The sequence below is a fragment of the Azospirillum sp. TSH58 genome, assembly GCF_003119115.1.
In the GTDB taxonomy this organism is placed as follows: domain Bacteria; phylum Pseudomonadota; class Alphaproteobacteria; order Azospirillales; family Azospirillaceae; genus Azospirillum.
In genome coordinates this window covers 396,702-510,158 of the sequence record NZ_CP022369.1, presented here as the reverse complement: position 1 = coordinate 510,158, position 113,457 = coordinate 396,702, and the positions used below count along the sequence as shown (strand labels likewise).

The window sequence follows — 113,457 nt, the reverse complement described above, 5'->3', positions numbered from 1 at the left end:
CGTGCAGATTGCCGTCGCCGACATGGCCGACGAACAGCAGCCGCGCCTGCGGGAAGGCGGCGCGCACGCCGCGCTCCGTCTCCGCCGCGAAGTCGCCCAGCCGGTCGAGCGGTACCACGGTGTCATAGGAGACGCTGATGCCGGCGGTCTTGTTCGCCTCCGACACCGAATGGCGCAGGCGCCACAGCGCCTCGCGCTGCGCCCCGCTCCTGGGAATCACGGCGTCGGTGACGAGGCCGCGCTCCAGCCCGTCGGCAAGGCATTCCTCCAGGATGGCGGCCAGATCCATGGCGGCGAAGCTGTCCTCCGCCTCGATCAGCACGTACCAGGGGTGCGGCTCCGCGAAGGGCAGGGTGCAGCCGGGAATGTGGTCGAGCACGAGCTGCATCTGTGAGTGCGACATGACCTCGTAGGCGCTGACCCGGTCGCCGAAGCGGGAGCGGACGGAGGCCAGCAGCTCCAGCGCCTGGTCGAGATGGCCGGCGCCGGCCATGGCGGTGGCGCTCGCCTGCGGCTGCGGGAACAGCTTCAGCACCGCCGCCGTGACGATGCCCAGCGTGCCCTCCGCCCCGATGAACAGGTGGCGCACGGCGTAGCCGCTGTTGTCCTTGCGCAGCCGCTTCAGGTCGTTCATCACCGACCCGTCGGGGAGCACCACCTCCAGCCCCAGCACCATGTCGCGCATCGGGCCGTAGCGCAGCACCGCCGTGCCGCCGGCGTTGGTCGCGATGTTGCCGCCGATCTGGCAGCTCCCCTCCGCCCCCAGGCTGAGCGGAAAGAGACGCCCGGCCTCCTGCGCGCGGGCCTGCAGGTCGGCCAGGATGCAGCCGGCCTCCACCGTCATGGTGTTGTCCAGCGCGCTGACCTGCCGGACCCGGTTCAGCCGGTCGAGCCGCAGCACCACCGTCTCGTCCGAGAAGGGCGTGGCGCCGCCGCACATGCCCGTGTTGCCGCCCTGCGGCACGATCGTGCCGCCATGCTCGCGCACCAGCAGCACGGTCGCCGCCACCTGCTCGGTGTCCGCGGGATAGACGGCGCACAGCGCCGCGCCCTGGTAGCGGCCCCGCCAGTCGCGGGTCAGCGGTTCGAGATCCGTCGCCTGCGTGACCACATGGCGCTCCCCCAGGAGCGTACGCAACGACGTCAGCAGAGCCTGTGGGTCACGCATCGGACAGGTCCTTTCGGCTTCGGGTGCCGGGGAAGAAAGCGGGGTCGGAGGTCGGCGCGGAAATCGGTGCCGCGAACAATCGGCCGGCACGATCGGACGTTGACGATACTGTTGCACAATGTCTAGCATACGAAAAATTGTTCCCGAAAAGATAATTTTTGTCGGAGCAACACCCGATGGGCATATCCAGCGAATCCCGCGACGCGCGCGTCCTCTCCCGAGAACCGGGGAGACGGCGGTGACCGCGTCGCTCAACATCGCCGAGGCCCGGCTGCGGGCGCGGTCCCGCCTCCCCCGTGGCCTGTTCGAGTACATCGACCGTGGCACGGAGGATGAAACCGGCATCACGACGACCAAGGCGGCGCTCGACAGCCTCACCTTCGAGCCGCGCGTGCTGGTGGACGTGTCGAAGCGCGATGCCGCCACCCGCCTGTTCGGGGTGAGCCAGCCGATGCCGCTGGTCGTGGCGCCCACCGCCGTGGCCGGGCTGGTCTGGTACGACGGCGAGGTGGAGCTGGCCAAGGCCGCCGCCGCGGTCGGCATCCCCTTCTGCGTCTCCACCCAGTCCATCACCTCCATCGAGAGGATCGCCGGGGAATCCGGGGCGCGGCTGTGGTTCCAGCTCTATGTCTGGCGCAAGCGCGAGCGCGCCCTGGAGCTTGTGCGGCGGGCCGAAAGGGCCGGGGCGGAGGCGCTGGTCCTGACCGTCGACACGGCGGTGACCCCCAACCGCGAATACAACATCCGCAACGGCTTCGGCATTCCGATCAAGCCGTCGCTGCGCGCCGGGCTGGATTGCCTCGCCCACCCGCGCTGGTTCGCCGGGGTTTTCGCCAGGTATCTGCGCAACGGCGGCGTGCCGACCTATGCCCACTATCCCGACGAGTTCCGCACCGCGCTGGGCCGGGTCGCCGTCGGGGACGAGATCAGCCTCGCCCAGGACGTGGGATGGGACGACGTGCGGACCCTGCGGGACGCCTGGAAGGGCAAACTGATCCTGAAGGGCGTGCTGCGCGCCGACGACGCGGAGAGGGCGGCCGAGCTGGGGGTGGACGGGATCGTCGTGTCCAACCACGGCGCCCGCAACCTGGATCACGCCATCCACCCCGTCCGCTGTCTGGCGGACATCGCCGGGCGGGTGGGCGACCGGGTGACCGTTCTGGCCGACAGCGGGGTGCGGCGCGGCAGCCATGTCGCCGGCTATCTGGGTCTGGGCGCGCAGGGCGTGCTGATCGGCCGCGCCGTCCTCTACGGGCTGGCCACCGATGGAGCGGCGGGGGCTCAGGCGGTGCTGGAGCTGCTCCGGCGCGAGCTTCTGACCACCATGGGGTTCCTCGGCGCCCCGACCGTGGCCGACATCGCGGGGACGGTGGAGCGGCCACGTTGACGTGTGCTGGCGCGCCTTTTTTATCGTATCGTACTTTTTCGTCCATGATACGATTTGTTGTTGCAGCAAAGTGAGAAATAAGGTCACATCTCTATCAACGGAAGCGGACGGGCCGGGGTGACGGTCCCATAAGCGACACATCATCGCTCCGTTCGCTCCAGCACCGCCCGGACCACATGCCGGGTGCGTGGTCAGGCACGGATTTCCGGCGGCGCGCCGGTCTTTGTCGATTTCATCGAACTCCTTTCATCGTCTTTTTCTCCGATCGTCCCTGTCCGGCTTCCCGCATCGCGGGGGCAAGGCGGCCCTGCGGCCGCACGGCACGGCCAAGAGACGCTTCGAGCACCACGCTTCACACGCCACGCTTAGGAAATCCGAGGACCCCATGGCACTCACCCATTCGGAGATCAGCGGCCTGTTCAGTGCCATCGTCACGCCGCTGACGGTCGACGGTTCCGTCGACATCGCCGGCCTGAAGCGGCTGGTGCGGCACCAGCTCGACGCCGGGGCGTCCGGCGTCGTGCCGATCGGCGGCACCGGCGAGTATCCCGCCCTGTCGCGGGACGAGCGCAAGCGCGTCGTCGCCGCCTGCGTGGAGGAGGCCGGCGGCAAGCCGGTGATCCCGGGCGTGCTGTCCACCGGCTTCCAGGACGCGGTCGAGGCCGGGCGCGACTTCGCCGCCGCCGGGGCGGCCGCGGTGATGACCGTCACCCCCTATTACGCCGCCGGCACCCAGGAGGGCATGCGCGCCTATTTCCGCGCCTACCGCGACGCGGTGGACGTGCCGGTCATGCTGTACCAGATCCCGCGCCGCACCACCGTGGCGGTCACCGCCGAGGGCGTGCAGGCCATGGCGGAGGACAACTCCATCATCGGCATGAAGTTCTCCTCCTACGACATGCCGGAATTCATCAAGACGATAAAGTACGCCGGCGACAAGATCTCCGTGCTGAGCGGCGAGGAGCCGCTGTTCGCCACCCACGTCGCGCTGGGGGCACGGGGCGGCGTTCTGGCCTCGGCGACCATCTACCCGCGGATCTGGCTGCGCATCTTCGAACTGGCGCGCGCCGGCAAGCTGAACGAGGCGCTGGCCGAGCAGACCCGGATCGACCCGGTGGTGAATTCCATCTTCCTGGAAACCAACCCCGGCCCGCTGAAGGCCTTCATGGCGATGGCCGGCATGCCGGTCGGCGGGGTGCGGCTGCCGCTGACCGCGCCGACCGCCGAGACCACCGAGAAGCTCCAGGCCGTCGCCCGGCACGCGCGCGAGATCGCGCTCGCCTGACGGCCAAAAGGAACGGTCCGGGCGCCCCGGCTTCCTCCTCGCGGGCACCCCAACAACGCGAAGCCGCGGCGGCGGCCGGTCAACGAACACGGAATGGCCTGAACACACGTCACGACACACACGTCACGACACATCCGGTCGGACAGCCCGACGGACCACAAGGGAGACGGACATGGTGAATCGCAGGGAACTGGCTGGGTTTCTGGGCGCCGGCGCGGCGGTCGGGGCTTTCGGGGCCACCATGGCGGCGGGCATCGCCCCGGCCGCGGCGCAGGAGGGCGGCAGCTCCTTCGACCGGGTCCTGAAGGCCAAGAAGCTGCGCATCGGCGGTGTGGCGACCGGCGCCCCCTGGATCATGAAGGACCAGACGACCGGCCAGTGGTCGGGCCAGTTCTGGGACATCGGCTCGGCGCTCGCCGCCGACATGGACGTCGGCATCGAGGTGGTCGAGACCACCTGGGGCAACGCCATCCTCGACCTCCAGGCCAACAAGATCGACGTCATGTTCGGCATGAACCCGACGCCGAAACGCGCCCTGGCCGTCGACTTCACGGTCCCGGTCTACAACAGCGCCCTGGTCGTCATCGCCAAGCCGGGCTTCGAGCCCAAGAGCTGGGCCGACATGAACAAGCCGGAGGTCAAGATCGCGGTGGACGTCGGCTCCGCCCACGATCAGGTGGCCAGCCGCCTCTGCCCGAACGCCCAGCTCATCCGCTTCAAGTCGTTGGACGAGGCGACTCTGGCTGTGCGCAGCGGCCGGGCCGACGCCCAGTCGATCTTCTGGATGGGCGGCGTGCGCGCGGTGAAGCGCGACCCGTCGCTGGGCAAGGTGATCGTGCCGCGCCCGATCTTCGGCTCCACCTCCAACGCGGCGGTGCGGCGCGAGACGGACAAGACCCTGCGCGACTTCGTGAACACCTGGATCGTCTACGCCCAGGGCCTGGGCCTGATCCGCGAGGCGGTGGTGAACAGCCTCGCCAAGGTGGACATCGCCATGAGCGACATCCCGGAAGGCATCACTTTCTAAAGCGAACATCCGTTCGCTTTAGACTCACATCGCCTCACTCGCCGGCGGGCTTCGGCCGCATGTGCGGCCGGGACCGCCGTCGCGGTCCAAAGCGGATTGCAATCCGCATGGCGCGCGGCGGCCGGCCCCACCGGGGTGCGGCCGCCGTTCCGAAGTTTTGCAAGCAGGCCCGCCATGTACACCTTCAACTTCGAGATGCTCTGGGGATACCGCTGGCTGTTCCTGAACGGCACGCTGGTCACCATCGGCCTGACGGCCGCCGTCGTCGTGCTGGGCCTGTTGCTGGGGCTGGTCGGCGGGCTGGCCCAGCTCTCGCGCTTCGCGGTGCTGCGCTGGATCTCCTGGGCCTACATCGAGCTGTTCCGCTGCACGCCCCTGCTGGTGCAGCTGCTGTGGTTCTACTACGCGCTGCCGATGCTGACCGGCATCCAGATCGACGCGGTGACCGCCTCCGTCCTCACCCTGTCGCTCTATGGCGGGTCCTTCTACGCGGAGGTGATCCGGGGCGGCGTGGTCTCCATCGAGGCGGGGCAGACGGAGGCCGGGCTGGCGCTCGGCATGACGCCGGCCAAGGTGATGCGGCGCATCGTGCTGCCACAGGCGGTCAAACGCATGATCCCGCCGCTGATGAACCAGTCGATCATCCAGTTCAAGAACACCTCGCTGGTGTCGGTGGTGGCGGTCCCCGACCTTCTCTACCAGGGGCAGGTCGCCGCGACGGACACCTTCCGCCCGCTGGAGGTCTACACGATCGTCGCGCTGATCTACTTCGTCGTGCTGGTCCCCCTGACGGCCATCGTGAAGCGGGGCGAGAAGCAGCTCCAGACCGGTCATTGACGCTCCCCCGGCGATCCAACGCGAGAGGCCCCGTCCCATGAGCATTCCCAAGATCGAAGTCGCCGGGCTGAGGAAGCAATTCGGCGAGCTGGTCGTCCTGCGCGACATCAACCTGAAGGTCGATCCCGGCGCCGTCGTGGCGCTGATCGGCCCGTCGGGGTCGGGAAAGTCCACCCTGCTGCGCTGCCTGAATCTGCTGGTGGTGCCGAACGGCGGCCGGGTCCGCATCGGCGGCGACGCCTTCGACTTCGAGACGGGCAAGGCGCTGCCCCGGCCCAAGGCGCAGGCGAAGTTCCGTTCCAACACCGGCATGGTGTTCCAGCACTTCAACCTGTTCCCGCACATGACGGTGCTGGGCAACGTGATGGAGGGGCCGGTCTCCGCCAAGAACATGCCGAAGGCGCAGGCCGAGGCGATCGGGCGCCGGCTGCTCGCCAAGGTCGGGCTGGCCGACAAGGCCGACGCCTACCCGGACCGGCTGTCCGGCGGGCAGAAGCAGCGCGTCGCCATCGCCCGCGCGCTGGCCATGGAGCCGGAGGTGATGCTGTTCGACGAGGCGACCTCCGCCCTCGACCCGGAGCTGGTGTCGGAGGTGCTGGGGGTGATGCGCGACCTCGCCGCCGAGGGCATGACGATGATCATCGTGACCCACGAGATCGCCTTCGCCCGCGAGGTCGCCGACCGCGTGATCTTCATGCGCGACGGCATGATCGTGGAGGAGGGACCGGCGCGCGACGTCATCGACCGGCCGCAGCAGGAGGCCACCCGCGCCTTCCTCAGCCACTTCCACACCCGGAGCTGAATCCGGTTCAGGTCTGCTCGGGCAGGCGGAAGGTGGCGACGGCGTCGCGGAACTCCCCCAGGAAGTCCTGGGCCAGGGTGGACAGCGACCGCTGCGCCGAATGCAGCACGGCCATTTCGAAGGTGATGGCCGGCTCGAAGGGGCGGATGGCGACGCCGCGCCCCGCATACTCCTCCGCCGTGAAGGGGTCGACGATGGAGATCCCGGCTCCGGCGGCGACCATGGCGCAGGCGATCATGGTGAGCTGGGTTTCCACCCGCGTGGACCGGCCGATGCCGTGCTCGGCGAACACGGCGTCGATGGAATAGCGCATCAGCGTGGCGGCGCCGAGCGCGATGAAGGCCTCGCCCGCGAAGTCCTCCGGGACCAGCCGCTTGCGCGCGGCCAGTGGATGGCCGCTCGGCACCACGGCGACCGCCCGCACCCGCGGCATCCGCTCGCACAGCACCGTCGCGTGCTCCACCGCCGACTGGCCGAAGCCCAGCTCGCACTGGCCGGCGGCCACCCAATCGAGCACCTGGGGGGAACTGCTCCCCCACAGCGACACGTCCACCCGCGGCCGCTCCTCGAGGAAGCGGGCGACGAAGCGCGGCAGGAAGCCGATGGCCATCGCCGGCATGGCGGCCACCCGCAGCGTGCCCGCCCGCCGCTCCTGCAGGTCGCGCGCCGCCTGCTCGATCCGCTCCAGCCCGACGAAGGACCGCTCCACCTCCTGGTACAGCGACATCGCCTCGCTGGTCGGCGCGATGCGCGAGCCGCGCCGCTCGAACAGCGTCAGCTTCAGCGCGTATTGCAGATCGGCGATCAGGCGGCTGACCGCCGGCTGGGAGATGTTCAGAAGCTCCGCCGCCGCGGTGATTCCGCCGGTCAGCATGACGGCGCGGAACGCCTCGATCTGGCGGGGATTGAGCATTCCGGGGCGGTCCGACGGTGTCCGATGCGTTGCAGCATAACATTCGTTTATAGACACCGCCAACAATTCGATTTGACGATTATACCGATGGGGCGCGACGCTCCGGGGGTGCGACAAAACGCGCAACCGCGGCGAAACGAACCAGAACAGGAGAGGGACAGATGCGAGCGTTGGTGTACGGCCTGATGGCAACCGCCGCCCTGGGGTGTGGCGCCGCGCAGGCGCAGCAGAAGACCCTGTATGTCGCCGCCTATGGCGGGTCCTTCGAGCAGACCATGCGCAAGGACATCATCCCGGCCTTCGAGAGCAAGACGGGCATGAAGGTCGAGTATGTCGCCGGCAACTCCACCGACAACCTCGCCAAGCTCCAGGCCCAGAAGGGCAACCAGCAGATCGACGTGGTGATCCTGGACGACGGCCCGATGTACCAGGCGGTGGCGCTGGGCTTCTGCGCCGACCTCGCCAAGGCGCCGGTCTACGACGACCTCTACGATCTGGCGAAGATCCCCTCGGGCAAGGCGGTCAGCGTCGGCGCGGTCGGCACCGGCATCGTCTACAACAAGAAGGTCTTCGACGAGAACGGCTGGGCCGCTCCCGCCTCCTGGAAGGACATCGAGGACGCCAAGTACCGCAAGAAGCTGGTCATCCCGCCGATCAACAACAGCTACGGCCTGCACGCGCTGGTGATGATGGCGCGGCTCGACGGCGGCGGTGAGAAGAGCATCGATCCCGGCTTCAAGGCCTTCAAGGACAAGGTGAACCCGAACGTCCTCGCCTACGAGCCGTCGCCGGGCAAGATGACCGAGCTGTTCCAGAGCGGGCAGGCCACCGTCGCCGTCTGGGGCTCGGGCCGCGCCAAGGCGCTGGCCGACACCGGCTTCCCCGCCGCCTTCGTCTACCCGAAGGAGGGCGGCGTCGTGCTGGCCTCGGCGGCCTGCGCCATCACCGGCAGCAAGCAGGCGGCGGAAGCCCAGCAGTTCATCCAGCACATGCTGTCGCCGGAGGTGCAGACCGTGATGGCGACCGGCGCCGGCTTCGGCCCGGTGAACAAGACCGTCACCCTGACCGCCGACCAGCAGGTGGGCATCCCCTACGGCCCCGAGCAGATGGGCAAGCTGCTGGTGGTGGACTGGGACGCCATCAACGCCAACCGCGAGGCCTGGAACAAGCGCTGGACCCGCGAGATCGAGCGCTGACCGCCGCTTCCGGCCCGCTTCCACGGCGGGCCGGGATTTTCCTAGCTCCTTGGTGGGAGACGACGCCATGCCTTACCTTGTCCTCGACCGCCTGACCAAGCGGTTCGGCCCCTGGGTCGCCGTCGACAACCTGTCCCTGACGGTGGAGAAGGGGGAGCTGGTCTCGCTGCTCGGCCCGTCGGGCTGCGGCAAGACCACGACGCTCCAGATGATCGCCGGCTTCCTCGACCCCAGCGCCGGGCGCGTCACGCTGGATGGCGCCGACCTGCTGGCCAGGAAGCCCAACGAGCGCGGGCTCGGCATCGTGTTCCAGAGCTACGCCCTGTTCCCCCACATGACGGCGGCCGAGAACGTCGCCTTCGGGCTGGAGATGCGCGGCATCCCGCGCGCCGACCGCGACCGCATGGTGCGCGACGCGCTCCAGCTCGTCGGGCTGGGCGCCTTCGGCGACCGCTACCCGCGGCGCATGTCCGGCGGCCAGCAGCAGCGCGTGGCGCTGGCCCGCGCCCTGGTCATCAAGCCGAGCCTGCTGCTGCTCGACGAACCGCTGTCCAACCTCGACGCCAAGATGCGCGAGGAGATGCAGATCGAGCTGCGGCGCATCCAGCGCAGCGTCGGCACCACCATGATCCTCGTCACCCACGATCAGGCGGAGGCCATGGCCCTGTCCGACCGGGTGGTCATCATGAACAAGGGCCGGGTCGAGCAGGTCGCCGCCCCGCAGGACGCCTACGACAACCCGGCCAGCGCCTTCGTCGCCAACTTCCTCGGCCGCACCAACCTGCTCCAGGGCACGGTGCGCCGCGACGGCGCCGGGCGGCGCATCGACGTGGCCGGCACGGCGTGGCCGGTCGCGGCGGAGGTGCCGGACGGCCCCGGCCTGCTGACCGTGCGGCCGGAGAAGGTCCGCTTCGTGGACGGCGCCGGCGTGCCCGGCCTCGTCCGCGCGCGGGTCTTCCAGGGGACCCAATGGCTGTTCGAAATCCGCACGGAGGCCGGCGACCTGACGGTGATCCGCCAGCACGACGGCCAGACCCTGCCGGGGGAGAACGAACCGGTCATGGTCGGCTGGCGGGCGGAGGACATGCGCGTGATGGCGGGTGAGGCATGACCGCCGTGGACGCTCACAAATCCATGATGGAGTCCCCGGACGCGGCGTCGAAATCCGTCCCGCCGGACCGGCCGGAGCGGCGCCCGCTGGCGCCCTACCTGCTCAGCCTGCCGGCGCTGGCGCTGTTCGCCGTGCTGCTGCTGGTGCCGCTGGTCATGACCGGGCTGCTGTCGCTGAACAGCTTCGGATTCTACACGGGCATCCAGGACGTCTGGCAGCTCGGCAACTACATCGACATCGTCACCGACGACTATTTCCACGAGATCTTCCTGCGCACCTTCCGCATCGCCGTGGTGGTGACGCTGCTCTGCGCCGTGCTCGGCGCGCCGGAGGCCTACATCCTGCGCCGCATGCGGTCGCCCTGGCGCGGCCTGTGCCTGCTGATCGTGCTGGGGCCGCTGCTGATCTCGGTGGTGTCCCGCACGCTCGGCTGGGCGCTGCTGTTCGGCTCCACCGGCATCATCAACACGGCGCTGATGGCGGTCGGGCTGATCGCGACGCCGATCGAGTTCATGTACACCGAGACCGGCGTCATCATCGCGCTCACCCACGTGCTGGTGCCCTTCATGGTGCTGTCGGTCTGGGCGTCGCTGCAGCGGCTGGACCCGCAGGTGGAGAACGCCGCGCTGTCGCTGGGGGCCAAGCCCTTCACCGTGCTGCGCCGGGTGGTGCTGCCGCAGGTGGTGCCGGGCATCCTGTCGGGATCGATCATCGTCTTCGCGCTGGCCGCCAGCGCCTTCGCCACCCCGGCGATCATCGGCGGGCGGCGGCTGAAGGTGGCGGCGACGCTGGCCTACGACGAGTTCCTGAACACGCTCAACTGGCCGCTGGGCGCCGCCATCGCGATCCTTCTGCTGCTCGCCAACATCGTGATCATCGTCGGCTGCAACAGGCTGGTCGAACGTCGCTACAAGCAGGTGTTCGAATGAACCGCAACGGCCCCGTCGCCCTGGTCTTCCACACGCTGTTCCTGGCCTTCCTGCTGGCGCCGATCCTGATCGTCTGCGTGGTCGCCTTCACCTCGCAGGGCTATCTGTCGCTGCCGACCGAGGGGCTGTCGCTGCGCTGGTTCCGCGCCATCGGCGACAACCCGGAATTCGCGCGGGCCTTCCGCGACAGCCTGCTGCTGGGGGCGGTCAGCTCCACCATCGCGGTGGCCTTCTCGGTCCCGGCGGCGCTGGCCATCGCCCGCCACCAGTTCCGGGGGCGCGAGGCGATCACGGCGCTGTTCCTGTCGCCGCTGATGGTGCCGCACATCGTGCTGGGCATCGCCTTCCTGCGCTTCTTCACGCAGATCGGGCTGGGCGGCACCTTCGCCGGGCTGGTGCTGAGCCATGTGGTCATCATCCTGCCCTTCGCGCTGCGGCTGATCCTGGCGGCCTCCACCGGCATGGACCGCTCCATCGAGAACGCCGCGGCCTCGCTCGGCGCCACCTCCTGGACGACCTTCCGGCGGGTGACCCTGCCGCTGATCCTGCCGGGCGTGGCGAGCGGCTGGGTGCTGGCCTTCATCAACAGTTTCGACGAGGTGACGATGACCGTCTTCATCGCCTCGCCCGAGACGACGACGCTGCCGGTGCGTCTCTTCCTCTACATCCAGGACAACATCGACCCTCTGGTCGCCGCGGTGTCCGCCTCGCTGATCTTCATGACGGTGGCGGCGATGCTGGTGCTCGACCGGCTCTACGGGCTTGAGCGGCTGCTGGTCGGCCGCGGACAGGAGTGAGCGTCACCATGACCGAGAGAACGAGATCCGACTGCGACGTCGCCGTGATCGGCGGCGGGCTGGTCGGGTCGGCCATCGCCTGGGGCCTCGCCCAGCAGGGGCAGACGGTCGCCGTCCTCGACGAGGGGGACGTCGCCGTCCGCCCGTCGCGCGGCAACTTCGCCCTGGTCTGGGTGCAGGGCAAGGGGCTGGGGCTGCCGGAATACGCCGGCTGGACCAAGATGTCTTCCGACACCTGGACCGGCTTCGCCGAGCGGCTTCAGGAGCAGACCGGCATCGACGTGTGCTACCGCCGGCCGGGCGGCTTCCTGCCCCTGCTGTCGGAGGAGGAGATGGAGCGGCGGGCCGGACAGCTCCGCCGCCTGCACAACCAGCCGAACGTCGTCCGCTACGACTACGAGATGATGGACCGCGCCGCCGTGGCGAAGGAGATGCCCTTCATCGGCAAGGACGTGGTCGGGGCCAGCTACTGCCCGCTCGACGGCCATTGCAACTCGCTGAAGCTGCTGCGCGCGCTGCACACCGGAATGGTCCGGTCCGGCGTGTCCTATCGTCCGCATCACCGGGTGGAGCGGATCGAGCCGCGCGATGGCGGATTCCGCATGGTCACCGCCTCGGGAGACGAGGTCCGCTCGGGCAAGGTGGTCATCGCCGCCGGGCACGACGCCCGCCGGCTGGCCCCCATGGTCGGGCTGGACGCCCCGGTGCGGCCGGAGCGCGGCCACGTCATCGTGACGGAGAAGACCGCCCCCTTCCTGAACTTTCCGGTCGGCTTCATCCGCCAGACCGACGAGGGCGGGGTGATGATCGGCGACAGCTTCGAGGATGCCGGGCTCGACGCCACGGTGCGCAACGGCATCACCTCGACCATCGCCGATCGCGCGCTGCGCATCTTCCCGCTGCTCGGCAAGCTGAACGTGGTGCGGACCTGGGCGGCGCTGCGCGTGCTGACCCCGGACGGCTTCCCGATCTACGAGCAGTCCACCACCATGCCCGGCGCCTTCGTCGCCACCTGCCACAGCGGCGTGACGCTCGCCGCCAACCACGCGCTCGCGCTGGCGCCGCACATCGCCGCCGGCGGCCTGCCCGACGAATTCTCGGCCTTCAGCGCCCGGAGGTTCCATGTTCCAGCGGTTGCCTGACGCGGGCGGAGAGCGCGTCTCCTTCACCATCGACGGCCGCCCGGCCGAGGCGCTGTCCGGCGACAGCGTCGCCGCCGCCCTGATCGCCAACGGGGTCGGCGCCTGCCGGACCACCCCGGTGTCGGGCGCCCCGCGCGGCCCCTACTGCATGATGGGCGTGTGCTTCGACTGTCTGGTGACCATCGACGGCACCGGCAACCAGCAGGGCTGCCAGATCCGCGTGCGCCCCGGCATGCGGGTGGAAACCCAGAACGGCAAGCGGGAGATCGACCGGTGACCGACCTGAAGCCTCGTTACGATCTGGCGGTGATCGGCGCCGGCCCGGCCGGCCTCGCCGCCGCCACGCTGGCCGCCCGGCGCGGCCTGTCCACCGTCCTGCTCGACGAGCAGGCGGCCCCCGGCGGCCAGATCTACCGCGCCATCACCCGCTCGCCGGTGAAGAATCCCAGCGTTCTCGGGACCGACTACTGGCACGGCGCCGATCTGGTCGGGCCGTTCCGCGACAGCGGCGCCGATTACCTGCCCGGCGCCGCGGTGTGGAGCGTCTCGCGCAGCCTCGACATCGGCCTGTCGCGCGACGGTGCGGCGCGAATCCTGCCGGCGCGGCACGTCATCCTGGCGACCGGCGCGCTGGAGCGGCCCTTCCCGGTCCCCGGCTGGACGCTGCCCGGCGTGATGGGGGCGGGGGCGGCGCAGATCCTGCTGAAGACGTCGGGCCTCGTCGCCTCGGGCAACGTGGTCATGGCCGGCAGCGGGCCGCTGCTCTGGCTGCTCGCCTGGCAGTATCTGCGGGCCGGCGCGCGCATCGACGCGATCCTCGACACCACCCCGCGGGAGAACTGGCGGCAGGCCATGCCGCTCCTGCCGGCCTTCGCCCGCTCCGGCTATGTCGGCAAGGGGCTGAAGCTGCTGCTGGAGGTCCGGCGCAAGGTCAAGGTGATCGGCAACGTCTCGGCCCTGCGCGCCGAGGGCGACGGGCGGGTGCAGTCGGTCGTCTACCGCCAGGGCGACGGGGCCGAACAGCGCCTTCCGGCCGACACGCTCCTCCTGCACCATGGCGTGATCCCCAACATCAACCTCGCCAACGCCATCGGCTGCGCCCAGTCCTGGGACGAGGCGCAGCGCTGCTGGGTGCCGGACGTCGACGGCTGGGGCGCCACGTCGGTGGCGGGAGTCGCCATCGCCGGCGACGGGGCCGGCATCGCCGGCGCTCTGGCGGCGGAGCACCGCGGCCGGCTGACAGCGCTGGACGCCCTGCACCGGCTGGGCGCCATCGACCGCGCCACCCGCGACCGCGACGCCGCCCCGCACCGCGAGGCGCTGGACCGGGCGCTGCGCGGACGCGACTTCCTCGACGCGCTCTACCGGCCGGGCAAGGAGTTCCGCGTCCCCGCCGACGACACCATCGTCTGCCGCTGCGAGGAGGTGACGGCGGGGCAGGTGCGCGACGCCGTGAAGCTGGGCGTCAGCGGGCCGAACCAGACCAAGTCCTTCCTGCGCTGCGGCATGGGGCCGTGCCAGGGGCGGCTGTGCGGCCCGACCGTGGTCGAGGTCATCGCCGACGCCCGCGGCGTCTCCCCGGCGGAGGTCGGCTACTACCGGCTGCGCCCGCCGGTGAAGCCGATCACGCTGGCCGAACTCGCCTCGCTGCCCAAGGCCGAGGACGAGGTGGCCGCCGTGATGCACCACTGACGGGGCAGGGGGACGCCATGTCGGAGCCGGACGTCATCATCGTCGGGGGCGGCCTGCACGGCTGCTCCACCGCGCTGCACCTCGCCATGCGCGGGGTCCGGGCGCTGGTGCTGGAAAAGGACCACATCGGCCGCCACGCCTCCGGCGTGAACGCCGGCGGGGTGCGCCAGCTCGGCCGCCATGCCGCGGAGGTGCCGCTGTCCGTCGCCTCGATGGCGCTGTGGCACGGCATCCGCGACCTCGTGGACGACGATTGCGGCTTCGAAAGCCACGGCCAGGTCAAGGTCGCGGAGACCGAGGCGGAGCTGGACTCCTGCCGGGAGCGGGCGGCCCAGCTCACAGCGCTCGGCTTCACGCACGAGGAGGTGGTGGATCAGGCGGAGCTGCGCCGCCTCGTCCCGTCCATCGCGGAGCATTGCCTCGGCGCCCTGGTGTCGCGCCGCGACGGGGCGGCCATCCCCTACCGCACCACCTTCGCCTTCAAGCGCAAGGCGGAAAGCCTGGGCGCCCGCTTCCACGAGGGGGCGGCGGTGGCTCGGGTCGCCCGCTCGGGCCGCAACTGGCGGGTGGAGACGGCGGACGGGGTGGCGCACGAGGCGCCGGTGCTGGTCAACTGCGCCGGGGCCTGGGCCGACCGGCTGGCCGCCCAGCTCGGCGAGCCGGTGCCGCTGGAGGTCATCGCGCCCATGCTGATGATCACCGCCCGCGTGCCGCCCTTCCTGAAGCCGGTGGTCGGGGCGACGGGCCGCACCCTGTCCTTCAAGCAGTTTCCAAACGGGACCGTGCTGATCGGCGGCGGGCTGCTGGGCCGCGCCTACCGCGACGAGAACCGGACGGATCTGGACTTCGCCAACGTCACCACCAACGCCCGCACGGTGTGGGACCTGTTCCCGATCATGCGCAGCGCCACCATCGTCCGCGCCTGGGCGGGGATCGAGGCGCGGATGCCCGACGACATCCCGGTGATCGGCCCCAGCGGCACGGAGGAGGGAGTGTTCCACGCCTTCGGCTTCTCCGCCCACGGGTTCCAGCTCGGCCCCATCGTCGGGCGGATCACCGCCGACCTGATCACCAAGGGGGCGAGCGACCTGCCCATCGACGCCTTCCGCATCCAGCGATTCCGCCACACGGCGACCGCCGCGTGACCGCTCCGGCGGAGCGGCCTTTTCAGGAGACCCATGTTTTGACGATAAAGCGTTTCGATTGCGGCCCGCGGATGAGCGAGATGGTCGTTCATAACGGCACCGTCTACCTGTGCGGCCAGATCGCCGATTTCGAGGCCATGGGCGGCGTGACCCACGACGTGACGGCGCAGACCCGCGACGTGCTGCGCCAGATCGACGCCCTGCTGGAGCGCGCCGGCACGGACAAGAGCCGGCTGCTCACCGCCACCGTCTATCTCGCCGACATGGCCGGCTTCGCGGCGATGAACGCGGCCTGGGACGCCTGGGTGGACCGTGCCAACGCCCCGGCCCGCGCGACCGTCGAGGCCAGGCTCGCCGACCCCGACCTGCTGGTCGAGATCCAGGTGATCGCGGCCCTCTGACCGGCTCCTACCGACTTACCAAACCGGAGTTTTCCATGAAACGTCTGGCCCTCGGGCTGGCGCTGAGCCTGTGCGCCCTCACGGTCGCCGTCCCCTCGGACTCGCGCGCCGACGGTCCGCCCCTGCGCATCGCGACGGAGGGCGCCTACCCGCCCTTCAACATGACCGCCCCCGACGGCACGCTCGGCGGGCTGGAGGTGGAGCTGGCCAACGCGCTGTGCGAGCGCATGAAGCGGCGCTGCACCCTGGTCGCCCAGGATTGGGACGGCATCATCCCCGGCCTGCTGTCGCGCCGCTACGACGCGATCATGGCGACCATGAACATCACGCCGGAGCGTGCGAAGGCCATCGCCTTCTCCGCCCCATACATGGTCGTGCCGGCTTATTTCGTGGCGGCCACCGGCGGCGGCATCGACGGTACCGAGGCCACCCTGGCCGGCAAGTCGGTCGGCGCCCAGACCTCGACCACCCATTACCGCTACGTCGAGAAGCACTTCGGCAAGACCGTCTCGCTGAAGAACTACGACACCGCGTCGAATCTGCTGGCCGACCTGAAGAGCGGGCGCATCGACGCCGCCATCACCACCGGCGCCACCGCGTCCGACTGGGTGAAGGCCGACGCCTCGAAGTCGCTTCAGCTCGTCGGCAAGCCGCTGGTCGACGCCGAGGTGTTCGGACCCGGCGTGGGCGTCGGCCTGCGCAAGGAGGACGCGGACCTCAAGGCCTCCTTCGACGCCGCCATCGCGTCGGTCGTGCAGGACGGCACGCTGGCCCGCATCGCCGCCAAGTACGTCGACTTCACCGTCACCCCCTGACCAACAACCCGTCCGATACCAACCAAAATTGGGAGAGTTCTCGTGATCAAGCGCGTTGAGAAGACCAAGATCATGCACCGCGTCGTCATCAGCAACGGCATCGCCTTCCTCGGCGGCATCATCGCCGACGACGTCAGCGTCGGCATGCAGGAGCAGACCGCCCAGATCTGCAAAAAGCTCGACGCCGTGCTCGCCATGGCCGGCACGGACAAGACGAAGCTGCTGTCCGCCCAGCTCTTCATCACCGACATGAAGGCCAAGGACGGCATGAACGCGGCGTGGCTGGAGTGGCTGAACGGCGACGACCTGCCGGCCCGCGCCACTATCGGCGTCGCCGACCTGGGCGACCCGTCGATCCTGATCGAGGTCGTGGTGACGGCGGCCGTTTAACGGCCGCTTTAACGGCTCCCCTGAAACGGACGGGGGCGCCCGGCACCGTCATGGTGCGGCGGGCGCCCCCGATCGAGGACCTCGTCCGCAGTCGGCCTTACGCCATGTGGCGCAGGACTTCGTTGCTGCCGCGCCAGATCATGTCGAGCGCGACGTAGGAGATGATGGCGAGGCCGACCCAGCCGATCCAGCGGTGCTTGTGCAGGACATGCGCGATCATGTTGGCGGCGGCGCCCATCAGAACGACCGACAGCACCAGACCGATCACCAGGATGGTCGGGTGCTCCTTGGCGGCGCCGGCCACCGCCAGCACGTTGTCGAGCGACATCGACACGTCCGCCACCACGATCTGCCAGATCGCCGCACCGAAGGTGGTCGCTCCGGCCGCCGCGACGGCGGCGTTGCCCGCCACTCCGGCGGTGACGGTGCCCGAGGGATCGGGTGCGTCCATCGCCTCGTCGGGGGCGATCTCGTCGGCGCCGTGGCTGCGCAGCTCGCGGAACATCTTCCAGCACACCCACAGCAGCAGCACGCCGCCCGCCAGGGTCAGGCCGATGATGGCGAGGAGCTGGGTGGTGATGAGGGCGAAGAACACACGCAGCCCCATGGCGGCGGCGATTCCCCAGAAGATGACCTTGCGGCGCTGGGCCAGCGGCACCGCCGCGGCGGCCATGCCGACCACGATGGCGTTGTCGCCGGCCAGGACGAGGTCGATGGCGATGACTTGGAGCAGCGCGGCGAGCGCGTCGGCTGTGAACAGATCGGTCATGCGGTGCCTTCCTCCAGCATAGGGCAAGAGAGCAGCACCCACGGGCGGGTCCAGGCGCACGGCAGAAACGCTGCCGGCAGGGGCGGGCGGGGGCCACTCTGAATGTCTCCAGTCCGACATCACAGTTCAGGGAACTGTCAGAGGGGCCCGGCCTGGTAAAACCGGTCTTTATACCAACACCACCGACACTACAACGTCGGTTTCGCCGGGGCGGCCATGCGATCATGTGTGGGGTGGGGACGGCACGCCCGCGCCCCGGCCACGGCGGCCTCGGGTGCGGGCGTGCTGATCCGGTCAGAGCGGCAGGCTGCCGATCGGCGTGCCGTCCGCCGCCTCGATGGACAGGGAGGTCCAGCGCGGCGCCCGGCCGCCGCTGCGGCTCACCGACAGCGAGGCCGCGTCCGTGCCGGTGACGGTCAGCAGGCAGACGGACTCGTCGCGGCACACGCTCTCCCCGTCGTCGTCGAACAGGGTCAGCGGGGCGTAGCCCTCCGGTCCGGGGAAGCAGCGGACGGTCAACGGGCCTTCTGCCCAGGAGGGGGCGGGGCCAAGCGGCAGCAGCGTTCCCGCCCGGACGAAGGCCGGGGCCACGCCCAGCGGCGCCGCCACGGTGACGCGCCCGCCGCCGTCGTAGCGTTGTCCGTCGCGCAGATCGTACCAGCCGCCGGGCACCGCCGGCAGCCAGACCTCCAGCTCGGTCCGGCCGGGGTCGAGGACCGGGGCGACGAGCAGCCGGTCGCCGACCATGGTGCTGTCCTCCTCCCCATAGGCCTCGGGCTGGTCGGGGAAGTCGTAGAACAGCGGCCGCATCACCGGGTCGTGGTCGCGGTGCGCCCGCCACAGCAGCGTGTAGAGCAGCGGCACCAGCCGCTCCCGCCAATCCAGCGCGGCCTTCACCTGGGGCAGCAGCTCCGGGTAGGTCCAGGGCTCGGTGACGCTGCCGTCGTCGTTCCAGGAATGGATGGTGAAGCGCGGCCACCACACCGCCTGCTCGATCCAGCGCATCAGCAGTTCCGGCTCCGGCCGGGGACCGGCGAAGCCGCCGACGTCGTGGCCGTAGTCGAACAGCCCCGACAGGCTGAAGCCATGCCCCATGCGCAGGTTCCAGCGCAGCGTCTTCCAGCTCGTCCGGTTGTCGCCCGACCAGGTCTGCACATAGCGCTGGAGGCCCGGCCCGCCGGAGCGCGAGATCAGGTAGGGCCGCTTGTCCGGCGCGTGCGCCACCTGGGCGAGATGCGAGGCGCGGATCATCAGATGCGTCTGCACCGGGCGCAGCGTCGCCATCGTGCCGCCATGGCCGTTGACGTCGCAGACCGCCGCGTCGTCCCAGATCTCGAACTCGTTGTTGTCGTTCCAGGTCGAGCCGATGCCGCGCTCCAGCAGCTCCCGGGTGACGTTGGCCATCCACCAGCGCGTGGTCGCCGGGTTGGTGAAGTCGAGATAGGCGCCGTCGCCGCCCCAGAACTGGGTGATCTGCGGGCGGTCCGGGGCGTCGCTGTCGCGCACGAAGCCGCCGAAGCCCTGGACCTCGGCGAATTTCGGATGGTCGTCGAGCAGCGCCGGCTTGATGTTGGCGACGAGATGGACGCCGGCCTCGGCGAACCTGGCGGTGACCGCCTCCGGCTCGGGGAACTTGTCGCGATTCCAGTGGAAGACGTAGCGCTTGTCGCCGATCATCGTGTAGCCGGACGACATCTGGAACGACCCGCAGGGCAGGCCGTGCTGCTTCAGCGCGTCGAGGAATCCGAGCAGCCGCACGCCTGCGTCCGGCGCGTCGGTGTACTGCATGGTCGAGCCGGAGTAGCTGATCGCCCAGCGCGGCCGGAAGGAGGTGCGGCCGGTCAGCGCGGTGAAGTTCGCCACGACCTGCGGAACGCTGGGTCCGAACAGGACGTAGCAGTCGAGATCGCCGTCCGACGCCTCGAACCGGATGAAGTCGCCGTGGTAGGCGTCGATGGTCTGGCCGAGGTCGAAGAGGCCGCGCGACAGGTTGTCGTAGAAGACGCCGACCGCCGCCCCGCCGCGCTCCGGACGCACGCTGAGGCAGAAGGGAATGTGCTTGTAGAGCGGGTCGCTCGTCTCCGCATCGTAGCCGAGCGCGTCGGTCGTCCCCATGGCGAGGCGCCGCCCGCGCTTGTCGGTGCCGCCGCTCTTGTCGCCGAAGCCGTGGTAGCGCTCCCCGGCGTGGCTGACCAGATGGTGGGCGAAGCGGGGCGAGCGGTCGTCGAACAGGTAGGGCTGGGTCGGCCGGTCGGCCAGGACGAGGCGCCAGCCGTCGCCCTCCGCCGCCGGCTCGTACCAGCGCAGCGCCAGCGGCGAACGCTGGACCACGACGCGCCAGCCGGGGGTGGTGACGGTGACGCTGTCGGCGCTCTCCTCGACCGCCGCCGGCGTGCCGGGGAAGCCGGTCAGGTCGCGGCGGTCGCGCCCGTCGATCGGGTCGGCCAGCGCGGGGTCGGTCTGGCCCGACAGCTCGGGCGCCAGCGACCAGGTGCGCGGGGCGCGCAGCCCGGTCGGCCGCTCGATGAGGACGCGCGCCAGCGCGGGCCCCAGCGGGAACAGGGTCAGGCGGTAGCCGCGGTCGAGGGCGAAGGCGATCCCCTGGGGGCCGGCTTGCGCCCCGTCGCGGGACGGGGCGGGCGCAACGAGGGAGGCGCCGGTCAGCGTGCGCATGGCGCGTGAACTCCTGACGTCATGAGACCTGAGGTTTGGGGGGCCGGGTCCTGGGGGCAGGGCCCGGCCAACTTCCCGCTTACTTGATGAGGCCGAAGAGGCTGGGCAGCCAGAGCGACAGGCCGGGGACGTAGGTGACCACCAGCAGCGCCGCGGTGCTCCAGGCGAAGAGCGGGATCAGCGGCCGGATCACCTGCTCGATCGACACGCGCGCCACGGCGCAGCCGATGAACAGGGCGCTGCCGGTCGGCGGCGAGACGATGCCGAGCGACAGGTTGAACACCAGGATCACCCCGAAATGCACCGGGTCCACCCCCAGCTCCACCAGCACCGGCAGGAAGATGGGCGTGAAGATCAGGATGCCCGGCGTGATGTCCAGGAAGGTGCCCATCAGCAGCAGCACAATGTTGACCAGCAGCAGCGCGATGATCCAATTGCCGGACACCGACTGCACCCAGTCGCCGATGATCTGCGGAATCTCGGCCAGCGACATCACATAGGCCATCGCCATGGAGGTGCCGACCATCAGGGCCACCACCGCCGTCGCCACGATGGTGTCGATCAGGATCTGCATGATGTCGTCCATCGACAGCTCGCGGTAGGCGAGCGCCAGGGCGAGCGCGTAGACGACCGCGATGGCCGATCCCTCGGTCGCGGTGAAGATGCCGCCGACGATGCCGCCGATCACCACCACGATCAGCCCCAGGCTGGGCAGGGCGGACAGCAGGGCGCGCGAGGACTGGGACAGGGTCGGGGAGGGCAGGCGGGCGTAGCCGCGCTTCTTCGCCATCATCCAGGCCGGGATCATCACCGCCAGGCCGAGCAGGATGCCCGGCAGGTAACCGGCGACGAACAGCGCCGCGATGGAGGTGCCGCCCGACACCAGCGAATAGACGATGAAGGCGCCCGACGGCGGGATCAGCAGACCGGTGATGCAGGAGGAGATGTTGACCGCCGCGGTGTAGCTGCGGTCGTAGCCGGCCTTGTCCATGGAGGGCTGCATGGTGCCGCCGATGGCCGAGGCGGCGGCCACCGCCGACCCCGACACGCAGCCGAACATCATGTTGGCGAGGATGGTGATCTGCGCCAGCGGTCCGGGCATCCAGCCGACGAAGACCTTCGCGCAGTCGATCAGGCGGCGGGCGATGCCGCCCCGGTTCATGATCGATCCGGCCATGAAGAAGAAGGGGATCGCCAGCAGCGCGAAGCTGTCCAGGCCGGTGGCGATGCGCTGCGCCGTCACCGAGATCGCCGGCAGCGGCGGCATGATGGTCAGCAGCGCCGTGATCGAGGCGAGCCCGGTGGCGTAGGAGATGGGCACGCCGAAGGCCAGAAGGGCGACGAAGGCGGCGCTGAGGACGAGGGCGGGGGAGAAGTCCATGGCTGCGTTTCCGCGACGGAAGGGGTGGACGTCATGCCGACGGCACCTGAAGGCGCCGCCGGCATGACCCTCTCGATCAATGCCAAGGCATTGATCTGCCGGGTTTCACGGCTGGAAAATGATGGAAGTGATCATTTTCCAGCCGTATCAGTCGAGCGAGACGGCGTGGCTGGTCACGCCCGGCCCTTCGCGCAGGCTCTCCAGCAGGGCGATGACCATGTAGATCAGGGTCAGCACGCCGGAGAGCGGGATCACGGCGTAGACCAGCCACATCGGCAGCTGGAGCGCCGGCGTCACCTGGCCGAGCGTGCGCGCCTTGTCCACCAGCAGCCAGCCGCCGCCGCACAGGATCGTCACCGTGAACAGGGCGACCAGCGCCGCGATGGCGATCTCGACGCCGCCGCGCGGCCGGGCCGGCAGAAGATCCACCAGCCCGGTGATGGCGATGTGCCCGCGCTTGCCCAGCACATAGGCCGAGCCGAGCAGGCTGACCCAGATGAAGGCGAAGCGGGCGATCTCGTCCGTCGCCGACGTCGAGACGTTGAGCGCGTAGCGGGCGACGACCTGCCACACCACGCAGCCCAGCATGGCGACCGTCAGCGGGATCGTGATGGCGAGCACGAGGCGGTCGAGCGTGCGGTGGATGGTGTCCAGCATGGGGGCGCTCCTCTGTTTCGACGCGGCGGACGGGCGGGGCGGGGGCTTACTTGACCGACTGGATGCGGTCGGCGAGCGTGGCCAGCGCCGGGGTCGCCTTCAGGTCGTCGTACATGGGCTGCACCACCTGACGGTAGGCCGCCTTGTCGGCGTCGACGAACTTGACGCCCATCTTCGCCGCCTCGCCCTCGGCCTTCTCCAGCTCGGCCGCCCAGCGGGCGTTGTGGGCCTTGGCGCTGTCGCGGGCCGCCTGGCGCAGAAGCTCCTGCTGCTCCGGCTTCAGACGGTCCAGCGTGGAGGTGGCGACCAGCACCACGTCGGGCACGCGGGTGTGCTCGTCGCGGGTGTAGACCTTCATCACCTCGCCGTGGCGGGCCAGCGTCAGGGCGGTCACGTTGTTCTCCGCCCCGTCGACGACGCCGGACTGCAGGGCCGTGTAGACCTCGCCCCAGGCCAGCGGGGTGGCGGTGGCGCCCAGCAGGTTGATCATGCGGGTGGCGATCGGGCCGGGCTGGACGCGGACCTTCAGGCCCTTCAGATCCTCCGGCTTGGCCAGCGGCTTGTTGGCGTAGAAGCTGCGCGTGCCGTTGTCGTAGTAGGCGAGGCCGACGAAGGCCTTGGCGCGGCTGGAGGCCAGGATCTCATCGCCCACCGGGCCGTCGACCACCTTGAAGAAATGGTCGCTGTCGCGGAACAGGAAGGGCATGTCGTAGACGCCGAAGCCCGGCTCGAAGGCGGCGAGCGGCGAGGCGTTGGCGTGCACGAGGTCGAGCGCGCCGTTCTGCATCTGCTCGATCAGTTCGCGCTGCTGGCCGAGCTGGCCGGCGGGGAACACCTTGATGTCCAGCTCGCCCTTGCTGCGCTCGCGCACCAGCTTGGCGAACTCGTCCAGGGAGACGTCCACCGGGTGGCCCTTGGCAAGCCCGTGGCCGAGGCGCAGCGTGGTCTTGGCGGCGGCCGGCCCGGCGAGGGTCAGGCCCAGGACGGTGGCGACGGCCGCGGCGAGAAGGGCGGCGTGGCGGCGGTTCAACGCGAACATGACGAATCCTCCGGTTATCGTGATTTGGCTGTCTGGGTGTGCGGCGACGGCGGCGCCTCGGCTTCGGCGTCGGCCATCGCCCGGTAATGCGCCGCAAGGACGGCGAAGGCCCGCTTGCGGGTGGTCTTGTCCTCGGCGATCAGCCCCTTGCGGTTCCAGCCGCGCTGGAAGGCGGTCTGCCGCCGCTCGGTGCGGAAATCATAGAGGACCCAGGGCGTCATCCCGCGCACGTAGGGGGCGGTGGCGAGGATGGCGAGCTGCTCGCGGTAGACCGCCTCCTGGCAGTCCTCGGTGAAAAGGTCGCGGTCGCCGCCGCGCAAGCCCGCCACCGCGTCCGCGCCGAATTCGGAGATGACGACGGGCTTTCCGGGGGCGGAGTTGGCAAGCAGCCGGCGCAGCCCGTCGAAGGACGGCTCGTACCAGCCGAAATACTCGTTGAGACCGATCACGTCGAGATGGTCGGCCAGCCGGTCGGCGATGGCGAACCGCTCGCGGTCGATCAGGCAGGCCGCGGTCACCAGCCGCGTCGGGTCCAGCTGGCGGGCCAGAGCGGCCAGCCGCGCCATGAAGGACAGGCGGGCGTCGGTGTCGGCGTTCTCGTTGCCGACGCCCCACAGGATCGTGCTGGCCCGGTTGCGGTCGCGGGCGATCAGCTCGGCGAGCTGGTTGGCGGCGTCCTCGTAGGTGTCGGGGTTGGCGAAGTCGATGGCCCAGTAGACGGGAATCTCCGACCACAGCATCAGCCCGACCTCGTCGGCGATGGCCGCCGCCCGCGGGTCGTGGGGGTAGTGGGCAAGGCGCAGAAAATTGCAGCCCAGCGCCTTGGCGTCGGCGCAGCGGCGGCGGATGTCCGTCTCGTCGCTGGTCTTGCCGAGCGCAAGATCGTCCTCATGCACCGAGACGCCGCGCAGGGTGATGTCGCGCCCGTTGAGGAGGATGCGCTCCCCCGCCACGGCGATCTCGCGGAAGCCGACGCGGTCGGCCACGGCATCGGCGCCGAAGCGCAGGGTGACGCCGTAGAGGCGCGGCGAGTCCGGCGACCAGAGTTCGGGGGCGAGGTCGAACTCCACCCGTCCGCGCCCGGCGGTCACGGGAATGGGGGAGGGCGGCAGCAGCCCGTCGATGGCGACGGTCGCCGTGCCGTCCACCAAGTCGGACAGGGCGACGTCCACGGCGACGCGGCGGAAGCCGCTGCCCGGCACCAGCGTCACGCCGAAGTCCCGGATGAACAGCGCGGGCAGCCGCAGCAGCGCGACCGAGCGGTACAGGCCGCCGTAGTTGAACCAGTCGGTGTGGCGCATCGGCACCCGGTCGGTTCGGCGCGTGTTGTCGACCTGGATCTGGAGGCGGTTGGGGCCGGGGCGCAGATGCCCGGTCAGCTCGACGCAGAAGGGCGTCGACGCTCCGCGGTGCGCGCCGAGGAATTGGCCGTTCAGGAAGACGCGCGCCTCGTAGGCGGCGGCGCCGACATGCAGGACGACGCGTTCGTCCGCCTGACCGGGCGTGTGGTCCAGCGTCCGCGTGTACCAGGCCCCGCCCTCGTAATGCCGCCATTCCGGACGCAGCATGTTCCAGCAGGCGGGGACGGGGGCGGTCTGCCACGCGCCGTCGTCGTAATCGCGCGGAACGGTCCATTCCGAGGCCGGCACCGGCTCGTCGGCGTACCATCCCTGGCGCAGCCCCTCGTCGTGGGGGTCGATGGCGAAGCGCCAGTCCCCGTCCAACGACTCGACGGCGCGCCCGGCGACGGTCACCAGGGCCGCGGCGCCCACCCGCCCACGGGCGAAGGCGTCGGCGTACGTTTCGTCATGAAGATGGTCGTAAGGGTCAACGACCGTGGCGCGGTCGGCGCCTTCGGCTGTCATGAGCGTCCTCTCCCTCGTCTTTTTTTCCGCGCCCGCTTTGTCGAAGGGGCGAGGGTGGGCAATTCGTCCGTCCGCCGGCGTCGTTACCGATATCATGGCGGAGGGAAATCGATTACCCTTGCCGAAACAATAGGCGCGCGTGCATCTCTACGCAACCGGTTTTCACGCCGCCCCACCACGCCAACCCTCTTGCGCAAACCGAGGTGCCGATGCCCCCGCCATCCGACCGCAACCGCGCCTCGCGCACGGGGCGTGCGTCGCTCGCCCCGTCGCTCGCCCAGGTGGCGGCCCGCGCCGGGGTGTCGGTCGCCACCGCCTCGCGCGTCATCAACGGCGTTGCGAACAAGGCGACGGAGGAGACGGCGGAGCGGGTGAGGGCGGCGATCCGCGAGCTGGGCTACCGGCCCGGCAGCGTCGGGCGGGCGCTGCGCCGCCGGGAGAGCCGCATCGTCGGCGTCCTGGCGGCGAATCTCGCCAACCCCTCGATGGCGGCCATCGCCTCGTCCATCGAATGGTCGCTGCGCGGGGAGGGGCTGGTGATGTCGCTGTGCGACACGCACGAGCGCGCCGACGTGCAGGACGAGTACATCCGCGAAATGCGCGCGCAGCTCGTCCGCGCGATGATCCTGGTCGGCGCGGTGGACAGCCCGGCGCTGGACGAGGCGCGGGCGGGCGGCGACACGCTGGTCTTCGTGAACCGCCCGGACCCCGGCGACCCGTCCTCTCCCTATGTCGGGCTCGACAACGCGGGCGCGGGGGCGGAGATCGCCGACCGGCTGCTGGAGCGCGGGGCGCGCCGCATCGGCGTCCTGCATGCCTCGCTGGACCGCACCGCCGGTCACTGGCGCCTGCTCGGCCTGTTCGACCGGCTGGCCGCGGCGGGGGTGGACACGGCGGCCATTCCCCGCGCCACCGGGCCGGGGCTGGATCACATCGTGGCCGGCTACCACGCCATGGGGACGATGCTGGAGCTTGCGGACCGCCCGCCGGTGATCGTCTGCCTGAGCGACCTGCTGGCCTACGGCGCCTACCGCCGCGCGCGGGAGGCGGGGTTGGAGGTGCCGGGCGACGTGGCCTTCTTCGGTTTCGACGACAACCCGATCAACCCCTGGATCGCCGACTGGCTGAACTCGGTCCGCGTGCCGTCCGACCATTTCGGCCCGGCCATCGTGGGCATGCTGCACCGGCTCTGGGACGGGGAGGAGCGGCCGGCTCCGCTTCTGCTGACCCACCAGCTGACCATCCGCAACCGGCGCCTGCCGGGCGAGACCGAGCCCGTCCCGGGGCGTTGATCCTGACGTCGACCCCCGTCACCGGAGAGCCTTTGCACGGATCCAATGATTGGATTCGGGGGCCTGCTTCGACCGGCGCGGCACAAATATCCCATAAGATGAGTTATGGAAAATAATTTGCAAAAGTGACCGCCGGGACGGCGCCATCAGACCAATTCACCGCTGCGTTACGGACGTGCCCACATCTGCGCGACGCCTTTGTAACCGGCGATCACGCCATCGGCGTGAACCAGGGTCAGGTCCTGGGCTTGGGCCTGTGCCACCAGCATGCGGTCGAACGGGTCCGGGTGTGACCACTCCAAACCTCCGGCCCGTTCCGCATGCGCCGGATCGATGGCCAGCGGCAGGAAGCTGTTCAGAACAATGGCGGCGCTCGGAGAACCGGTGAAGGCCAGCTTCCCCTTGCTGCTTTTGATCGCGATCTCCCACACGGAGGCCGCGCTCACATAGACGCGATTGTCCGGGTTGGCGATCGCGGCCCGCACCGCCGGGCTGATCGGATCGGCGCCGGCGTCCCACCAGAGGAACACGTGGGTGTCGAGCAGCAGGTCCATCAGCCGCCTGCCCCGTCATCCGGCCCTTCCTCCAGACCGTCACCGGCAAACAGCGCCTCGATCTGCGCGTCGGGATTGTCGAAATCCGGCGCGATCCGGGTGACGCCCAGCGCCCGTGCCGGCTTGCGGGGTTCCGTCACCTTGGGCAGCGGAACCAGCTTGGCCATGGGAACGCCGTTCTTGGCGATGACGAACTCTTCCCCGGCCGCCGCCCGCTCGACGAGGCCCGAGAGGTGCGTTTTCGCCTCATACAGGCTGATATGGCCCATGGCTTCCTCCCCTTAACCAACTTGACCAATATGGATGGCGCCGCTGGTTTGGTCAAGTTGGTCAGAGGTGGCTGGAGGCCGTGACGGAAGCCTTGTGACTCCTGAACAGCAGGAAGCGCACCAGCGTCGTTCCGATCGCTCCCTGGGCGACCGTCAGGGCCGTCACCGCGGCCGCTCCGGTCATGCCGAAGACCGGGATCAGGACGGCCCCGAGCACGATGCACACCGCCAGTTGCAGCAGGTTGAGCCGGCGCAGCGTGCCCCCATGCCCGGTCATGGCCAGCAGAATGTCCTGGCAGGCCAGAAGACAGTGGATCATCTGGCCGACGGCGAGGATGCGCAGCGCCGTCGCCGCGCTGCCGAACCCCTGCCCGACCAGATCGAGCAGCAGTTCCGGCACGATCATCATAACCGACACCAAGGGCAGGCCCAGCGCCGCGACGGTCAGCATGATGCCGCGGTTCATCGCCAGCAGGCGGGACGTCTCGCCGCGGCGATGCAGTTCGGCGTAATTGGGCGCGGCGAAGGTCCCGATGCTGATGACGACGACCCAGACCAGCATGGAGATGCGGTTCGCCACGCTGAACGCGCCGACCGAGGCCGCGTCGACGAACACGCCCAGCGCGAGTACCGGCAGCGACGCCAGCGACACCTGCACCAGTTCGACGACGAACAGGGGAAGCGCCGTGTGCCACAGCGACGGCAAAGCCTCCGCCCGCCCGTCTGAAGGCGCGGCATCGGCAGGCACAGGATGGTCGGTGAAGCGGCGGCGGTCGCGCGCGAGAAGGGCCATCCCGACCGCGACGCTGAGCGTCAATGTCCCGGCCAGAGCGAGAATAAGGGAATCGAGGCTGGAAACCCCCGCCGCCAGAGCGGCGAGCATCAGCACCGGCCACAGCGCGTTCTGCACGAACTGCGCGGCGATTCCCCGCTTGAGCCCTGCCAGGGCCGATCCGATGGTGATGGTCAAGGTCTGCGGCACCAGGGCCAGGGCCGACAGGCGCAACGGTGTCTCAAGGTCGGGCGCCCCGAACAGCAGGTGCGACGCCGGCCCCGCCAGGGCGAAGGCCACCACCGAGGCCAGAGTGGCGGCGAGTCCCGTGCCGATCAAACCGGTCCGCAGGTCGCGGCCGGCCGCCCTCCCCTGGCCGATGGCCAGTTCGGCGGCGATGTGCCGCGTGATCGCCCGTTCGAGCCCCAGCCGCGCCATGGTCGATGCCAGGCCGATCCAGGTCAGGCACAGGAAGAACAGGCCGGCATCATGGGCGCCCAGCGCGCGCGCCGCCAAGATATAGAGGCCGAGCTTGCCGACGACCTCCACCCCGCGCAGCCCGAGGCCGACGGCATAACGCCCGTGGGCACGCCATGTCTGGAGAAGCATCACGCTCTATGGGATAAGGGGTTGTCGCGGAAACGGACGACATCCGCAAACGCGTTGGGACCGGCGGCGATGGGCCGCTCAAGGAGAGCAGGCGGTTGATGACCATGGTGACCAAAAGGCAATGCCGCCGGAATGTCCACCGGAGAGTCCGCGCCGCGTTGATGCTGTGCGCCGCCGCCGCGCTGCTCGGGCAGGGTCGCCCGGCCGCCGCGCAGGGGACGGAGGAATGGCGCGCCATCGACATCCGCCAGGAAATCCGCACCCATTTCGACCGTCTGCCCTATGGCTGGTGGATTCGCGAACCCGAACTGCACCTGAACACCTACGAGGTCGAGGTCCACCTTCCCGAATGGTGGCAGGGCAACCCGACCTCGGCGGTGAACAATCTCTGCCCCGAGCGGCAGAGCCGCATCTGGCAGGTGGCGAAGATCCTGACCTTGCGCCCCTTCTACCGGAATCGGCCCTGGCCCGAGGTCGACTGCCGCCGCTGAGACCGTGAATGCGGGGCCGTCAATGCGGGAGCGTCAATTCCCGCTTGATTGCCCCAGGGCGGCGCGGAGCCGGTCGGCCATGCCGTCGCGCGCCACGAAGATGAAATTGTTGATGTAGACCTGCCCCTTGACGCGGTGGGTGCCCGCCGCGTTCAAGGCCGCACGGGATTGATGGCGGGCCGGGTCGAAGCCGTCCAGCGTGCACAGGCGCCCCGCCAGGACGAAGTAGCCGCGATACCCCAATGGGGCCAGCAGCGCCTGCAACGCCGCCAGGGCTCCGGGATTGTGCCGCTCCTCCGCCTCGATCAGCAGGTTGGGACGGTCGCGCCCGATCAGGGCGAGGCCGCCGCCGACCACCGCGGTCTCATGCCCCTCCACGTCGATCTTCAGGAAACCGACCGGACGGTCGTCGTAGCGGTCCAGCGTCCGCCGCGGAACGGTGACCGTCTCCACCTCCTCGCCATGGGCCCCCACCGCCCCCGCCTCGACCGAGGCCAGAGCGGAGGAGCGCGGAACGTGAAGCACGATGGACCCGTCGCCGTCGCTCAGCGCGCATCCCTCGACCCGCAGCCGGCCGGACGCGACCAGCGGCGCGAACTTGGCTTCGAGCAAGGCCGCGAGTTTCGGATTGGGCTCGAAAGCCGTCACGCTCGACGCGGAGCGGCAGAGCCAGAAGGTGTAAATGCCGCTGTTGGCGCCGATGTCGTAGGCGGCCTCGCCCGGAACGCACAGGGCGGGAAGCAGGCGCAGTTCCGGTTCGGCGTAGTAGGGCGCGAGCCGGTCCCGAAGCCAGGTCAGGCGTCGGAACATCCGCGGATGGCGGTGCTCGATCGCGGCTTTCAGTGAGGACAGTCGGTGGTTCATGGCCTGTGGCTCGGTGGGGCTCGATCGGCAATCGCGGGACCCAACCAAAAGTAGGAGGTTTCGGCAAAAAGCGAATAGCTAAAAATTGAGACAAAATGCTTCAAAAGCCCAACCACCCCATGACAGGGCTACATCGGACGTGGTAAACCCTAGCGGTAAAGTGCCCGATCCACACGCTACGGTACCCATAAAAGATGCTGTCCCAACATCTGGAAAATCGCAGGCAGAGTCAATCAGCCGATCAGCTGGATGGCTCGCCGGCTCAGCAATCGCATGGGGTGCTGTTCTCCAGCGGCGTGTCGGCATTTACGCCACGCGACCTTCTGATACTCGCTTTTTATCACAAGCGCATCATCCTGGTCGTTGCTCTTCTTGCAATCATCGCCGGCCTCACCGCCGCCACCTACGCGCGCACGCGCTACGCCGCGGAAAGCCTGGTCATGATGATGATCGACCGCTCGCACGCGGGGATCAGCGACGTGGCCGGGACCCTGCCCTCCTTCCTGTCGATCGACGGGCTGAAGTCGGTGGACAGCGAGATCCGCATCCTGGAAAGCCGCCGGGTGATCGAGGACACGCTGAGCGCGCTGGACCCGGTCACCCTGTTCCCGGAGATCGCGCGGCCGCGCCTCTTCGGCCTCCTGCCCGCCGACAGCCCGCAGGACCAGCTCGAAAAGGCCATCGACAAGTTCAAGCGCCGCCTTCAGGTGGAGCAGCAGTCCTCCTCCAACATCGTGCGCCTCAGCTTCAGCCACGAGAACCCGGACCTCGCCGCCGACACCGTCAACGCCCTGGCCGACGCCTACCTGAAGCGCCGCCGCGCGATCTTCGACATCCCGCGCTCGCCCTTCCTCGCTTCCGAGCTGGCGCGCCATTCCGACCAGTTGAAGAGCATCGAAGGACAGATCCAGGCGCTGAAGTCCGAGTACGACATCGTCGATCTCGGACAGGAAAGCCTGCTCGCCGCCAACCAGGTGGACAGCATCGTGCAGCGGCGCCGGCAGACCCAGGAGCGCCAGGCCGCCCTCCAGGCGGAGGTCGCGGCGGCCAAGAAGCGGCTCGCCGCCCTGCCGGAACGGGTGTTCGATTTCAAGGAACAGAGCAACCTCACCCAGAACGACGACGACCGCAACGTGCTGCTCCGCCTGGAGCTGGAGCGCGACCGGATGGCCTCGCAGTTCCTGCCCGACTATCCGCCGCTTCAGGAGATTGAGCGGAAGATCAGGACGGTCCGGCAGTCGATGAAGGGCGGCGACAAGCCGGTCTTCAACACCACGCGCGAGGTCCGCAACCCGTCCATCCCCTTCCTGAACAACCATCTGCTGACGCTGGAGATCGAGCAGGACGCCGTGGCCCGGCAGCTCGACGAGTTGAACCGCCAGCACACGGTGGCGGTGGAGAAGGTCGGACGCCTGCGCAAGGCGGAGAGCGAGCTGCGCGACCTGGAGCGCACGCGCGGCGTGATGGAGGACATCTACCGCGACTACGCCCAGCGCACCGAGGCCGCCCGCGCCGAGGAGGAGGCCGCCAAGGTGCGCTTCTCCAACGTCCGCGTGGTGCAGCCGGCGGTGGCTCCGGCGACCGGGACGAGCATGGCGCCGAGCTTCATCATCGCCGGACTGGTCGGCGGCATCCTGCTGGGCGGCGCGGCCGGCGTGCTGGCGACGTGGCTGCGCCAGGTCTACATCCTGCCCCACGAGATCGAGCGCGACCTGGGCGTCCCGGCCATCGCCAGCTTCTCCGACACCGACGGCGAGCTGGTGTCCCCCGGCGCCCAGCAGGAGCTGATCCATCTGGCCGCCCAGCTGCGCGACCACGGCGTCGACGACCAGCCGATGGCCCTGATCCAGTTCGTGACCGCCAACGACGGCGACGGCGACGCCATCGTGGCGCGCGGGCTGGCGCTGGAGTTCGCCAAGGGGCGGGGCCTGCGGACCCTGGTCATCGACCTCTGCGGCGACGGCACCGGCCAGCTGGCGGCGATCAACGCCGGGGCCGATGACAAGACAGACGACAGGGCAGACGGCGAGGCCGACGGCGGAGCCGGCGAGCGGCTGCCGACCATCGACCCGCAGGGGACCGGCGACCTCGAAACGCTGCCCTCCGCCGTTCCGCTGCTCTGGGTGTCGCGGCAGGCGACGGGATCGGCGCTGGGCAGCCTGCGCACCCCCATCGCCCAATCCCGCCAGATTCTGGAACGGCTGAACCAACGCTTTGACATCATTTTGATCCTGTCCCCGCCGATCGGGAACAGCCATCTTGCCCGCCGGCTGTCGCCGATGGTGGACGCCAACATCCTGGTCGCCCGCGCCGAACACACCCGCGCGCCGGTCGCGGCGCGGATGCGCGACTCCATCCTCGCGTCCGGCGGCGACATCGTCGGGCTGGTGCTGACCGGCCGTCACTTCCACATTCCCCAGGTGATCTACCGATGGCTGTGATGCGGGGCTTCCTGTTGGCGGCGTTGCTGGCGCTCGGCGCCTGCACCGGCCAATCCGTAAACCCCAGGGAGGCGATGCCGGAGGGTTTCGCCCGCTGGGAGGATTCCACCCCGCCCTACCGGCTGGGGCCGGGGGACCGCTTCCAGGTCAAGTTCATGCTCGTCCCCGACATGGACGAGGAGGTGATGATCGGCCCCGACGGCTCCGCCGGGCTGCGCATCGCCGGGCAGGTCGATGCCGCCGGGCTGACGCCGGGCGAGCTGGCCACCCTGGTCGAGACGCGCGCGCGGCGTTGGATGCGCGCCCCGCAGGTCAGCATCGGGCTGAAGGAGACCCCGTCCAACCGCGCCTACATCGGCGGCGCCGTCGCCCGCCCCGGCACCTACCTGCTGAACGGCCGCATCGGCGTGATGGAGGTGATCATGCTGGCCGGCGGCTTCGACCGCGAGGCGCGGTACGAGGAGGTGGTGCTGATCCGCCGCAACTCCGAGAACAAGCCGATGCTGCGCACCATCGACACCCGCCGGTTCCTGGAGACCGGGGCGGCGGTCGGCGACGTGCCGCTGGCCGCCGGCGACATCCTGTTCGTGCCGCGCAGCTCCATCGCCGAGACCGGCCTGTGGGTCGAGCAGTTCATCAACCGCGTCGTGCCGTTCGAGCGTGTGTTCAGCTACACGATCGGCCGCCAGACCGGCGGAACCACGACCTTCCCATGATGAAGCCCCCCGCCGGACCGGGACCGGAGCATCCCACCGACACCGTCTTCGGGGTCGCCATCGCCCGCCTCGACGTGGCCGGCGCCGCCCAGGCGATCGCCGCGCGGGCGCCGGCGGAGCCCTTCGCCTATGTCGTGACGCCGAACGCGCAGCATGTGGTGCGGCTTCACAACGGCGAGGACAGCCGCTTCCGCGCCGCCTATGACGGCGCGTGGCTGCGACTGTGCGACAGCCAGATCATGCGGCATCTGTCCCGGCGGCTGTTCCGCAAGCCACTGCCCAGCGCCAGCGGCAGCGACCTGACCGCCCACCTGTTCGCGCACGTCATCACGCCGGACGATTCCATCACGGTGATCGGCGGCAACGACGAGCTGGAGCGCCGCCTGCGCGACCGCTTCGGCCTGACCCGGCTGGCCCGGCACGAGCCGCCGATGGGCTTCTCCGCCGACCCGCGGGAGGTCGAGCGCTGCGTCCGCTTCGTGCTGGACCACCCGGCCCGCTTCGTCTTCCTGGCGGTCGGCGCGCCGCAGTCGGAATGCCTGGCGCTGGCCATCCGGAACACCGGACAGGCCACCGGCGTCGGACTGTGCGTCGGCAGCTCGCTTCTGTTCGTGACGGGACTGGTCGAGCGCGCGCCGCCGCTGTTCCGCCGCTTCGCCCTGGAATGGCTGTACCGGCTGGCCCAGAACCCGCGCGGCCACGCCCGGCGGGTCTTCGTGGATTCCCTGCCGCTGCTCGGCATCGCCCTCTCGGCCTGGTGGTCGGAGCAGCGGGACCGGACGCGGCCGAAGCCGGCGGCGCGCCCATGATCGTCGAGCTGGGAGCCCGGCAGCGCGGCCGCATCCTGTCGCCCGTCCGGGCGGCGGCGCCCCGCCGTGCCCTGCCCCGCTCCCTGACGGTGATGATCCTGCTGGCGGTGCTGCCCCTGTTCGGGCAGAGCTTCCATTATCTGGTCGATGTCCCGCCGCTCTACGCCCTGTCGAAAAGCTGGCCGGTCCTGACCATTCCGCTCGCCGTCTACGCGTTGGCGCAGATCGAGCTGCCGTTCAAGTCGCTGTGCATCGCCCTGCTCGCCTATCTCGTGGCGATCACCCCGGCGGTGTCCATGGTCCAGCTCGGCAACGGGCTGACCGACGCGATGGCGACCACGGTCAAGGTCTGGCCCTTCGCCTATTATTTCTCGCTCGCGGCCCTGCTGACGCTGCTGCGCCCGACGCTGCCGCAGGTGCGCGGCGCGCTGATCGCGCTCGGCGCCGGCACCTTCGTCATCATGCTCGCTCTGTGGCTGGTCGTCCCGCCGGAGGCCTACGCCACCGACCCGCTGAAGAGCAAGCTGCTGATGTACGACGTCGAGCGCGGCCCCCGCATCTTCATGCCGATGTTCTTCGGCGTGCTGTTCCTCTTCTACCTGTCCCGGCGGTTCTGCGCGTACCGGGAATGGTGGACCATCCCGCTGCTGCTGGTCGGGCTGCTGCTGATGGTGCTGATCTACAAGCAGCGCACGGCTCTGGGCAGCGTGGTCCTGGTGGTCGGCTTCGCCATGATCACCTCGGCGCGCGGCTGGTGGCGAATCCTGGCGGTCGGCATGGCCCTGCTGGCGACCGTCGTCCTGGCCGCCGTCTACAGCGCGGATCTCGCCAGCCGGGCCGAGCAGATGCTCGGCGCCTCCCTGTCGATCCGCCAGAACTCCATCGTCCTGGCGCTCGACTTCCTGGAGGTGACGCCGTTGCGCTGGCTGCTGGGGGTGGGCGCCATCACCCGCTTCAGCAACGTGACCCTGGCGGACATCCTGGGCAACAATCAATTCTATCTCGCCGACATCGGCTGGATCGGCGTCGTCTTCGAGTACGGCGTCATCGGCGCGGTGCTGATCGCGGCCTTCTACGTCGCGGCGCTGCGCACCGCCCGCAGGACGGCCACCGGCGACGATCCCATGACCCAGGCGCTGGGCGATTACGTCCTGTTCGCCCTGGCGACCTCCACCATCTACTCCGTCGTCTTCACGCCCGGCGAGGTCGCCAGCGTGATGGCGCTCGCCCTCTTCTGGCGCAACGCCCGCCGGCAGGCCGGCGCCCAGCGCCCCCTTCCCCCGCCGAAACGCCCGGTCTTCAGCGTGGGAAGACCATGACCGCCGCCACCGCCTCCGCATCCCCGGCCATCGTCCGCCGCCGGCCGGCCCATCCGGGTTTCCGTGGCGGACGGTTGAAGGCGATGGGCTATCGCTTCTGCCGCCTTGAACAGGGCCAGGAAACCGCAAGGCGCGCGCAACGGGATTGTTGGACAGTGGCTTTCTGAAATTCGACAAAATGCGACAAACTCGGAGGGATTTCTTGTGACTCTTTGTCGAAATTTATCGCGCCGACGATGGAAATGCTGTCTTAAGCCATTTTAGATAGTATGTTAGTGTTAGGACACCATGACATCTCAACCCATGATAGCGCCGTCATCGCCGTTGCACCGTTATGTCCAGGGTGGCCATCGCCGCGTGGACGGCTGGCTGTCGCGCCTGGACGCCGGTCTGATCGCCACGGTCGGCGTCTGGCAGAGCGCCGAGGGCGTGACGGGGAGCGTCGGCGAGATCGGCGTCCACCATGGCCGGCTGTTCATCCTGCTGGCGCTGGTGCGCAAAGCGGGTGAGCGGGCCTTCGCCATCGATCTGTTCGACGACCAGCAGTTCAACGTCGACCAGTCGGGGCAAGGCGACGAGACGGCCTTCCGCAGCAACCTCGTCCGCTTCGGGATCGAGCCGGCGTCGGTCGAGGTCGTCAAGGGCAACTCCCTGGCCCTGTCCTGGAGCGGCCTCGCCGACCGGCTGGGTCCCGCGGTCCGCCTGTTCAGCATCGATGGCGGCCACACCGCCGACATCACCCGCCACGACCTGGGCATCGCCGACGACAGCCTGGGCGACGGCGGGGTGATCGTTCTCGACGACTACTTCAACCCGGAATTCCCCGCCGTGTCGGAGGGCATGTGCCGCTTCATGGCCGATCGGCCGGGAGCCCTCGCGCCCTTCGCCATCGGCGACAACAAGCTGCTCCTGGCCCGCCCGGATTGGGCCGAGCGCTACCGCGCCATGCTGGTCGGCGCGATGCCGTCGCGCCATTTCGTGCGGGACACCGAACTGTTCGGCCGGCCCGTCACCGTGTTCCGCACGCCGCGGACGCCGATGCAGCTCATCCGGCAGACCGGCCTGACCCGCCGGCTTCGCTCCCATCCGCTGGGACAGGCGCTGAAGCCGATCATCCGCCGCTTCGTGCAGGGGTAAAGAGACCACCATGCGCGACGACGTGCAGGTCCGTTTTCCGGCCGAGGAGCGAAGCGCCGTTCCGGACCCTGCCGCGTCGCCGCCGGCCGCCGCGCCAGATGCCGAGCCGGAGGGTGAGCCGGACATCGCGCCACCCCCCAGCGACTTCGCCGGTGCGCGGGATGGCTGGCTGCACTGGACCCACGGACTGGTCAACCGGCTGGTGAAGGGGACGGACGGGCTCCTCCTGACGCTCGCCGGCCTGGCCGCCTGGGCCGCCTGGGCCGCCCGGACGGACGAGACGTCGCTCGACGACGGGCGCCTGCTCATCCAGGCGGTCATCTTCACGGCCGTCACGCTGGGCGTCTATCTGCGCACCATGACCACCATCGGCGCCTACCGTGTCGAAAACTACCGGCACTGGGGGAAGTCGCTGCTGGACGTGGTCGGCGGCCTGCTGCCGGCCGGAACCGTCCTCTCCCTGCTCGTCTGGGCCTTCCTGCCGGAGGTCGGTCCGTCGGACATGCTCGCCCTGTGGGGCGGGACGGCGCTCGCTTGTATCGGGGCGGGCCGCGTGTTGGCGGCGCAGGGCGTGCGCCTTCTGGAGGAGCGCGGGGTGCTGCGCCGCCGGGTCGTCATCCTGGGCGCGACCGACGTGGCGGAGCGGATGGTCGCTCATCTGGCCCTGCCGGAGCACCGGGCGAACTACAGCATCCTCGGCCTGTTCGACGACCGCGACGCCGACCGCCGGCCGGCGTCCCTGGCCGGCCTGCCGGTGTCCGGCGACCTGACGGACTTCAAGCGCTTCCTGCCGGACAACCGCGTCGACATGGTCGTCATCGCCCTGCCCTGGCGGGCGGCGATGCGCATCCACAGCCTGCGCATGCAGCTTCAGATGATCTCCCTCGACATCCTGATTCCGCTGGACGAGGAGAGCATCCGGCTGCGGCTCGCCAACCTGCGGCACATCGGCGACATCCCGGCCCTGCTGGTGATGCGGCAGCCGCTGCGCGGCATGCAGATCATCGTGAAGCGGATCGAGGACGTCGTCGTCGCCGGCCTCGGCCTGCTCGTCGCCTCGCCCTTCATGCTGGCCGCGGCCATCGCGGTCCGCCTGGATTCGCCGGGGCCGATCATCTTCCGGCAGACCCGCGTGGGCTTCAACAACCGCCCCTTCACGATGCTGAAGTTCCGCACGATGAAGGTGGACGACAGCGACGACGGCGCCGTCGGCACCAGCCGCGACAACCCGCGCATCACCCGCGTCGGCCGCTTCCTCCGCCGCACGAGCATCGACGAATTGCCCCAGCTCTTCAACGTGCTGGCCGGCGACATGTCGGTGGTCGGCCCGCGCGCCCATGTCCCGAACATGCGGGTCGGCAACCAGCGTTACGCCGAGGTGGCGCGCGAATACGCGGCGCGCAGCCGCGTCAAGCCGGGGATCACCGGCTGGGCCCAGATCAACGGCATGCGCGGCGGCATCCACACGGTCGAGAAGGCGCGCGTCGGGGTTGACATGGACATCCACTATATCGAGAACTGGTCGCTATGGCTCGATGCGAAGATCATCATCAGCACCGTGACCACCGGCCTGTTCGGACGCGACGTCTTCTAGGCGCCCTGGCCCTCGCCGCGGGTCTGCTGGCGGGTGGCCTGTCGGATGCGAAAGCGGACGGGCTGCCGGCGCGTCCCCTGCTCGTCTATCACGACAGCTGGTACGAGCGCCCGGCCACCGGCCCGGCCGCGACAACGCTGGCGACGCTCCCCGGCTACATGAATCTGGTCGCCCTGTCCTTCGTCCGGCCGGACGCCTCCTATCCCGGCCGCCTCGACCTCAAGGGGACCGGCCTGCAGTACGGCTTTTCGGGCACGGTGCTGAGGGACGCCATCGCGCTGTTGAAGCGGCGCCAGCCGGACACCCGCGTGCTGCTCGCCGTCGGTGGCGCCAACTACGCGAACTGGGATGGGCTGAACCTCGACGCCCTCGTCCGTCTGGTCAAGGATCTCGGCGCCGACGGGATCGATCTGGATTTCGAGCCGGTGTCCCCCGGCTGCTCGGTCCGGGGGCAGGTGCGCTGCCTGTCCGATGCGGCGTGGCAGGATCTGGTCCCGCGCTTCCGCGCCGCCTTCCCGCGCCCCCTGTTGCTAACCGTGCCGGGCTGGAGCATCGGGGCCTATGGCGAGGGCGCGTTCCGGGACGCCCAGCCGCGTGGCCCACACACCGGATCGATGCTCAACCTGCTGCGCTCCCCGCAGGCGGCGGCGATCGACCTCGTCGCCATCATGGCCTATGAGGGCGGCCCCACCTTCGATCCCTGGCAGGCCTGGCAGGCCTACCGGCAAGTCTGGAAGGGGCCGCTCGCCCTCGGCGTCCAGGTGCCGCCGAGCCAGCTCGGCGGGCCGACCTACACGGTGCCGCTGGCGGAACAGCTCGCCCGGAACGTCGCGCAGGACCCGCTGGGCGGCATGATGCTCTACCCGCTCCTCGGGCGTCCGCCCGGCACGGTCGGGCCGGACAATCCCGACGGCCGCCTGCTGGCCCAGGCGCTGTGCCGCGGGCTGGGCCTCGACGGCTGCGCCGAGGCGCTGCGCTGAGCGGCCCGCCGCCTTTCAACCCTCCCAGCGGTGGGACAGCACGAAGCTGTAGCGCTCAGGGCGGACGTGGAAGACGGCGTGATCCGCGCAGGCGCCGTCCGCGAAGACGGAGCGCCGGATCATCACCAGCACCGGCATCCCCGCCGCCCCGCCGAGCGGTTCGGCGATGGACACGCTGGCCGCCTCGGCCTTGACCTCGACATCGGCGCCGACCACCGGTTTGCCCGTCACCTCCTTCAGGATGGCGTAGATCGGCTTCTCCCCGACCGACGCCCAATCGACGCCCGCCAGCTCCGAAGACAGCAGGCTGCGCCCCAGCGCCACCGGCTCCCCATCCACCAGATGCAGGCGGCGCACCTCCAGGCAGCGCGGACCGAACGCGTCCGTCAGGTCCGGCGGCGTGACGGTCAGGCCCGCCGAAAGAGGGCGCATGCTGGCGTTCAGCCCCTGGAGGCGCAGCGATTCGTGGAAGCTGCGCAGCCGGTCCAGCGGGTGGCGGACCCGCTTGCCCGCCGTGAAGGTCCCCTTGCCCTTGCGCCGTTCGATCAGCCCTTCCGCCTCCAGCCGGTCGAGCGCGAGGCGGACCGTCACCCGGCTGACCGCGAAGCGGATGCCGATCTCGCTCTCGCTCGGCAGGCGGCCCGACGGTTCGAACCGGCCCGCCGCGATCTCCTCGCGCAGACGGTCGGCGATCTGCCGGTAGAGGGCCGTCGCGTTTTCCCGCACCAAACTGTCCCGCACCAAACCGTCCCTCTTCGGGGCCACCGTCCCCTCCCCGCTTCCGGCGAATCCGTCCGCGCCTTGATGCCACCGGAGTCCGGCCGGCTCAAGCGCGCCGATCCTCCCCGAACGCGCCTTCATCCGGTGGGACGCCCTACATGTCTTATATTGTATCATCAAACTTGTTATGCAATGTATTACCCGTCGCGGTGCGCCGCCCCCTTTGCCCGAGGTCCCGTCCCATGAGCGATCCCGTCCCCGCCGGCCACATCGCCCCCGCCGGCCTTTACGAGCGGAACAAGGCCCGCCCCTTCCTCGGGTCAACCGCCTGCTCCCACCGGCGGCTGGTGGCCGGCGAATGGACCGAGGTGACGCTGGTCTACGAGGTCGGCGGGTCGGGTCTCGCCGACGGGGCGGGGATCAAGCTGGCGATGAAGTTCTATTCGGACTGGGCGCTGTTCCAGACCAGCGACCCCACGGCGGCCAACTTCGTCTCCGCCGAGTATGAGGCCGGTCCGCTGGTTCCGGGGCAGAGCCCGGCGACCGTGCAGGCGCTGAAGGTGCGCTTCGACCAGAAGGGGCACGAGCGGCCCTACCAGAAGGCCATCGTCATCGACGTGATCGACGGCTACCTGAATCCCGGCGACCGCATCGCGATCCGGCTGGGCGACCGGCGCCAGGGCGGACCGGGCACGCGGGTGCAGACCTTCGTCGAGCAGGGCTTCCGCTTCCGCGTCTTCATCGACCCGCTGGGCAGCCAGAAATACGCGGAGGTGCCGGGCGACTGCGTGATCGACATCGTGCCGGGCGTTCCCGCCGCCCTGCGGCTGGTCGCGCCGCGCCTGACCGCCCCCGGCCCGGCGTCGCTGCTGCTGCGCGCCGACGACGCCTGGGGCAACTGCTGCCTCGACGCCTCGCTGGACGCCACCCTCACCATCACCGGGCCGGACGGAAAAAGCGCGCGTGCGGTCGCGCTGGCCCCCGACCCGCGGGCGAACGGCTGGCTGGTCCGGCGCGAGGCGCTCGACCTCGGCGCCGGGGAGTGGCGGATCGCCGCGACGGCGCCGGGCCTCGCCCCCGCCGAAGCCTTCATCACCGCGGAGGACGGGGCGCCGCGCGCCGTCTACGCCGACCTGCACGTCCATTCCAACGACACGGTGGGCACCAACGACACCGCCTACAACCTGTCCTACGGGCGCGACGTGGCTGGGCTGGACGTTCTGGGCTACACCGCCAACGACTTCAACGTGACGGAGCGCGCCTGGACCGAGGCGGTCGGCCTGATCGACCGCTACAACGAGCCGGGCCGCTTCGTCTGCTACCCCGGCACGGAGTGGTGCGGCAACTCCGCGGCGGGCGGCGACCACAACGTGATCTTCCTGCGCGACGGCCAGCCGCGCTTCCCGGCGGACGGGCGGGGCCAGCCGGTGCGCTCCTTCGAGTGGAACGAGTCGACCCGCGGCGCGCTGCGTCCCGGCGCCTGGCCGCTCGATGACCTCTACGCCGCGTATCAGGACGACCCGGAGGGCCATCTGCTGATCCCCCATGTCGGCGGGCGGCGCTGCAACCTCGACTGGCACCACCCGGAGCTGGAGCGGCTGATCGAGATCGGCTCGGCCTGGGGCCAGTTCCACTGGGTCTACGCGGAGGCGCTGGCCCGCGGCTACCGGCTCGGCGCCTCGGCGAGCAGCGACGAGCATCAGGGGCGTTGCGGCGGCGGGGCCCCGGCGACCGCGGTGTTCGGGGCGCGCGGCGGGCTGACCGGCGTCTTCGCCGACCGGCTGGACCGCGCGTCGGTGGGCCAAGCGCTGCGGGCGCGGCGGACCTTCGCGACAACCGGGGAGCGCAGCGTCGCCACGCTCCGGCTGGGCGACCGCTGGATGGGCGAAGTCGTGCAGGCCGGCGCCGGGGACGCGCTGGACTACCGCCTGCTCGGCGACCGCGGGTGGGAGAGCCTGCGCCTGTTCGACGGCGACCGGCTGGTCTGGGAGCGCGACCTTCACCGTGAACTGGGCCTGTCGGAGACGAAGATCCGCCTGCGGCTGGGCGGCGCCCGCATCAAGGACCGCTACCGCGGCGCCTATTGGGACGGCGGGATCACCATCACCGGCGCCGCCGTGCAGCGGGTCGAGCCCTTCGGCTTCGACCATCCGGAGCAGGGCTGCTGGCGCCGCGACGCGACCACCGTCGCCATCCGCACCGTCACCCACGGCGACAGCGACGGCGTGGAACTGGCGCTGTCGCGACTGGCCGGCGCGCGCATCCAGGTGCGTCTCGCCATCGGCACCTACGTGAAGGTCGGCAACCCGCTGACCCCGCCGCCCAACCCGCACGCCCCGGAGGCGGTTCTGGACATCGACGGCGATGCGTTGCTGGCCGACGCGGACGCCGGACGGGTCACACGGGTGCTGCCCGGCACGGAACTGGAGGTGACGGTGGAACGGGTCACCGAGGCGCCGCTGCCCCGCGATCTCGCCGGGCGCATCCCGCTCGCCGACCTCGCCCTCGCCCCGGGCCACGAGCATCCGCTGTTCCTGACCGCGCGCCAGCGCGACCAGTCGCGGGTCTGGACCTCGGCCCTGTTCCTGACGCCGTGAGCCGGTCGCCCGGCCCCTTGCCAAGTCCGCAGTGGCGGGACGGAGGGCGTCCGGGTATAGGGTCGCCCTGACGACGCCCCGCCCTGTCCCGGACGGCGGGGCACAGCCACGGGAAGACCGGTGACCAGGGAGCGCAGGCGGGCAACGGCGGTGGAGGTGGCCAAGCTGGCCGGGGTGTCGCAGTCGGCGGTCTCGCGCTGCTTCACCGACGGGGCCAGCGTCTCGCCGCAGATGCGCGCCCGCGTCCTGGCGGCGGCGGAGCGTCTGGCCTACCGCCCGAACGCCATCGCGCGCAGCCTGACAACCCAGCGCACCAACCTCGTCGGCGTCGTCATGGGCGACCTCGACGGCCCGTTCCAGCCCTACCTGTTCGAAGCGCTGACGCGCGGGCTGGCGACTCTCGGCAAGCAGCCGCTGCTGCTGCGCGGCGACCCGGCGGACGGTCTGGGCGGCGCCTCGATGGCGGCGCTGGACTATCAGGTCGACGCCGTCATCGTCACCGCGGGAAGCGTGTCCCCCGCCACCGTGCGCGCGGTGATGGAGCTGGGGGCGCCGCTGCTCCTCTACGGGCGGGCGGTGGAGCAGGACGGGGTGGACAGCATCTGCTGCGACAACCGGCTGGGCGCCGCGCTGGTCGCCGAGGCGCTGGTCGCCGCCGGGCACCGGCGGATCGCCTATCTGGCGGGCCGCCCCACCGCCTTCTCCGAACAGGAGCGCAACGCCGCCTTCCGCGCGGCGCTGGACGGGCTGGGCGTGCCGCTGGCAGCACTGGGACAGGGCGACTACGGCTACGACAGCGGATACCGCGAGGCGCTGCGGCTGCTCGGCGGCGATCCGCGGCCGGACGCCCTCTTCTGCGGCAACGACGTCATGGCCTTCGGCGCGCTGGACGCGGCGCGCACCGCGCTCGGCCTACGGGTGCCGGAGGATGTCTCGATCATCGGGTTCGACGACGTGCCGATGGCCGCCTGGCCAAGCTTCGCCCTGACAACCGTCCACAACCCGGTGGACGGCATCGTGACGACCCTGATGGGCATGCTGGAGCGCCGCCTCGCCGAGCCGGAGGCCGGGCCGGTCCTGCACCGTCCGGCCCCCCGGCTGGTGCGCCGGGGGTCGGCCCGGCTGTAGTCTCCGGCGGTGGAAAGGAGGCTCAGCGGGGCGGCCCCACCGCTTTGTCCAGCGCCTGGGCCAGCGCCGCGTCGTCGTAGGGCTTCGGCAGGTGGACGCCGCCATCGGGCGCCCGGTCGGCCCCCGACGCGAAGACGACCGGCAGCGCCGGATGGCGTTTGCGAAGCGCGGCGGCCAGTTTCTCGCCCGACATCCCCGGCAGGCTGATGTCCGTCAGCAGCGCATCGACGGGCTGCGTCTCGGCGATCGACAAGGCCTCCTCGGCGTTGCCCGCCTCGACGACCGAATGGCCGAGCCCGGTCAGCATCTCCACCGTGACAAGACGGATCAGCGCATCGTCCTCCACCAGAAGCACGCGCAGGCCCTGACGGCCGGCCACCGGCGCCGGCGCGGGCTCGGCGGACGGCCTCGGTGCCGCCCCCAGGCCTCCGGACGTCCCTTTCGCCCTCTGCTGCTGGTTGCGCAGGACATGCCGGACTTTGCGGGCCAGCGCCTCGCGGGTGTAGGGCTTGCTCAGCAGCTCGACGCCGAGATCAAGCCGTCCGCCGTGCACGATCGCGTTCTCGGTGTAGCCCGAGGTGAACAGGACCGCGATCCCCGGCAACCGTTCCTTCGCGCGGCGCGCCAACTCGGGGCTGCGCAGCGGTCCCGGCATGACGACGTCGGTGAACAGCAGGTCGATCGGCACGCCGCTTTCCACGATGGCCAGCGCGCTCTGCGCATCCCGCGCCTTGAGCACGCGGTAGCCGAGATCGGACATCATCTCGACCACGGTCGCGCGCACGTCGTCGTCGTCCTCGACCACCAGCACGGTTTCCGACCCGCCCGTCTCCGGCCCGTTGTCGATCACCGTCACGACGTCCTCGGCCTGATGCGCGCGGGGCAGATACAGGCGGACCGTGGTGCCCTGGCCGGGCTCGCTGTAGATCTTGACGTGCCCGCCCGACTGCTTGACGAAGCCGTAGACCATGCTGAGGCCGAGGCCGGTGCCCTGCCCCTCCGGCTTGGTCGTGAAGAACGGCTCGAAGACGTGATCCAGCACGTCCGGCGGAATGCCGCAGCCGGTGTCCGTCACCGCCAGCATGACATACTGGCCGGGCGTCACCTCAGCGTGCCGGGCGGCGTAGGGATCGTCGAGGAAGGCGTTGCCGGCCTCGATGGTCAGCCGTCCATGGCCGTTCATGGCATCGCGGGCGTTGATCGCCAGATTGAGCAGCGCGTTCTCGACCTGGCTCTCGTCGGCGAAGGTGGTCCACAGGCCGCCCACGATCACGGTCTCGATCTCGACGCCCTCGCCGAGCACGCGGCGCAGCATCTCGTCGAGGCCCCGGACGAGCCGGCCCAGATTGACCACGCGGGGGGCCAGGGGCTGGCGGCGGCCGAAGGCGAGGAGCTGGGCGACCAGCTTCGATCCCCGGCTGACGCCGCTCAGCGCGTTCCGCAGACGCTGCTCGGCGCGGTCGTTCCCCGCGACATCCTTCGCCAGGAGCTGGAGGTTGCCGGAGATCACCTGGAGAAGATTGTTGAAGTCGTGCGCCACCCCGCCGGTCAGCTTGCCGACCGCGTCCATTTTCTGGGCCTGGCGAAGCTGCGCCTCGGCCTGTTCCCGTTCGGCGATGACCGAGGCGATGCGCTGCTCCAGCAGATCGTTGAGCCGCTTCTGGGCGTCCTCGACCTCCTTGCGCTCCGTGATGTCGATCACCGAACCGATGTAGCCGAGGAACCCGCCGTCGGGGTCGAAGCGGGGGGCGGCGGCGTCGATCGCCCAGCGGTAGACCCCGTCGGTCCGCCGCAGCCGGTATTCCAGGCGGAACGCCTCCCCCTTGGCATTGGCGGCCAGGAACACGTCCTCGGCGGCCTGCCGGTCGTCGGGATGAATGGCGTCCAGCCACCCGAAACCCAGCCCCGTGTCGGGGGTCTGGCCGGTGAACTCGTACCAGGACTTGTTGAGATAGGTGCAGGAGGCGTCGAGTTCGGTGACCCAGACCATCACCGGGGCGTGGTCGGCGAGGTTCCGGAAGCGCGCCTCGCTCTCGCGCAGCGCGTTGTCCGCTTCGCGGCGCAGGCGCACCATGGCCAGGGCGGTGTCGACGCGGGCGATCAGCTCGCGCGCCGAGAACGGCTTGACCAGATAATCGTCGGCGCCGGCCGACAGACCCTCGACGCTCGCCTCCTCGCCGGCGCGGGCCGACAGCAGGATGACCGGCAGGTCGCGCAGGTCGGCGTCCTCGCGGATCGCCCGCAGCAGGCCGAAGCCGTCCAGCACGGGCATCATGATGTCGGTCAGCACGAGATCCGGACGGTTCGCGCGCAGCGCCGCCAGGGCGGCCTGACCATCGGGCACCGCCTCGACGGTGTAGCGGCCATTCAGCAGGCGGCTCACATAATCGCGCATGTCCGCGTTGTCGTCGGCCAGCAGCAGGCGCGGACACTCGCCCGTCTCCCGCGCCGCCATCGTCTCGGCGGCGCCGATGAACGGAGCCGGCGCTTCTCCTTCGGCGGCGGCCTCCGTCCCGGGCAGCCAGCGCAGCGCCTCCTCGACGAAGGTCTGCGTGCGCGCACCGCCCGGCGCGCCGGTCGGCTCCGACAGGATGCGCTCCTGCGGCAGGTGGGCGGTGCCGAACGGAAGGACGATGATGAAGGCCGACCCGCGCTCCGGCGCGCTCTCGACCCGGATCGTCCCGCCATGCAGCTTGACGAGTTCCTGGACGAGGGCGAGACCGATGCCGGTGCCCTCGTGGCTGCGCCCCCGCGCGCCTTCGACCCGGTGGAAGCGCTCGAACAGGCGCGGCAGTTCGGATTCGAGGATGCCGGTTCCGGAATCGCGCACCACCAGCTCGGCCCCCCCGGCGACCGGCCTCAGGGACACCGCGATTCCGCCTTCGAAGGTGAACTTGAAGGCGTTCGACAACAGGTTGAGGACGACCGTCTCCCACATGTTGCGGTCGACGTGGATCGGCGCGGGCAGCGGCGGGCAATCGACGGTGAGGCTCAGCCCGGCCCTCTCGCAGGCCGAGCGGAAGCCGCTCGCCAGCTCGGCCGTGTAGGAGGCGAGGTCGGTCGGCTCGTAGCGCGCCTGGGTCCGTCCGGCCTCGATGCGCGAGAAGTCCAGGAGCGCGTTGACGAGCTTGAGCAGGCGCTGACCGTTGCGATGGACCACCATCAGGTCCTCGCGATGGTCCGGCATACGCTCCGGCTCGGCCTGCAGCACCTCCTCCAGCGGCCCCAGCATCAGGGTCAGCGGCGTGCGGAACTCGTGGCTGATGTTGGAGAAGAACACCGTCTTGGCGCGGTCGATCTCGGCCAGCATCTCAGCCCGTTTGCGTTCGGCCTCGTAGGTCTGGACGTTGGTGATGGCCGCGGCGATCTGCCCCGCCACCAGCCCTAGGAAGCGCCGGTAATCGTCGTCGAACAGGCGGAACGGGTTCAGCCCGACGACGAGAAGGCCGGCCCGGCCCGTCTCGCCGCTGGCCGGAATCGGGATGGCGGCGGCCTGGGCGGGCGGGCGACGCCAGACGCCGGGCGGCAGGTCGGCGCCGAACGCTGCCGCCAGATCGCCGACCACCACCGGGTCGTGGAGCGTCGGGGTGAACGGCCACACCGACGTGCCGTCCACCGCCAGCGCCTCCGGAGCCGCGGGGTGGCCGCGCTCGATGCCGCAGGACCCGGCGAGGACCGCGCTGGCGCCGTCGGACTCGGCCACGTAGAGCAGCGCGAAGGGCAGGTCCCGCGGGTTGGTGGCGAGCGCCTGGGCGCTGCGCTCGCACACCTCCGGCAGGGTCCGGGCGTCGGCGGTGCCGGCCGCCAGATCGCGCAGCAGGGTGAGCTGCCGTTCGCTGATGATCCGCTGCGTGTCGTCGGTGTTGGCGCAGATGATGCCGCCGGGGCTGCCGTCGTCGTCGGGGACCGGGCTGTAGGAGAAGGTGTAGTAGGTCTCCTCCGGATAACCGTTGCGCTCCATGAGAAGGAGCTGCCCCTCGACGTAGGTCCCCTCGTCCCCCGTCATGGCGGTCGCCAGCATCGGGCCGATGTCGCCCCAGATCTCCCGCCAGACGACCGACGTCGGGCGGCCGAGCGCCCAGGGATGCTTGCCGCCGATGATCGACTTGTAGGGATCGTTGTAGAGATAGATCAGGTCCCGGCCCCAGCCGATCCAGATGGGCTGGCGGGAAGTCAGCATGATCCGCACCGCGGTCTTCAGGCTGCGCGGCCAGTCCTCGGGAGGGCCGAGCGCCGTCGACGCCCAGTCGAACGCGCGCATCTGCGCCCCCATCTCGCCGCCGCTGGCGAGGAATTCGGGAGCGGCGGAGATGTCGGTCTCGTTGGACATGCGCAGACGTCCCGTCCTTCCTGTTCTCATTCCCCCTACAACAGGGGCATGGCCATTGGTGCACAAGCGGGACGCCACTTTAAGCTGATCGGGGCCGTGGCTGCGAGAAACGATTTGATAGCCCAATGGCCATAGGCCGACGCTCCAGGCCGGGATGGACCGGAGGATTTCAGACTGTTCTCCTGCAATCAGAGGGGGGCCGCCTTGAAAATCGGCAGCGGGCGATCCTGTCGCCGCTCAGGCGAAGCGCTTCGCTCCGGCGACGCACAGCACGATCAGCCCGGTCACGGCGATCATGCTCCAGGCCACCGGCTCGTTCAGCAGGAGACCCGCCAGCGTCAGCCCGAAAAAGGGCTGGAGAAGCTGCAACTGCCCGACGCCGGCGATGCCGCCGAGCGCGAGCCCCCGGTACCAGAAGATGAAGCCGACCAGCATGCTGAAGACGGAGACGTAGGCCAGGCCGATCCAGGCCGGGGCGTCGATGCCCGCCCAGGCGTCCGGCATCGTCGCGAGCGCCACGCCAGCCATCACCGGCGTCGTCAGCACGAGCGCCCAGGAAATCACCTGCCAGCCGCCGAGGCGGCGCGACAGCACCGCGCCCTCGGCGTAGCCCAGCCCGCAGAGCAGGACGGCCGCCACCATCAGCCCGGCACCGGTGAGCGACGCGCCGCCGCCCTGGGCCAGGGCGAAGCCGACCACGGCGAGGCTGCCCAGGACCGAGAACAGCCAGAAGACCGGCTTCGGCCGCTCCCGGCCGCGCAGAACGCCGAACAGGGCGGTGGACAGCGGCAGAAGACCGATGAAGACGATGGAGTGCGCGGAGGTGATGTGCCGGAGCGCCAGCGCGGTGAGCAGCGGGAAGCCGACGACCACGCCGAGCGCCACCACCGCGAGCGGCGCGAGGTCGCCCCGCCGCGGGCGGGCCTGCCGCAGCACGGCCAGCAGGGCGGCCGCCAGCACGGCGGCGATCAGCGCCCGCGCCGAGGTCAGGAACAGGGGCGTGAAGCTGCCGACCGCGACGCGCGTCGCCGGCAACGACCCGCTGAAGATGAGCACGCCCAGCAACCCGCTGCCCCAACCCGCCGTCGCCCACCGCATCCCCTGCTCCTGTTCGATCCCATGCCCGTCGGGGGACGAGCCTAGCGCGGCGGGCGCTGGCGGAGACAGTCACGGACCCATACAATCGCACCGAACTGTATTGGTACCGGGTGCGGTACACTTGCCGAAGGTGGCGTGATGACGAACCGAACGGGCACGCGGACGGTCGAGGTGATGGAGGCGATCCGCCAGAGGATGGCGGACCGCCGGCTGTCGCCGGGGGACCGGCTGCCCTCCATCCGCCGCTTCGCCGCGACCATGGGCGTGTCGCCGTCCACCGTGGTGGAGGCCTACGACCGTCTCGCCGCGGACGGCGTGATCCGCTCGCGGCCCGGCTCCGGCTTCTACGTGTCCGGCGCCCTGCCGCCGCTCGCCCTGGCCGAGGCCGAACCGCGCCGCGACCGGGCCATCGATCCCTTCTGGGTGTCCCGCCAGTCGCTCGACGCCGGTGCGGAGATGCTGAAGCCCGGCTGCGGGTGGCTGCCGGCGGACTGGATGCCCAACGCCGCTTTGCGCCGCGCCCTGCGCCGCCTCGCCCACGCCGACGACGCCGTTCTGGCCGATTACGGCAGCACGCGCGGCTCGCTCGCCCTGCGCCGGTTGCTGGCCCGGCAGTTCGCGGAGGAGGGACTTGCCGTGGCGGCCGACCAGATTCTGCTGACCGGGTCGGGAACCCAGGCGATCGACCTGATCTGCCGTTTCCTGCTGCGCCCCGGCGACGCCGTGCTGGTCGACGACCCCTGCTACTTCAACTTCCAGGCCCTGCTGCGCGCCCATCAGGTCCGCATCATCGGCGTTCCCTACACGCGGAGCGGTCCGGACACCGCGCTCTTCGCCGCGGCGCTGGCCGAGCATCAGCCCCGCCTCTACATCACCAACGCGGCGCTCCACAACCCGACCGGCGCCACGATGTCGCCGCAGACGGCGCACCGGCTGCTCAAGGCCGCCGCCGCCCACGACGTCACCATCGTCGAGGACGACATCTTCGCCGGTTTCGAGCCGGACCCCTCGCCGCGCCTCGCCGTCCTCGACGGGCTGGCCCAGGTCATCCGGATCGGCAGCTTCTCCAAGACGCTCTCCGCCTCGGTCCGCTGCGGCTTCCTCGCGGCACGGCCGGATTGGGTGGAGGCTCTGGTCGATCTGCAGGTCGCGACGAATTTCGGCGGTCCCAGCCCGGTCGCCGCCGAACTCGTCCTCGCGACCCTCGGCGACGGCGGCCACCGCAAGCATCTCGACGGCCTCCGCCGCCGTCTGACCCGGCTGCGGCGCGAGATGGCGGACCGGCTGGCGGCCATCGGCCTGCAGCCCTGGCTGATGCCGCGCGGCGGCTTCTACCTCTGGTGCGGCCTGCCGGACGGCCGGGATGCGGCGGCCGTCGCGCGGGCGGCGCTGGACGAACAGGTGGTCCTCGCCCCCGGCAACGTCTTCAGCGTCGGCCAGTCCGCCGCCGGCTTCCTGCGCTTCAACGTCGCCCAGATGGGCGACCCGCGCGTCTTCGAGGTTCTGAGGCGCGCCGTGGCGGCGAACGAACCGTAATCAGCGTGGCGTGTCCTCCCCTCCGGCCATGGCGTCCTCGCCGGACGCCTTGCGCGGCCACAGCCCCGAGAGCAGCAGCAGCCCGACACCGCCGGTGATGCCGATGTCGGCGACGTTGAAGGTCGGCCAGTGCCAGCCGAAGGCGTGGAGGTCGATGAAGTCGGTGACGGCACCCTGGCGGAGGCGGTCGACGATGTTGCCCACCGCGCCGCCCGCGATCGCGCCGAAGCTCGCCGCCTCGGCGCGGCTGTCCGAGCGGGCCGCCCAGACCACGAGGACCGCGACGACGAGCAGCGCCGCTCCGGACAGCAGCCAGGGGCCGTAGACGCTGTCGTTCTCCAGCAGACCGAAGCTGACGCCGGTGTTGAAGCCGAGCACGACATTCAGGAAGGGCGTGACCTCGATCAGCCGCGGCGGGTCCAAAAGCTGTTCCAGTGCGACCCATTTGGTGAGTTGGTCGAGGACCAGGACCGCGGCGCCGATGGCGCCCGCCAATTTCAAACCGGCGGATCTCAAACCAGCGGATGGGGCCGCCCATGGCAAACGCATGTCGTTCTCCTTCAGAGCGCCGGCGCCGGGCTCGCACCGGTGCGGCGGAGCAGGCGCAGCGCGTTGAGCGTGACGAGGATGGTGGCCCCGGTGTCCGCTAGGATGGCCAGCCACAGGTCGGTGATACCGAACAGGGTCGTCACCAGGAAGATAGCCTTCAGGCCGAGCGCGAAGGCGACGTTCTGGTGGATGTTGGCGAGCGTCGCCCGCGACAGGGTGACGAGGTCGGCCACCCCCTCGACGCGGTTGCCCAGCAGGGCGGCGTCGGCGGTCTCCAGCGCGACATCGGTGCCGCCGCCCATGGCGATGCCGACGTCGGCGGCGGCCAGGGCCGGACCGTCGTTGATGCCGTCGCCGATCATCGCCACCGTCCCCTGCCCTCTCAGGCCGGCGATGGCGCGCAGCTTGTCCTCCGGCAGCAGTTCGGCCTCGACCTCCAGCCCGAGCGTCCGGGCGACCGCCTGTCCGGTGCGGCGGTTGTCGCCGGTCAGCATGACGCTGCGCACGCCGAGCCCGCGCAACGCGGCGATCCCCCGCGCGGCGTCGGGCCGCGGCTCGTCGCGCAGCGCCAGGAGCCCGACGGGCCGGCCGTCCGCCAGGACCACGGCGACCGTCTTGCCCTCCTCCTCGAAGGCGGCGACGGTGTCGGCGGGCACGGACCCGGCGCCGGCCCGCACGACGGCGTGGCGGGGGGAGCCGACCTCGATCAGGCGCCCGCCGACCACCGCCTGCACCGCCCGCCCCGGAACGGCCTTGCGGTCGCGGGCCGGGCGCAGCGGCACGCCGTCGGCCGCCGCGCGCTCCAGGATGGCGCGGGCCAGCGGGTGGGCCGAGCCGTTCTCGACGGTCGCGGCGAGGCCGAGCAGCGTGCGCTCGCTTCCGTCGAGCGCGACGATGTCGGTGACGCGCGGCTGCCCGAGGGTCAGCGTGCCGGTCTTGTCGAAGGCGATGGTCCGCACCTTGCCGATCGCCTCCAGCGCGGCACCGCCCTTGATGAGCAGGCCGCGTCGGGCGCCCGCCGCGATCCCGGAGGCGATGGCCGCCGGGGTGGAGAGGACCAGCGCGCAGGGGCAGCCGATCAGCAGCAGCGCCAGACCCCGGTAGACCCAGGTGTGCCAGTCCCCACCGAAGGCCAGCGGCGGCACCAGGACGGTCAGGACCGACACGGCGATGACGGCGGGGGTGTAGCGGGCGCTGAACCGCTCGATCCAGCGCGCGGTCGGCGACTTGGCGGCCTGCGCCTCCTCGACGAGCTGGACGATGCGGGCGATGGTGTTGTCCGACGCCTTGCGGGTGACGCGGACGCGCAGCACCCCGGTGGCGTTGATGCCGCCCGCGAAGACCGGGGAGCCCACGCTCTTGGCGACCGGCACGGACTCGCCGGTCACCGGGGATTCGTCGATGTCGGACTCGCCCTCCTCCACCACGCCGTCGGCGGACACGCGGTCGCCGGGCCGGACGAGCACGAGCTGCCCGACCTCCAGCCGTTCCACCGGCACCGCGCGGGCGCTCTCCCCTTCGATCAGCAGGGCCGTCCGCGGGACCAGCGCCGACAGCGCCCGGATGCCCGAGCGGGCGGTCCCGGCGGCCACGCCCTCCAGCAGCTCGCCGATGGCGAAGAGCAGGACGACCACCGCGGCCTCCTCGGCCTCCCCGATGACCAGCGCGCCCAGCGTCGCCACCGACATCAGCATCTCGATGCTGAAGGGCGACCCGGAGCGGGCGAGCCGGACGGCGCGGCGCCCAAAGACGGCCAGACCGAACAGGGCGGCCGGCATCGGCGCGTAATCCGCCACGCCCGGCGCCAGCCAGGACAGCAGAGAACCGCCCCCGACCAGCAGCGCGATCAGGATGGTGATGCGGCCCCGGCCGGTCTGCCACCAGCGGGGCTCCGTCGCGATGGCGGCGTCCGTCGCCACTCCATTGCCCTCGGTGACATGGAGCGTGTCGGCGGGCTCCACCCCGAAGCCGAGGCCGCGGATCGTCGCCTCGACCGCCGCGCGCGGCGTCGCCGCCTCGTCCAGCGTCAGCCGCAGAATCTGCGAATGGTGGTTGAGCCCGACGCCGGAGGTTCCCGGCAGGCGGCGCAACGCCGTCTCGATCTTGCCGACGCAGCTCGGGCAATCCATGCCCGCCACCTTGTAGCGCAAGGCCTGCCCGGTGCCCGGAACGGCGGCCTCCAATGTCTTGTCCTGCATGATCCACTCCGACCGGCGGTGTGGCGGACCGCGCCATTACAGGGTGCGCGGCTGCCTGTCGTGCGCTACCATGGACCCTGGAGTTACTACAGGGTCAAGAGGGTTTGTGATGGCGAAGCAGGAGCTGTCCATCGGCGCGCTCGGCAAGCTGACCGGCACCAAGGTCGAGACCATCCGCTTCTATGAGAAGATCGGCATCCTGCCGGCGCCCGCCCGCACGGCGGGCAACTACCGCAGCTACGGGCACGACCATGTGCGGCGGCTGACCTTCGTCCGGCGGGTGCGCGACCTCGGCTTCCCGCTGGAGACCGTCCGGGCGATGCTCGATCTGGCCGACCAGCCGGACCGCCCCTGCGGCGAGGTCGACGCCCTGGTCCTCGAACAGCTGGGCGAGGTGGAGCGGAAGATCGCCGATCTGGAGCGCCTGCGCGGGGAGCTGGACCGGCTGGCCCACCAGTGCCGGCGCGGCGGCCGGATGGCCGAGTGCCGCATCATCGAGGCGCTGTCGCCCCATCACGAGGACGGCCGCTGCTGCCCGTGACCCGGCGGGCCCGGACACCGACAAACACAGACGCCATCGACAGGAACCGAGACATGGCCGCCGTCACCCGCGCGGATCTGGAAAACCATCAGGTCGCCGTCTATGTCGCGGCGGTCGCCGCCGGGCTGCTCGCCGCCGCCATCACGCCGGGCGACGCCTGGGGGGCCGGGATCAACCCCTCCCTCGCCGCGCTGATCTACGTCACCTTCCTTCAGGTCCCGCTGGGCGACCTGCGCCGCAGCGTCACCGACACCCGCTTCCTGCTGGCGCTGCTGCTGGTCAATTTCGCGGTGGTGCCCTGCGTCGTCCTCGGGCTCGTCTCCGTGCTGCCCGCGGACCAGCCGGCGGTGCGTCTCGGCGTGCTGCTGGTGCTGCTCGCGCCCTGCATCGATTATGTCGTCGTCTTCACCCATCTCGGGCGCGGCGACGCGCGGCTGGTGCTGGCGGCGACGCCGGTGCTGCTGCTCGTCCAGATGCTGCTTCTGCCCGTCTATCTCGGCCTGTTCGCCGGGGAAGGTGCGGCGGCGCTGATGCAGCCGGGTCCCTTCATCGACGCCTTCGTCGGACTGATCGCCGTGCCGCTGGCGCTGGCCGGGGCGACGCAGGCCTGGGCGGCGCGGCGCGGCGCCGGAAAGGCCGCCGCGGACGCCCTGGCCTGGCTGCCGGTGCCGCTCATGGCGGTGGTGCTGTTCCTCGTCGTCGCCGCGGTCGCCGCCGACGTGGCGGCCCAGGCGCGCACCGTGGCCCTCGCCGTGCCGCTCTACATCGCCTTCGCGCTGGCGATGCCCTACGCCGGCCGGGCCGTGGCGCGCCTGTTCCGGCTGGAGACCGGGGCGGCGCGGGCCGTCGTCTTCAGCGGCGGCACGCGCAATTCCCTGGTCGTCCTGCCGCTGGCCTTCGCCGTCCCGGACGGCGGGGCTCTGGTGCCAGCGGTGGTGGTGACGCAGACGCTGGTGGAGCTGGCGGCGATGCTCACCTACGTCCGCTGGGTGCCGCGCCTCGTGCCCGCGCGCTGAACAAACGCGAAGGGGCGCCTCACACCAGCGAGGCGCCGCCGCACACCACGATGCGCTGGCCGGTGATGCTGGCCGCCGCGTCCGACAGGAGGAAGCCGGTCAGCGCCGCCACCTCCTCCGGCTTCACGAAACGGCCGATGGGGGGCCGCTTCGGCTGCACGCCGGCGCGGTTGGGGTCGGCCAGCATCGGCGTGTCGGTGGCGCCCGGGGCGACGACGTTCACGGTGACGCCGCGCGGCGCCAGTTCGATCGCCCAGGAGCGGGCCAGCCCTGACAGCGCCGCCTTGCTGGCCGCGTACTGGCCGCGCCCGGCCGAGCCGTCCGAGGTGCGGCTGCCGATCAGCACGATCCGCCCGCCCTCCGCCATTGCGGGGACGGCGTGCTCGACGAGCTGCGTCGCCGCCTCGACATGCAGGCGCCACATCGCCTTCGCATCAGCCGCGGCGCTGTCCGCCTCGCCCAGCCGGCCGACGCGCAGGATGCCGGCGGCATGGACCACCGCCCGCACTGGCGGCAGGCCGGCCAGGGCGTCGGCGAGCGCCCCGGCGTCCATCAGATCGACGGCGACGAAGCGCAGGGCCGGATGCGCGATGGCGGGGGCGGTGCGGCTCAGCCCGACCACTTCCCACCCGTCGTCCAGCAGCCGGGCCGCGATGGCCGCACCGATGCCGGAGCTGACCCCGGTCACCAGCGCCCGGCCCGGCGAAGCGGGCCGCTCCGCCTCCGGCCGCTCAGCCATTGTAGCTCATCGCCTGGGCCTTCACCGCCTCGGCGTCGAAGGCGTTGATGTCCGCGATCAGGTCGTTGGTGTAGAAGCGCGACAGGTCCTTCGCCTCCATGCCGTTCAGCGCCATCTCGGTGGTGAACTCGTCCGGGTTGATCTGGCCCATCCTGAAGCCCGGATAGGGCGGCTGGTACAGCTTGATGCGGCGGCTGACCGCGACCAGCACCGCCTTGACCGCCTCCTCCTCGCTGCTGCCGCGCGGCGCGGTCTCCGGGTAGAGCTTGAGGAAGGCCTTGGCGCCCGCCGTCGGGTTGGCGAGCAGGAAGGTCGAGGCCTTGGCCGCCGACCGGCCGAAGCCGACCATCAGCGCGCGGTCGGTCTTCAGCTTGTCGCGCAGCGCCATCAGGAACTGGCCGCCGATCATCGGCAGGCCCTGCGGACGGGTCAGGATCTCGAAGGGGATGCCCGCCCCCTCGATCAGGCCGAAGCCGGTGTCGTAGTAGGCGAGCGCGTCGACCGCCCCGCGCTGGAGCGCCACGCCGGCCGGCACGCCGCCGCCCACCGCCGTCCACTTCACGTCGCGGTCGGGATCGATCCCCAGATTCTTCAGGACGTTGCGGGTCACCGGATATTCGGTGCCGCCGAAGTCGGACACGCCGATGTTCTTGCCCTTGAGGTCGGCGTAGCTCTTGAGCGCCGAGCCCGGCTTCACCGCCACGTCCCATTTGTAGGGGTAGGTGTACTGGTAGAAGCTGATGGCCTCGCCCCATTCGCCCTTGGCGAGGATCGGCAAGGCGTAGGACGGCACGGCGATGCCGACCTCCACGTCGCCGCGGTCCACCGCGACCTGGACGTTGGCGTTGCCGCCCACCGCCATGCCCTTGACGGTGAAGCCCTCGGCGGCGTTGTAACCCAGCGCCTCGCCGATCAGCAGGTTGATGACGCTGGCGTTCAGCGACTTCAGCCCGACGCCCAGCCGCACGGTGCGGGGGGCGGACTGCGCGAAGAGCGAGCGCGGGCCGAGCGCCATGGCGGCGGCGAAGACGCCGGCGGCCTGCAGGCACTGGCGGCGGGTGACGCTGAAAGTGGTCATGATGGTGTCCTCCCCCTTGCTTGTGTTGTTTGAAATCGCTTTGTCCGGGCCGCCGGTCACTTGCGGCCGCGGTTGCCCCAATGGACGATGCGCTGCTCCAGCCCGCGCACGATGCCGTGCAGCAGGATGCCGAAGGCGCCCAGGATCACCAGCGCGGCGAAGACGCCGGCAACGTCGGTCACCGCCTGGGCCTGGGTGATGACGACGCCCATGCCCTGCTGCGCGCCCAGGAACTCCGCCACGATGGTGCCCAGCAGGGCGTAGACCACCGCCATGTCCAGGCCGGCGAAGATGTAGGGGGCGGCGTTCGGCAGCTTGACGATGCGGTAGGTCTCGAAGCGCGAGGCGGAGAGCGAGCGCATCAGGTCGATCTTCTCCGGATCGACGGAACGCAGACCGGTGAAGCTGTTGATCAGGATCGGAAAGAAGGACAGGAGCCCGGCGATGGCGATCTTCGACCCGTCGCCGAAGCCGAACCAGATCACCACCAGCGGCGCGATGGCCACCTTGGGCAGGCTCTGCAGGGCGAAGGCGTAGGGCATCAGCAGCTTCTCGATGGTGCGGCTCTCCGCCATCAGCGAGCCGAGCAGCAGCCCGAGCCCGCCGCCGGCCGCCAGACCGATGGCGGCGTTCTTCAGCGTGCCCCACAGCGGCAGATAGTAGCCGAGCGGGTCGGAGGGCGACACCGCCAGACCCGACCACAGCGCCTTCCACACCGCGGCGGGCGACGGCAGGATGTAGGACGGCACGTCGAGGAAGCGGACGGCGAGCGCCCAGCCGGCGAACAGCGCCACCAGCCCCAGGCCGGCGATCAGCGTGCCGTTGACCGGGCGCGGCGCGCGCGGCGGGGTTTCGGAGGCGGAGGCGGACTCGATGGTGGGATCGGCGACCGCCAGCGTGATGTCGGGCTTGCTCATCATTCCTCTCCCTGTCCGGTCAGAAGCGCGCGGATCTCCTTGGCGAGCGCCGGGTAGTCCGGGTGGCTGATGATGGTGTCGTTGCTGCGCGGGCGCGGGATGTCCACGGTCAGCTCGCGCAGCACGCGGCCGGGGCGCGCGGACATCACGATCACCCGGTCGGCGAGGAAGATCGCCTCGGAGATCGAATGGGTGATCAGCATCACCGTCTTGCCGGTGCTCTGCCAGATGCGCTGCAGCTCCAGGTTCATCCGCTCGCGGGTCAGGGCGTCCAGCGCGCCGAACGGCTCGTCCATCAGCAGGATGCGCGGGTTGCGCACCAGGGCGCGGCAGATGCCGGCGCGCTGCTGCATGCCGCCCGACAGCTCGTAGGGGTAACGGCCGCCGAAATCCTTCAGGCCGGCGACCTCCAGCAGGCGGTCCACGTCGTCCGCCCCGTCGGGCCGGCCGCCGCCGACGCGCAGCGGCAGCGCCACGTTCTCGCGCACCGTCAGCCAGGGCAGCAGGTTGGCCTGCTGGAACACCACCCCGACGTCGCGCGACGGGCCGGAGACGGTCTTGGTGCCCAGCGTGACCTGACCGCTGTCGTAATCGTCCAGCCCGGCCAGGATGCGCAGCAGGGTGCTCTTGCCGCAGCCCGACGGGCCGACGACGCAGACGAACTCGCCGTCGGCGATGTCGAGGTTGATGTTCGACAGCGCCTGGACCCGGCCGGCGGCGTAGGTCTTCTTCAGGTTGCGGATCTGGATCAGCGTCGGCGCGACCGGCCGCAGGCCGGCGATGGGCGCCATCTGTGTCGCTCTCATGGGCATGCTTCCTTCCCCTTTATCGCCCGCTGCCGGTTTCGACCCGGCAGGCCTCGACCCATCCGGTCGGCAGTTCGGTGTATTTGATCGCCTGCCGGAAATAGGTGAAGGCGATGCGCAGCCGGCCGTCCGGCGTCTGGAGAATGGCCGGGTAGGAGAACTCCCGGTTCAGCTTCTCCTTGGAATTGTTGGTCATGCAGTAGCCGTCGCCGACCTCCAGGTCGCGGCGCAGCGGCCAGGTCACCCCGCCGTCGGAGGACAGCGCCAGGGTCAGCGGCGCGCGCGGCGCCCCCCAGAAGGCCGTCCGCCCCTCCGCCGGTGCGTCCGCCGCAGGTTCGGCGGCCGGTTGGGCGGCGGAGGCCGTCGCGTCGCTCGCGTCCTCGCCCGCGTCTTGAATGTCGTCGTACAGGCCGAGCCGGCGGCCGGTCGCGTCGGCGGCGCTGGCGTGGTTGTAGACGATGGCCAGCCGCCCGTCGGACAGGGCCGTCACCTGGATGGAGGAGTTGTTGTTGGGCAGCTCCGTCGGCTCCGGCGCGCTCCAGTTCCGGCCGCCGTCGCTGGACAGGCTGCGGTAGACATGGTCGGCCCAGCGGCTGCGGTAGAAGGCGGCCAGCCGCCCTTCGGCCAGCGGGACGATGTTCATGTGGACGCAGCCGGTGCTGCCGGGGACCGCATGCTCGGTCCAGGTCCGGCCGCCGTCGCTGGAGATGCGCACGGCGCTGGAGTCGTGGTCGCCCACCCAGGCGCGGCCCGGCGTGCCGTGGCACAGGAAGGTCGGCAGCAGCCAGTCGCCGTTGTCCAGCACGACCACCGGCTGGCGGATGAAGACGCCGGTGTGGCCCTCGGCCTCGAACAGGGTGCGCACCGGCCCCCAGCTCCGCCCCTGGTCGGCCGACACGCGGCAGCGGACGATGGCGGTGTCCTGGTGGCCGGAGATCTGGGCGGTGTACATCAGCCACAGCGTGCCGTCGGGCGCCGGGAACAGCACCGGGTTCTGCTCCGACCGGCCGGGATCGTCGGACAGCTTGACCGGCGCCTCCCAGCGGTCGCCGCCGGCCGGCAGGCGGGCGACGTGGATGGACACGTCGGGGATGCCCTCCTGCGTGCCGCCGAACCAGGCGCACAGCAGGTCGCCGTTGGGCAGCAGCGCCAGATTGGCGGCGTGGTTCTGCACGCAGGGCGACGGCAGGAAGGCGTCGATGCGGGCGGGATCGCCGGCCGCCGGAACCAGCGGGCCGCGGCGCTCCGGCGCCGGCGGCGGAGCGGCCTGTTGGGACAGGGGCGATGCAATGGTCATGGTCGTCACTCCTGCGATCCGTCGGCGGCCTCGGCGTAGCGGGCGGCCAGGGCGGCGATGGCGCGGTCGGCCTCCCCGTCGATCAGCACGGGTCCGCGGCTGTGGCCGACCTCCGGCATGGCGTGGCAGAGCGCCCGCTTGACCATGGAGGGCGGGAAGCCCAGCGCGTAGAGGTCCTTGCGGAGCTGGCCGAAATGGGCCTGGGCGGCCTCGGCGGCCTCGTTCTCGCCCGCCATGAAGGCGGTCCAGATGCGGTTCAGCGTCAGCGGGGCGACGTTGCCGAGCCCGGAGACGCAGCCGGCGGCGCCGTTGCGCAGCCCGTGCAGGATCAGCGAATCCGGGCCGACCATCACGTCGAAATCGTCACGCTCGCGGGCCACGGCGAGGAAGCCGTCCAGGCTGTCCTGCGAACCGGCGCTGTCCTTGATGCCGACGATGTTGGGGTGGTCGGCCAGGGTGCGGGCGGCCTCCGGGGTCAGCGTGTTCCCGGTGCGCGCCGGGATGTTGTAGAGGTAGAGCGGCATGGTCAGCGCGTCCGCCACCCGACGGTAATAGCCGATCAGCTCCTCCTGCGAGCAGGCGATGAAGGACGGCGTGATCGCCGATACCGCCTTGACGCCCAGCCGGGCGATGGCGCGACCCAGCGCGATGGTCTGGTGGGTGGAGATCTCGCCGATGTGGGCCAGCACCGGCACGCGGCCGTCAGCGGCCTCCACGCACAGTTCGGCGGCGCGGCGCTTCTCGTCGACGGAGAGCGCGTAGAACTCGCCGTTGGTGCCCGCGCAGAAGACGCCGTTGCCGGCGGCCGCCTGCCGCGCCACCTGCCGGCGCAGCGCCGCCTCGTTCATCCGCTCCTCCGCGTCGAAGGGGGTGACGACGGCGACGAAGGGTCCTGTGATCTTGCTCATCGCATCTACCTTGGGCATTTCCTGGGGGCGTTTCCTGGGGGCTTTTCTTGAGAGGGTCCGGCTTCGGTCCGGACCTTCGTTGGTAGGCGGCCGTCAGTAGGCGGCGCGGTACATCGCCAGTATGTCGTCCCGCCCGACCGGGCGCGGGTTGTTGTCCAGCAGGCGGCGGATGGCGTGCGCCTCCTCGGCCATGCGGGGCAGGTCGTCCTCCGGCACGCCGAGGTCGGAGAGCGACATGGTGCAGCCCAGCGCCACGCACCAGCCGTGCGCCGCCTGAAGGACCGCCGCCGGCTCGCTGACCGGCTTCAGCCCCAGCGCCGCCAGCACCCCCGCCGTCTTCTCCGGCACCGCCGGGGCGTTGAAGGCCAGGACATGGGGGAAGACCAGGGCGTTGGCCGCGCCGTGCGGCACATGGTGGCGGGTGCCCAGCGGGTAGGCGACGGCGTGGCCCGCCGCCGTGTTGACCGGCCCCAGGCAGAAGCCGCCGTAGAGCGAGGCCAGGGCCAGACCGGCCCGCGCCTCGCGGTCGGACCCGTCGGCCACGGCGCGCGGCAGCCAGCGCCCGATCAGCCGGATGCCGGCCAGCGCGTAGAGGTCGATGGCCGGATGGGCCTTGCGGTTGGTGTAGGCCTCCACGCAATGGGCCAGCGCGTCCACCCCGGTGGCGGCGGTCACCGCCCGCGGCACGGTCATCGTCAGGTCGGGATCGACCACCGCCAGATCGGCCAGCATGCGCAGGCTCTGCACGGCGATCTTGCTGGCGGTGGCGGGATCGGTGACCAGGGCGCGGGTGCCGGCCTCGCTGCCGGTGCCGGCGGTGGTCGGCACCTGGGCCAGGGCGGCGCGCTTGGCCCTCACCCGCTCCGCCCCGGCGACGTCGGCGAGGGTCTGGCCGCTGCCCGGCAGCACCGCCGCCAGCTTCGCCAGATCCATGGCGCTGCCGCCGCCGAAGCCGACGACGAGCTGCGGCTCCGCCGCCTCGGCCACGGCCAGCAGGTCGTCGAGGTTGGCGGTGTCGGGCTCCGGCCGCACGCGGTCGAAGACCGTGACCGCGCCCGGCAGGTCGAGCAGCCCGACGCGGGCGGCGTTGAAGGCGTCGGCCACCACCAGCGTGCGGGCGATGCCGTTCTCCCGCGCCCAGGCGCCGACCGAGGCGACCTGCCCGCCGCCGAACAGGACGCGCGGGGGCCGGACCAGCTCGATGGGCGCAAAGGCGGACGGCATGGCGTCGGGCGGGGTGGCGTGGATGGATTCCGTCATGGCGGGTGCTCCTTCCTCAGCCGGCGAGCCGGCGGGCGGCGGCCAGCTTCTCGGCGTAGTCGATGGCCTCGATCAGGCTCAGCTCGTTGGCGATGCCCTTGCCGGCGATGTCGAAGGCGGTGCCGTGATCGACGGAGGTGCGGATGATCGGCAGCCCCAGGGTGATGTTGACCCCGCTCAGCGCGTCCCACCGGCCGGTCGCCGGATCGACGTGGAAGCCCAGCAGCTTGACCGGGATGTGCCCCTGGTCGTGGTACATGGCGACCACCGCGTCGAACTGGCCGGCGCGCAGCTTGACGAAGACCGTGTCGCCCGGCACCGGCCCCACCACGTCCAGCCCGTCGGTCACGCAGCGCTCGATCACCGGGGCGGTGATCTCGATGTCCTGCCGGCCGAACAGCCCGCCCTCCCCGGCGTGGGGGTTGAGGGCGGCGATGGCGATGCGGCGGCGCTCCAGCCCCAGCCCGGCCAGCGTCTCGTCGGTGCGGTCGATGACGTAGCGCAGCCGCTCCGGCGTCAGGCGCTTCGGCACGTCCTCCAGCGCGATGTGGGTGGTGACGTGGCTGACCCGCATGTTGCCGTGGGCCAGCATCATCACCGAGCCGCGGGCGCCGGTCAGTTCGGCCAGCAGGTCGGTGTGGCCGGCGAAGTGGTAGCCGGCCTTGTTCATCGCCTCCTTGTTCAGCGGCGCCGTGACCAGACCGTGGATGCGCCCGGCTTCGGCCAGCCGCACCGCGCGCTCGACCGCCAGATAGGCGAAGCGGCCGCCGTCCACCGACAGCTCGCCGGGGCGGATCGGTTCGCCCTCCGGCCCGGCCTGCAGGCAGGCGAGCGCCGGCCACTCCTCGTCCGCCGTCACCTCGGGGAAGGCGAGGTCGCTGCCCAGCGCGTCGCGCGCCGCCATCAGCGCCGGGTTGCTGCCGATCACCAGAAGCCGCAGGCTTCCGGCGTCCAGCCGCTCCTTGAGGCGGGCGCAGGCCTTCACGATGATCTCGGGTCCGACGCCGGCCGGATCACCCATGGTGATGGCCAGATGGGGGGTCATGCTCGTTCTCCTCGATGCGGCCGGGGCGTGCCCTGGCGCGTTGGTTCCGGTGCCGCCCGGTCCGCGTCGGGGGCGTCCCCGCGGATCAGGCGGCGCAAAAGCGAAGGGTCGCCGAAGGCGCCCGATTTGGAGACGACGCGCACCCCGTTCCAAGCGCCGCCGCGCAGGGTCGAGCCGGGGACGCCGGGCAGCAGGGTACCGTCGATGTCGAGGCGGCCGGCGCCGAGGGCCTGACACAGTGCCCGCAGCGTCTCGCCGCCCGACACCAGCAGGGTCGCCGGCGGGACGAGGCGGCGGGCCAGCGCGCCCAGCTCCCGCCCGATGCGCTCCGCCGCCGCGTCGCGCGCCAGCCCGTCGGGCAGGCCGAGACGGACCAGCGCAACGCCGCGCTCCGCCAGACGCCCGGCGGCGCGGGCCGCGGAGGCGGTCCCGCCGTCCGGCAGGACCAGCACGTCGCCGCCGCAGGCGGCGAGCTGCGCCATCGTCACCGGATGGTCGGTGCCGAACAGGCCCAGCAGGGGACGGGGCAGCGGAGTGGCGGCGAACGACGGCGCCGACTCCCCGGCAGGGGTCATCACCGCCGCCAGGGCCGCCGCCAGACCGCCGCTGCCGCACCACAGCACCCGGCCGGACAGGGCCAGCCCGCTGGCCGCGATGGCGGCGAGGTCGGCGTCGGTCTCGGCGTCCCATAGGCTGACGCCCGGCGGCACCGGGTCGCCGGGACGGGACGGCCGCACCCGCTCGCCTTCCGCTTCCAGGGCGGCCGCCAGATCGGTGGCGACGGCCGTCCAGCCTTCCGCGCCCCGGACGTGCTGGCGGCCGCCCCGCGTCACCCGTCCCTGGAAGGGAAAGGCCGGGGCGACGATGCAATGGTCCGGCCGGTCCACGGCCATCCAGGCGGCGATCTCCGCCGCGCCATGGCCGCGCAGCAGGCTGTCCAGCTTGGCGAAGCGCAGCGCCCCGCTGTCGCTTTCTCCTGAAAATTTTCTCGTGTTCTCACCAAGGTCGTAGCGACGAATCAAGGGTATCCGTGCAATTGTTGCGGCTCACAATTTTCTTGCAGCCGAACGCTTTCGCGGGAGGGCCGATGGGACGGGAAGCCGACGACCCACCGAGCCACCCGCGCTGGGCCGAGGCCGAACGCCTCGCCACACACCTTGACCGCATCCTTGAGCGCTTCCCGCCGCACAGCGAGGCGCGTGCTGCTGCCATCGAGGATCTTGCTGCCCGGCTGAAGCGGACACCGCAGACGGTCGTGTCCGGAGGCGTGGTGTAGGAGCCGGGGCGCTCATCTGGTCTCCGGCGTGTCTGGCCGGGACAGTCACGCGGTCGCAGCGGGCAACGTGAGGGCGAGATCATCGCGCAAGGGGGCGATGGTTTCCAGGGTCATGTAGCGTGCCCGCTGCACCGCCCATTCGTCGTTCTGTTCGAGCAGGATGGCGCCGATGAGCCGGGTGATCGCCGCCTCGTTGGGGAAGATGCCCACCACCTCGGTGCGCCGCTTGATCTCGCCGTTCAGCCGCTCCAGCGGGTTCGTGCTGTGGATCTTGGCGCGGTGCTCCTTGGGAAAGGTCATGAAGGCCAGCACGTCCTCCTCGGCCTCGTCGAGCAGGGTGGCCAACTTGGGCAGCTTGGGGCGGACCTGATCGGCCACCTGGTGCCACTGCGCCTTGGCGGCGCCGGCGTCATCCTGGGCGAACGCGGTGGCGATGAAGGCCGACACCACGCGCCGGCCGCTCCGCCCGGCATGCGCCAGGGCGTTGCGCATGAAGTGCACCCGACAGCGCTGCCACGTGGCGCGGAACACCTTGGACACGGCGGCCTTGATGCTTTCGTGGGCGTCGGAGATCACCAGCTTCACCCCGGCCAAGCCGCGGCGCTTGAGCTTGCGCAGGAACTCGATCCAGAAGGTCTCGGCTTCCGAGGCGCCGATGTCCATGCCCAGCACCTCGCGCCGGCCGTCGGTGTTCACGGCCACCGCGATGGTGACCGCCACCGAGACGATGCGCCCGTTCTGGCGAACCTTCACGTAGGTGGCGTCGATCCACAGGTACGGCCAATCGCCTTCGATGGGACGCTCCAGGAAGGTCTTCACCCGCTCGTCGATCTCCTCGCACAGCCGGCTGACCTGGCTCTTGGAGATGCCGCTCATGCCGAGCGCCTTCACCAGATCATCCACCGAGCGCGTCGAGATGCCGTGGACGTAGGCTTCCTGGATCACGGCGGTCAGCGCCTTCTCGGCCATGCGGCGCGGCTCCAGGAAGCCGGGGAAGTAGCTGCCCTTGCGCAGCTTGGGGATGCGCAGCTCGACGGTGCCGGCTCGGGTCTCCCAATCACGCTCGCGGTAGCCGTTGCGCTGAACCAGCCGCTCGGCGGAGCGCTCACCGTGGGCGGCGCCGGTCAGGCCTTGCACCTCCAGTTCCATCAGCCGCTCGGCCGCGAAGCCGATCATCTCGCGCAAGACGTCAGCGTCAGGGCTCTTCTCCAGCAGCGCGCGAAGCGCCATCATCTCGTCGGTCATCGTGGTCACCCTTCGGTCGGGTTGAGGTGTGGTGACCAGACTCTACCGAAGACCCACGATGACCGCCCCGCTGTGGAAAACCGGCCCGCCTACGCCAGCTCTGGGGGCGCTTCGGCGGGCCGGCTCCCCACAGCTCCTACACCACGTTCAGGGACGTGACCCCGCAGACGATCCGAAGCTACCTGCGCCGATACGGCGAGCGTCGCCTGGTCCGGGACCTGCTGCGGGACGATTCCGGCCGCGGCCCGAGGCTGCCACCAGAGACCGAAGGCATCGTTAAAGCGATCCTCGACGAAAAGCACCTGACCCTTGAAGGGTGTTCGCTGAACGAGGCCGTCATAATCATCAATGGCCGCCTGGAGCAAACCGGGCTGAAGCCGGTCTCGTTCAACACGGTGAAGAACCGCCTTTGGAAGCACTGGACGGCGGAGGACGTTGCGCGTCGGCGCGGTGATCGGACCGCGGTGCGGAAGCACCGGCGGCGCGGCGGCTCGCTGGTGCCCGACTATCCGCTTCAGGCCTGCCAGATCGACGAGACGGAGATCGACATCCTCGCCGTCGACGAGGCGGGCAACCTGCTGAAGCGGCTCTGGGTCATCGTGCTTGTCGATGTGCTCACCCACATGATTCTGGGCTTCTGGCTGTGGCCGCGGTCGGCCAACCGGGAGGCGATCGGGCTGTGCATTCAACACGCTATCCGGCCGAAAGCGGCCTATTTCCAGAAATTCGGCATTGAGGCCACGGACGCCTTCGGCCGGCCTGAGCGGATCATTTCGGACCGGGCGGCTTGGTACAAGTCCCTGCAAGACAACAAATGCCTGGAGGATCTGCGCATCACGGTGGAGCCTCGGCGGGGCGAGCCGCACATCCGAGGGGTTGTCGAGCGCCTTCAAGGCTCGATCAATCAGCAGCTCCGCAAGGGCCGCGGCCGGACCGGCCGCTCCCCCGCCGACCGGGGCGAGTATCCGGCTGAGGAGCGGGCCTGCCTCACCTATGAACAGATCGAGAAGGCCGTCGCCATCACAGCGTTCCGAATCTGCAATGGGGAGATGGACAAGAAGACGCGGAAACGCCCCGACCTCGAATGGGCCAAGCATGCCACGCGAATTCCCGAGCATCTCCTGGTCGTTGATTGGGAGGCGGTGCAGCTTGCCTTCCTGCCGGAACATACGGGCCGCTTGTCGAGCAAGGGAATCCCAGCTTTCGGGCTCACCTACTGGAATGGGGACGATCCCAGGTTGGCCGAGCTTTACGCCAACCGTGGCCGGGAGGCACTTCGCATCAAGGTCAATCGCAACGACGTCAGCCACATCTACGTTCGGCATCCGTCCTGGGACTCGTGGGTTGTGGTCCCGCGGGCTGACGGGGTGCTCACTCCCCTGACGGCTTGGGAGCTGGAGGCGCAGAACGAGCGGGAGCGGGCCGAAGCGGAAACCAGCTGGGTGGAGCGGGGAAAGTCACGCGAGATGGTCGACGCGGCCCTGACGCCGACGGCGGGAGCCGGACGAAAGCCGGGCCACAGTCGAAAGGCTGCCAGCGGGGCCTTAGCTGCACGCGTCGCCGGTGAGGCTCCCAAGCCGCACGCGGCGGAGATGGCGCTCAACCGCCTCAAAACCTCCGGCGATGGGCTGGGCCGCTTGCCGGCGGTCGAGGACTGTTTCGATGTCGAACCCTGGGGGAACTCATGACCGACCATCTCAGCGACGAGGCGCGCCAGCAACTAGAGACGCTGGGGACTGGGGAGCGTTGTGCCGCGATCGAGGCGAACCGATGGATCGGCTACCCTGCGGCAATCCGGGCTCTCGACGCGCTGACCCAGGTGCGGGAACGCCCGAAATCCACCCGGACGACCGGAGTCGTCGTGTGTGGGCCGTTTCGCAACGGCAAGACGATGGTCGCCGACAAGTTCCTCAGCATGGAAACCGTCCAGGTTCGTCCGTCGCACTACTACCAGCTGCCGACCGAGGCCACACGGCAGGAATTTCTGACCGGCATGATCCGGGCTATGGGGCGGGTGCCCGATCCGACGCAGCGAACGATCGAGGGGCGGCGCCACCAGTTGGAAGCCCTGCTCGATGAATATGAACCACGTGTCTTCATCTTCGACGATGCGCACCATGGCTTCCGGGGCAGCGCCGCGAAGGAGTTCCACACGCTGCTCCGGGTCATGGGCCATCGCTGGGACATGTCGCCGGTGCTGATCGGTGACCGGTCGCTGGCGGAAACGATCCACAACGATGGCGAGTTGCGCACGCGGCTGACCAATCGGTCTTTACCGCGGTGGCAGTACGACGCCGATTACGCACGCTTGCTGAACAGCTTGGTGCGAGCCCTGCCGTTGCGCCGCAAATCCGAGCTCACCGACGAGGCACTGGCCAAACGGCTCTTCCTGGTGGCCGAGGGGCTGATCGGCGACATCGTGCAGAACGTCGCCGCAGCGGCCGTGGCGGCGGTCCGAACGGGTGAGGAGCAGATCACTCTGGCTCTCTTCGACTCTCTGAAGTTGGAGCCGCCCTCGAAGCGGTTCGGGCCCGGCGAGCTGCGTGGGCTTTCTTGATGGTGGAGCGGTTGCCGAGTGTCAGTCACGATGAGGTTTACGCCTGCGAGCCGCTGGACCAAGGCTGCCCGGACCAGGGGAGCGAATCCTGGGCCGCGGATCCGTCTCCCATTGAGGGTGAACTCCTCAGCAGTTGGCTCAGCCGTTACGCTTGGGCGAACGCGATGGGGCCGGACTCCCTCCTTCTCGGCTTTCGTAGGATCCTTGGCCGCCACACGGCCGATCTCGATTCGGACGTCCCGCCCCGCTTCTTGGAGCGCCTCGAACGGCGGACCGGAATTCCGGCCAAGCGGTTCGAGCAAGCGCAACGCTTTTCCCCGACCATCTCATTGATGTGGACGGGCTCGCTGCGCAACCCACGCTTTTGTCCACGCTGCTGGGCGGCGGACCCCGTCCCCTACGTCCGCTGGCAATGGCGGGGAACGCTGTTTCGGGTCTGTACAGAGCATCAGGTATGGCTCAATTCGTGCTGCCGGAGGTGCCAATCTCCGCTGTCCGTGCTTGGTGGGCGAAATCGGCGGCCGCTGTGGTGTTGTGTGACGTGCCGCTCTGATCTGCGGCACGAGCGAATGGATCACGCGTCGCCGCAAGCGCTCCTCGCGCAAGCCCTCATCGAGGTCATTACCGAACTGCCGGGGGAGATCGGGCTTGAGCGGGCAGTCGCATCCGCCGCGCGCGTGTTGTCCGTACTCGACTCCGATATGAGCGCCTTGGAGGTCGCTCCACGCGAGCAGGTTCCTCAGCCAATGAACGCCTCGTCCGGATCGATAGGGAGTGCCGTGGTTTGGGACAGCATCCGAGCGCGGGTGAACGCGATCTGTCGTGGTCGCTTGAGGGCCTTGATGCTTCAGCGGCTGCATCAAAGAGGGTTCTGCGAGGAAACGGCGCGCAACACGCCAAGCCCACGAAAGCCGTTGCTTCTTTTATCACCGACCAACCGCCTCGGCGCCCCCGTCCGGTGCGTTCGACCGGCCATCGGTTCCGACCTTCCTGCGCTTCGGCATTTTTGCCGTGACTTGCTGGCACTGCTGGACGCGCATCCCCGCTCTGGAAAAGGGCCCGACCACTACGAGTTGCTGCAGGACTTCGCTGCATTTCGGTGGCGAAGCATCCTTGAAACCAAACAGCCGCTGGCTGTGGGGATTGAGGACGGCCGGGTTGTCGGTGTCGGGACGGTGTGGATCGGACGCCTCGTGGAGATTTTTGTCGAGCCCACGGCCGAGGCGGACTTCTTCGCCGTTCTTCTGGAAGGTTGCGTTCAGCTGGCTGCACGCCGCGGGGGGAGGCGGCTCGAGGCGGAAGTCCATTATTCCAACTACACCGACTTCGGGCGGGCCGGTTGGAGCCCGACTGACACGGCTCCGCTTTGGAGCTTTGATATCCGCGCCACCACTGAAACTTGACCGTTGAGTGCAGGCAACGCTCTGGCGCTTGCGCAGTGTAGTGGTGCAGGCAGACAGACTCGCTAAGATGATACAAATTGTGGTGATAACTTCCTATAGATCGCAGTCCCTTTTCCTGCTCATGCCGCCAGCGGCCCGGCGGCCCGGCGGCCCGGCGGCCCTGTCGCCTGTCGCCGTCGGGTGGTTCGTGCGAAAAGCCAGATTCCTAGGGCTTCGACACCCTGCCTGCCCCCGTTTTGCAGACCGGATCGTGCGAAATGCGGGCAGTTCATGCGAAAAGCGTCCTCGGTTGGCCTTTGGCTCGCTGCTATGTCGTTGATCTGCCAGTGGTCCTTTTCGAACGAGAGCCGCTGTCACCGCCGCCGGATCCATTCCGCAGCTGGTTTCGTGCGGCTTTCGTCGCCTTCCGCGGCCTCCGACCAGCCGGCGCTCACTGGCGTTTTATCGCGCGCTGGGACCGGCCGGGCGGGCGGCGGGCGGTGCCGTTTTCGCCGTTCCAGACCATGCCTCCATGTTCATCCGGGTGGATAAGATCAACTGACATTCTGTACAAAGGGGGCTGGCGGGCGTTTTCCCGCCCGAACCGCCCAGGAGGCCCCATGGCCCTCGTCGCCTACGCCCGCGTCTCCACCGAGGAACAGTCCACGGACTCGCAGATCCTCGCCCTCAAGCAGGCGGGCTGCTCGGTCATTTTTGAGGAGCATGCGTCGGGCGGCGACCGCGACCGCCCGGTGCTGGCCAAGGCGCTCGCCAGCCTGAAGCGGGGCGACACGCTGGTGGTGGCGCGCATCGACCGCCTTGCGCGCTCGCTCTTCCATCTGCTGGAGGTGATCGACGGCCTGGGGCAGCGCGGGATCGCCTTCAAGTCGCTGGGCGACCCCATCGACACCACCAGCCCGCAGGGACGCTTTGCCCTGCAGGTTCTCGGTGCCGCGGCCGAGCTGGAACGGGCGCTGATCCGCGAGCGCTCGATCGCTGGGCTCAGGGCCGCGGTGGCCAAGGGCAAGGAACCCGGCAATCCTGGCCTGCGCCGACGGGACCCTGCGGCGCTGGAAAAGGCGCGGCAGGGCCGCGAAACCGCCCGCGACGAGCTGGTCGTCGCGCACGCCCAGGAGTTCCTGCCGACCGTCGAGGCGTTGCGCCCAACGGCACCGTGGGATCAGGTCGTGCGTGCGTTGAAGGGGCAGGGGCGGACCCGGCCGTGGGATCGTAAGCCATGGACGCCCAACAGCCTGATCCGTGCCGTGCGCCGGTTGGCCGCGGTGGGACTGGTTCGTCAGAACGTTCTCGATCCGGCGCCCAAGCGGGTCGACAGCAATGACCTCGTGTTGATGGTGGCGGGGCTGGTGAGGGCCGAACCCGGCATCACGCTGGACGGCATCGCGCGCCGTCTGCAAGGCATGGGGCAGCGCACGCCGCGTGGCGGTCTGCGCTGGAGCCGGTCGTCGGTGAAGAACCTGCTGGACCGCGCCAAGGAGCAGGGGCTGGTACGAGACCTGGGCGTTGCGTAGTGGTTGGTCCGCCGCCTTACGCAGTGGGCTGATGGGAAGACCATCATTATGGCCTGGCCCGACCTGATCTTGCTCCGGTTTGGTGGACACGGGTTCACGCGGATCGTAGCTCGGCCTGCTCGGGTGTGATGTACCCGATGGCCGAGTGGGCGCGCTGGCGATTGTAGTAGGTCTCGATGTAGGCGAACAACTCCCGGCGGGCCTGTTCACGGGTCTCGAACCGGGTCCGGTGGACCAGCTCCACCTTGAGGGTGTGGAAGAAGCTCTCCATGGGCGCGTTGTCATAGCAGCAGCCCTTGCGCGACATCGACTGCCGCATGCCGGCGGCCTGCAGCAGGTCGCGGTAGTCCCGGGAGGCGTACTGGCTGCCGCGGTCGGAATGCTGGATGAGGCCCGTGGGTGGTCGTTGGCGCTGGATGGCCATGACCAGTGCCGATGTGGCGAGCTCGGCGCGCATATGGTCGCGCATGGCCCATCCCACCACCTTGCGGGTCGCCAGGTCGAGCACCGCCGCCAGGTATAGCCAGCCCTCGCCGGTGGGCAGGTAGGTGATGTCGGCAAGCCAGACCCGGTTGGGCTCGGCCACCCGGAACGCTTGGCCCAGCAGGTCGGGGGCGACTGGCAGGCCATGGCGGCTGTCCGTGGTGGCAGGCCGGAATCGGCGCGCGGCCGCGCCCCGGATGCCGTGCCGGCGCATCAGCCGCGCCACCCGGCCCCGGCCGGCGGCGACACCCTCTGCCCGTAGGGCGGCATGCACGCGCGGGCTGCCATAGCGGCCCTGGTGGCGCCCATGGACGCGCCGGACCTCGGCCAGAAGCTGCCGGTTGGCAGCGGCCCGGTCGCTTTCCGGCCGCCCACGCCACGCGTAGTACCCACTGGCGGACACCCCGAGCACCGTGCACATGAGCCGGACGGGGAACTCGTCCCGGTGGTCCTCGACGAAACGGAACCTCATCTCGGCGCTTCCGAGAAGATGCTGATGGCCTTTTTTAAAATGTCGCGTTCCTGCCGGGCGCGCTCGAGCTCGCGCCGTAGCCGCGCAATCTCCGCCGCCTGCTCGTCCGGCGTGGCCGGCGTGGCGGCGCCGGGCACGGCTGGAGCGCCAGACCGCGAGCGCGGCGGTTGACCCTGGGCCGCCCGGCGCCAGTTCCGCAGCACGGATGGCTGAAGGCCCAACTCCCGCGCCACATGCTCCAGGGGACGGCCGCTGCCGTCAAGCAGCGCAACGGCCTCACGCTTGAACTCGTCCGTGAAGGACCGTCTCATCTTCGTCATCAGACACCTTCCCGCTCCCATCGGAGCTTAACAGGGGTGTCCACCGAATCGGGGCAAGATCAGGACAGAATGGTGGAGTCCCTGATGGAGGGCACGACGACGGGTCTTTCCCACTCCTCGCCCTCGATCGAAGGGAGGCACGCCCTCCGTTGGAGGTGGGAACTCTTGAAGGGCTCCCGAGTTGGGCTTTTGTTGCGATGCAACATTGCTCTGCAAGTGTGACGCACCGACAGGTTGGGAGGATGCGATGACCATCACGCAATTGCTTCAAAACAGTCCCGCCAAGGCAAACGAGCTGTTCGCCAAACTGTCCGACACCTCCAGCGGCGCGGTGAAAACCCGCGAGAAGCTGCTGGCCGAGTTGAAGGAAGAGTTGGAAGTTCAAGCACGTCTGGAAGAGCAACATCTCTTCCCAGTCCTAAAGAAACACAGAGAAACCAAGGACTTGGTGGCGGACGCAATCAACGACAACAAGCAGGTTCGCGCGCTGCTGACCGACCTGGAGCGTACGCCCAAGGACGATGATGGCTTCGCTCAAAAGGTTACGGCGCTGAAGAAGGTCTTTCAGCAGCACGTACGCGACGAGCGCAAAGAGCTGTTGCCGGCCGTGCGCAAAGCGCTGAGTGAGGAAGAAGCGCAGGCAGTCACCGAGAAGCTGGAGGCTGGCCGGGCCAGGATCGAAGAAGCCAAGCGCGACGAAGCCGAAGAACGTCGTGCCGCCGCACGCCGCGAACGCGAGGAGGCGGAGCGCGTGGAGGCTGAAAGGCAACGCATCCGTGAAGCGAGTGCCGCGCTGACGCGCCCAGCGGAAGCGATGACGGAGGGCAGCGTGCAGGCGCTGAAGACCGGTGGGACGTTGACGCAGGCCGGAGCTGAGGTCGCTACGGAAGCCTCGCGCCAAGCGGCGGGCCTCATCGGCCAGGCGGCACAACAGACGGCCTCGACCATGACTCGCACGGCCAGAAGCTACGCCGATACGGCGCTACCGTCTCGCGCCGCCATCCAGACTATGGCCGCCCTGCCGATGGCGACCGCCGACGCCACCCGCGAGGTGGTTGATGCCTGGATGGATTGGATGAACAAGTCTGTTGAAACGAGCAAACGTGCGTCTCAAGCTTTTGCGCATAGCGCCACCCCGATGCAACTCGTAGAGGTGCAGAGCCGATATGTGCAGGACAACATGCAGGCCATGATGGAAGTGGGCGAGCGAATGAGCCAGATCGCCATGCGAGCCATGCAAGGCATGACGTGCAGCGCTCATGACGCTGGTGAGAGAGCACAGGAAAAGGGTAACGGTCTGCGCTCACGGCGATAGGCGCGCAGACTGTCACGGCGGCTTTCCAACGGGGGCGAGCCGCCGTGTAAGGCAAAGCTGTTTGGCGAGACGGTTCACGGTATCCCAAATTTGAAGCGGGGCTTAGCGTCCCGCTATTCCCCCATCCACCACGGGCCGGAACTGGATCACCTTCGCCATCACCCCCGGCCCGCCGTGCGGCACGAAAAACCGGGTGGCGCCGGTGATCATCTCCTGGATCACCCCAACCTTCGTACGCCTCCGGTAAGCACCGCCTTGGCAAAGTAGGGGCCGGCGTCTGAGGTTTGCGTGGCGCGTCATCGCGCGGACGCAAACGAGTTGCAAACGTCATGGCTTATCAGCGGGTCGAGGTTCTGACAGGAACGGAGCGGCGGCGGAATTACACGCCAGCGGAGAAGGTGCGGAGGCACCATCAACTTATCGAACACCGGGCAGAGCGAGGACGGCGGGCGGCAACCGTCTGCGGATTACGCCGCCAGTGGTGCGCCGACGACTTCGGCCCAGACCTGGAACGCCTGGGCGCGGGCCTTCCGATAGTCAGTGACGGGACTGTGGTCGCGGCGGAGATGAAACAGGTTGGCGATCGGGTCGTGAATGGCGAGGAAACGCTGGCCCTGGGCGGGGTCTTTGAAGCGCTTTCTTTGCCATTCGCGCCGACGAGTGGGTTGGTGGGAATTCTCGACCCGGTTGTTCAGTCCCTTGTGCTGGCCGTGCTCCACCCCCGGCATGATCGCCCGCTTGGCGGCGTAGGCCTTCAGCTTGTCGGTGATCAGCACCCGCGGCGCCCGGCCCTGCTTCTTCAGCAGCTTGCGCAGCAAACGCTTGGCCGCCTTGGTATCGCGCCGGCTCTGGACCAGCACGTCGAGCACGAAGCCGTCCTGATCGACGGCCCGCCACAGGTGATGTTTGCGGCCGCCGATGGTCAGGACCACCTCGTCGAGGTGCCACTTGTCGCCCCGGCGCGGCGCCCGTCGGCGCAACCGGGTGGCGATCTCGGGGCCGAACTTCCGAGCCCACTGGCGCACCGTCTCGTAGCTCACGGTGATGCCGCGCGCCGCCAGCAGCTCCTCGACCATCCGCAGGCTGAGCGGAAAGCGGAAGTACAGCCAGACCGCCATCGCAATGATCTCGGCGGGATAGCGGTAGCCGGCGTAGCGGGGATCGGGGCGCGTCGTCATGCCGTCCCATACCCCGCACGGCCCGCCCCGGCAACTGGGGGTCAACAAGTTGACGGTGCCCGCAAATCCCATTGAGCCGTTTGTCCAGGGTGGTGCGAAGATCTCCGCTGGCATCGCCGCTTTAACCACCTCCCACAACTGGTCACAACGACGATCGGCAGTGTTTGCGTTCTGACGAGGGCAACCACCATTCCCCCTGTCGTTGTCATCTCGAAAACGGATACAATTTACTGAGTAAAGAAGAGCCACGCGACCGTGCCGACTGAAGCCAGCGCGGCGAGCGCTGCGCCGCTTCGCGTCATAACACCCTGGCGATACAACAGTACAACCATGCCGACCAGCAGCGGCGAGACGATCAGCAGTCCGATTTGGGCTTCATTCATTGGCACTGTCGCTTCCGTCGAATCGGTTGGTGGTTCGGGCGCGATATGGATGCTGCGAGCGTGGAGAACGGGCAGCCTTGATCGTCGTCAAAAGCAGCTGGACTTCATCGGATTCGGTCGCACATCGGATGGTGGGCACGCGGGACCGCGGTATCGGCGCCGTCAGGTGATCGCGCCGAACAGGGCCTCGATGAAGGGCGACGGGGCCGGTATGGTGTTGATGGGAGCAGCGGCGACCTGCCCGTAACGGACTATGGCGACGATCTGTTCGCCGGCGATGGTCTGCCGAGCGGTGTGATAGCTCTTGAGTCCGAGTCCTGGCCGGACCACCGCTTGGTGCCTATGGTCTGATCATGCGACGCTCTTTCGCGGGAACCACCCGATGCGCCGGAGTTGAATAGGCGCCTTCACAGGCAGCTGCTCATCACGAGCGGTTCGCGGCGGGGCGATGGTCAGCGTTGCAGCTCAAGAGGTAGCAATCATGAGGTCACTCATCTGAAAACGCGAATCACGCTGAATCGTTCGCCACCATCCTGGTTATCTTGCGCAAAATTTGTTCAATATTACTTCTACGAGGCTCGGCACGATGGTCGATTTTCCGCCAAGCATAGCGCTCGATGGGTGCCGGACCGCTTACTTATGCCTCCGTCAGGCTCAGTATGCATGCTCCGACGAGGCTGCCCAAAAAGAAGGCATCCTGTGTTTTTCCTCTATGGCGAAGAATTACGCCGAGATGGTGCTGCGCCAAGGAAATATAATCCAGCGCTGGGAAGCAAAACAATTGCTCAAAAAAGTTCTGCGAGCCTGCAGGAGTGAAAATTGATTTTCACAGGAAGGGGTTTTTCCGGATGGAGTGCGGGAAAGCAGTAGAGACGGTTTATGATAGGACTGACAGCTCTGCCTCAAGGCATACGCCGATGCCTATCCTTTAGGCGGCCGCATTTTTATCTAATCACATACCGGTGTATTTTTGTATAATGCTCCAGGGAAGAAAAGGTCGGCCCTTGGAGACAGGAATTGCTGAAGTCCTTACAGAAGCGAGCGCCTCGTAAAAAAGCCAACCGCCTGCTGTCATTCCTCCTGCTCATCGCTGCTCCGTTGCTGGCGTTCGAACTCTTTCCGATCATGCAGCTTCATACGGCCCGTGAGGCCGAGCTTCGACAGGATGCCAGCCACTTTCTCGACCTTGTGGACGCGGAACAAAGACGGATCATACAGGACATCCATCACATCCTGTTCGCTCTTACCGAAGCGGGGGTGGGGAGTATGGACGCCACGGCCTGCCAGGAGGTCATGTCCCGGATCAGGGCCAAGTATCCGAGCTACATGGCAATGGAAATTTCCGACGCGAACGGTGCCGTATGGTGCTCGACGGACTCCATGACGGTGGGGCGGGTGATTGCAGGTCGGCTCCTCCAGGATGCGGCGAGCACCGATGGCATCGTCACAGGCCAGTCCATGCGATCGCCGATCACGGGACAACCCGCCATTCCCTTCGCCCGTGCCCATCGCCGGGAGGATGGAGGTTACCATGGAGTGATTGCGGCACTTCTCGACACCGCTTGGCTGCGGGAGTCCCTCACGCAGGAATCTTTGCCGGACAACACCTGTCTCCTTGTCGCCGACCGTGACGGAACGGTTCTCGCAACCATCCCTGACGCACCGGAACTGGCCGGCCGCTTGTTGCCGGAACCGTTCGGTCCTTTGTTGCGCGAGGCGACCAAAGGTGTGGCTGAATTGGCGGGGATGGACGGTCGGCCACGGGTGTTTGCCTATTCACCAGCAACGTCGGGTGCCCGGGGCCTGTATCTGCACGTCGGGCTCGACAAAGCGACGGCGATGCGTCCCATCCACACCGCAACCTTCTGGACCGTGGCCATCTTTCTTGGGCTGCTCCTGACCACGGGCCTCGGCGCCCTGTGGGGTATACGCCGCTTCCTGAGAGTGCGCGAAGAGGCCCAACACTCCGCCCGCAAAGTCAGCGTGTTGCTGGCCAACACCGTGGATGGCTTCATCGAGTTCGATCGGGACTGGCGATTCCTCGAACTCAACGACATGGCCAGGACCCTGGTCGCTCAAGGCCGCGACCTGCTCGGCATGCGGCTGTGGGACGCCTTTCCCGAACTCGCCGAAGGCCAGTTGGCGGATGAGTTGCACAGGTCCATGACCGAACGGGTTCCGGTGGACGTCGAATTCCGCGGTCCGCAGACCGGCCGCTGGTTCTGGCTCCGAGCGTTTCCCACCCCGAGGGGCCTGACCGTCCATCTTTTGGACATTTCCCGACGGACGATGGCCGAAGAGGAGCTTCGGGCAAGCAACGAACGCCTCAGCTTGGCCCTGCAGTCGGCTCAGGCCGGCAGTTTCGACTGGGATTTGCGCACCGGGCGCGGGCACTGGTCGGAGGGCAGTTATCGCCTGTTCGGCTTGGACCCGGAGAGCGATGCTCCCTGCTTGGAATCCTGGCTTCGTACAGTGAGACCGGACGATGTCGAAGCCGTCACTGCCGCGGCTCAGGCGCAGCTCTTCAGCGAACGGAAGCCCTATCTCGCACTGGAATACCGCATCATGCTCCCGGATGGGGCGGTCCGATGGGTATTATCCACCGGGCGCGTCCATTACGACACGGACGGCACGCCGTTGCGCATGAGCGGCCTGAACATCGACATCACCGAGCGCAAGTCCGTGGCAACGGCCTTGCAGCGGAGCGAGAGGAATCTCGCCATTGCCTTGAACGCCGCAAACGCTGGTCTGTGGGATCTCGATCTCCGCACTGGCGTCGTGACTTGGTCGGACGGCATGTACCGTCTGTTGGGCGTCGATCCGACGACCTTCCACCCCAGTGAACCCGCGTTCTATGACCTGGTTGTTGCGGACGATCACCCGGTGTTGCGGCAGGCCGTGCAGGACGTGCTCGAAGGCAGGCGGCCGGATTACCAGGCGGAGTTTCGCATCTCGCATCCGGAAAAGGGGGTCTGCTGGTTACTGGGAGTGGGACGGGCGGAACATGATGGCAGCGGTCGTCCAGTCCGCCTGAGCGGCATGAACATGGACGTCACCGACCGTCGGGCGATGGAGCAGGCTCTGCGGGATGCCAAGACTCTGGCCGATGAAGCCAACCAGTCCAAGTCCAGATTCCTGGCTGCCGCCAGCCACGATTTGCGGCAACCGCTCCAGTCGGCTTTGCTGTTCGCCGGCGTTTTGCAGTCTCATGTCCGCGAGGACCGGAGCCGCCGGTCGCTGATGGCCTTGGAGCGTGCCTTGGACACGTTGAAGGCTCTGCTTGACAGCCTGCTCGACGTTTCTCGCTTGGATGTCGGAACGATTGTGCCTCAGGTCCGTGACATGCCGCTTGCGTCGTTGCTGGATGAGATGCGAGCCGCTTATTCACCGATCGCGGCGAGCAAGGGTCTGGAACTCCATGTCACCGACCCCGGACCAGCTCTGGCGGTGCGAAGCGATCCGGTGCTGCTCGGTCGCATATTGCGCAATCTCGTCGAGAATGCTCTGCGCTATACCCCTGAAGGTTATGTGCGGGTCGTCTGCAACATCGCTCCCGACCGCGTGAGCATCCAGGTTCACGACAGTGGAATCGGCATATCCGCCGAGCAGTTGGGCCGCGTGTTCGAAGAGTTCCATCAGGTCAACAACCCGGAGCGCGACCGGAGCCAAGGGTTGGGTCTGGGGCTGGCCATCGTGCAGCGGCTCTCCCAACTGCTTGATCACCCGGTGACCGTGCGCTCCGAACCGGGGCGTGGATCGACCTTTGTGGTCGACGTCCCCCTTGCGGGCGCCGCGGGGACAAGTCCACCCCTGCCCAAGCCGGTTGTAACGGCCGACGGGCAAAGGCGTTTGGCTGTTCTGATCGATGACGACGTGATTGTGCTCACCGGGTTGCGGACATTGTTCATGGAGTGGGGCTACGAGGTCGTCATCGCCGGGTCCACGGCACAGGCCCTCGAAGGTCTGCGAGACATGGAGCGTGCGCCGGACCTTGTCGTCGCGGATTACCGACTGCGAGGAGGCGAAGTCGGAACGGACGCCGTTGCCTCCATCCGCGCACAGGCTGGCCATCCGATACCCGGCATCATTCTGACCGGGGATATGGGGTCTGACAGCGAACGTGACGCCACGGACCTTGGCGTGACATTCCTCCGCAAACCCGTCGCCTCCAATCAACTCCTTGCCGCCGTGCAGGAGCTTCTCGGCAGCTGACCCGCCCTCATCGCCGAGTTGGTTCGATCCGCACCGGGTTCGGCAAAGGCCATCCTGCTCGTATCACGCCGTTGTGGACACGCCTTCGCTTTGAGCACGGCAAGGGCATGCCCATCTATCATGTGGCCATTTCACTGGAAGCGCGCATTGTCGCGGTCGCCGACGTGTTCGACGCGCTCACGTCGGAACGTCCCTACAAGGGAGCGTGGACGAACGAGGCCGCGGCGGCTTTCCTCTGGAGCAGGCGGCCCGGAAGTTTCAATCCGGACTACGTCGCGGCTCTCCTTGCAGACATGAGCGCCATCGCGGCCATCCAGCAGCATTTCTGCGATACCCCCTCGAGCGGGTTCGTGGCTGGCCGCTGACGCTGGTCACGGTGCCCCCTCGGGCAAGGGCTCTCGCTCGCCCGCCTATGGACGTGCGACAGAACCAGCCACTGGCAGGGCGACGCTGATCGTTGTTCCTGCCCCTGGGCGGGATTCCACCGTGATCGGATAGCCGAGGTGATCCGCCAGCGTCTTCACGATGAACAGGCCAAGGCCCAGGCCAACGACCTCATCTCCGGCTTCGATGCGGTAGAACTCTTCGAAAATGTCGGCCAGGGAACTCTCCGGGATGCCTCGGCCGGTATCGGAGACGTCGACCCATACCTTGCCGCCGGCAGTGCGGCACACAATTCGGATTTCCCCGCGGTCGGTGTACTTGATGGCGTTGTCGATAAGGTTGTGGAGAATGCGCGATGCAAGCAGCCGGTCCGTGCGCACCGTCACCCCTCTGCCACTCCCTTCCATGCGCCAGTCGAGCCCCTTGGCTGCGGCGGCCAGTTGGAACGTCGCTGTGGCGTGCGTCATCAGATCGTCCAACGGGACGTCTTCGATCCGGACGGCGATCGTGCCGTCGTCCATCCCCACCAGATCCTGCACGCCATCCATCAGTCGCTTCACCACGCCCAGGCAGTGCTTCATCGTCGACACGTAGATTTCCCCGCGGTCTGTGACCCGGGACGACAGGGCGTGGGTGGCGAGGGTCAGGGCATGGACCGGTTGGCGCAGGTCATGGTTCAACGTCGCAAGGAGCCGGGTGCGCGCCGTGTTGGCCCGCGCCAGTTCCTTGGCCTGCGTCCGTGCGGCTTCGGCCGCCTCCTGCAACGATTCAAGCAGGCGGACGTTGGACAGCGCCAGGGCCGCCGATCGGGCGATCGCCAACAGGAGGGTGACGGTGCCCGTGTAGGGCGTGTGCCGCGCTGCCCAGTAGGCACCGATGGCGGCGATGGGCTCTGGCGCGCCGACCGGCACCATGACGAGGCTGCGCACGAAGGTGGGGCGATAGGCTTCGTGTGGAATGCGCGAATCGGCGTAGATGTCCGGAATGATCGCCGGTTGCCCGGTCAGCATGGCCCAGCCCGAGATGCACGTGCCCATGGGAAACCGCTGGCCCTTCCACAGCGGGCTGATCGCGTTCTCCTCAACGTAATGGCACAGGTCGCCATCGCGCAGCACGATGGTGACGCCGTCGGCGCCGGTCAGGCGGCGCGCGGCCGTCCGGAGGATGGAGATCACGGCCGGCAGGTCATGGGCAAAGAACAGGCGTTCGTTGAGATCGACGAGCGCCGTCAGATGGTCGGCGTCGCGCAGGGCGGACGGTTGCAGGGCATCGGTGTCGGCAGCGGGCATCAGCCACGGTTCCCAGGCGGTTCGTCACGCCAACAGTCCTTGGCGTGAAGAAGCGGACGAGCGCTTCGTAGATCGAAATATAGCGCATGGAAGCCGCTTCCGCAGTAGGAACTACAGCGCCATCGGCTGCCGATGCCTGTGCGATCACAACCTTTGGAGGTCGGCCCGGTTCCGGAGAAACCGCCGGAACCGGTTGAATTGGCGGAGGGTTGAATCGCCATGGCAGCACGGAGACAATTCATGGCGGAGGCTCTCAGCAACCGAACCATCGACATCGTCAAGGCCACGGTTCCCGCCCTGGAGAAAGGCGGCACCGCGGTCACCGACCGCATGTATCAGCGATTGTTCCGCACCCCGGAAATCCGCGACCTGTTCAATCAATCCCATCATGGCGTGACCGGGTCGCAGTCCAAGGCGCTGACGGCGGCGATCATCGCCTATGGCCGCAACATCGACAACCTGGGTGTGCTGGCCTCGCGGGTGGAGCGGATCACGCAGAAGCATGTCGGGCTGAACATCCTGCCCGAACATTACCCCTATGTCGCCGATGCCCTGCTGGGCGCAATCAAGGACGTGCTGGGCGACGCCGCGACCGACGAGGTGCTCGACGCCTGGGGCGAGGCCTATTGGTTTCTGGCGGACGTGCTCAAAGCGCGGGAGGCCAGCGTCTACGCCGGGCTCGCCGCGGCGCCGGGCGGATGGAACGGCTGGCGCGACTTCACGGTGGAGAGCGTGACGCTGGAGAGCGACATCATCCGCTCCTTCATCCTGGTTCCGGCAGACGGGCGCGGTGTGATCCGCCACCGCCCCGGTCAGTATCTGACCTTTGCGCTGGATGTGCCGGGAGCCGGTGTGCTGAAGCGCAACTATTCCATCTCCTCCGCTCCGGATTCCCGGTCCTACCGCATCAGCGTCAAGCGGGAGGAGGGCTTGGGCAGGCCGGCGGGGCTGGCATCCAACTGGCTGCACGATCACGCCAAGCCGGGCACGGTGCTGAAGGTGGCGCCCCCGGCCGGCGAATTCTTCCTCGACGAGGCTTCCGCCGGGCCGGTCGTGCTGCTGAGCGGTGGGGTGGGGTTGACCCCGATGATGAGCATGCTGGAGACCATTGCCGGTTCCGGCGATGGCCGGCCGACCTGGTACATCCACGGCGCCGAAAACGGCCGCGTTCACGCGATGCGCGATCGTTCCCGGGCACTGGCCGCTCAGGCTCGCAACATCACGCTGCGCACCTATTACAACGCCCCTGACCCGGCCGACGTTCAGGGGCGCGACTACGATGAGCGAGGTTTCATCAGCATGGATTGGATCGTGGCCAACACCCCGATGCAGGAGGCGGCCTACTATCTGTGTGGCCCTCGACCGTTCCTGCGCGCTATGGTCGGCGGCCTCGCCGGCCGGGGCGTGCCATTGGGCAGCATCCATTACGAGTTCTTTGGCCCAGCGGACGAACTGCTTGCCGTATGAGGTTTCAGGGCGCGCGCCGATTCAATTCAGGGGGAACGTCAAGGGCGCGGCGCATGCTGCCTTCCAATTGCCAACCATGCGCCTTTGCTCTGCAGGGAGTCACTGAAATGCCTCGAAATCCACGGCGCTCCGCTTTCTTGCAGAAGCATAATCTGGTGTCATTCCTATTGACCCATCTGGCGATTGGGGTCGTGGCCGGCGTTGTCGTTTGCCTCGGCCTTCTCGCCCTGGATGTCGCCAGTCTCCGTACACTGCTCCTTGGCTCCGACTACTGGCTGATCGGTTTCATCCTGCTCTTCGGCTCGGTTTGCGGAACGTTCGGCGGTGTGGCGATGGCTGTCGCCGTGATGAATCTGGGCGACTGGTCCGATCACCCGGATCGGGATTACTGACCCGCCCCTGGCATCGTCAGGGGACGACCGCCGTGAAGCCGGCGACCATCGGGTTGCCGTGTGGGGTTGAACAGAGGTCCTTGATCGACGGACCCGTCGTCCGGGCTCACGCTGCTCACATGGCCGCGCTCCTCGCGCCCTCCCATCCACTTCGACCTCATGCAACATGAAGTGCATGGCCCTGCGCGTCCAGAACCAGCACCGATTGCCGTGCCCGGTAGCGGAAGGTCACCCGCCTCCGACCATGGTCCACACCCGTTCCCTGTTCATGAACCTGATGGACCATGCCCTTCTTCAGTTCTTCCATGAAGGCGCCCGGTTCGAGGCCGAGGAGCGGCCCCACGATCGCAGCGTCAAACACGAGATCTCCAGCTCCGTCCACCTCGGCAACCTGGGTTCCGAGCAGCGCTGTAGGCTGTGGTTGCGTTTCCGTCATGTCCGCCTCGCTTGTCCTTGGAATGATGACCGGGGGGATCATGACGTGAGGCGTTGTCGCCGTCTTTGCCCAGGGGCAAACGCACGAAAACTGCCCGGTCACCGGCGGCGCACCGTTCGCCATGGCGGCCGCCGGCCTCAACGGGCCGTGGTCGGATCGCCATACTGGACCGGCTGGCCCGTGGCCGGAGCGCTGATCCCGAAGCGGCCGGCCATCTGCCGAAGGGCGTCGCGGTCCTTCTGGATGGACACCAGACTGGTGATCGCGAAGGTGGCAAGCTCGCGGTCCGGCGTGTTCGACGCCTCGGTCTGGTAGAGGTCGACGATGCGGTCATGAATGCGAAGCTGCGCCTCAATGTAGCCCTTGGCGAAGGCATCGCCCGACGCCCCGGACAGCGCCTTGACGGCGTCCGGCGTCATGCCCTCCTGGGCGTTCGCCGGGTTGGTCACCGCCCCAGCGGCACCGAAGGCGTCAGCGCGCTCCGGCTTCAACTGGTCAGCCGGCGGCAGGGGGCGGGCCGAAGAAAGCCGCTTCAGGGACTCGCCCAAAGTGGTGTGGGTCTCCGCAATTCCTTTGGCCAGAGTCTTGAACGCATCGTCCGGCCCCTTCTCCGCCGCAAGACGCCCGAGCTCCGCCTGCCTCTGGCTGGCCGCGGCCGCCTCCTTGAGGAAATGCGCATCCTCGACGGGCAGGGACTGCCCCGGTTGCGGCGGCAGGCGGGGCGTGGTGTCCGGCCGGATGTTGACCTGCGCCCAGGGAGAGCCGGACACCAGGACGGCTCCGAGGATGGCGGCAAGGATGATCCTGAGCATGATGCCTCCTGTTTCTTGAGCGTTCAGCCGGTCAGCTGGCGGTAGATGGCGGGCAGCGCCGCGGGCAGGCGGGCGGCGTGCGGGAAGATGGCGTAGGCGCCGGGGCCGAAGATGTAGGGCAGGTAATCGCGCCCCTTCTCGTCCACCGTGACGCCGAACAGCCGCAGTCCGGCGCGGCGCGCCTCCTGCACCGCCACGCGCGTGTCCTCGATGGCGTAGCGGCCCTCGTAATGGTCCGTGTCGTTCGGTTTGCCGTCCGTCAGCACCAGCAGAAGCCGGTGTGTGTGCGGGCGGTCCTTGAGAAGGGCCGTCGCGTGGCGCAGCGCCGCTCCCATACGTGTGTAGCTGCCCGGCTTGAGCGCCTGGATGCGGCGCACGACGCGGGCGTCCAACCGCTCCTCGCAGTCCTTTACGGTGCGCATGTCCACCCGGTGGCGCCGGTGCGAGGTGAAGGTGAGGATGGCGTGCTCGTCGCCGCAGGCGGTCAGCCCGTGCGTCAACGCCAGCAGAGCCTCCTTCTCGACGTCGAGCACGCGCCGGTCCTCGATGCAGCTGTCGGTGGACAGCGAGACGTCGACCAGCACGCACACCGACAGGTCGCGGGCGACGTTGCGCACCGCCGTGTAGACCCGATCCGATCCGATGCCGCCCGCGCACCGGTCGGCGACCGAGCGGACCAGAGCCGACAGGTCGAGGTCATCACCGTCGGGCTGCCCGGTCATCATTTGGCGGCGCGGCCGCATCGCCTCGAACTGGCGGCGGACCAGGCGGATGCGGCGCAGCGCGTTGTCGTCGGGCCGCCACTCCTCCCCCTCCAGCGCGGCCGGCTCGGCGATCACGCGGCAATGGTCGGGATGATAGAGACGGCGTTTCCAGTCCCACTCGGGATAGGTGATTTCCGCCCGCAATGGCGCGACGTCGGCGTCCTCGGAGGCCAGATCGAGGTCGAGCTTGAGCTTGGTCGACGCCTTGCGCTCGTGCTGACCCACCGAGATCTCGTCCAAGTCCTCCGCGGCCTTGCGCGCGCCTTCCTCGTCGTCGTCCTCGACCTTGCGATTGAGATTGACCATCTCCGCCAGCCCGAGAATCTTCTCGAAGCGGTTCAGCATCAGCGGGTCGTCGCGCCGGGTCTGGTCGTTCTCGCGGCGCTTGGCCCTGCGGCGCTTGCCGTCCCCTTCGGCCCCGGCGCCACCCTCCTCATCACTCTCGGGCGAAGCGGCGCCCTCCGGTGGCGCGGAGACTTCTCCCCACAGCGGCACCGGCAGGAAGGGCCGATAGCCGGAGGCGGCGCGGAAGCGGTCGAGCGGGACCGCCGCGTCGGTGACCGCTGCCAGCAGGTCCGGATCGGATGGGCCGCCGCTTCCGATGAGCGTTCCGACGAGCGCCTCGACGGCGGCCTCCTGTCCGGGGCGCCGCCATTTGGGTCGGGCCGCGCGCATGGCTTGGCAGAGCCGGACGTGCAGCGGGCGCAGGCCCGGCCATTCATCGAGCGCCCGTTGCGTGGCCCGACGGGCCGAACGCAGGCGGACGAGGTCGGCCTGCAGCGGGTCGTCGGGCATCGCCGGAGGCGGTTCGGCCTGGACGAAAAAAATGGCGAGCCATTCGTAGAGCGCCGCGTTGTCCTCGCGGGAGGGGAAGACATCGACGCGGTCGGGAAGCTGGAGGGTGACGCCGTCGTAGCGGGCGCGCTCCAGCTTTTCCGTCCCGAGACCGAGACGCTGCTTCAGACCGAGGCGATGCCCGGAGGTTTCGGCGGAGGCCCCGGCGATGCGAACGGCACCGGGGCCGCCGAGCGCCCGAAACAGCACGCCGAGGCGCGCGCGCATCGCGTCCAGGCGAACCGCGGCGTCGGGATGACGCGGGTAGGACGCGGCGTCACCGACCAGACGGTGCCACAGGGCTCCGACGAACTCCTCGGGTTCCCAGATGGAGGCCATGCGATCATCCCAGCGTGAGTTCGGCGACCCGAAGCAGCGCCTTCTTGACCTCCGGGTCGTCGGTGAGCGGCTCGATCATCGACGCCAGGATCGCCTCGTCGCGAGGCATGCCGTCGCGGATCAAGGAAGCGCAATACACCAACAGCCGGGTCGACACTCCTTCCTCAAGATCCTGCCCCTTGAGAGCGCGCAGGGCATTGCCAAGCCGCACCAGCGGAGCGACCCGGTCTGCGGGCAGCCCGCTTTCCTGGACGACGATCCCGGTTTCGGCATCGGGCTTCGGGAAGCCGAACTCGATGGCGACGAAGCGCTGGCGCGTGCTGGGCTTCAACGATTTCAGGATGTTCTGGTAGCCGGGGTTGTAGGAGACGACCAGCATGAACGCCGGCGGCGCCTCCAGCAGTTCGCCGGTGCGCTCCAGGGGCAGCAGGCGGCGGTCGTCGGTCAGCGGGTGAAGCACCACGGTGACGTCCTTGCGCGCCTCGACCACCTCGTCGAGGTAGCAGATCGCGCCCTCGCGCACTGAGCGGGTCAGCGGGCCGTCGGTCCAAACCGTGTCGCCGCCCTTGAGGAGGTAGCGGCCGGTCAGGTCGGCGGCGGTCAGGTCGTCGTGGCAGGACACCGTGTGGAGCGGACGCCCCAGCCTCGCCGCCATGTGCGCGACGAAGCGGGTCTTGCCGCAGCCGGTCGGGCCCTTGAGCAGCAGCGGCAGCCGGTTGCGGTGGGCGTGCTCGAACAACGCCACCTCGTTGCCGGTGGGGGCGTAGAAGGGGACGGCGCCGCCCGCCGTCCCCTGCCGGGAGGAGTCCTCCACCGCCGTCACTCGGCCGGAGCGACGGAGGGCTGGGTGCGGGCGGGCACCCGCCCGCGCGCCGGTCCGAACATCGCGTAGACGAACATGAGCACCGAGACGACCACGAAGATGCCGGACCCCAGGCGCATCCAGTAGAACAAGGCCAGCTGCTCCTGGACCTCCATGTAGGTCATGCCCAGCACGCGCTGCAGGTGGACCTGCACGACGCCCGCGAAGGTCAGCGTGAAGGTCATGAAGGCCATGGCCGAGGTCATGATCCAGAAGCTCCACATGTTGAGCACCTGGTTGTAGGGCGCGCGGCCGCGCAGGCTCGGCAGGGCGTAGCTGATGATCGCGAGGTTCAGCATCACGTAGGCCCCGAAGAAGGCGAGATGCCCGTGCGCCGCGGTGACCTGGGTGCCGTGGCTGTAGTAGTTGACCCAGGACAGCGTGTGCATGAAGCCCCACACGCCCGCGCCGAAGAAGGCCATCACCGGGGTGCCGAGCGTCCACAGGAAGGCGGCCTTGTTCGGATGGTCGCGCCGCCCCTTCCAGGCCATGGTGAAGGCGAAAACGACCATGGCGAAGAAGGGAGCGACCTCCAGCGTGGAGAACAGCGAGCCGATCCACTGCCAATAACCCGGAGCACCAATCCAGTAATAATGGTGCCCCGTGCCCAGCAGGCCGGAGAACAGGGCGAGGCCGACGATGGCGTAGAGCCACTTCTCCACGACCTCGCGGTCGACGCCGGTCATCTTGATGACCAGGAAGGCGAGGACCGAGGCCATCACCAGTTCCCACACGCCCTCGACCCACAGATGGACGACGTACCACCAGTACAGCTTGTCCAGCGCGAGGTTGGTCGGGTTGTAGAAGGCGAACAGGAAGAAGACCGCGATGCCCCACAACCCGAGCAGGAGGACGTTGGTGATCGCCGTCCTGCGTCCTCTGATCACGGTCAGCGAAACGTTGTAGAGGAAGATCAACGCCGCGACGACGATGCCGATCTTCACCCACAGCGGCTGTTCGAGGAACTCGCGCCCCTCGTGGATGCCCAGCGTGTAGCCGACCACCGCGCCCAGGGCGCCGACCATCAGGATGGCCAATTGGGCGTAGGCGAGCACCGGGCTCTCGATGTCGCGCTCCGCCTCCTCCGGGATCAGGTAATAGGCCGAGCCGAAAAAGCCGAGCAGGAGCCACACGATCAGCGCGTTGGTGTGGATCATGCGCAGGATGTTGAAGGGCAGGATCTCGGACAGGAAGTTCGGCAGGACATAGACGGTCCCGGCGAGCGAGCCGACCAGCACCTGGATGACGAACAGGGCCATCGCGCAGGCGAAGTACCAATAGGCGATGCGTTGGGTCGCGTATTTCATGCCATGCCTCCCCCTTCAGCCCGCTTGGTTCGGTGGCCAGCCTTGCGTGTCGATGCGGCTGGTCCATTCGAGGAAGTCGACGAGGTCGTTGAGTTCCGCGTCGGTCAGGTTGAACTGCGGCATCTGGCGGCGCCCCTCGACGCCGCTGGGCTGCGACTGCATCCAGGCGATCAGCGCCGTCCGCGCGCCTTCGGCGTCCTCCCGCCCGCCGTAGCGGACCCAGACGTTGCCGAGCTCCGGGGCGAAGTAGGCACCCTCACCAAGCAGCGAGTGGCAGTTGATGCAGGCGTTCCTTTCCCACACGTGCTTGCCGCGTGCGACGCTCTCGGACAGCGTGGCCTCGTCCGTGCTGGTCGTTCGGATGTAGTAGTGGCTGTGAATCGTCAGGGCGACGAAGGTGACGAAGAAGAAGAGCGACCCGCCGTAGAAGATGTTGCGCGCCGCTGATTTCGTGAATCGCTCGGCCATCACCTCCCCCTGTTATCGTTACACGGTTAGGTTACGTGTCCAGGACCAGTGGAAGCGCAAACAGGACCGTTGGGCCAGTGCGGAAAAGGATAGGATGGAACGACCGAGTGTCCTCGAACGCGGTTCTCGAAGCCGAAGGGTGCTGCATGGCGCGGCAACCCTGTGCGGCGGCATTGTTCACGCCGTGAGCCGCGGCGGGATGTCGCAGGGGTGCCGGGCCGATTCCATGCTCCCAGCGGGACGGACGATGAGCTGCTCGGTGACCTCATCAGCATCCGCCTTGTGATTCGTGGTTTTTCTCAGTCCTTTGCAGGCGATACACCCCTTCAACCCCCTCGCTCCAGAAAGCAACTTCTCGCAATTGCGAAAAAATCAGAATAAAAACGGAAGTGATCGGAGCGTTGCCCTTACCTAAAATTCTTGACGACCGTCAAGTAACGGGGCCGGGAAATCTGGGACGTTGGCTTCACAAGCAACACTCGCCCTGGATTGCATCATGAAAACCAAGACCTTCCTGGCCACCGTCAGCGCCGCCGCCCTCATCGCCCTGTCGGGGATCGGCGCCGCATCGGCCACCACGCTGTACGCCGAGCCGAAGGTCAAGGAGCCGGCGGTCGACATTGTCCAGGACCCCGCGGCGGTCCCGGCGCCGGAAGCGGCGGGCAAACGCGCGCCAAAGACCCACAACGTCGTGTTGACCACGACCGAGGTCGAAGCCAGGCTGGATGACGGCACGACCTACACTTACTGGACGTTCAACAACAAGGTCCCCGGCCCGATGGTCCGCGTCCGTGTCGGCGACACGGTGAACGTGTCCATGACGAACGCGCCCGGGTCGGTCATGAACCATTCCATTGATTTCCACGCGGCCACCGGTTTCCTCGGCGGCGGACAGATTACCCAGGCGGAGCCGGGCCAGACCAAGGAATTCTCGTTCAAGGCGATGGCGCCGGGTGTGTACGTCTATCATTGCGCCACGCCGATGGTCGCCCAGCACATCGCCAAGGGCATGTTCGGCCTGATTGTGGTGGAGCCCGAAGGCGGCCTGCCGAAGGTCGACAAGGAGTTCTATGTCATGCAGCAGGAAATCTACGCCACCAAGGCGAAGAACCTGCCGGCTGCGGAGGACGACTATGACGGCTTGGTCAACGAGAAGCCTGGCTATCTGGTGTTCAACGGCGCCGTGGGTGGGCTGGTGAAGGACAAGCCATTGAAGGCCAGTGTGGGCGAAACCGTGCGCATCTGGTTCGGTGTCGGTGGACCGAACTTCACCTCGTCGTTCCATGTCATCGGTGAGATCTTTGATCGCGTCCACAACCTCGGTGCCCTCGACACGCCGCCGCTGAAGAACGTGCAGACGGTCTCGGTGGCGCCGGGCGGGGCGACGATGGTGGAGTTCAAGGTCGACTATCCGGGCAAGTACGCCTTGGTCGACCACGCTCTGAGCCGCGCCACCAAGGGGCTCATCGGCATTCTGGAAGTCGATGGCAAGGCGGACGACAGCATCATCCTCGACAAGAGCGGCGACTCCCGCAAGCAGCTCGGCGAGATGAAGCATTGATCCCACCCTGGTGGGATGCGCACAGGGAAGGTGGGGGTGAGACTCTGCCTTCCTCCGTTGGGCATTCCCGCTTGCCACCGGTGCTTGGCCGTTCCGTTTGCGCGAGGACAAAGAGGCCCTTTCATCATCGTGGGATGATCCGGTCATGACCTTACCATCCTTCTATGATGCGGCGCCGCGGCTCGTCGTGTTCGATCCGCTCAGCGCGTTCCTCGGCGCGGCCGAGGACGGCCTGCTTGAGTACGGCTATGCCGATGCGGTGCGGCTGGCCGGCCATTCCTGCCCGACCGTCGCGGGCGCTTACCTGATGACCGTACGGTCACTGGAGCGTCTGTATCCCGATGAGGTGCCCGAGCGCGGGACCGTCGCAGTGTCTGTTCGCGAGGCAGCCGACGACGGTGTGGCCGGCGTGATGGCAAGCGTCGCCACGCTGCTGACCGGAGCGACGGAAAACACCGGCTTCAAAGGCATCGCTGGACGCTTCGACCGCCGGAACCTCCTGACCTTCGGGGTCGGCATTCAAGGGACGATGGCCTTCGTCCGCACGGACACGGGAGCGGGCGTGCAAGCGACGCTCGACAGCGGCGTCGTGCCGGTCGATCCGGCGATGTCCGGCCTTCTTCAGCGCCTGTTGTCCCACGCGGCATCCCCGGACGAAGCGGCACAGTTCCGCACCCTATGGCAGGAACGGGTCCGACGCATGCTGGTGGACCACGCCGACGATCCTCGGCTGGTCAGGCTTACCGCCTGGAATGGTCGACCCGACGCGTGACCTCCTTTCAAACGGCTTCGAACATGCACACCGACAGCCAGACCGGCCAACTCCTGCACGACGATCATCACCGGACCATCGACCTTCTGAACGCGTTCGAAGCCTATCTCGAACGCACCACGGAGGACGACATTCCACATCTGGACGCGGACGGTCGCGTTCTGCTCGCCACCATCGGCAAGGAACTGGGCCAGGACCTCGAACGGCATTTTATCCTGGAAGAGCAGTGGCTCTTCCCGCCCATCGCCGCCGCCGGCGCTTACGAGATGACGGCCGACCTCTCGACCGACCACGAAGCCCTGCGCCCGCTCGTCCGCCGCATCACCCGGCTGTGCGCCCTGGCTCTGCGTGAGGGGTTCGATGAGGAAAGCTGGCCGGTCTACCGCCATTTCGGGCAGCAGCTGATCGAGGGCCTCGTCCTGCACATTCAAAAGGAAGAGACCGCACTGCTCAGTGCCGTTGACGCCGTGCTTACGCCGGCACAGGACGTCTCCCTTGCACGGGCTTACCGTTGTGGGGAAGAGGCGCTTGGCGGCGTGGATGAACGCACATCATCGCCGCAGGTTTAGGGCGGGCATTCAGCGGCAGGTTCAGCGGCAGATCGGTCGCGGCCAACGTGCGCCGGTGTTCCGAACCGCATCAAGCCGGATTCATCGGCTCGGTGGGCGGGCCGGGGTTGTCCTCGGGTTCCGCCGGCGCGGCGGGCACGGGCTCGTCCTCCTGCTCGTCCGGAAGACGACCGAGGCAGGACCCGTCGGGGCGTGCGAAGGGCGACGAGGGCCGGGGTGCGGACCGCTGGGGCTTCATGGTGATTCCTCCCTTCCTGTCAGAACGGCTCTGTTGCAAAGTTTGTCGGCAGGCGCGAGATGATGATTACGGGCATCACCGCCGACGCTATGCGTCCTGGGGTTCGAGCTGCTGGCTGATGAACTGTACGGCCTCGGTGAGCATGCAGGGTCCGATGTTGAAGGCGCGTTCGACGAGGCGCGCCTCGCCCCGCATGTCGCGGGTGATGTTGAAGCTGGACGCTTGGCCCTTGCGGAGCGCCCGCATCACCTCAAAACCCTTAATCGTTGCGTAGGCCGTCTTCAGGGTCTTGAAGCCTCGCACCGGGCGGATCAGCTGCTTCAGCTTGCCATGATCGGCCTCCACCACGTTGTTCAGATATTTGACCTGCCGGTGCTCGGTCTCCTCGGGACATTTGCCCTCAGCCTTCAGCTCCGCCAAGGCCGGCCCATAAGTTGGCGCCTTGTCGGTGTTGATGACCGTCGGCGTCTCCCACTCCTTCAAGCCGTTCAACGCCTTGGACAGGAAGCGCTTGGCGGCGGCGGTGTTGCGCGTGGGAGAGAGGTAGAAGTCGATGGTGTTGCCATGCTTGTCGACGGCTCGGTACAGGTAGGCCCACGTGCCACCAACCTTCACGTAGGTCTCGTCGACCCGCCAACTGGTTGACCGTGGGCAGCGCCACTGCCAGCGTAGCCGCATCTCGATCTCCGGCGCGTACTTCTGCACCCAGCGGTAGATCGTTGAATGATCGACCGTGACGCCGCGCTCGGCCATCATCTGCTCGAGATCACGGTAGCTGATGCCGTATCGGCAGTACCAGCGCACCGCCCAGAGCACGATCTCACCCTCGAAGTGGCGCCCCTTAAAGTCCGACACGGCTTGGCTCCCAACAGCGTCCAGCCATTCCGCCGCGTGCCGGCCAACTTTGCAACAGAGCCCGAAAAAGCGCGTTTGTTCGGCAATGCCCCTTCAGCCGATGGAAACGATGAACTCGAAGGGCGATCCCCAGCCGCCCGCAAGGACGCGGTTCTCACCGTGGTTCAGAAGGGCGGTGTCCCTCATGAAATCATGCCCGATCGGCTGCCCGTTGACGACCGTCCCAAGCGTGCTGCCAAGATCGGACACGAGCAGCCGGCCCTGGCTGCGGCTGATCATGAAGTGATCGCGCGACAGGCGAAACGGCGGCTGATCGTCGATGGACAGATCGGGCGAACGTGGGGGCGGTGCCTCGCCGTTGATCGGGAGCCGACCGACCACGAAGGGCAGTTGCCCAACCTGGATTGGGCTTGGACCGATCCGCCTGCGCAGGGAGTCCGTCCCGGCGGTCAATAGAATGCGTTCGTTGTCGTTGGGAAGTGCCTCCGACGACGGCGCGCCGTTCTCCGCCAGTTCCGCCTCGCGCGTCGAGAGCAGCAGGTCGCCGGCAATCTTGTCCTCGATCGTCCGCAGGCGGATGCTGAGACGCTGGATCAACCCGCGCGCCAGGGATACGTCCCGGCTCACCCGGTCCAGGAAATCCTGCGGGGTGAGGATTTCCGCGGCGCCATCGCTGACGGCCCGGGCGGTGGCACTCCGGCTGCGGCCTTCAATGACGCCCATCTCGCCCAGCCACTCGCCGCCCCGCACATGCCCGATCAGGATGGCGTTGTCTCCATTCTCGCGCAGGACTTCGATTTCCCCATGCCTGACCCAAAAAACACAGTCACTCGCGTCTCCCCGCCGGAACAGCAAATCGCCTGATTTGAACTGAATGGATTTGGCCATATCCGGATGTTCTCCGCTGTTCGGCCGTGCGTCGTAATGGCACGACAGACGGAGATTCTGTATGATGAAAGCAGAAGTGAAGCCTACCGAGAAAATGGACGCACACGACGGAGCCCCGCTTCTCCTTTCTTTTGGGCATCGTTCCTTCGTAGGGCAAGATGGTTATGAGTGTGCGGCCATCGATCTATCCATCGGCTCAACATAGTCATGATCTCGCACTCCGCCGTTTCCGGCGAACAGCAGGGTGTTGTCAGGTTGGTGGTGAACGGTCCGGCATGGCAGGTTGTTGGGCATGTCCACCAACCCGTACCGCGGTGTCCGTTTTCCCGCTGGGATCATCCACGAGGCAGTCTGGGTGTCCCGTTGCTCCAACCTGAGCCTACCGAGGTCGCACTGACCCGGGCGACGCCCGGCATCGTGGTCGGCGACGAGGCCATCGCGGAACGGTGGCTGCACTTTGGCCGTCCGTCCGCCGGCGCGCTCCGGCGCCTCGGGTGTACGCCCGGCGCCGGTGCGACAAGCGGGCCACGTACGCCGACACGCAACCAGCTCAAAGACATACGATGTCGAGCCCGTTCAGGTCACCACCGAAACGCTGCGGTCCAATGGGGCAGCTTTCTGTCGGCAAGACTGATTCATCGCAGTTTGGCGGTCAAAGAGAAAATCACGCGGTCTTAAGCGAAGCCAAGCAGTCGATTTACTTCGCAGATGCAAATTCGCAACTGCAAAATAAACGCATTCACGCATAGGCCTTTTCCTCTAATTCGATCAAATTCATTGGCCGAGTTACTGTAACGCCGGACAATTTTTGGAGCGGCATCGGCCCTTTCCGTATCGCCAGAATCCTATAAAACGCCGCAGCCGATGCAGTGGCGATGCGGAAACCGTATCGAACTTATGTAACGGCTCGCCAAGCCGTCAAGCTTGGGACTTCCGTTCCTGGTCGCCATTTCTTCAACGACATTCAACGAATGTGACCAGTGGACGCTGGAGCGAAAGATGCCCCACCTCATCGCCCCGCCTCATTGGAGGGAATCCTGACGGTAGGGAGACGAGGATAGCGGAGAGACGGCGATGACGACGGCTGACGTGAACGATCTCGTGTCGGTGAAAAACGCCGGCGTGGCGCAGACCCAGAAGTCGGACAAGCTGACCTTGCTCCCACTCGTTGCGCTCGTTGTCGGCTCGATGATCGGCGGCGGCGTTTTCAATCTTCCATCGGACATGTCCAAAGGTGCGTCGCCCGGCGCCATCCTGATCGGCTGGATGATCACCGGCATCGGCATGATGATGCTCGCCTTCGTGTACCAAAACCTGGCCGTGCGCAAACCGAACCTGAACGCAGGCCCCTATGCCTATGCCAAGGCCGGCTTCGGTCCGTTCGTCGGCTTCAACAGCGCTTGGGGCTATTGGCTGAGCGCCTTTCTTGGAAACGTGGCCTACGCGGTGGCCATCTTCTCGGCCCTGTCCCACTTCTTCCCCATCTTCGGCGACGGCAACAACCTGCCGTCCATCGTCGGCGCGTCGCTGTGCCTGTGGCTGATCCACGCGCTCGTGCTCAGCGGCATCAAACAGGCGGCCTTCGTGAACGTCGTCACCTCGATCGCCAAGCTGGTGCCGCTGTTCCTGTTCGTCCTGGTGGCCATCGTCGGCTTCCATTGGGATCGCTTCACGGTGGATTTCTGGGGAACCGGCGCCGGGTCCGGCACGGGCGGCCTCGGCTCAGTCATGGAGCAGGTGAAGAGCACCATGCTGGTGACGCTGTGGGTGTTCATCGGCATCGAGGGCGCCAGCGTCTACTCCGCCCGCGCGGCCCGTCGCTCCGACGTCGGGCGGGCGACCGTGATCGGCTTCGTCGGCGCGCTGGGAATCTACGTGCTGGTTTCGTTGCTGGCGACGGGCGTTCTGCGGCAACCTGAACTCGCCGACCTCAAGGTGCCGTCCATGGCTGGTGTGTTCGAGTCCCTCGTCGGTCCGTGGGGCGCCGCCCTGATCAACATCGGCTTGGTGATCTCGGTCGGCGGCGCCTTCCTCTCCTGGACGTTGCTGTGCGCGGAGATCCCCTACACCTGCGGCCGCGACGGGACTTTCCCGAAATGGTTCGCCGCGGAGAACGCCAACGGGTCGCCCGTGAACGCGCTGTGGGCAACCAATCTCCTGATCCAGCTCTTCCTCGCGCTCAGCTTCTTTTCGCGCAGCGCGTACCAGTTCTTCTACTTCATCGCCTCGGTCGCGATTCTTCCCCCCTACGTCCTGTCCGGCGCCTACGCGTTGAAACTGGCCTTAACCGGCGAGGGGTACGGTGCCGAATCGCGGACAAAGGGCATCCTGGTCGGTGCCTTGGCGACGACCTACGGCCTATGGCTCGTCTACGCGGCCGGCCTTCAGTACCTGCTGATGTGCGCGGTCCTCTTCGCACCGGGAATCCTCGTCTATGTCCGGGCCCGGCGTGACTGCGGGGAGCGCCCCTTCACCGGCGTGGAAATGGCCATCGCGGCGGTCATCGCCGTCCTCGCCGTGCTCGCCGCCTGGCTCATGTGGACCGGCACGATCAGCCCGCTGTGATGGCACACGACAACAAGGCCCGCACGGAATAGCGGGCCATCGAAACAGGGAGATGCGTCATGTCTGAAGTCGGCGTGCATTCGGAAGTCGGCAAGCTGCGGACCGTCCTGGTTTGCCGGCCGTCGCTGGCGCACCAGCGCCTCACCCCCGGCAACTGCCACGACCTTCTGTTCGATGACGTCATCTGGGTGCACGAGGCGCAGAAGGACCACCACGACCTCGTGCTGAAGATGGAGGAGCGCGGGGTCGAGGTGCTGGACCTGCACGACCTGCTGGCGCAAACGCTCGACGATCCTCAGGCGCGCAGGTTCGTGCTCGACCGCCGCGTCACCGCCAACACCGTCGGGGTCGCCGCCGTGGAGGTCATGCGCCCCTGGCTGGACGAGATGCCGTCCAGGGAACTCGCCGTCCATCTCATCGGCGGTATCGCCATATCGGACCTGCCAGACAACACCGTGAGCGTGCTGCTGAATGAGGCGTTCGGCGGCACCGATTTCGTGCTGCCGCCGATTCCCAACACGCTGTTCCAGCGGGACCCGTCCTGCTGGATTTACAGCGGCGTGACCTGCAACCCGATGTTCTGGCCCGCCCGCAAGCCGGAGACGCTGCTGCAGCGGGCGGTCTACAAGTTCCACCCCCGCTTCCGAGACGGCGGCTTCACGATCTGGTGGGGCGATTCGGACGAGGACTTCACCGGCGCCTCCCTGGAGGGCGGCGACGTGATGCCGATCGGAAAAGGCATCGTCCTTATCGGCATGGGTGAGCGCACCAACCGCCAAGCGGTCGGCCAGGTAACCCGCGCGCTGTTCCGCAACAACGCGGCATCCCGGGTCATCGCCTGCCTGATGCCGAAAAGCCGCGCGGCCATGCATTTGGACACGGTGTTCTCGTTCTGCGACCGCGATCTGGTGACGGTCTTCCGTGAGGTCGTCGACCAGATCCGCTGCTACAGCGCCTATCCCCTGGACGACGAGGGGCGCTTCGAGGTGCGGCCCGAGGCGAGGCCGCTGCTGGAGGTCGTGGCCGACGCGCTGAGCTACTCCAGGCTCCGTGTCGTCGGAACCGGCGGAAACGCCTACGAGGCGGAGCGCGAGCAATGGGACGATGGCAACAACGTCGTCGCCCTCGAACCCGGCGTGGTCGTGGCCTACGACCGCAACACCTACACCAACACGCTGCTGCGCAAGGCCGGCGTCGAGGTCATCACCGTCCGCGGGGCGGAACTCGGCCGCGGACGGGGCGGCGGCCACTGCATGACCTGCCCGATCTGGCGGGAACCCGCCTACTGACGACCCGCCGCGGACAACGAACCCGGAGGGAACCCCAGGAGGAAAAGATGAGCTTCAATCTGCGCAACCGGTCGCTGCTCACCGTCCAGGATTACACGCCGCGGGAGTTCCGCTATGTGCTCGACCTCGCGCGCGACCTCAAGCGTGCGAAGTACGCCAGGACCGAGCAGCAGCACCTGCGCGGCAAGGAGATCTGCCTGATCTTCGAAAAGACGTCGACGCGGACCCGCTGCGCCTTCGAGGTCGCCTGCCACGACCAGGGCGCCAACGTCACCTACCTCGATCCCGCCGGCTCGCAGATCGGCCACAAGGAGTCCTTCAAGGACACCGCGCGCGTCCTCGGCCGGATGTACGACGCCATCGAGTACCGCGGCGCCGCACAGGGCGGCGTGGAGCAGTTGGCGAAGTACGCGGGTGTACCGGTCTACAACGGCCTCACCGACGAATACCACCCGACCCAGATGCTTGCCGACGTCATGACGATGCGCGAGCACAGCGACAAGCCGATCACCGACATCACGTACACCTATGTCGGCGATACCCGGTCCAACATGGGCCATTCGCTGATGATCGTCGGTTGCCTGATGGGCATGGACGTACGCATCTGCGGGCCGCAGAGCCTGTGGCCGTCGGAGGAGTACACCGCCATCGCCCACCGGCTCGCGGCGGCGTCCGGCGCACGGCTGACCATCACCAGCGACACCGCCGAAGCGGTGGCCGGAGTCGATTTCATCCACACCGACGTCTGGGTTTCGATGGGCGAGCCCAAGGACGTGTGGCGGGAGCGGATCGCGCTGCTCAAGCCCTATCAGGTCAACCCGGAACTGATGGCGGCAAGCGGCAACCCGCAAGTCAAGTTCATGCACTGCCTCCCAGCCTTCCACGACAGCGAGACGGCGCTCGGCCGGCAGATCGCCGAGGACTATGGGATGCCCAACGGGCTCGAGGTGACCAACGAGGTCTTCGAATCGGAGGCGAACATCGCCTTCGAACAGGCGGAAAACCGCATGCACACGATCAAGGCGCTTCTCGTCGCCACGTTGGGGGAATGAGGGGGGGAATGAGACCATGCGCGTCGTCGTCGCTTTGGGAGGCAACGCTCTGTTGAAACGCGGCGAGCCGATGACCGCCGACGTGCAGCGCCGCAACATCCGCATCGCCGCCGAGGCCATGGCCCCGGTCGCCCGGGAGCATCAGCTCGTGATCAGCCACGGAAACGGGCCGCAGGTCGGGCTGCTGGCGCTCCAGGGCGCCGCCTACCAGCCGAACGAGGCCTATCCGCTGGACGTCCTGGGGGCCGAGACCGAGGGCATGATCGGCTACATGATCGAGCAGGAGCTGGGCAACCTGCTGCCGTTCGAGGTGCCCTTCGCCACGCTGCTGACCATGGTGGAGGTTGACGGCGACGACCCGGCCTTCAACGACCCGACCAAGTTCGTGGGACCGGTCTATGGGGCCGCCGAGGCCGAGCGCATCGCGGCCGAGAAGGGGTGGGTGTTCAAGCCGGACGGCGCGTCCTGGCGGCGGGTCGTGCCGTCGCCGGCCCCCAAGCTCATCTTCGAGATCCGGCCGATCCGCTGGCTGCTGGATCAGGGAACCATCGTGATCTGCGCCGGTGGCGGCGGGATACCCACCATGTACCAGCCGGCCACGCACCAGCCGGGCAAGGAACGCACGCTGGTCGGCGTCGAGGCGGTGATCGACAAGGACCTCTGCTCGGAGTTGCTGGCGCGCGAGCTGGATGCGGACCTCCTCATCATGGCGACCGACGCCGAGGCCGTGTTCCTCGGCTGGGGAACGCCGGACGCGCGGGCCATCCATCGCACGAGCCCCGAGGCAATGGGCAGGTACAGCTTCCCGGCCGGGTCCATGGGGCCGAAGGTGGACGCCGCCTGCCGGTTCGCGACGGCGACGGGGCGAACCGCGGCGATTGGGGCGCTCGCCGACATTCCGGCGATCGTGCGCGGCGAGAAGGGCACGCTGATCGACAACGCCTTCACGACGACGAGTTGGCACGGATAGGCGGCCTGATTGGGGCGGCGATCCGGAAAAGGGGGCTGCGGCCATGGCGAACCACGTTTCGATGCCGGCTGAGGAAAAGCGGGAGGCGCGTCGGCCCACGCTGCTCGACGCCTTGATTCCGATGATTGCCCTAATCGCGCTGCTTGCGCTGTCCTACCTTCTGTTCGGCAAGGACGCCTCCGCCGGGCCGAATCAGGTGGCGCTGCTGTTCTCTGGGATCATCGCGGCGGGGATCGCCTACAAGAACGGGATGCCCTGGGATGGGGTGCGCCAGGCCGTGGTCGACGGCATCGCGACCGGGCTCGCGGCCATCATGATCCTGCTGGCGGTGGGCGCGCTGATCGGCACCTGGGCGCTCAGCGGCACCATCGTGGCGATGGTCTATTACGGCCTCCAGATCCTCAGTCCCCACTATTTCTATGCGACGACCACGCTGATCTGCGCCCTGGTCGGCTTCAGCATCGGAAGCTCCTGGACCGTCGCGGGCACCATCGGCATCGGCCTGATGGGTGTGGCGGCCAGCATGAATTTGTCGCCGGAAATCACGGCCGGCGCGGTCATCTCCGGCGCCTATTTCGGCGACAAGGCCTCCCCGCTGTCCGACACCGCCAATCTGGCGACCGCGGTGACGGGGTCCGGGATCTACGAGCACATCCGGGAATCGCTGTTCACCTCGGTTCCGGCCCTGCTCGTCGCCATCCTCCTCTTCGGGATGCTGGGGGCGCCCGGCGATTTCGATGCGACCGCCATGATGTCCGGCATCGAAAGCCACTTCACGGTGTCGCTCTGGGCCTTCACCCCGCTGCTGCTGGTTCTCGGCCTGTCGATCGCCCGGTTTCCGCCCTTCATCACGATCTTCTTCGGCGCCCTGGCGGGCGGGCTCCTGGCGGTCGTCCTGGAGCCGGCGCGCGCCGCCGCCTTCGCCGCCGCACCGGAACTGCCGGTCGCCGTCGCCATGCTGAAGGGTGTGTGGATGGCGCTCGCCAACGGCTACGTCGCGCACAGCGGCAACGAGTCCCTCGACGTCATCCTGACGCGGGGCGGCATGTCCAGCATGATGAACACGGTGTGGCTGATCATCACCGCGCTGTCGTTCGGCGCGACGGTGGAGCACGCCGGGCTTCTCAATCGCCTGATCGACCCATTGATCCATCGGATGAGGTCCATCGGCGGGCTCGTGGCGACCGTGGTCGCCACCTGCATCGGCGCCAACATCGTCACCTCGGACCAGTATATTTCGATCGCTCTGCCGGGCCGGTTGTTCAAGGCAGAATTCGCGAAGAGGAGCCTTGCTCCCGTGCTGCTGTCGCGCGTCGTCGGCGATTCGGCGACGGTGACCTCGCCGCTGATCCCCTGGAACAGTTGCGGGGCTTATATGGCGGCAGCGCTCGGCGTGTCGGCGACCGGCTTCGCCATGTACTGCTTCTTCAACATTCTCAATCCCTTGGTGACGATTCTCTTCGCTGTCTCCGGTCTGCGGGTGTGGAGAACGACCATCGACACGCCTCCGGGCAACGCACCGCCGCTGCAAGGCTGACGAGCCTTTGCACGATGGTGTGGGTCGCTGTGTGGCGCGGATGGGAGCAGTTCCGTCTGTTGGCTCAACGTGTGGAGTGATCACTGCCAGGATGGAGGGGACGATCATGAACCGCTGTTTTCTGGCGGGCTGCGCTGCCGCTGCTCTGGCAATGGGCGCCGGAGAAGCCAATGCCCAGGCCAAGTACGAGATAAAAATCGGTGGCGATGCCTTCTTCGAAGCCGGCTTCGTCAATCAGGACCTTGACTCCGGTATGCGTTCGACCGAGTTCCGCAACCGCTTCCGCGTGCACATCACGCCGGTCGCCAAAGCGGACAACGGCCTGGAGTATGGTGGGCGCATCCGCATCCGCGCCTCCGGTTCCGACACCGGCGTCAACTCGGACCGTGCCTTCATCTTCGCACAGGGCAGGCTTGGCGAGGTGCGCCTCGGCGTGTCCAACTCCTTCAACGACGAAACCTTCATCTCGACGCCGGGCGACTATCTGCCGACCAGCATCATCGATCTCGATCAGGTGACGAACTGGGTTGGCCCGACGACGGCCGGGCAGTCCGTCAATCCGGCGAATGGCCGGTATCAAGGCTCCGACGTCCTCGGTGGGGTCGCCGAAGCCGTCAACGCCGCCAGCATCCTGTGGCCGTCGCTGACACCGGACGCCAATGCAACGAAGATCGTCTACTTCTCCCCGCGCTTTGCCGGCGTGCAGTTCGGTGCCAGCTACACCCCGCGCAACGACTCCTTCAATCAGGACGTCAACCGGTCGAAAGCGTCTTCCGCCATCGCCGACCAGGGCGTCACCAACTCCTTCACCGATCTGGTCGAGGTCGGTGCTAACTATGACGGCAACGTCTTCGGCTTCGACGTCAAGGCCAGTGCCGGCTATTTCTGGGGCACGTCCTCGGACAGCACGGTGGCCGCGGACTCCTTCCGCGACCTGAACGCTTGGCAGCTTGGTGCCCAAGTCGGTTATGCCGGCTTCGCCGTGGGTGGCAGTTACACCAGCTTCGGCAAATCGGGCCAGAACAAGCGTCCGGGTTTCTTCGCGGATGATATGTACAACTGGACCGCGGGTGTGCAGTACACCGCCGGAGCCATCGTGGTGGGTGCGAATTACAAGTACGGCGTCGACCCCGGCTCCATGGTCGACCCGGGCAGCCGGCGGGTGAAGGTCTACGAGGTTGGTGCCGGTTACACCGTTGCTTCGGGCCTGACCGTGAACGCCCAATACGACTATGTGCTCGCCAACAGCGATCGCCCCGAGACCGCGGCCACGGGCTCGCCGGATGACAAGGCCCACGTCATCGTGCTTCGCACGGTTCTGGCGTTCTGACCTTCGAAGGAGCGGAAAAGCTGATCCAGCGTGGAGCGTTGAACCGAAAAGCGCCGAAATGCCCGGCAACGGCGTCGCCACCATGCGGGATACGCTCAACATCCATATGGAAGCCACGGCAAGAGAGGGAACCATGGTAAAAATGATGAAAGCGGCTGTGGTCCGCCAATTCAAAATGCCGCTGTTGATTGAAGAGGTTCCGGTGCCGGAGGTCGGTCCAGGCCAGATCCTGGTCAAGATCGAAGCCTCGGGTGTCTGCCACACCGACCTGCACGCGGCCGACGGCGACTGGCCGGTGAAGCCGAACCCGCCCTTCATTCCAGGCCATGAGGGCGTCGGCACCGTTGCCGCGGTGGGCGCCGGCGTAACCGCGGTGAAGGAGGGCGACCGGGTCGGCGTTCCCTGGCTGCACACGGCCTGCGGGCACTGCCGGCAGTGTCTCGCCGGTTGGGAAACCTTGTGCGACCTGCAGCAGAACACCGGCTATTCCGTCAACGGCGGCTTCGCGGAGTACACGCTCGCGGACCCCAACTATGTCGGGCACCTGCCGGACAGGCTGGACTGGGAAATGGCCGCCCCGCTCCTGTGCGCCGGCGTAACCGTTTACAAGGGCCTGAAGGAAACCGACACCAAGCCCGGCGACACGGTTGTGATCTCCGGGATCGGCGGGCTCGGCCACATCGCCGTGCAGTACGCGAAGGCCATGGGGCTCGACGTGATTGCCGTCGACATCTCCGACGAAAAGCTGGCGCTCGCCCGTGCCATGGGCGCGGACGCGGCGATCAACGCGAAGACGACCGATCCGGTCGCCGAGGTCAAGGCTCTGTGCGGTGGCGCCCAGGGCGTGCTCGTCACCGCTGTGTCCCGGCATGCCTTCAACCAAGCTCTCGGCATGCTCGCCAAGCGCGGCACCATGGCCCTCGTCGGCCTGCCGCCCGGATCGTTCGAACTGGACATCTTCAGCACGGTTCTGATGCGGAAGACGATCCGAGGATCGATCGTCGGTACACGGTTGGACCTCGCCGAATGCCTCCAGTTCGCTGGCGACGGCAAGGTGAAGGTTCACTATTCGGTCGAGCACTTGGACAACATCAACGACGTGTTCAGCCGGATGCGCAACAACGAGATCGATGGGCGGGTGGTCATGCGGATGTAAAGCGCCGATCGGCACGGTCGTCATACCGATACCGGCTTAAACGATGGGTGGATGGCGCAGCAAAATCCAAATGATAACCAAGCCAAGTGACCAGCAGCACGCTCGCGATTTCGACCAAGACTTACGTTCTTCCAACCTGCAAACAAGGGAGCGATCGGCATGTGGTCGCGACGCGGATTTCTGGCGGGAGCATTGGGGGGCGTCGTCCTGGCCGGCTGTGCCGGCTCGGGAAGCGTTGCTTATGTGAACGATCCTTGGGGCTACCCATCCTATGGTGACGATTGGGTCTACTACTATGATGAGGGTGACGTGGACTTTCTCGCCGGGTTGACCGACGAGCAGAAGGCCGCGCTCAAGCAGAAATGGGACACGCTCTCACCCGAGGAGAAGGAGCAAATTCGGGACCGGTGGAACGCTCTCAGCGCCGACGAGCGCGAGCGCGTGCAACAAGCATGGAGCGGCTTGGATGCGGAGAAGCGACAACAGGTGGTTTCCAGCATGCAGACCCGCGTCCGCGATGGGACGCTCCGTTCCGTGACACCTGCCGCGGCCGGGCCATCGCGCTTCCCGGCAGGATCCAGCGGTGGCCTGGATCGCAGTGGTGCAGGAGCCCGGACCGGCTCGTTTGATCGCGGCAGCTTTAGTGGAGGCAGGGTGGGTGGCGGTAGGTTGGGTGGTCGGCGTTAACGGCATGGACCGAACGGACTTCGGCGTTCGCAGATCAAGAAAAGTTGAGAACGTTCGGGCGCCTCGCGTCGCAAAAATATATCCAGCTCTCTCAGGATAATGAACATGACGCACAGCCGCAGGAAGCCAATGGAAAGAGCCCAATACAAATGCCTCATCATCCTGGCAATAAAGATCACTGCTGCCGTGGGATTGATAGCCATTGCTGGATATCTAATTTTTGGCTATAATAGTGATGTTCGCTCTCTCGAGAACAAACCGATGGTTGTTCCTCTTCTGCGATAGTTCGACTTTGCGCATTACAAAATTGCCGTCTCGGCTAGGAGCCGGTTCATAAATCCAGCAGCGGTACGGGGTGATTGGGATTACGGCGCGTAGCAGGCGGCGTCGACGAGCCGTCGGAGGATCGGCTGCACTTTGAGCATGTCACCCTCATGGGGCGACATAGCGGCCTGTTCGAACCACAGGTACTGGCGCAGGCACTGTCAACTTGTTGATCACTCAGTTGCCCGGGTCGACGGAGGCGGGGTATGGGACGGCATGACGACGCGTCCCGATCCCCGCTACGCCGGCTTTCGCTATCCAGCCGAGATCATTGCGACGGCGGATTGGCTGTACTTCCGCTTTCCGCTCAGTCTGCGGATGGTCGAGGAGCTGCTGGCGGCGCGCGGCATCACCGTCAGCCACGAGACGGTGCGCCAGTGGGGGCTGAAGGTCGGTCGTGAGTTTGCTATTAGAAACTTTCCTTAAAAAAACTCTGATTAGACCATTGATTCCGGAGGGAGAGGGTCGCTCTGGTGTTGAGAAAACAATGTCTTTGGCGCTCAGATTTTTCAAAGAAAATTTTCAGAAGAAAGCAACACCCGCCCCCGGCCGGCAGGCGGGTCGCCAGCGCCGTCACCCGCCGCCGGGCCGCCGCGGCGTCGCCGATGTCGCGCGTGCCGGTGTCCAGGGCCACCGAGACGCCCGCCGCCAGACCGGCCGGAACGCCGTCCCAATGGACCGCGACCGGGCGGGCCGGACCGGCGAAGGCCGCCGCGCTGTCCAGCGCGCCGGTCAGGTCGTCGGCGATCAGGTGAAGCGGCGGCATGGCATCCCGACCCGTTGTTCAAGGCGGGATCATTGAGACACACAACAAATCACCTGTCAACATGTTGTAATGTTGATTGCTGCTTTTCCGCTTGAACCACCCGCCCGAATGGGTTTACATCTTTACAAGTTGGCAGGGTGTCGCAGGAGAAAACCGCATGGATTCGCGCGATCGGGGGATGGAGGACGGCGCTTCGCCGATGCCCGGGGATGGCGAGGGCCACACCGCGGCGCGGGCGCGCCACACGCCTCTCGTCCAGCGCGTCTACCAGCTTCTGCTGACCCAGATCAGCGCCGGCGACTACCAGCCGAACGAGCGGTTGCCGGGGGAGAACGAACTCGCCACGCGCTTCCAGGTCTCGCGTCCCATCGTGCGCGAGGCGCTGCGCCGGCTGCGCGACGAGGGGATGATCTACTCGCGCCAGGGCGCCGGCAGCTTCGTGCGGGCGACGGTGGAGGAAAGCCGGCCGCTGCTCGGCTATGCGCCCGTCGAGACCATCGCCGACATCCAGCGCTGCTACGAATTCCGCCTGACCATCGAGCCGGACCACGCCTACCACGCCGCCCTGCGCTGGAACGACGCGGCGCTGTCCAACATCGTGGCGGCGCTCGACCTGATGGCCGACGCGACCCGCGCCCACCGGCACCGGGACGACGCGGATTTCGCCTTCCACGCCGCCATCGCGGACGCCGCGAACAACCATTATTACGCGTCGTCGATGCAGGCCCTGAAGGACCACATCGCCGTCGGCATGAAGTTCCACGGCTCGTCGCTGCTGGGACCGAGCGGCGGGCTCTCCCACGTTCTGGAGGAGCACCGGGGCATCTTCGAGGCGATCCGCAACCGCGACGCCGACACCGCGCGCGCCCGCATGCGCCGGCATCTGGAGGGGTCGCGCGACCGCGTGTTCGAGGGACGCGTGCTCGACCTGTCGCTGTGATCCGGTCTCCCTGAATCCCGTCACCCTGTCAACGCACTCGCCCGCCCGCGCCGGTAATGGCACTCTGGGAGGGCCGGCGGGTTGCGGATGGCCGGTGAATTCCGGATGGGGTGAGTGGACCGTGCTTCACCATGACTTGGCGACGCTTCGGCTGTTCGTGAAAGCCTGCGAGCTGAAAAGCCTGAGCCGCGCCAGCGAGGCCCTGAATCTGGCGGTGTCCGCCGCCAGCCGGCGCATCCGGCTGCTGGAGCACGATGCCGGGATGCCGCTGCTGAAGCGGCGCCCGCACGGCATCGAGCCGACCCCGGCCGGCCTGCTCGTGCTCCGCTACGCCCACGACATGGTCTATCTGGGGGCGCAGCTTGAGGCGATGCTCGCCGAATACCGGTCCGGCGTGCGCGGCCATGTCCGCGTCTACGCATCGTCCTCCGCGCTGGTGGAATGCCTCGCCGCAGACCTCTCGCGCTTCGCCGCCGAGAATCCCGGCATCAAGCTGGAGCTGGAGGAACGCCCCAGCGCCGACACGCTGGATGCGCTCTACCGCAAGAAGGCCGACATCGGGGTCATCGTCGGCGGCCGGGGGACGGAGGGGCTGGTCCGCTACCCCTACGCCAAGGACCGGCTGTGGGTGGCGCTGCCGCGCGGGCACCGTCTGGCCGACCGGCCCAGCCTGCGCTTCACCGAGCTTCTGGACGAGGAGCATGTGGCGCTGGAGGGCGGGACCGCCGTGCACGGGCTGCTCGCCGAGCGGGCGCGGGCGGAGGGCCGCTTCATCAAGGTGCGCGTCCAGGTCCGCAGCTTCGAGGTGATGTGCCAGATGATCAGCCTGGGGCTGGGCGTCGGGGTCCTGCCGAAGCGCGCCGTCCAGCCCCTGTCGACCGCGCTCGGCGTGGAACTGGTCGCCCTCGACGAGGAGTGGGCGGAGCGCAGCTTCGAGATTTGCGTCCGCTCCCCGGACGCGCTGGACGCGCCGAGTCAGAGGCTCCTGGATTTCCTGCGGGAGCAGGCCCTGCCGAAGCCGTGATTTCGAGAAATTCGAAATCAGGTGTGTCGCAATTGTTCTTCTAGGCAACTGTGCAGACCCTCATCATCAGGCTCAGAGATGAGGGAGTGGGCCGAATGTCCTGGACCATCCAGAACCCCGATGTTCCTGACGACCCCGACGGGGCCGGGCCCGGTTTCGCGGATTGGAGCGGGCTCCCATCGGCGGCGCGCAAGGACGCCGCCGCGGCCTGCGCGGCCTGGGCGCCGGAGGTTCAGGCCCGCTTCGGCTGCTTCGTCGAGCTTGGCGCCGCCGAACCGGAAATCACCGGTCCGCTGGCCGGCCTGCCCTACGCCGCCAAGGACATGTTCGACAGCGTCGGGCGCTCGCCCGGCTGCGGCCTTCCCGGCGCGGCGGAGGACGCTGCCGGGACGGCACCGGAACGGGCGGCGGCGGTGCTCGAACGGCTCGACAGGGCCGGGGCGCGGCGGATCGGCTTCACCACCATGACGGCCCTGGCCTACGAGCCCTCCGGCGTGGGCAAGGCGTTCAACCCCTGGAGCCGCGACATCGTCCCCGGTGGCTCCTCCTCCGGGTCGGCGGTCGCGGTGGCGGCCGGCGCGGTGTTCGCCGCGCTGGGATCGGACACCGCCGGGTCGCTGCGCATCCCGGCGCAGGCCTGCGGCGTCACCGCCTGGAAGCCGACCTACGGCGCGGTGCCGGTCGCCGGGGCGATGACTCTGGCCCCGAGCCTCGACACCATCGGACTGCTGGCGCGCAGCGCGCGCGACATCCAACTCATGGCGCCCGTTCTCCTGGCGCCCGTTCTGGCAACGGGTATGGAGTTCCCATCCGAACCGCCGGCCCGTGTCGCCCTGCTGTCCGATGCGCTCGCGGCCTCCGAAGCGCCGGTCCGGACGGCGTGCCGCGAGGCCGCCGAGGCCATCGCCGCCTGCGGCGTCTCATTGGATGAGCGGCCGGGCCTGCCCGCCATCGAATCACTGTCCGATCCCCTCTTCCTCATTCTCCAGGCCGAAGCGGCGGCCCAGCATGGCGGGCACGCCCTCGCCGCGCGGGACCCGACCCTCGCCCGGCGGCTCGCCAAAGGTCTGGACATCGCGCCGGACCGCCTCGCCGCGGCGAAGGCGGTGCTGTCCGGCGCCACGGCACCCATCCTCGACAGCCTGTTCGGCGCAGCCGGCGCCCTCCTGCTGCCGGTCATGCCGATCCGCACGCCGCCGGTCGCCGTGGCCGATCCGGCCTCCCCGGCCTTCCGCGCGGCGACCCTCTACCAGCTCAGCGCCTACACCCGCTTCGTCAACGCCCTCGGCCTGCCGGCGGTCGCCGTCCCGGCCGGCTTCGACGACCGCGGGATGCCGGTGGCGCTCCAGATCGTCGGCCGTCCGGGAACGGACGGCCCGCTGCTGGCCCTGGCCGCGGCGCTGCAGGCGCGGACCGGCTGGCACCGGCGGCGGCCCAGCGAGATCACCGATTTTCCCAGCCCTCTTGCAGAGCGTGGCTCATGACCCGATCCGAACCCGCAAAAGCTCTTGAGCACATCCGAGTCCTGGATCTCACGCGCGTGCGCGCCGGCCCGACCTGCTGCCGCGTGCTCGCCGACTTCGGGGCGGACGTCATCAAGGTCGAGGCGCCGCCGGGCGTCGACCGCAACGAGGGGATGAGCGGCCCCCGGCACGGCTACGACATGCTGAACCTGCACCGCAACAAGCGGTCGCTCTCGCTCAACCTCCGCACCCCGCAGGGCCGGGACCTGTTCCTCGAACTGGTGCGCACGGCGGACGTGGTGGTGGAGAACTACCGGCCCGACGTGAAGGACCGCCTCGGCATCGGCTACGAGGCGCTGCGGGCGGTGAATCCACGGATCATCCTGGCCTCGATCTCCGGCTACGGCCAGACCGGCCCGTACCGCGACCGCGCCGGCTTCGACCAGATCGCCCAGGGCATGGGCGGGCTGATGAGCGTGACCGGCCTTCCCGGCCAGGGACCGGTCCGCGCCGGCATCGCGGTCGCCGACAGCGCCTCCGGCCTCTACGCCGCCATCGGCATCCTGGTCGCCCTGTCGGAACGCGACCGCTCCGGCGAGGGGCAATGGGTCCAGACCTCCCTCCTGGAATCCCAGATCGCCCTGATGGATTTCCAGGCCGCCCGCTATCTGGTGGAGGGCGAGGTTCCGCAACCGGCGGGCAACGACCATCCCTATTCGACCCCCATGGGCGTGATGGCGACGGCCGACGGCCACCTGAACATCGGCGTCGGCGGCGACGGGCAGTGGCGGTCCTTCTGCCGGGCCATCGAGCGAGAGGACCTTGCCGACGCCCCCGAGTTCGCCACGCAGGAGCAGCGCTTCCGCAACCGTCCCACGCTCAAGCCGCTGCTGGAGGAGGTGTTCCGCACCCGCAAGACCGCGGACTGGCTGGCGCGGCTGGAGGAGGAAGGGGTTCCGGCGGGACCGATCTACCGCATGGACGAGGTCTTCGCCGACCCGCAGGTCGGGCATCTCGGCATCGCCGTGCCCTGCGAGCATCCCGCGCGCGGCGCCATGCGCCTCGTCGGCCAGCCCGTCGGCCTGTCGCGCACGCCCGCCCGCATCGAACGGCCCGCCCCCGACGCGGGCGAGCACACGGCGGAGGTGCTGGGCGCCATCGGGCTGTCCCCGGCGGACGTCGCCGCCCTCAAGGCGCAGGGGATCGTCTGATGTCCGATCAGGAACCGGGAGCGGTTGGCGGCGTGGTGGGGCTCGACGTGTCCGGCGGAATCGCCCGCCTGACGCTCGACCAGCCCCGGCGGCTGAACGCGATGACGCTGGAGATGTGGCGGTCCCTGCCCGAGCGCATCGCAAGCGCCGTGGCCGATCCCGAGGTCCGCGTCCTGCTGGTCCGCGGTGCTGGAGAACGCGCCTTCTCCGCCGGGGCCGACATTTCCGAATTCGGCACCGTCCGCGCCGACGCCGCCCAGGCCGCCGCCTATGAGGAGGCGGTGTCGGCGGCGACCGAGGCGCTTCTCGAAGCCCCCGTGCCGACGGTGGCCGCCATCCGCGGCGTCTGCTTCGGCGGCGGGCTGGAGCTGGCGCTGTGCTGCGACCTGCGGCTCAGCGACGACGGCGCGCGCTTCCGCATGCCGGGCGCCCGGCTCGGGCTCGGCTACGGCTTCCCCCTGGTGCGCCTCGTCGTGCAGCGGATGGGCGCCGCCGCCGCCGCCGACCTGCTGTTCAGCGCGCGCATCGTGACGGCGGACGAGGCGGCGAGCCTCGGCATTGTCCAGCGCGTGGCCGCCGCGTCCGCCTTCGACGGCGCGGTGGAGGACTATATCGGCCTGATCGCCGGAAACGCGCCGCTGACGCTGCGCGCGGCGAAACGGGCCATGCTGGAAGCGCTGCGGACCGACGGGCAAGCTGACACCGGGACGGTGGACGCGCTCGTCGCCCGCTGCTTCGCCAGCGCCGATTACGCGGAGGGGCGTGCCGCCTTCGCGCAAAAAAGAGAACCCGGGTTCAAGGGAAAGTAAGGCGGAGGATCGGCCCCACGGGGCGGCGAACCATAAACAGGGAGACAAGTCATGAACTGGAAGCATCTGGGTCTCAACACCATCGGCGCGGTCATCGCCGGATGTCTGGCCTTGTCACCCGCCGCGCGCGCGGCGGAACCCGCTCCCCTGCCGAAGCCGGTCGAGCTGACGGTGGGCTATCAGAAGGTGGGCCATCTCGCCCCGGTGGTGATGATCACCGACGACCTCAAGAAGCTCGGGGTCGAGCTGAAAACGGTCGAGTTCGCCCGCTACGCCGACGCGCGCACCGCGCTGCTCGCCGGCTCCCTCGACATGGCCACCGTCGGACCGGCCGACCTCGCCATCTCGCTGGCCCAGGGCGCCACCGACATGGTCGGCGTCATGGGCGTCGGCAGCTCCCCGAAATACGTGATCGGCCGCAAGGGCGTGAAGCTCGACAGCTGGGACGACCTCAAGGGCAAGAAGGTCGCCATCGCCCCCGGTTCAGCGGTGTGGTTCCAGTTCGCCGCGACCCTGACCGAGAAGAACATCCCCTACAACAGCTTCCAGGCCGTGAACATCCAGGGCGGCGGCGCCAACTTCGACCAGGCCCTGCAGCGCGGCGAGGTCGACGCCATCGTCACCTGGGAGCCCTTCGAATCCATCCCCGTGATGGAGGGCTACGGCTTCTTCGCCAAGAATCTCGAATACAGCCAGTCCAAGTCGGTCGGCGCGGAGCTCGGCATGCTGGCCGCCAACCGCAAGTCGATGGCCGAGAAGCGCCCCGCCATGGAGCGGTTCGTCTGGGCCTATCTGCAGGCGCAGAAGAAGCTCGCCGCCTCGCCGGACGAGTTCACCAAGGCCTACGCGTCGCTGACCGGCCTCGACACCAAGCTCGCCGCCGAGGCGTCCAAGGTGATCGAGCTTGGCTCCGTCACCACGGTCGACCAGATCAAGCGTCAGGCCAAGGCCTTCAACGAGCTGGGCGTCATCCCGAAGGACGTGTCGGGCGACATCGAGAAGTACTGGGACGCCTCCTTCGTCGAGAAGGCGCAGTGACACGGCAAGCCGCCGCCCGCTCCGGCGGGCGGCCTTCCGACAGCGTGGCGGCCGACAAGAATGGCGGAGGACTGGAGTGATGAATGACGCGCCCGCAAGAGCCCTGGACGCGGCCCCCGTGCCGGCGGCTCCGAAGGTGAAGGGCCGGGGCCTGTTCCCGGCGGGCCGGACCGGGGCGGCGCTGCGCGCGGCGCTGCTGCCCGTCCTGGTGATCGCGGCGTGGCAGCTCGCCGGATCGGGCGGCTCGCTGGCCGGCGGCGTGCTGCCGACGCCCGACCGGGTCTGGGACGCCTGGGTCGTCTGGGCCTTCGGCCCGCAGGGCATGGGCCTCAACCCCTACAGCGGCACCTGGCTGAGCAACGTGCTGTTCTCGTCGATGCGGGTCGCCCAGGGCTTCGTGCTCGCCATGGCCATCGGCATCCCGGCGGGCGTCATGATCGGCTGGAGCCGCGCCGTGTCCGGCACCGTGGACCCGACGATCCAGCTTCTGCGCCCCATTCCCATCACCGCGTGGCTGCCCTTCTCCATCGCCGTGTTCGGCATCCAGGACATGGGCGCGATCTTCCTGATCGCTCTCGGCGGCTTCTACCCAATCGTGGTGAACGCCACGCACGGCGCCCGCGACGTCGACCGCAACTGGATCCGGGCGGCCGAGATGATGGGGGCCAGCCGCTTCGACGTGCTGCGGCGCGTGGTCCTGCCGGCGGCGCTGCCGGCGATCTTCACGGGGCTGCGCATCGGTCTGGGCATCGCCTGGACGGCGGTCATCGTCTCCGAAATGGTCGCGGTCAAGTCGGGGCTCGGCTACGTGCTGTGGGATGCCTATTACGTGGGCCGCATGGACGTGGTCATCGCCGACATGCTGTCGATCGGGGCCATGGGCCTGCTGAGCGACCGCCTGATCGTCACCGTCGAGCACTGGGCCCTGCGCTGGCGCCGGCTCCAATCCGCCTCGCGCTAAAGGACGGAGATAAACGTGGGCACCATTCGTTTCCGCGAGGTCGTGAAGACCTATCCCGGCAAGCAGCCGGTCGTCGCGCTCGACCGCGTCAACCTCGACATCGGCGAGGGCGAGTTCGTCGCCCTGCTCGGCCCCTCGGGCTGCGGGAAATCCACCCTGCTCAACCTGATCGCCGGCTTCGAGGACATGACCTCCGGCGCGCTGTCCTTCAACGGCGGCACGGTCGACAGCCCCGGCCCGGAACGCGCCGTCGTCTTCCAGGAGGCGGCCCTGCTGCCCTGGCTGACGGTGGAGCAGAACATCGCCTTCGGGCCGAGCGTCCAGAAGCGCCCGCGCGCCGAATACGAGCCGAAGATCCGCGAGCTTCTCCGCCTCGTCGGGCTGGAGCGCTTCGCCCACTCCCTGCCCTCGCAGCTCTCCGGCGGCATGCGCCAGCGCGTCGGCATCGCCCGCGCCCTGGTCATGGACCCCAAGGCGCTGCTGATGGACGAGCCGTTCGGCGCGCTCGACGCCCAGACGCGCATGAGCATGCAGCAGCTTCTGCTCGACGTCTGGCAGTCGCTCGGCACCACGGTGCTGTTCGTCACGCACGACATCGACGAGGCGATCCTGCTCGCCGACCGCATCTGCATCATGTCGGCCCGGCCGGGGCGGATCACCCGCGAGATCACCGTGGACCTGCCGCGGCCCCGCTCCGTCGATCAGCTCACCG

The 113,457-nt window shown here is 68.5% G+C and carries 101 protein-coding genes and 2 pseudogenes (2 of these 103 running past the window's edge); 61 read left to right on the top strand and 42 right to left on the bottom strand.

Translation table 11 applies throughout. The features are described 5' to 3' along the window. A protein-coding gene (locus TSH58p_RS32580; RefSeq protein WP_109067836.1) for an FAD-binding oxidoreductase crosses the window boundary here: on the bottom strand, window positions 1-1,168 show its 5' portion. The gene continues 269 nt to the left of window position 1, outside the view; the window shows 1,168 of its 1,437 coding nt (coding positions 1-1,168); its start codon is at window positions 1,166-1,168; its stop codon lies off the left edge, out of view. Between the two features lie 238 nt (window positions 1,169-1,406). Between TSH58p_RS32580 and TSH58p_RS32575 the strand changes: the two genes are divergently transcribed. The 5 genes from TSH58p_RS32575 to TSH58p_RS32550 all read left to right on the top strand — a co-directional run bounded on the left by TSH58p_RS32575 (window position 1,407) and on the right by TSH58p_RS32550 (window position 6,506). After that, the gene (locus TSH58p_RS32575) at window positions 1,407-2,555 is read left to right on the top strand and encodes an alpha-hydroxy acid oxidase (protein WP_247873803.1); all 1,149 of its coding nucleotides are present in this window, start codon (window positions 1,407-1,409) and stop codon (window positions 2,553-2,555) included. Window positions 2,556-2,940: 385 nt separating this feature from the next. After that, the gene (gene dapA / locus TSH58p_RS32570) at window positions 2,941-3,840 is read left to right on the top strand and encodes a 4-hydroxy-tetrahydrodipicolinate synthase (RefSeq protein WP_109067835.1); all 900 of its coding nucleotides are present in this window, start codon (window positions 2,941-2,943) and stop codon (window positions 3,838-3,840) included. A gap of 172 nt (window positions 3,841-4,012) precedes the next feature. Beyond that, window positions 4,013-4,867 carry a transporter substrate-binding domain-containing protein gene (locus tag TSH58p_RS32565; RefSeq protein WP_094302718.1) on the top strand — a complete coding sequence of 285 codons (855 nt, stop codon included), beginning with the start codon at window positions 4,013-4,015 and terminating at the stop codon, window positions 4,865-4,867. A 174-nt stretch (window positions 4,868-5,041) separates the two neighbouring features. Beyond that, complete coding sequence (locus TSH58p_RS32555; RefSeq protein WP_014199009.1) at window positions 5,042-5,704, top strand: amino acid ABC transporter permease; 663 nt, start codon at window positions 5,042-5,044, stop codon at window positions 5,702-5,704. Window positions 5,705-5,741: 37 nt separating this feature from the next. Beyond that, on the top strand, window positions 5,742-6,506 hold the full coding sequence (locus TSH58p_RS32550; RefSeq protein WP_109069809.1) for an amino acid ABC transporter ATP-binding protein: 765 nt from the start codon (window positions 5,742-5,744) through the stop codon (window positions 6,504-6,506). Between the two features lie 7 nt (window positions 6,507-6,513). Here the strand turns inward: TSH58p_RS32550 and TSH58p_RS32545 are convergent, their stop codons facing one another. Beyond that, a complete protein-coding gene (locus TSH58p_RS32545) occupies window positions 6,514-7,419 on the bottom strand; it encodes a LysR substrate-binding domain-containing protein (protein WP_109069810.1) in 906 nt (301 codons plus the stop codon). Window positions 7,420-7,580: 161 nt separating this feature from the next. On the opposite strand from TSH58p_RS32545, the gene TSH58p_RS32540 reads away from it, so the two are divergent. The 11 genes from TSH58p_RS32540 (at window position 7,581) to TSH58p_RS32490 (ending at window position 17,037) form a co-directional block, all read left to right on the top strand. Then, window positions 7,581-8,615 (top strand): ABC transporter substrate-binding protein, encoded by a 1,035-nt coding sequence (locus TSH58p_RS32540; protein WP_109069811.1) that lies wholly within the window; start codon window positions 7,581-7,583, stop codon window positions 8,613-8,615. 67 nt (window positions 8,616-8,682) lie between these two features. Then, entirely contained in the window at window positions 8,683-9,726 is a 1,044-nt protein-coding gene (locus TSH58p_RS32535; RefSeq protein WP_109069812.1) for an ABC transporter ATP-binding protein, read from the top strand. Then, the gene (locus tag TSH58p_RS32530; protein WP_109069813.1) at window positions 9,723-10,655 is read left to right on the top strand and encodes an ABC transporter permease; all 933 of its coding nucleotides are present in this window, start codon (window positions 9,723-9,725) and stop codon (window positions 10,653-10,655) included. The genes TSH58p_RS32535 and TSH58p_RS32530 overlap by 4 nt, the downstream gene beginning before the upstream one ends. Further along, on the top strand, window positions 10,652-11,452 hold the full coding sequence (locus tag TSH58p_RS32525; RefSeq protein ID WP_109069814.1) for an ABC transporter permease: 801 nt from the start codon (window positions 10,652-10,654) through the stop codon (window positions 11,450-11,452). The genes TSH58p_RS32530 and TSH58p_RS32525 overlap by 4 nt, the downstream gene beginning before the upstream one ends. An 8-nt stretch (window positions 11,453-11,460) precedes the next feature. Next, window positions 11,461-12,594, top strand: coding sequence for an FAD-binding oxidoreductase (locus tag TSH58p_RS32520; protein ID WP_109069842.1), 1,134 nt, complete (start codon window positions 11,461-11,463; stop codon window positions 12,592-12,594). Continuing rightward, a complete protein-coding gene (locus TSH58p_RS32515; RefSeq protein ID WP_035681439.1) occupies window positions 12,575-12,871 on the top strand; it encodes a (2Fe-2S)-binding protein in 297 nt (98 codons plus the stop codon). Before TSH58p_RS32520 ends, TSH58p_RS32515 begins: the two co-directional genes overlap by 20 nt. A 5-nt stretch (window positions 12,872-12,876) precedes the next feature. Further along, complete coding sequence (locus TSH58p_RS32510) at window positions 12,877-14,286, top strand: NAD(P)/FAD-dependent oxidoreductase (protein WP_109069841.1); 1,410 nt, start codon at window positions 12,877-12,879, stop codon at window positions 14,284-14,286. Window positions 14,287-14,303: 17 nt separating this feature from the next. Continuing rightward, on the top strand, window positions 14,304-15,431 hold the full coding sequence (locus TSH58p_RS32505) for an FAD-binding oxidoreductase (RefSeq protein ID WP_109069815.1): 1,128 nt from the start codon (window positions 14,304-14,306) through the stop codon (window positions 15,429-15,431). Window positions 15,432-15,469: 38 nt separating this feature from the next. Beyond that, complete coding sequence (locus tag TSH58p_RS32500) at window positions 15,470-15,832, top strand: RidA family protein (protein WP_162600111.1); 363 nt, start codon at window positions 15,470-15,472, stop codon at window positions 15,830-15,832. Window positions 15,833-15,867: 35 nt separating this feature from the next. After that, complete coding sequence (locus TSH58p_RS32495; protein WP_109069817.1) at window positions 15,868-16,647, top strand: transporter substrate-binding domain-containing protein; 780 nt, start codon at window positions 15,868-15,870, stop codon at window positions 16,645-16,647. A 42-nt stretch (window positions 16,648-16,689) separates the two neighbouring features. Beyond that, window positions 16,690-17,037 (top strand): RidA family protein, encoded by a 348-nt coding sequence (locus TSH58p_RS32490; RefSeq protein WP_109069818.1) that lies wholly within the window; start codon window positions 16,690-16,692, stop codon window positions 17,035-17,037. 97 nt (window positions 17,038-17,134) lie between these two features. On the opposite strand, the gene TSH58p_RS32485 is transcribed toward TSH58p_RS32490, so the two are convergent. The 6 genes from TSH58p_RS32485 to TSH58p_RS32460 all read right to left on the bottom strand — a co-directional run bounded on the left by TSH58p_RS32485 (window position 17,135) and on the right by TSH58p_RS32460 (window position 25,421). Further along, window positions 17,135-17,806, bottom strand: coding sequence for a TerC family protein (locus TSH58p_RS32485; RefSeq protein ID WP_109069819.1), 672 nt, complete (start codon window positions 17,804-17,806; stop codon window positions 17,135-17,137). A 294-nt stretch (window positions 17,807-18,100) separates the two neighbouring features. Beyond that, window positions 18,101-20,479, bottom strand: coding sequence for a TIM-barrel domain-containing protein (locus TSH58p_RS32480; protein WP_109069820.1), 2,379 nt, complete (start codon window positions 20,477-20,479; stop codon window positions 18,101-18,103). Window positions 20,480-20,558: 79 nt separating this feature from the next. Continuing rightward, window positions 20,559-21,860 (bottom strand): TRAP transporter large permease, encoded by a 1,302-nt coding sequence (locus TSH58p_RS32475; RefSeq protein ID WP_109069821.1) that lies wholly within the window; start codon window positions 21,858-21,860, stop codon window positions 20,559-20,561. Window positions 21,861-22,007: 147 nt separating this feature from the next. Then, the gene (locus TSH58p_RS32470; RefSeq protein WP_109069822.1) at window positions 22,008-22,517 is read right to left on the bottom strand and encodes a TRAP transporter small permease; all 510 of its coding nucleotides are present in this window, start codon (window positions 22,515-22,517) and stop codon (window positions 22,008-22,010) included. Window positions 22,518-22,563: 46 nt separating this feature from the next. Further along, window positions 22,564-23,556: a TRAP transporter substrate-binding protein gene (locus TSH58p_RS32465; RefSeq protein WP_109069823.1), complete on the bottom strand. Its 993-nt coding sequence runs from the start codon at window positions 23,554-23,556 to the stop codon at window positions 22,564-22,566. Window positions 23,557-23,570: 14 nt separating this feature from the next. Further along, window positions 23,571-25,421: a glycoside hydrolase family 2 protein gene (locus TSH58p_RS32460; RefSeq protein ID WP_158282595.1), complete on the bottom strand. Its 1,851-nt coding sequence runs from the start codon at window positions 25,419-25,421 to the stop codon at window positions 23,571-23,573. Window positions 25,422-25,630: 209 nt separating this feature from the next. On the opposite strand from TSH58p_RS32460, the gene TSH58p_RS32455 reads away from it, so the two are divergent. After that, on the top strand, window positions 25,631-26,713 hold the full coding sequence (locus TSH58p_RS32455) for a LacI family DNA-binding transcriptional regulator (protein ID WP_109069825.1): 1,083 nt from the start codon (window positions 25,631-25,633) through the stop codon (window positions 26,711-26,713). A 167-nt stretch (window positions 26,714-26,880) separates the two neighbouring features. Here the strand turns inward: TSH58p_RS32455 and TSH58p_RS32450 are convergent, their stop codons facing one another. The 3 genes from TSH58p_RS32450 to TSH58p_RS32440 all read right to left on the bottom strand — a co-directional run bounded on the left by TSH58p_RS32450 (window position 26,881) and on the right by TSH58p_RS32440 (window position 28,917). Next, window positions 26,881-27,267 (bottom strand): type II toxin-antitoxin system VapC family toxin, encoded by a 387-nt coding sequence (locus TSH58p_RS32450; RefSeq protein ID WP_109069826.1) that lies wholly within the window; start codon window positions 27,265-27,267, stop codon window positions 26,881-26,883. Beyond that, window positions 27,267-27,536 carry a type II toxin-antitoxin system Phd/YefM family antitoxin gene (locus TSH58p_RS32445; protein WP_109069827.1) on the bottom strand — a complete coding sequence of 90 codons (270 nt, stop codon included), beginning with the start codon at window positions 27,534-27,536 and terminating at the stop codon, window positions 27,267-27,269. Before TSH58p_RS32445 ends, TSH58p_RS32450 begins: the two co-directional genes overlap by 1 nt. Window positions 27,537-27,597: 61 nt before the next feature. Further along, window positions 27,598-28,917 carry an oligosaccharide flippase family protein gene (locus TSH58p_RS32440; protein ID WP_109069828.1) on the bottom strand — a complete coding sequence of 440 codons (1,320 nt, stop codon included), beginning with the start codon at window positions 28,915-28,917 and terminating at the stop codon, window positions 27,598-27,600. Between the two features lie 98 nt (window positions 28,918-29,015). On the opposite strand from TSH58p_RS32440, the gene TSH58p_RS32435 reads away from it, so the two are divergent. Continuing rightward, on the top strand, window positions 29,016-29,408 hold the full coding sequence (locus TSH58p_RS32435) for a hypothetical protein (RefSeq protein ID WP_247874012.1): 393 nt from the start codon (window positions 29,016-29,018) through the stop codon (window positions 29,406-29,408). A gap of 33 nt (window positions 29,409-29,441) precedes the next feature. Here the strand turns inward: TSH58p_RS32435 and TSH58p_RS32430 are convergent, their stop codons facing one another. After that, window positions 29,442-30,272, bottom strand: coding sequence for an FkbM family methyltransferase (locus TSH58p_RS32430; RefSeq protein WP_109069829.1), 831 nt, complete (start codon window positions 30,270-30,272; stop codon window positions 29,442-29,444). Between the two features lie 278 nt (window positions 30,273-30,550). Here TSH58p_RS32430 and TSH58p_RS34390 point away from each other — a divergent pair, with 278 nt between their 5' ends. The 7 genes from TSH58p_RS34390 (at window position 30,551) to TSH58p_RS32395 (ending at window position 39,268) form a co-directional block, all read left to right on the top strand. Continuing rightward, a complete protein-coding gene (locus tag TSH58p_RS34390) occupies window positions 30,551-32,713 on the top strand; it encodes a hypothetical protein (RefSeq protein ID WP_247874013.1) in 2,163 nt (720 codons plus the stop codon). Next, on the top strand, window positions 32,704-33,429 hold the full coding sequence (locus TSH58p_RS32420; RefSeq protein WP_247874014.1) for a polysaccharide biosynthesis/export family protein: 726 nt from the start codon (window positions 32,704-32,706) through the stop codon (window positions 33,427-33,429). The genes TSH58p_RS34390 and TSH58p_RS32420 overlap by 10 nt, the downstream gene beginning before the upstream one ends. Next, a complete protein-coding gene (locus TSH58p_RS32415; RefSeq protein WP_109069832.1) occupies window positions 33,426-34,238 on the top strand; it encodes a WecB/TagA/CpsF family glycosyltransferase in 813 nt (270 codons plus the stop codon). Before TSH58p_RS32420 ends, TSH58p_RS32415 begins: the two co-directional genes overlap by 4 nt. Further along, a complete protein-coding gene (locus TSH58p_RS32410) occupies window positions 34,235-35,557 on the top strand; it encodes a hypothetical protein (protein WP_109069844.1) in 1,323 nt (440 codons plus the stop codon). Before TSH58p_RS32415 ends, TSH58p_RS32410 begins: the two co-directional genes overlap by 4 nt. A 303-nt stretch (window positions 35,558-35,860) precedes the next feature. Continuing rightward, window positions 35,861-36,694 (top strand): class I SAM-dependent methyltransferase, encoded by an 834-nt coding sequence (locus tag TSH58p_RS32405; RefSeq protein ID WP_247874015.1) that lies wholly within the window; start codon window positions 35,861-35,863, stop codon window positions 36,692-36,694. A 10-nt stretch (window positions 36,695-36,704) separates the two neighbouring features. After that, window positions 36,705-38,288 (top strand): exopolysaccharide biosynthesis polyprenyl glycosylphosphotransferase, encoded by a 1,584-nt coding sequence (locus tag TSH58p_RS32400; RefSeq protein WP_109069834.1) that lies wholly within the window; start codon window positions 36,705-36,707, stop codon window positions 38,286-38,288. Further along, entirely contained in the window at window positions 38,222-39,268 is a 1,047-nt protein-coding gene (locus TSH58p_RS32395) for a glycosyl hydrolase family 18 protein (protein WP_247874016.1), read from the top strand. Before TSH58p_RS32400 ends, TSH58p_RS32395 begins: the two co-directional genes overlap by 67 nt. Before the next feature lie 15 nt (window positions 39,269-39,283). Here TSH58p_RS32395 and TSH58p_RS32390 read toward each other — a convergent pair whose 3' ends face one another. Next, on the bottom strand, window positions 39,284-40,009 hold the full coding sequence (locus TSH58p_RS32390; RefSeq protein ID WP_247874017.1) for a GntR family transcriptional regulator: 726 nt from the start codon (window positions 40,007-40,009) through the stop codon (window positions 39,284-39,286). A 221-nt stretch (window positions 40,010-40,230) separates the two neighbouring features. Here TSH58p_RS32390 and TSH58p_RS32385 point away from each other — a divergent pair, with 221 nt between their 5' ends. Both TSH58p_RS32385 and TSH58p_RS32380 read left to right on the top strand, forming a co-directional pair. After that, the gene (locus TSH58p_RS32385; RefSeq protein WP_109069836.1) at window positions 40,231-42,585 is read left to right on the top strand and encodes a hypothetical protein; all 2,355 of its coding nucleotides are present in this window, start codon (window positions 40,231-40,233) and stop codon (window positions 42,583-42,585) included. A 120-nt stretch (window positions 42,586-42,705) separates the two neighbouring features. Beyond that, entirely contained in the window at window positions 42,706-43,713 is a 1,008-nt protein-coding gene (locus TSH58p_RS32380) for a LacI family DNA-binding transcriptional regulator (RefSeq protein ID WP_109069837.1), read from the top strand. 22 nt (window positions 43,714-43,735) lie between these two features. Here TSH58p_RS32380 and TSH58p_RS32375 read toward each other — a convergent pair whose 3' ends face one another. After that, entirely contained in the window at window positions 43,736-48,043 is a 4,308-nt protein-coding gene (locus TSH58p_RS32375) for a response regulator (RefSeq protein WP_247874018.1), read from the bottom strand. 237 nt (window positions 48,044-48,280) lie between these two features. Next, window positions 48,281-49,141 carry a DMT family transporter gene (locus tag TSH58p_RS32370; RefSeq protein WP_109069838.1) on the bottom strand — a complete coding sequence of 287 codons (861 nt, stop codon included), beginning with the start codon at window positions 49,139-49,141 and terminating at the stop codon, window positions 48,281-48,283. A gap of 138 nt (window positions 49,142-49,279) precedes the next feature. Between TSH58p_RS32370 and TSH58p_RS32365 the strand changes: the two genes are divergently transcribed. Next, window positions 49,280-50,677, top strand: coding sequence for a PLP-dependent aminotransferase family protein (locus TSH58p_RS32365; protein WP_109069839.1), 1,398 nt, complete (start codon window positions 49,280-49,282; stop codon window positions 50,675-50,677). On the opposite strand, the gene lspA is transcribed toward TSH58p_RS32365, so the two are convergent. Both lspA and TSH58p_RS32355 read right to left on the bottom strand, forming a co-directional pair. Continuing rightward, window positions 50,678-51,178: a signal peptidase II gene (gene lspA, locus TSH58p_RS32360; protein WP_247874019.1), complete on the bottom strand. Its 501-nt coding sequence runs from the start codon at window positions 51,176-51,178 to the stop codon at window positions 50,678-50,680. Window positions 51,179-51,237: 59 nt separating this feature from the next. Further along, complete coding sequence (locus TSH58p_RS32355) at window positions 51,238-53,424, bottom strand: heavy metal translocating P-type ATPase (RefSeq protein WP_109469635.1); 2,187 nt, start codon at window positions 53,422-53,424, stop codon at window positions 51,238-51,240. Window positions 53,425-53,533: 109 nt separating this feature from the next. Between TSH58p_RS32355 and TSH58p_RS32350 the strand changes: the two genes are divergently transcribed. After that, complete coding sequence (locus tag TSH58p_RS32350) at window positions 53,534-53,965, top strand: helix-turn-helix domain-containing protein (protein ID WP_109071099.1); 432 nt, start codon at window positions 53,534-53,536, stop codon at window positions 53,963-53,965. Window positions 53,966-54,018: 53 nt separating this feature from the next. Then, window positions 54,019-54,981, top strand: a complete 963-nt coding sequence (locus TSH58p_RS32345; protein WP_109071100.1) for a bile acid:sodium symporter — start codon at window positions 54,019-54,021, stop codon at window positions 54,979-54,981. Between the two features lie 19 nt (window positions 54,982-55,000). On the opposite strand, the gene TSH58p_RS32340 is transcribed toward TSH58p_RS32345, so the two are convergent. The 9 genes from TSH58p_RS32340 to TSH58p_RS32300 form a co-directional block, all read right to left on the bottom strand. Beyond that, window positions 55,001-55,720, bottom strand: a complete 720-nt coding sequence (locus TSH58p_RS32340; protein ID WP_109071101.1) for an SDR family NAD(P)-dependent oxidoreductase — start codon at window positions 55,718-55,720, stop codon at window positions 55,001-55,003. Continuing rightward, window positions 55,713-56,798 (bottom strand): ABC transporter substrate-binding protein, encoded by a 1,086-nt coding sequence (locus TSH58p_RS32335; RefSeq protein WP_109071107.1) that lies wholly within the window; start codon window positions 56,796-56,798, stop codon window positions 55,713-55,715. Before TSH58p_RS32335 ends, TSH58p_RS32340 begins: the two co-directional genes overlap by 8 nt. A gap of 56 nt (window positions 56,799-56,854) precedes the next feature. Next, on the bottom strand, window positions 56,855-57,718 hold the full coding sequence (locus tag TSH58p_RS32330) for an ABC transporter permease (RefSeq protein WP_109071102.1): 864 nt from the start codon (window positions 57,716-57,718) through the stop codon (window positions 56,855-56,857). Next, complete coding sequence (locus TSH58p_RS32325) at window positions 57,715-58,527, bottom strand: ABC transporter ATP-binding protein (RefSeq protein ID WP_371732465.1); 813 nt, start codon at window positions 58,525-58,527, stop codon at window positions 57,715-57,717. Before TSH58p_RS32325 ends, TSH58p_RS32330 begins: the two co-directional genes overlap by 4 nt. Window positions 58,528-58,540: 13 nt before the next feature. Then, window positions 58,541-59,818 (bottom strand): exo-alpha-sialidase, encoded by a 1,278-nt coding sequence (locus TSH58p_RS32320; RefSeq protein WP_109071108.1) that lies wholly within the window; start codon window positions 59,816-59,818, stop codon window positions 58,541-58,543. Between the two features lie 5 nt (window positions 59,819-59,823). Continuing rightward, on the bottom strand, window positions 59,824-60,726 hold the full coding sequence (locus TSH58p_RS32315; RefSeq protein ID WP_109071104.1) for a dihydrodipicolinate synthase family protein: 903 nt from the start codon (window positions 60,724-60,726) through the stop codon (window positions 59,824-59,826). Window positions 60,727-60,819: 93 nt separating this feature from the next. Continuing rightward, entirely contained in the window at window positions 60,820-61,986 is a 1,167-nt protein-coding gene (locus tag TSH58p_RS32310) for an iron-containing alcohol dehydrogenase (protein WP_109071105.1), read from the bottom strand. 16 nt (window positions 61,987-62,002) lie between these two features. Next, window positions 62,003-63,031, bottom strand: coding sequence for a 4-hydroxythreonine-4-phosphate dehydrogenase PdxA (gene pdxA, locus TSH58p_RS32305; protein ID WP_109071106.1), 1,029 nt, complete (start codon window positions 63,029-63,031; stop codon window positions 62,003-62,005). Beyond that, complete coding sequence (locus tag TSH58p_RS32300; protein ID WP_247874137.1) at window positions 63,028-64,053, bottom strand: nucleotide-binding domain containing protein; 1,026 nt, start codon at window positions 64,051-64,053, stop codon at window positions 63,028-63,030. The genes pdxA and TSH58p_RS32300 overlap by 4 nt, the downstream gene beginning before the upstream one ends. Before the next feature lie 65 nt (window positions 64,054-64,118). Here TSH58p_RS32300 and TSH58p_RS32295 point away from each other — a divergent pair, with 65 nt between their 5' ends. Further along, entirely contained in the window at window positions 64,119-64,307 is a 189-nt protein-coding gene (locus TSH58p_RS32295) for a hypothetical protein (protein ID WP_146205902.1), read from the top strand. Between the two features lie 45 nt (window positions 64,308-64,352). Here the strand turns inward: TSH58p_RS32295 and TSH58p_RS32290 are convergent, their stop codons facing one another. Then, entirely contained in the window at window positions 64,353-65,552 is a 1,200-nt protein-coding gene (locus TSH58p_RS32290) for an IS256 family transposase (RefSeq protein WP_109469633.1), read from the bottom strand. Window positions 65,553-65,707: 155 nt separating this feature from the next. Here TSH58p_RS32290 and TSH58p_RS32285 point away from each other — a divergent pair, with 155 nt between their 5' ends. From TSH58p_RS32285 to TSH58p_RS32270, 5 genes and pseudogenes are all read left to right on the top strand, one after another. After that, window positions 65,708-67,240 (top strand): DDE-type integrase/transposase/recombinase, encoded by a 1,533-nt coding sequence (locus tag TSH58p_RS32285; protein ID WP_109469632.1) that lies wholly within the window; start codon window positions 65,708-65,710, stop codon window positions 67,238-67,240. After that, on the top strand, window positions 67,237-68,109 hold the full coding sequence (locus tag TSH58p_RS32280) for a TniB family NTP-binding protein (protein ID WP_109069073.1): 873 nt from the start codon (window positions 67,237-67,239) through the stop codon (window positions 68,107-68,109). Before TSH58p_RS32285 ends, TSH58p_RS32280 begins: the two co-directional genes overlap by 4 nt. Further along, window positions 68,109-68,507, top strand: a pseudogene (locus TSH58p_RS34770) (TniQ family protein); the annotation flags it as partial. The gene TSH58p_RS32280 and the pseudogene TSH58p_RS34770, both read left to right, overlap by 1 nt. A gap of 171 nt (window positions 68,508-68,678) precedes the next feature. Continuing rightward, window positions 68,679-69,512 carry a GNAT family N-acetyltransferase gene (locus tag TSH58p_RS34385; protein WP_247873923.1) on the top strand — a complete coding sequence of 278 codons (834 nt, stop codon included), beginning with the start codon at window positions 68,679-68,681 and terminating at the stop codon, window positions 69,510-69,512. A 599-nt stretch (window positions 69,513-70,111) separates the two neighbouring features. Further along, window positions 70,112-71,023, top strand: coding sequence for a recombinase family protein (locus TSH58p_RS32270; RefSeq protein ID WP_109069071.1), 912 nt, complete (start codon window positions 70,112-70,114; stop codon window positions 71,021-71,023). A 94-nt stretch (window positions 71,024-71,117) separates the two neighbouring features. On the opposite strand, the gene TSH58p_RS32265 is transcribed toward TSH58p_RS32270, so the two are convergent. Continuing rightward, window positions 71,118-72,298, bottom strand: a protein-coding gene (locus tag TSH58p_RS32265) for an IS3 family transposase (protein ID WP_109069070.1) whose coding sequence is annotated in 2 segments (ribosomal slippage) — window positions 71,118-72,004 and window positions 72,004-72,298 — 1,182 coding nt in all. Because the reading frame shifts where the segments join, the coding sequence is not laid out codon by codon here. Window positions 72,299-72,545: 247 nt separating this feature from the next. Between TSH58p_RS32265 and TSH58p_RS32260 the strand changes: the two genes are divergently transcribed. Then, window positions 72,546-73,613: a hemerythrin domain-containing protein gene (locus TSH58p_RS32260; protein WP_109069069.1), complete on the top strand. Its 1,068-nt coding sequence runs from the start codon at window positions 72,546-72,548 to the stop codon at window positions 73,611-73,613. 467 nt (window positions 73,614-74,080) lie between these two features. Here the strand turns inward: TSH58p_RS32260 and TSH58p_RS32255 are convergent, their stop codons facing one another. From TSH58p_RS32255 to TSH58p_RS33485, 3 genes are all read right to left on the bottom strand, one after another. Then, entirely contained in the window at window positions 74,081-74,791 is a 711-nt protein-coding gene (locus tag TSH58p_RS32255; RefSeq protein WP_109069068.1) for an IS6 family transposase, read from the bottom strand. 227 nt (window positions 74,792-75,018) lie between these two features. Beyond that, entirely contained in the window at window positions 75,019-75,174 is a 156-nt protein-coding gene (locus TSH58p_RS33760) for a hypothetical protein (protein WP_199230072.1), read from the bottom strand. Between the two features lie 162 nt (window positions 75,175-75,336). After that, the gene (locus tag TSH58p_RS33485; RefSeq protein ID WP_158282575.1) at window positions 75,337-75,504 is read right to left on the bottom strand and encodes a hypothetical protein; all 168 of its coding nucleotides are present in this window, start codon (window positions 75,502-75,504) and stop codon (window positions 75,337-75,339) included. Between the two features lie 687 nt (window positions 75,505-76,191). On the opposite strand from TSH58p_RS33485, the gene TSH58p_RS32250 reads away from it, so the two are divergent. Both TSH58p_RS32250 and TSH58p_RS32245 read left to right on the top strand, forming a co-directional pair. Further along, a complete protein-coding gene (locus TSH58p_RS32250) occupies window positions 76,192-79,386 on the top strand; it encodes a PAS domain-containing protein (RefSeq protein ID WP_109069067.1) in 3,195 nt (1,064 codons plus the stop codon). Window positions 79,387-79,493: 107 nt separating this feature from the next. Next, complete coding sequence (locus TSH58p_RS32245) at window positions 79,494-79,751, top strand: HD-GYP domain-containing protein (RefSeq protein ID WP_371732464.1); 258 nt, start codon at window positions 79,494-79,496, stop codon at window positions 79,749-79,751. A 45-nt stretch (window positions 79,752-79,796) separates the two neighbouring features. Here the strand turns inward: TSH58p_RS32245 and TSH58p_RS32240 are convergent, their stop codons facing one another. Beyond that, the gene (locus TSH58p_RS32240; protein WP_109069066.1) at window positions 79,797-81,059 is read right to left on the bottom strand and encodes a HAMP domain-containing sensor histidine kinase; all 1,263 of its coding nucleotides are present in this window, start codon (window positions 81,057-81,059) and stop codon (window positions 79,797-79,799) included. A gap of 240 nt (window positions 81,060-81,299) precedes the next feature. Here TSH58p_RS32240 and hmpA point away from each other — a divergent pair, with 240 nt between their 5' ends. Then, window positions 81,300-82,526 (top strand): NO-inducible flavohemoprotein, encoded by a 1,227-nt coding sequence (hmpA, locus tag TSH58p_RS32230; protein ID WP_109069064.1) that lies wholly within the window; start codon window positions 81,300-81,302, stop codon window positions 82,524-82,526. Window positions 82,527-82,681: 155 nt separating this feature from the next. Next, window positions 82,682-82,918, top strand: a complete 237-nt coding sequence (locus tag TSH58p_RS32225) for a hypothetical protein (protein WP_051141060.1) — start codon at window positions 82,682-82,684, stop codon at window positions 82,916-82,918. A gap of 157 nt (window positions 82,919-83,075) precedes the next feature. On the opposite strand, the gene TSH58p_RS32220 is transcribed toward TSH58p_RS32225, so the two are convergent. The 6 genes from TSH58p_RS32220 to TSH58p_RS32195 form a co-directional block, all read right to left on the bottom strand. Further along, window positions 83,076-83,354 carry a DUF6522 family protein gene (locus tag TSH58p_RS32220; RefSeq protein ID WP_146205839.1) on the bottom strand — a complete coding sequence of 93 codons (279 nt, stop codon included), beginning with the start codon at window positions 83,352-83,354 and terminating at the stop codon, window positions 83,076-83,078. 137 nt (window positions 83,355-83,491) lie between these two features. Next, window positions 83,492-84,166 (bottom strand): DUF4142 domain-containing protein, encoded by a 675-nt coding sequence (locus tag TSH58p_RS32215; RefSeq protein WP_109069062.1) that lies wholly within the window; start codon window positions 84,164-84,166, stop codon window positions 83,492-83,494. Window positions 84,167-84,189: 23 nt separating this feature from the next. Further along, window positions 84,190-86,103, bottom strand: coding sequence for a nitric oxide reductase activation protein NorD (locus tag TSH58p_RS32210; RefSeq protein ID WP_109069061.1), 1,914 nt, complete (start codon window positions 86,101-86,103; stop codon window positions 84,190-84,192). Between the two features lie 4 nt (window positions 86,104-86,107). Then, window positions 86,108-86,917 carry a CbbQ/NirQ/NorQ/GpvN family protein gene (locus TSH58p_RS32205; protein WP_109069060.1) on the bottom strand — a complete coding sequence of 270 codons (810 nt, stop codon included), beginning with the start codon at window positions 86,915-86,917 and terminating at the stop codon, window positions 86,108-86,110. Between the two features lie 5 nt (window positions 86,918-86,922). Then, window positions 86,923-88,272 carry a cbb3-type cytochrome c oxidase subunit I gene (locus tag TSH58p_RS32200; RefSeq protein WP_109069059.1) on the bottom strand — a complete coding sequence of 450 codons (1,350 nt, stop codon included), beginning with the start codon at window positions 88,270-88,272 and terminating at the stop codon, window positions 86,923-86,925. Window positions 88,273-88,287: 15 nt separating this feature from the next. Further along, the gene (locus TSH58p_RS32195) at window positions 88,288-88,740 is read right to left on the bottom strand and encodes a c-type cytochrome (RefSeq protein WP_109069058.1); all 453 of its coding nucleotides are present in this window, start codon (window positions 88,738-88,740) and stop codon (window positions 88,288-88,290) included. Between the two features lie 496 nt (window positions 88,741-89,236). On the opposite strand from TSH58p_RS32195, the gene nirK reads away from it, so the two are divergent. From nirK to TSH58p_RS32180, 3 genes are all read left to right on the top strand, one after another. Further along, window positions 89,237-90,301 (top strand): copper-containing nitrite reductase, encoded by a 1,065-nt coding sequence (gene nirK / locus TSH58p_RS32190; protein ID WP_109069057.1) that lies wholly within the window; start codon window positions 89,237-89,239, stop codon window positions 90,299-90,301. Between the two features lie 145 nt (window positions 90,302-90,446). Beyond that, a complete protein-coding gene (locus tag TSH58p_RS32185) occupies window positions 90,447-91,073 on the top strand; it encodes an FmdE family protein (RefSeq protein WP_109069056.1) in 627 nt (208 codons plus the stop codon). Window positions 91,074-91,096: 23 nt separating this feature from the next. Beyond that, window positions 91,097-91,642, top strand: a complete 546-nt coding sequence (locus TSH58p_RS32180) for a hemerythrin domain-containing protein (protein ID WP_109069055.1) — start codon at window positions 91,097-91,099, stop codon at window positions 91,640-91,642. Window positions 91,643-91,712: 70 nt separating this feature from the next. Here TSH58p_RS32180 and TSH58p_RS33755 read toward each other — a convergent pair whose 3' ends face one another. The 3 genes from TSH58p_RS33755 to TSH58p_RS32170 all read right to left on the bottom strand — a co-directional run bounded on the left by TSH58p_RS33755 (window position 91,713) and on the right by TSH58p_RS32170 (window position 93,623). Beyond that, window positions 91,713-91,880 carry a hypothetical protein gene (locus TSH58p_RS33755; RefSeq protein ID WP_199230071.1) on the bottom strand — a complete coding sequence of 56 codons (168 nt, stop codon included), beginning with the start codon at window positions 91,878-91,880 and terminating at the stop codon, window positions 91,713-91,715. Between the two features lie 87 nt (window positions 91,881-91,967). Further along, window positions 91,968-92,735, bottom strand: a complete 768-nt coding sequence (locus TSH58p_RS32175; RefSeq protein ID WP_109069054.1) for an IS6 family transposase — start codon at window positions 92,733-92,735, stop codon at window positions 91,968-91,970. 93 nt (window positions 92,736-92,828) lie between these two features. After that, window positions 92,829-93,623 (bottom strand): cyclic nucleotide-binding domain-containing protein, encoded by a 795-nt coding sequence (locus TSH58p_RS32170; RefSeq protein ID WP_109069053.1) that lies wholly within the window; start codon window positions 93,621-93,623, stop codon window positions 92,829-92,831. Between the two features lie 1,074 nt (window positions 93,624-94,697). Here TSH58p_RS32170 and arcD point away from each other — a divergent pair. From arcD to TSH58p_RS32130, 9 genes and pseudogenes are all read left to right on the top strand, one after another. Then, window positions 94,698-96,188, top strand: a complete 1,491-nt coding sequence (gene arcD / locus TSH58p_RS32165) for an arginine-ornithine antiporter (protein WP_199230070.1) — start codon at window positions 94,698-94,700, stop codon at window positions 96,186-96,188. 59 nt (window positions 96,189-96,247) lie between these two features. Beyond that, a complete protein-coding gene (locus tag TSH58p_RS32160; RefSeq protein ID WP_109069052.1) occupies window positions 96,248-97,477 on the top strand; it encodes an arginine deiminase in 1,230 nt (409 codons plus the stop codon). Between the two features lie 47 nt (window positions 97,478-97,524). Next, the gene (locus TSH58p_RS32155) at window positions 97,525-98,529 is read left to right on the top strand and encodes an ornithine carbamoyltransferase (RefSeq protein WP_109069051.1); all 1,005 of its coding nucleotides are present in this window, start codon (window positions 97,525-97,527) and stop codon (window positions 98,527-98,529) included. A gap of 16 nt (window positions 98,530-98,545) precedes the next feature. Then, window positions 98,546-99,499: a carbamate kinase gene (gene arcC, locus TSH58p_RS32150; RefSeq protein WP_109069050.1), complete on the top strand. Its 954-nt coding sequence runs from the start codon at window positions 98,546-98,548 to the stop codon at window positions 99,497-99,499. A 43-nt stretch (window positions 99,500-99,542) separates the two neighbouring features. Further along, window positions 99,543-101,036, top strand: a complete 1,494-nt coding sequence (locus TSH58p_RS32145; RefSeq protein WP_109069049.1) for a Na+/H+ antiporter NhaC family protein — start codon at window positions 99,543-99,545, stop codon at window positions 101,034-101,036. Window positions 101,037-101,142: 106 nt separating this feature from the next. Next, window positions 101,143-102,366: a porin gene (locus TSH58p_RS32140; protein WP_109069048.1), complete on the top strand. Its 1,224-nt coding sequence runs from the start codon at window positions 101,143-101,145 to the stop codon at window positions 102,364-102,366. 133 nt (window positions 102,367-102,499) lie between these two features. After that, the gene (gene adhP / locus TSH58p_RS32135) at window positions 102,500-103,522 is read left to right on the top strand and encodes an alcohol dehydrogenase AdhP (protein ID WP_109069089.1); all 1,023 of its coding nucleotides are present in this window, start codon (window positions 102,500-102,502) and stop codon (window positions 103,520-103,522) included. 159 nt (window positions 103,523-103,681) lie between these two features. After that, window positions 103,682-104,209 (top strand): hypothetical protein, encoded by a 528-nt coding sequence (locus tag TSH58p_RS33480; protein WP_146205838.1) that lies wholly within the window; start codon window positions 103,682-103,684, stop codon window positions 104,207-104,209. Window positions 104,210-104,749: 540 nt separating this feature from the next. Next, window positions 104,750-104,947, top strand: a pseudogene (locus tag TSH58p_RS32130) (IS6 family transposase); the annotation flags it as partial. Here the strand turns inward: TSH58p_RS32130 and TSH58p_RS32125 are convergent. After that, entirely contained in the window at window positions 104,943-105,299 is a 357-nt protein-coding gene (locus TSH58p_RS32125; RefSeq protein WP_109069047.1) for a hypothetical protein, read from the bottom strand. The pseudogene TSH58p_RS32130 and the gene TSH58p_RS32125 sit on opposite strands and share 5 nt — an antisense overlap. Window positions 105,300-105,456: 157 nt before the next feature. Between TSH58p_RS32125 and TSH58p_RS32120 the strand changes: the two genes are divergently transcribed. The 8 genes from TSH58p_RS32120 to TSH58p_RS32085 all read left to right on the top strand — a co-directional run. After that, window positions 105,457-106,239, top strand: coding sequence for a FadR/GntR family transcriptional regulator (locus TSH58p_RS32120; protein ID WP_109069046.1), 783 nt, complete (start codon window positions 105,457-105,459; stop codon window positions 106,237-106,239). Between the two features lie 121 nt (window positions 106,240-106,360). After that, complete coding sequence (locus TSH58p_RS32115) at window positions 106,361-107,263, top strand: LysR family transcriptional regulator (RefSeq protein WP_109069045.1); 903 nt, start codon at window positions 106,361-106,363, stop codon at window positions 107,261-107,263. 95 nt (window positions 107,264-107,358) lie between these two features. Then, complete coding sequence (locus tag TSH58p_RS32110; protein WP_109069044.1) at window positions 107,359-108,747, top strand: amidase; 1,389 nt, start codon at window positions 107,359-107,361, stop codon at window positions 108,745-108,747. Next, window positions 108,744-109,937: a CaiB/BaiF CoA-transferase family protein gene (locus TSH58p_RS32105; protein ID WP_109069043.1), complete on the top strand. Its 1,194-nt coding sequence runs from the start codon at window positions 108,744-108,746 to the stop codon at window positions 109,935-109,937. The genes TSH58p_RS32110 and TSH58p_RS32105 overlap by 4 nt, the downstream gene beginning before the upstream one ends. Further along, the gene (locus TSH58p_RS32100) at window positions 109,937-110,746 is read left to right on the top strand and encodes an enoyl-CoA hydratase (protein WP_109069042.1); all 810 of its coding nucleotides are present in this window, start codon (window positions 109,937-109,939) and stop codon (window positions 110,744-110,746) included. Before TSH58p_RS32105 ends, TSH58p_RS32100 begins: the two co-directional genes overlap by 1 nt. A gap of 51 nt (window positions 110,747-110,797) precedes the next feature. After that, window positions 110,798-111,784 (top strand): ABC transporter substrate-binding protein, encoded by a 987-nt coding sequence (locus TSH58p_RS32095; RefSeq protein ID WP_051658660.1) that lies wholly within the window; start codon window positions 110,798-110,800, stop codon window positions 111,782-111,784. 79 nt (window positions 111,785-111,863) lie between these two features. Further along, on the top strand, window positions 111,864-112,745 hold the full coding sequence (locus TSH58p_RS32090) for an ABC transporter permease (protein WP_109069041.1): 882 nt from the start codon (window positions 111,864-111,866) through the stop codon (window positions 112,743-112,745). A gap of 15 nt (window positions 112,746-112,760) precedes the next feature. Beyond that, a protein-coding gene (locus tag TSH58p_RS32085) for an ABC transporter ATP-binding protein (RefSeq protein ID WP_109069040.1) crosses the window boundary here: on the top strand, window positions 112,761-113,457 show its 5' portion. It continues 71 nt past the right edge of the window; the window shows 697 of its 768 coding nt (coding positions 1-697); the start codon lies at window positions 112,761-112,763; its stop codon lies off the right edge, out of view.

Excerpts from the sequence above, each read along its gene's own strand:
- dapA (WP_109067835.1), top strand. The coding sequence starts at position 2,941 with ATGGCACTCACCCATTCGGAGATCAGCGGCCTGTTCAGTGCCATCGTC.
- TSH58p_RS32565 (WP_094302718.1), top strand. The coding sequence starts at position 4,013 with ATGGTGAATCGCAGGGAACTGGCTGGGTTTCTGGGCGCCGGCGCGGCG.
- TSH58p_RS32555 (WP_014199009.1), top strand. The coding sequence starts at position 5,042 with ATGTACACCTTCAACTTCGAGATGCTCTGGGGATACCGCTGGCTGTTC.
- TSH58p_RS32550 (WP_109069809.1), top strand. The coding sequence starts at position 5,742 with ATGAGCATTCCCAAGATCGAAGTCGCCGGGCTGAGGAAGCAATTCGGC.
- TSH58p_RS32545 (WP_109069810.1), bottom strand. The coding sequence starts at position 7,419 with ATGCTCAATCCCCGCCAGATCGAGGCGTTCCGCGCCGTCATGCTGACC.
- TSH58p_RS32540 (WP_109069811.1), top strand. The coding sequence starts at position 7,581 with ATGCGAGCGTTGGTGTACGGCCTGATGGCAACCGCCGCCCTGGGGTGT.
- TSH58p_RS32535 (WP_109069812.1), top strand. The coding sequence starts at position 8,683 with ATGCCTTACCTTGTCCTCGACCGCCTGACCAAGCGGTTCGGCCCCTGG.
- TSH58p_RS32530 (WP_109069813.1), top strand. The coding sequence starts at position 9,723 with ATGACCGCCGTGGACGCTCACAAATCCATGATGGAGTCCCCGGACGCG.
- TSH58p_RS32525 (WP_109069814.1), top strand. The coding sequence starts at position 10,652 with ATGAACCGCAACGGCCCCGTCGCCCTGGTCTTCCACACGCTGTTCCTG.
- TSH58p_RS32520 (WP_109069842.1), top strand. The coding sequence starts at position 11,461 with ATGACCGAGAGAACGAGATCCGACTGCGACGTCGCCGTGATCGGCGGC.
- TSH58p_RS32515 (WP_035681439.1), top strand. The coding sequence starts at position 12,575 with ATGTTCCAGCGGTTGCCTGACGCGGGCGGAGAGCGCGTCTCCTTCACC.
- TSH58p_RS32505 (WP_109069815.1), top strand. The coding sequence starts at position 14,304 with ATGTCGGAGCCGGACGTCATCATCGTCGGGGGCGGCCTGCACGGCTGC.
- TSH58p_RS32495 (WP_109069817.1), top strand. The coding sequence starts at position 15,868 with ATGAAACGTCTGGCCCTCGGGCTGGCGCTGAGCCTGTGCGCCCTCACG.
- TSH58p_RS32485 (WP_109069819.1), bottom strand. The coding sequence starts at position 17,806 with ATGACCGATCTGTTCACAGCCGACGCGCTCGCCGCGCTGCTCCAAGTC.
- TSH58p_RS32480 (WP_109069820.1), bottom strand. The coding sequence starts at position 20,479 with ATGCGCACGCTGACCGGCGCCTCCCTCGTTGCGCCCGCCCCGTCCCGC.
- TSH58p_RS32475 (WP_109069821.1), bottom strand. The coding sequence starts at position 21,860 with ATGGACTTCTCCCCCGCCCTCGTCCTCAGCGCCGCCTTCGTCGCCCTT.
- TSH58p_RS32470 (WP_109069822.1), bottom strand. The coding sequence starts at position 22,517 with ATGCTGGACACCATCCACCGCACGCTCGACCGCCTCGTGCTCGCCATC.
- TSH58p_RS32465 (WP_109069823.1), bottom strand. The coding sequence starts at position 23,556 with ATGTTCGCGTTGAACCGCCGCCACGCCGCCCTTCTCGCCGCGGCCGTC.
- TSH58p_RS32460 (WP_158282595.1), bottom strand. The coding sequence starts at position 25,421 with ATGACAGCCGAAGGCGCCGACCGCGCCACGGTCGTTGACCCTTACGAC.
- TSH58p_RS32455 (WP_109069825.1), top strand. The coding sequence starts at position 25,631 with ATGCCCCCGCCATCCGACCGCAACCGCGCCTCGCGCACGGGGCGTGCG.
- TSH58p_RS32450 (WP_109069826.1), bottom strand. The coding sequence starts at position 27,267 with ATGGACCTGCTGCTCGACACCCACGTGTTCCTCTGGTGGGACGCCGGC.
- TSH58p_RS32445 (WP_109069827.1), bottom strand. The coding sequence starts at position 27,536 with ATGGGCCATATCAGCCTGTATGAGGCGAAAACGCACCTCTCGGGCCTC.
- TSH58p_RS32440 (WP_109069828.1), bottom strand. The coding sequence starts at position 28,917 with ATGCTTCTCCAGACATGGCGTGCCCACGGGCGTTATGCCGTCGGCCTC.
- TSH58p_RS32435 (WP_247874012.1), top strand. The coding sequence starts at position 29,016 with ATGACCATGGTGACCAAAAGGCAATGCCGCCGGAATGTCCACCGGAGA.
- TSH58p_RS32430 (WP_109069829.1), bottom strand. The coding sequence starts at position 30,272 with ATGAACCACCGACTGTCCTCACTGAAAGCCGCGATCGAGCACCGCCAT.
- TSH58p_RS32420 (WP_247874014.1), top strand. The coding sequence starts at position 32,704 with ATGGCTGTGATGCGGGGCTTCCTGTTGGCGGCGTTGCTGGCGCTCGGC.
- TSH58p_RS32415 (WP_109069832.1), top strand. The coding sequence starts at position 33,426 with ATGATGAAGCCCCCCGCCGGACCGGGACCGGAGCATCCCACCGACACC.
- TSH58p_RS32410 (WP_109069844.1), top strand. The coding sequence starts at position 34,235 with ATGATCGTCGAGCTGGGAGCCCGGCAGCGCGGCCGCATCCTGTCGCCC.
- TSH58p_RS32405 (WP_247874015.1), top strand. The coding sequence starts at position 35,861 with ATGATAGCGCCGTCATCGCCGTTGCACCGTTATGTCCAGGGTGGCCAT.
- TSH58p_RS32400 (WP_109069834.1), top strand. The coding sequence starts at position 36,705 with ATGCGCGACGACGTGCAGGTCCGTTTTCCGGCCGAGGAGCGAAGCGCC.
- TSH58p_RS32395 (WP_247874016.1), top strand. The coding sequence starts at position 38,222 with ATGGCTCGATGCGAAGATCATCATCAGCACCGTGACCACCGGCCTGTT.
- TSH58p_RS32385 (WP_109069836.1), top strand. The coding sequence starts at position 40,231 with ATGAGCGATCCCGTCCCCGCCGGCCACATCGCCCCCGCCGGCCTTTAC.
- TSH58p_RS32375 (WP_247874018.1), bottom strand. The coding sequence starts at position 48,043 with ATGTCCAACGAGACCGACATCTCCGCCGCTCCCGAATTCCTCGCCAGC.
- TSH58p_RS32370 (WP_109069838.1), bottom strand. The coding sequence starts at position 49,141 with ATGCGGTGGGCGACGGCGGGTTGGGGCAGCGGGTTGCTGGGCGTGCTC.
- TSH58p_RS32365 (WP_109069839.1), top strand. The coding sequence starts at position 49,280 with ATGACGAACCGAACGGGCACGCGGACGGTCGAGGTGATGGAGGCGATC.
- TSH58p_RS32355 (WP_109469635.1), bottom strand. The coding sequence starts at position 53,424 with ATGCAGGACAAGACATTGGAGGCCGCCGTTCCGGGCACCGGGCAGGCC.
- TSH58p_RS32350 (WP_109071099.1), top strand. The coding sequence starts at position 53,534 with ATGGCGAAGCAGGAGCTGTCCATCGGCGCGCTCGGCAAGCTGACCGGC.
- TSH58p_RS32345 (WP_109071100.1), top strand. The coding sequence starts at position 54,019 with ATGGCCGCCGTCACCCGCGCGGATCTGGAAAACCATCAGGTCGCCGTC.
- TSH58p_RS32340 (WP_109071101.1), bottom strand. The coding sequence starts at position 55,720 with ATGGCTGAGCGGCCGGAGGCGGAGCGGCCCGCTTCGCCGGGCCGGGCG.
- TSH58p_RS32335 (WP_109071107.1), bottom strand. The coding sequence starts at position 56,798 with ATGACCACTTTCAGCGTCACCCGCCGCCAGTGCCTGCAGGCCGCCGGC.
- TSH58p_RS32330 (WP_109071102.1), bottom strand. The coding sequence starts at position 57,718 with ATGATGAGCAAGCCCGACATCACGCTGGCGGTCGCCGATCCCACCATC.
- TSH58p_RS32325 (WP_371732465.1), bottom strand. The coding sequence starts at position 58,527 with ATGCCCATGAGAGCGACACAGATGGCGCCCATCGCCGGCCTGCGGCCG.
- TSH58p_RS32320 (WP_109071108.1), bottom strand. The coding sequence starts at position 59,818 with ATGACCATTGCATCGCCCCTGTCCCAACAGGCCGCTCCGCCGCCGGCG.
- TSH58p_RS32315 (WP_109071104.1), bottom strand. The coding sequence starts at position 60,726 with ATGAGCAAGATCACAGGACCCTTCGTCGCCGTCGTCACCCCCTTCGAC.
- TSH58p_RS32310 (WP_109071105.1), bottom strand. The coding sequence starts at position 61,986 with ATGACGGAATCCATCCACGCCACCCCGCCCGACGCCATGCCGTCCGCC.
- pdxA (WP_109071106.1), bottom strand. The coding sequence starts at position 63,031 with ATGACCCCCCATCTGGCCATCACCATGGGTGATCCGGCCGGCGTCGGA.
- TSH58p_RS32295 (WP_146205902.1), top strand. The coding sequence starts at position 64,119 with ATGGGACGGGAAGCCGACGACCCACCGAGCCACCCGCGCTGGGCCGAG.
- TSH58p_RS32290 (WP_109469633.1), bottom strand. The coding sequence starts at position 65,552 with ATGACCGACGAGATGATGGCGCTTCGCGCGCTGCTGGAGAAGAGCCCT.
- TSH58p_RS32280 (WP_109069073.1), top strand. The coding sequence starts at position 67,237 with ATGACCGACCATCTCAGCGACGAGGCGCGCCAGCAACTAGAGACGCTG.
- TSH58p_RS34385 (WP_247873923.1), top strand. The coding sequence starts at position 68,679 with ATGGATCACGCGTCGCCGCAAGCGCTCCTCGCGCAAGCCCTCATCGAG.
- TSH58p_RS32270 (WP_109069071.1), top strand. The coding sequence starts at position 70,112 with ATGGCCCTCGTCGCCTACGCCCGCGTCTCCACCGAGGAACAGTCCACG.
- TSH58p_RS32260 (WP_109069069.1), top strand. The coding sequence starts at position 72,546 with ATGACCATCACGCAATTGCTTCAAAACAGTCCCGCCAAGGCAAACGAG.
- TSH58p_RS32255 (WP_109069068.1), bottom strand. The coding sequence starts at position 74,791 with ATGACGACGCGCCCCGATCCCCGCTACGCCGGCTACCGCTATCCCGCC.
- TSH58p_RS33760 (WP_199230072.1), bottom strand. The coding sequence starts at position 75,174 with ATGAATGAAGCCCAAATCGGACTGCTGATCGTCTCGCCGCTGCTGGTC.
- TSH58p_RS32245 (WP_371732464.1), top strand. The coding sequence starts at position 79,494 with ATGCCCATCTATCATGTGGCCATTTCACTGGAAGCGCGCATTGTCGCG.
- TSH58p_RS32240 (WP_109069066.1), bottom strand. The coding sequence starts at position 81,059 with ATGCCCGCTGCCGACACCGATGCCCTGCAACCGTCCGCCCTGCGCGAC.
- hmpA (WP_109069064.1), top strand. The coding sequence starts at position 81,300 with ATGGCGGAGGCTCTCAGCAACCGAACCATCGACATCGTCAAGGCCACG.
- TSH58p_RS32220 (WP_146205839.1), bottom strand. The coding sequence starts at position 83,354 with ATGACGGAAACGCAACCACAGCCTACAGCGCTGCTCGGAACCCAGGTT.
- TSH58p_RS32215 (WP_109069062.1), bottom strand. The coding sequence starts at position 84,166 with ATGCTCAGGATCATCCTTGCCGCCATCCTCGGAGCCGTCCTGGTGTCC.
- TSH58p_RS32210 (WP_109069061.1), bottom strand. The coding sequence starts at position 86,103 with ATGGCCTCCATCTGGGAACCCGAGGAGTTCGTCGGAGCCCTGTGGCAC.
- TSH58p_RS32200 (WP_109069059.1), bottom strand. The coding sequence starts at position 88,272 with ATGAAATACGCGACCCAACGCATCGCCTATTGGTACTTCGCCTGCGCG.
- TSH58p_RS32195 (WP_109069058.1), bottom strand. The coding sequence starts at position 88,740 with ATGGCCGAGCGATTCACGAAATCAGCGGCGCGCAACATCTTCTACGGC.
- nirK (WP_109069057.1), top strand. The coding sequence starts at position 89,237 with ATGAAAACCAAGACCTTCCTGGCCACCGTCAGCGCCGCCGCCCTCATC.
- TSH58p_RS32185 (WP_109069056.1), top strand. The coding sequence starts at position 90,447 with ATGACCTTACCATCCTTCTATGATGCGGCGCCGCGGCTCGTCGTGTTC.
- TSH58p_RS32180 (WP_109069055.1), top strand. The coding sequence starts at position 91,097 with ATGCACACCGACAGCCAGACCGGCCAACTCCTGCACGACGATCATCAC.
- TSH58p_RS33755 (WP_199230071.1), bottom strand. The coding sequence starts at position 91,880 with ATGAAGCCCCAGCGGTCCGCACCCCGGCCCTCGTCGCCCTTCGCACGC.
- TSH58p_RS32170 (WP_109069053.1), bottom strand. The coding sequence starts at position 93,623 with ATGGCCAAATCCATTCAGTTCAAATCAGGCGATTTGCTGTTCCGGCGG.
- arcD (WP_199230070.1), top strand. The coding sequence starts at position 94,698 with ATGACGACGGCTGACGTGAACGATCTCGTGTCGGTGAAAAACGCCGGC.
- TSH58p_RS32160 (WP_109069052.1), top strand. The coding sequence starts at position 96,248 with ATGTCTGAAGTCGGCGTGCATTCGGAAGTCGGCAAGCTGCGGACCGTC.
- TSH58p_RS32155 (WP_109069051.1), top strand. The coding sequence starts at position 97,525 with ATGAGCTTCAATCTGCGCAACCGGTCGCTGCTCACCGTCCAGGATTAC.
- arcC (WP_109069050.1), top strand. The coding sequence starts at position 98,546 with ATGCGCGTCGTCGTCGCTTTGGGAGGCAACGCTCTGTTGAAACGCGGC.
- TSH58p_RS32145 (WP_109069049.1), top strand. The coding sequence starts at position 99,543 with ATGGCGAACCACGTTTCGATGCCGGCTGAGGAAAAGCGGGAGGCGCGT.
- TSH58p_RS32140 (WP_109069048.1), top strand. The coding sequence starts at position 101,143 with ATGAACCGCTGTTTTCTGGCGGGCTGCGCTGCCGCTGCTCTGGCAATG.
- adhP (WP_109069089.1), top strand. The coding sequence starts at position 102,500 with ATGGTAAAAATGATGAAAGCGGCTGTGGTCCGCCAATTCAAAATGCCG.
- TSH58p_RS33480 (WP_146205838.1), top strand. The coding sequence starts at position 103,682 with ATGTGGTCGCGACGCGGATTTCTGGCGGGAGCATTGGGGGGCGTCGTC.
- TSH58p_RS32125 (WP_109069047.1), bottom strand. The coding sequence starts at position 105,299 with ATGCCGCCGCTTCACCTGATCGCCGACGACCTGACCGGCGCGCTGGAC.
- TSH58p_RS32120 (WP_109069046.1), top strand. The coding sequence starts at position 105,457 with ATGGATTCGCGCGATCGGGGGATGGAGGACGGCGCTTCGCCGATGCCC.
- TSH58p_RS32110 (WP_109069044.1), top strand. The coding sequence starts at position 107,359 with ATGTCCTGGACCATCCAGAACCCCGATGTTCCTGACGACCCCGACGGG.
- TSH58p_RS32105 (WP_109069043.1), top strand. The coding sequence starts at position 108,744 with ATGACCCGATCCGAACCCGCAAAAGCTCTTGAGCACATCCGAGTCCTG.
- TSH58p_RS32100 (WP_109069042.1), top strand. The coding sequence starts at position 109,937 with ATGTCCGATCAGGAACCGGGAGCGGTTGGCGGCGTGGTGGGGCTCGAC.
- TSH58p_RS32095 (WP_051658660.1), top strand. The coding sequence starts at position 110,798 with ATGAACTGGAAGCATCTGGGTCTCAACACCATCGGCGCGGTCATCGCC.
- TSH58p_RS32090 (WP_109069041.1), top strand. The coding sequence starts at position 111,864 with ATGAATGACGCGCCCGCAAGAGCCCTGGACGCGGCCCCCGTGCCGGCG.